Source organism: Stenotrophomonas sp. YJH_SMC_43 (assembly GCF_059372535.1).
The window spans coordinates 336531-450349 of record NZ_JCAFVQ010000001.1; the positions used below are offsets into that span (position 1 = coordinate 336531).

104 protein-coding genes and 2 tRNA genes (2 of these 106 cut by a window edge) are annotated in these 113819 nt (G+C 66.8%); 48 read left to right on the forward strand and 58 right to left on the reverse strand.

The window, feature by feature from the left end:
* The 4 genes in view from argH to AC5QAH_RS01575 are tightly spaced (at most 11 nt apart) and all read left to right on the forward strand, a layout consistent with a single transcriptional unit that may run on beyond the window.
* Positions 1-1166: the 3' portion of an argininosuccinate lyase gene (gene argH, locus AC5QAH_RS01560; protein ID WP_019336646.1), read on the forward strand. 130 nt of this gene lie to the left of the window's left edge; 1166 of the gene's 1296 nt are visible here — the last part of the coding sequence; the start codon falls outside the window, past its left edge; it ends in the stop codon at positions 1164-1166.
* Positions 1166-1429: a YciI family protein gene (locus AC5QAH_RS01565; protein ID WP_010486652.1), complete on the forward strand. Its 264-nt coding sequence runs from the start codon at positions 1166-1168 to the stop codon at positions 1427-1429. Before argH ends, AC5QAH_RS01565 begins: the two co-directional genes overlap by 1 nt.
* Before the next feature lie 11 nt (positions 1430-1440).
* Positions 1441-2598, forward strand: coding sequence for a glutamate 5-kinase (gene proB, locus AC5QAH_RS01570; protein ID WP_010486653.1), 1158 nt, complete (start codon positions 1441-1443; stop codon positions 2596-2598).
* On the forward strand, positions 2595-3866 hold the full coding sequence (locus tag AC5QAH_RS01575; RefSeq protein WP_159360394.1) for a glutamate-5-semialdehyde dehydrogenase: 1272 nt from the start codon (positions 2595-2597) through the stop codon (positions 3864-3866). The genes proB and AC5QAH_RS01575 overlap by 4 nt, the downstream gene beginning before the upstream one ends.
* Positions 3867-3973: 107 nt before the next feature.
* On the opposite strand, the gene pgaD is transcribed toward AC5QAH_RS01575, so the two are convergent.
* The 10 genes from pgaD to AC5QAH_RS01625 form a co-directional block, all read right to left on the reverse strand.
* Positions 3974-4444 carry a poly-beta-1,6-N-acetyl-D-glucosamine biosynthesis protein PgaD gene (gene pgaD / locus AC5QAH_RS01580; RefSeq protein WP_010486657.1) on the reverse strand — a complete coding sequence of 157 codons (471 nt, stop codon included), beginning with the start codon at positions 4442-4444 and terminating at the stop codon, positions 3974-3976.
* Positions 4441-5697 (reverse strand): poly-beta-1,6-N-acetyl-D-glucosamine synthase, encoded by a 1257-nt coding sequence (gene pgaC / locus AC5QAH_RS01585; RefSeq protein ID WP_010486660.1) that lies wholly within the window; start codon positions 5695-5697, stop codon positions 4441-4443. The genes pgaD and pgaC overlap by 4 nt, the downstream gene beginning before the upstream one ends.
* Position 5698: 1 nt before the next feature.
* On the reverse strand, positions 5699-7585 hold the full coding sequence (gene pgaB / locus AC5QAH_RS01590) for a poly-beta-1,6-N-acetyl-D-glucosamine N-deacetylase PgaB (RefSeq protein WP_159360393.1): 1887 nt from the start codon (positions 7583-7585) through the stop codon (positions 5699-5701).
* Position 7586: 1 nt separating this feature from the next.
* A complete protein-coding gene (pgaA, locus tag AC5QAH_RS01595; protein WP_413409624.1) occupies positions 7587-9614 on the reverse strand; it encodes a poly-beta-1,6 N-acetyl-D-glucosamine export porin PgaA in 2028 nt (675 codons plus the stop codon).
* Positions 9615-9957: 343 nt separating this feature from the next.
* The gene (locus AC5QAH_RS01600; RefSeq protein ID WP_043400972.1) at positions 9958-11163 is read right to left on the reverse strand and encodes a CynX/NimT family MFS transporter; all 1206 of its coding nucleotides are present in this window, start codon (positions 11161-11163) and stop codon (positions 9958-9960) included.
* Positions 11164-11385: 222 nt separating this feature from the next.
* A tRNA-Pro gene (locus AC5QAH_RS01605) sits at positions 11386-11462 on the reverse strand.
* Positions 11463-11602: 140 nt separating this feature from the next.
* Positions 11603-11679: transfer RNA gene (locus AC5QAH_RS01610), tRNA-Pro, on the reverse strand.
* Positions 11680-11734: 55 nt separating this feature from the next.
* On the reverse strand, positions 11735-11851 hold the full coding sequence (gene cydX / locus AC5QAH_RS01615; RefSeq protein WP_005410354.1) for a cytochrome bd-I oxidase subunit CydX: 117 nt from the start codon (positions 11849-11851) through the stop codon (positions 11735-11737).
* Between the two features lie 53 nt (positions 11852-11904).
* Positions 11905-13056 carry a cytochrome d ubiquinol oxidase subunit II gene (gene cydB / locus AC5QAH_RS01620; RefSeq protein WP_159360392.1) on the reverse strand — a complete coding sequence of 384 codons (1152 nt, stop codon included), beginning with the start codon at positions 13054-13056 and terminating at the stop codon, positions 11905-11907.
* 15 nt (positions 13057-13071) lie between these two features.
* Positions 13072-14661, reverse strand: a complete 1590-nt coding sequence (locus AC5QAH_RS01625) for a cytochrome ubiquinol oxidase subunit I (RefSeq protein WP_005410352.1) — start codon at positions 14659-14661, stop codon at positions 13072-13074.
* A 228-nt stretch (positions 14662-14889) separates the two neighbouring features.
* Between AC5QAH_RS01625 and cydD the strand changes: the two genes are divergently transcribed.
* Both cydD and cydC read left to right on the forward strand, forming a co-directional pair.
* Complete coding sequence (gene cydD, locus AC5QAH_RS01630; protein ID WP_262102173.1) at positions 14890-16635, forward strand: thiol reductant ABC exporter subunit CydD; 1746 nt, start codon at positions 14890-14892, stop codon at positions 16633-16635.
* Positions 16632-18305, forward strand: a complete 1674-nt coding sequence (gene cydC, locus AC5QAH_RS01635; RefSeq protein WP_262102174.1) for a thiol reductant ABC exporter subunit CydC — start codon at positions 16632-16634, stop codon at positions 18303-18305. Before cydD ends, cydC begins: the two co-directional genes overlap by 4 nt.
* A gap of 100 nt (positions 18306-18405) precedes the next feature.
* On the opposite strand, the gene AC5QAH_RS01640 is transcribed toward cydC, so the two are convergent.
* From AC5QAH_RS01640 to ccmA, 11 genes are all read right to left on the reverse strand, one after another.
* Complete coding sequence (locus tag AC5QAH_RS01640) at positions 18406-18750, reverse strand: DUF1294 domain-containing protein (RefSeq protein ID WP_010486674.1); 345 nt, start codon at positions 18748-18750, stop codon at positions 18406-18408.
* Entirely contained in the window at positions 18751-19863 is a 1113-nt protein-coding gene (gene metX / locus AC5QAH_RS01645; RefSeq protein WP_049408994.1) for a homoserine O-acetyltransferase MetX, read from the reverse strand.
* A gap of 180 nt (positions 19864-20043) precedes the next feature.
* Entirely contained in the window at positions 20044-21033 is a 990-nt protein-coding gene (locus AC5QAH_RS01650; protein ID WP_159360390.1) for a tetratricopeptide repeat protein, read from the reverse strand.
* Entirely contained in the window at positions 21027-21476 is a 450-nt protein-coding gene (locus AC5QAH_RS01655) for a cytochrome c-type biogenesis protein (RefSeq protein ID WP_019336393.1), read from the reverse strand. The genes AC5QAH_RS01650 and AC5QAH_RS01655 overlap by 7 nt, the downstream gene beginning before the upstream one ends.
* A 4-nt stretch (positions 21477-21480) precedes the next feature.
* Positions 21481-22098 carry a DsbE family thiol:disulfide interchange protein gene (locus tag AC5QAH_RS01660; RefSeq protein WP_005410345.1) on the reverse strand — a complete coding sequence of 206 codons (618 nt, stop codon included), beginning with the start codon at positions 22096-22098 and terminating at the stop codon, positions 21481-21483.
* 8 nt (positions 22099-22106) lie between these two features.
* Positions 22107-24026, reverse strand: a complete 1920-nt coding sequence (locus AC5QAH_RS01665; RefSeq protein ID WP_019336395.1) for a heme lyase CcmF/NrfE family subunit — start codon at positions 24024-24026, stop codon at positions 22107-22109.
* On the reverse strand, positions 24027-24488 hold the full coding sequence (gene ccmE / locus AC5QAH_RS01670) for a cytochrome c maturation protein CcmE (RefSeq protein ID WP_100446247.1): 462 nt from the start codon (positions 24486-24488) through the stop codon (positions 24027-24029).
* Entirely contained in the window at positions 24485-24673 is a 189-nt protein-coding gene (locus tag AC5QAH_RS01675; RefSeq protein WP_010486686.1) for a heme exporter protein CcmD, read from the reverse strand. The genes ccmE and AC5QAH_RS01675 overlap by 4 nt, the downstream gene beginning before the upstream one ends.
* Positions 24670-25440: a heme ABC transporter permease CcmC gene (gene ccmC, locus AC5QAH_RS01680; protein WP_010486688.1), complete on the reverse strand. Its 771-nt coding sequence runs from the start codon at positions 25438-25440 to the stop codon at positions 24670-24672. The genes AC5QAH_RS01675 and ccmC overlap by 4 nt, the downstream gene beginning before the upstream one ends.
* A gap of 43 nt (positions 25441-25483) precedes the next feature.
* Complete coding sequence (gene ccmB, locus AC5QAH_RS01685) at positions 25484-26179, reverse strand: heme exporter protein CcmB (protein WP_006456616.1); 696 nt, start codon at positions 26177-26179, stop codon at positions 25484-25486.
* Positions 26176-26805, reverse strand: coding sequence for a heme ABC exporter ATP-binding protein CcmA (gene ccmA / locus AC5QAH_RS01690; protein ID WP_019336398.1), 630 nt, complete (start codon positions 26803-26805; stop codon positions 26176-26178). The genes ccmB and ccmA overlap by 4 nt, the downstream gene beginning before the upstream one ends.
* 196 nt (positions 26806-27001) lie before the next feature.
* On the opposite strand from ccmA, the gene AC5QAH_RS01695 reads away from it, so the two are divergent.
* The 3 genes from AC5QAH_RS01695 to AC5QAH_RS01705 all read left to right on the forward strand — a co-directional run bounded on the left by AC5QAH_RS01695 (position 27002) and on the right by AC5QAH_RS01705 (position 29509).
* Positions 27002-28150, forward strand: coding sequence for a pyridoxal phosphate-dependent aminotransferase (locus tag AC5QAH_RS01695; protein ID WP_010486694.1), 1149 nt, complete (start codon positions 27002-27004; stop codon positions 28148-28150).
* 14 nt (positions 28151-28164) lie between these two features.
* A complete protein-coding gene (locus tag AC5QAH_RS01700) occupies positions 28165-28971 on the forward strand; it encodes an amidohydrolase (RefSeq protein ID WP_100446243.1) in 807 nt (268 codons plus the stop codon).
* A gap of 103 nt (positions 28972-29074) precedes the next feature.
* The gene (locus AC5QAH_RS01705) at positions 29075-29509 is read left to right on the forward strand and encodes a hypothetical protein (protein ID WP_010486698.1); all 435 of its coding nucleotides are present in this window, start codon (positions 29075-29077) and stop codon (positions 29507-29509) included.
* Here AC5QAH_RS01705 and AC5QAH_RS01710 read toward each other — a convergent pair.
* Positions 29496-29789, reverse strand: a complete 294-nt coding sequence (locus tag AC5QAH_RS01710) for a hypothetical protein (RefSeq protein WP_043401502.1) — start codon at positions 29787-29789, stop codon at positions 29496-29498. The two genes, AC5QAH_RS01705 and AC5QAH_RS01710, sit on opposite strands and share 14 nt — an antisense overlap.
* A gap of 95 nt (positions 29790-29884) precedes the next feature.
* Complete coding sequence (locus tag AC5QAH_RS01715; RefSeq protein ID WP_248853727.1) at positions 29885-31012, reverse strand: MFS transporter; 1128 nt, start codon at positions 31010-31012, stop codon at positions 29885-29887.
* A gap of 90 nt (positions 31013-31102) precedes the next feature.
* On the opposite strand from AC5QAH_RS01715, the gene AC5QAH_RS01720 reads away from it, so the two are divergent.
* Positions 31103-31891 (forward strand): AraC family transcriptional regulator, encoded by a 789-nt coding sequence (locus AC5QAH_RS01720; protein WP_248853726.1) that lies wholly within the window; start codon positions 31103-31105, stop codon positions 31889-31891.
* Between the two features lie 116 nt (positions 31892-32007).
* Here AC5QAH_RS01720 and AC5QAH_RS01725 read toward each other — a convergent pair whose 3' ends face one another.
* The 3 genes from AC5QAH_RS01725 to AC5QAH_RS01735 are packed head-to-tail and all read right to left on the reverse strand — an operon-like array spanning position 32008 to position 35429.
* On the reverse strand, positions 32008-33642 hold the full coding sequence (locus AC5QAH_RS01725; RefSeq protein WP_071306023.1) for a pseudouridine synthase: 1635 nt from the start codon (positions 33640-33642) through the stop codon (positions 32008-32010).
* On the reverse strand, positions 33635-34510 hold the full coding sequence (gene scpB, locus AC5QAH_RS01730) for an SMC-Scp complex subunit ScpB (RefSeq protein ID WP_019336635.1): 876 nt from the start codon (positions 34508-34510) through the stop codon (positions 33635-33637). Before scpB ends, AC5QAH_RS01725 begins: the two co-directional genes overlap by 8 nt.
* Before the next feature lie 13 nt (positions 34511-34523).
* Positions 34524-35429 carry a segregation and condensation protein A gene (locus tag AC5QAH_RS01735; RefSeq protein WP_010486714.1) on the reverse strand — a complete coding sequence of 302 codons (906 nt, stop codon included), beginning with the start codon at positions 35427-35429 and terminating at the stop codon, positions 34524-34526.
* 375 nt (positions 35430-35804) lie between these two features.
* Here AC5QAH_RS01735 and AC5QAH_RS01740 point away from each other — a divergent pair, with 375 nt between their 5' ends.
* From AC5QAH_RS01740 to AC5QAH_RS01785, 10 genes are all read left to right on the forward strand, one after another.
* Complete coding sequence (locus AC5QAH_RS01740; RefSeq protein WP_032129789.1) at positions 35805-36104, forward strand: YciI family protein; 300 nt, start codon at positions 35805-35807, stop codon at positions 36102-36104.
* On the forward strand, positions 36101-36376 hold the full coding sequence (locus tag AC5QAH_RS01745) for a BolA family protein (protein ID WP_019336633.1): 276 nt from the start codon (positions 36101-36103) through the stop codon (positions 36374-36376). The genes AC5QAH_RS01740 and AC5QAH_RS01745 overlap by 4 nt, the downstream gene beginning before the upstream one ends.
* Before the next feature lie 148 nt (positions 36377-36524).
* Positions 36525-37562, forward strand: coding sequence for a LacI family DNA-binding transcriptional regulator (locus AC5QAH_RS01750; RefSeq protein ID WP_125438023.1), 1038 nt, complete (start codon positions 36525-36527; stop codon positions 37560-37562).
* A gap of 76 nt (positions 37563-37638) precedes the next feature.
* Complete coding sequence (locus AC5QAH_RS01755; RefSeq protein WP_313311408.1) at positions 37639-40695, forward strand: TonB-dependent receptor; 3057 nt, start codon at positions 37639-37641, stop codon at positions 40693-40695.
* A 249-nt stretch (positions 40696-40944) separates the two neighbouring features.
* The gene (locus AC5QAH_RS01760) at positions 40945-42549 is read left to right on the forward strand and encodes a glucoamylase family protein (RefSeq protein WP_010486724.1); all 1605 of its coding nucleotides are present in this window, start codon (positions 40945-40947) and stop codon (positions 42547-42549) included.
* 4 nt (positions 42550-42553) lie between these two features.
* Positions 42554-43894, forward strand: a complete 1341-nt coding sequence (locus tag AC5QAH_RS01765; RefSeq protein WP_010486726.1) for a sugar ABC transporter substrate-binding protein — start codon at positions 42554-42556, stop codon at positions 43892-43894.
* Positions 43891-44772 carry a carbohydrate ABC transporter permease gene (locus tag AC5QAH_RS01770; RefSeq protein WP_006378065.1) on the forward strand — a complete coding sequence of 294 codons (882 nt, stop codon included), beginning with the start codon at positions 43891-43893 and terminating at the stop codon, positions 44770-44772. The genes AC5QAH_RS01765 and AC5QAH_RS01770 overlap by 4 nt, the downstream gene beginning before the upstream one ends.
* The gene (locus AC5QAH_RS01775) at positions 44769-45605 is read left to right on the forward strand and encodes a carbohydrate ABC transporter permease (RefSeq protein WP_006378064.1); all 837 of its coding nucleotides are present in this window, start codon (positions 44769-44771) and stop codon (positions 45603-45605) included. Before AC5QAH_RS01770 ends, AC5QAH_RS01775 begins: the two co-directional genes overlap by 4 nt.
* Complete coding sequence (locus AC5QAH_RS01780) at positions 45602-48769, forward strand: discoidin domain-containing protein (RefSeq protein ID WP_495232035.1); 3168 nt, start codon at positions 45602-45604, stop codon at positions 48767-48769. The genes AC5QAH_RS01775 and AC5QAH_RS01780 overlap by 4 nt, the downstream gene beginning before the upstream one ends.
* 2 nt (positions 48770-48771) lie before the next feature.
* A complete protein-coding gene (locus AC5QAH_RS01785; RefSeq protein WP_019336628.1) occupies positions 48772-49659 on the forward strand; it encodes an endonuclease/exonuclease/phosphatase family protein in 888 nt (295 codons plus the stop codon).
* 177 nt (positions 49660-49836) lie between these two features.
* Here AC5QAH_RS01785 and rne read toward each other — a convergent pair whose 3' ends face one another.
* A complete protein-coding gene (rne, locus tag AC5QAH_RS01790; RefSeq protein WP_495232036.1) occupies positions 49837-52998 on the reverse strand; it encodes a ribonuclease E in 3162 nt (1053 codons plus the stop codon).
* Between the two features lie 407 nt (positions 52999-53405).
* Here rne and AC5QAH_RS01795 point away from each other — a divergent pair, with 407 nt between their 5' ends.
* On the forward strand, positions 53406-54380 hold the full coding sequence (locus tag AC5QAH_RS01795; RefSeq protein WP_495232037.1) for an RluA family pseudouridine synthase: 975 nt from the start codon (positions 53406-53408) through the stop codon (positions 54378-54380).
* Between the two features lie 562 nt (positions 54381-54942).
* On the opposite strand, the gene zupT is transcribed toward AC5QAH_RS01795, so the two are convergent.
* The 3 genes from zupT to AC5QAH_RS01810 all read right to left on the reverse strand — a co-directional run bounded on the left by zupT (position 54943) and on the right by AC5QAH_RS01810 (position 56614).
* The gene (gene zupT, locus AC5QAH_RS01800) at positions 54943-55752 is read right to left on the reverse strand and encodes a zinc transporter ZupT (RefSeq protein WP_010486740.1); all 810 of its coding nucleotides are present in this window, start codon (positions 55750-55752) and stop codon (positions 54943-54945) included.
* 98 nt (positions 55753-55850) lie between these two features.
* Positions 55851-56267 carry an energy transducer TonB gene (locus tag AC5QAH_RS01805; RefSeq protein WP_010486743.1) on the reverse strand — a complete coding sequence of 139 codons (417 nt, stop codon included), beginning with the start codon at positions 56265-56267 and terminating at the stop codon, positions 55851-55853.
* Positions 56264-56614: a 4a-hydroxytetrahydrobiopterin dehydratase gene (locus AC5QAH_RS01810; protein ID WP_005417612.1), complete on the reverse strand. Its 351-nt coding sequence runs from the start codon at positions 56612-56614 to the stop codon at positions 56264-56266. The genes AC5QAH_RS01805 and AC5QAH_RS01810 overlap by 4 nt, the downstream gene beginning before the upstream one ends.
* Positions 56615-56704: 90 nt before the next feature.
* On the opposite strand from AC5QAH_RS01810, the gene AC5QAH_RS01815 reads away from it, so the two are divergent.
* Positions 56705-57304: an NfuA family Fe-S biogenesis protein gene (locus tag AC5QAH_RS01815; protein WP_010486746.1), complete on the forward strand. Its 600-nt coding sequence runs from the start codon at positions 56705-56707 to the stop codon at positions 57302-57304.
* A gap of 10 nt (positions 57305-57314) precedes the next feature.
* Positions 57315-59081 carry a hypothetical protein gene (locus AC5QAH_RS01820; protein ID WP_071306017.1) on the forward strand — a complete coding sequence of 589 codons (1767 nt, stop codon included), beginning with the start codon at positions 57315-57317 and terminating at the stop codon, positions 59079-59081.
* Positions 59082-59223: 142 nt separating this feature from the next.
* On the opposite strand, the gene AC5QAH_RS01825 is transcribed toward AC5QAH_RS01820, so the two are convergent.
* Together AC5QAH_RS01825 and AC5QAH_RS01830 are read right to left on the reverse strand one after the other, a co-directional pair.
* Positions 59224-59637: a barstar family protein gene (locus AC5QAH_RS01825; RefSeq protein WP_010486750.1), complete on the reverse strand. Its 414-nt coding sequence runs from the start codon at positions 59635-59637 to the stop codon at positions 59224-59226.
* Positions 59637-60089, reverse strand: a complete 453-nt coding sequence (locus tag AC5QAH_RS01830) for a guanyl-specific ribonuclease (RefSeq protein ID WP_043401539.1) — start codon at positions 60087-60089, stop codon at positions 59637-59639. Before AC5QAH_RS01830 ends, AC5QAH_RS01825 begins: the two co-directional genes overlap by 1 nt.
* 220 nt (positions 60090-60309) lie before the next feature.
* On the opposite strand from AC5QAH_RS01830, the gene AC5QAH_RS01835 reads away from it, so the two are divergent.
* A complete protein-coding gene (locus tag AC5QAH_RS01835) occupies positions 60310-60921 on the forward strand; it encodes a superoxide dismutase (RefSeq protein ID WP_005410310.1) in 612 nt (203 codons plus the stop codon).
* Positions 60922-60981: 60 nt separating this feature from the next.
* Here AC5QAH_RS01835 and AC5QAH_RS01840 read toward each other — a convergent pair whose 3' ends face one another.
* Positions 60982-61830: an endonuclease/exonuclease/phosphatase family protein gene (locus AC5QAH_RS01840; RefSeq protein ID WP_029380095.1), complete on the reverse strand. Its 849-nt coding sequence runs from the start codon at positions 61828-61830 to the stop codon at positions 60982-60984.
* 162 nt (positions 61831-61992) lie between these two features.
* Here AC5QAH_RS01840 and AC5QAH_RS01845 point away from each other — a divergent pair, with 162 nt between their 5' ends.
* Together AC5QAH_RS01845 and AC5QAH_RS01850 are read left to right on the forward strand one after the other, a co-directional pair.
* Positions 61993-63558: a POT-type proton-dependent oligopeptide transporter gene (locus AC5QAH_RS01845; RefSeq protein WP_049409328.1), complete on the forward strand. Its 1566-nt coding sequence runs from the start codon at positions 61993-61995 to the stop codon at positions 63556-63558.
* Positions 63559-63565: 7 nt separating this feature from the next.
* A complete protein-coding gene (locus tag AC5QAH_RS01850) occupies positions 63566-64192 on the forward strand; it encodes a rhomboid family intramembrane serine protease (RefSeq protein WP_010486760.1) in 627 nt (208 codons plus the stop codon).
* 43 nt (positions 64193-64235) lie between these two features.
* Here AC5QAH_RS01850 and AC5QAH_RS01855 read toward each other — a convergent pair whose 3' ends face one another.
* Positions 64236-64421, reverse strand: a complete 186-nt coding sequence (locus AC5QAH_RS01855; protein WP_032952776.1) for a hypothetical protein — start codon at positions 64419-64421, stop codon at positions 64236-64238.
* A gap of 185 nt (positions 64422-64606) precedes the next feature.
* On the opposite strand from AC5QAH_RS01855, the gene AC5QAH_RS01860 reads away from it, so the two are divergent.
* Genes AC5QAH_RS01860 through cfa form a run of 3 tightly spaced genes read left to right on the forward strand, consistent with a single transcriptional unit; the run spans position 64607 to position 66963 of the window.
* Positions 64607-64909, forward strand: coding sequence for a GNAT family N-acetyltransferase (locus AC5QAH_RS01860; protein ID WP_006455911.1), 303 nt, complete (start codon positions 64607-64609; stop codon positions 64907-64909).
* Between the two features lie 37 nt (positions 64910-64946).
* Positions 64947-65828, forward strand: a complete 882-nt coding sequence (locus tag AC5QAH_RS01865; protein ID WP_049482644.1) for a DUF3298 and DUF4163 domain-containing protein — start codon at positions 64947-64949, stop codon at positions 65826-65828.
* A 19-nt stretch (positions 65829-65847) separates the two neighbouring features.
* A complete protein-coding gene (cfa, locus tag AC5QAH_RS01870) occupies positions 65848-66963 on the forward strand; it encodes a cyclopropane fatty acyl phospholipid synthase (protein WP_019336729.1) in 1116 nt (371 codons plus the stop codon).
* A 93-nt stretch (positions 66964-67056) separates the two neighbouring features.
* On the opposite strand, the gene AC5QAH_RS01875 is transcribed toward cfa, so the two are convergent.
* Complete coding sequence (locus tag AC5QAH_RS01875) at positions 67057-69225, reverse strand: M3 family metallopeptidase (RefSeq protein ID WP_495232038.1); 2169 nt, start codon at positions 69223-69225, stop codon at positions 67057-67059.
* Between the two features lie 130 nt (positions 69226-69355).
* Here AC5QAH_RS01875 and AC5QAH_RS01880 point away from each other — a divergent pair, with 130 nt between their 5' ends.
* Positions 69356-69835, forward strand: a complete 480-nt coding sequence (locus AC5QAH_RS01880) for a glutathione peroxidase (protein WP_495232039.1) — start codon at positions 69356-69358, stop codon at positions 69833-69835.
* A gap of 35 nt (positions 69836-69870) precedes the next feature.
* Here AC5QAH_RS01880 and AC5QAH_RS01885 read toward each other — a convergent pair whose 3' ends face one another.
* The 5 genes from AC5QAH_RS01885 to AC5QAH_RS01905 form a co-directional block, all read right to left on the reverse strand.
* Positions 69871-70431, reverse strand: a complete 561-nt coding sequence (locus tag AC5QAH_RS01885) for a TlpA disulfide reductase family protein (protein ID WP_495232040.1) — start codon at positions 70429-70431, stop codon at positions 69871-69873.
* A gap of 107 nt (positions 70432-70538) precedes the next feature.
* Positions 70539-71318, reverse strand: a complete 780-nt coding sequence (locus tag AC5QAH_RS01890) for a ferredoxin--NADP reductase (RefSeq protein ID WP_010486777.1) — start codon at positions 71316-71318, stop codon at positions 70539-70541.
* Between the two features lie 80 nt (positions 71319-71398).
* On the reverse strand, positions 71399-73270 hold the full coding sequence (locus AC5QAH_RS01895; RefSeq protein WP_495232041.1) for an ABC transporter ATP-binding protein: 1872 nt from the start codon (positions 73268-73270) through the stop codon (positions 71399-71401).
* Positions 73271-73711: 441 nt separating this feature from the next.
* Positions 73712-74161: a carboxymuconolactone decarboxylase family protein gene (locus tag AC5QAH_RS01900; RefSeq protein ID WP_043401559.1), complete on the reverse strand. Its 450-nt coding sequence runs from the start codon at positions 74159-74161 to the stop codon at positions 73712-73714.
* A 36-nt stretch (positions 74162-74197) separates the two neighbouring features.
* Positions 74198-75094 carry an RNA polymerase sigma-70 factor gene (locus AC5QAH_RS01905; protein ID WP_495232042.1) on the reverse strand — a complete coding sequence of 299 codons (897 nt, stop codon included), beginning with the start codon at positions 75092-75094 and terminating at the stop codon, positions 74198-74200.
* A gap of 147 nt (positions 75095-75241) precedes the next feature.
* Here AC5QAH_RS01905 and AC5QAH_RS01910 point away from each other — a divergent pair, with 147 nt between their 5' ends.
* The 4 genes from AC5QAH_RS01910 to AC5QAH_RS01925 all read left to right on the forward strand — a co-directional run bounded on the left by AC5QAH_RS01910 (position 75242) and on the right by AC5QAH_RS01925 (position 78377).
* The gene (locus tag AC5QAH_RS01910; RefSeq protein WP_495232043.1) at positions 75242-76759 is read left to right on the forward strand and encodes a fumarate hydratase; all 1518 of its coding nucleotides are present in this window, start codon (positions 75242-75244) and stop codon (positions 76757-76759) included.
* A 117-nt stretch (positions 76760-76876) separates the two neighbouring features.
* Positions 76877-77272, forward strand: a complete 396-nt coding sequence (locus AC5QAH_RS01915; RefSeq protein ID WP_010486790.1) for a hypothetical protein — start codon at positions 76877-76879, stop codon at positions 77270-77272.
* A 75-nt stretch (positions 77273-77347) separates the two neighbouring features.
* A complete protein-coding gene (locus AC5QAH_RS01920; protein ID WP_329766364.1) occupies positions 77348-77683 on the forward strand; it encodes a hypothetical protein in 336 nt (111 codons plus the stop codon).
* A gap of 58 nt (positions 77684-77741) precedes the next feature.
* Positions 77742-78377, forward strand: coding sequence for a glutathione S-transferase family protein (locus tag AC5QAH_RS01925; protein ID WP_049482402.1), 636 nt, complete (start codon positions 77742-77744; stop codon positions 78375-78377).
* A 73-nt stretch (positions 78378-78450) separates the two neighbouring features.
* Here AC5QAH_RS01925 and arsC read toward each other — a convergent pair whose 3' ends face one another.
* The 3 genes from arsC to AC5QAH_RS01940 form a co-directional block, all read right to left on the reverse strand.
* Positions 78451-78792: an arsenate reductase (glutaredoxin) gene (gene arsC / locus AC5QAH_RS01930; protein ID WP_019337377.1), complete on the reverse strand. Its 342-nt coding sequence runs from the start codon at positions 78790-78792 to the stop codon at positions 78451-78453.
* On the reverse strand, positions 78792-79946 hold the full coding sequence (locus tag AC5QAH_RS01935; protein ID WP_019337376.1) for a phospholipase A: 1155 nt from the start codon (positions 79944-79946) through the stop codon (positions 78792-78794). Before AC5QAH_RS01935 ends, arsC begins: the two co-directional genes overlap by 1 nt.
* A 119-nt stretch (positions 79947-80065) precedes the next feature.
* The gene (locus AC5QAH_RS01940; protein WP_019337375.1) at positions 80066-80551 is read right to left on the reverse strand and encodes a DUF456 domain-containing protein; all 486 of its coding nucleotides are present in this window, start codon (positions 80549-80551) and stop codon (positions 80066-80068) included.
* Positions 80552-80786: 235 nt separating this feature from the next.
* Between AC5QAH_RS01940 and AC5QAH_RS01945 the strand changes: the two genes are divergently transcribed.
* Entirely contained in the window at positions 80787-80996 is a 210-nt protein-coding gene (locus AC5QAH_RS01945; protein WP_010486802.1) for a cold-shock protein, read from the forward strand.
* Positions 80997-81068: 72 nt separating this feature from the next.
* Here the strand turns inward: AC5QAH_RS01945 and AC5QAH_RS01950 are convergent, their stop codons facing one another.
* The gene (locus tag AC5QAH_RS01950) at positions 81069-81563 is read right to left on the reverse strand and encodes a glycine zipper 2TM domain-containing protein (protein WP_010486804.1); all 495 of its coding nucleotides are present in this window, start codon (positions 81561-81563) and stop codon (positions 81069-81071) included.
* A 136-nt stretch (positions 81564-81699) separates the two neighbouring features.
* Positions 81700-82134, reverse strand: coding sequence for a cytochrome c (locus AC5QAH_RS01955; protein WP_043401586.1), 435 nt, complete (start codon positions 82132-82134; stop codon positions 81700-81702).
* An 80-nt stretch (positions 82135-82214) separates the two neighbouring features.
* Here AC5QAH_RS01955 and AC5QAH_RS01960 point away from each other — a divergent pair, with 80 nt between their 5' ends.
* The gene (locus AC5QAH_RS01960) at positions 82215-83039 is read left to right on the forward strand and encodes a tRNA threonylcarbamoyladenosine dehydratase (protein WP_010486808.1); all 825 of its coding nucleotides are present in this window, start codon (positions 82215-82217) and stop codon (positions 83037-83039) included.
* 33 nt (positions 83040-83072) lie between these two features.
* Here the strand turns inward: AC5QAH_RS01960 and AC5QAH_RS01965 are convergent, their stop codons facing one another.
* Complete coding sequence (locus AC5QAH_RS01965) at positions 83073-83846, reverse strand: TatD family hydrolase (protein WP_010486810.1); 774 nt, start codon at positions 83844-83846, stop codon at positions 83073-83075.
* A complete protein-coding gene (locus tag AC5QAH_RS01970; RefSeq protein ID WP_010486812.1) occupies positions 83843-84061 on the reverse strand; it encodes a DUF6116 family protein in 219 nt (72 codons plus the stop codon). The genes AC5QAH_RS01965 and AC5QAH_RS01970 overlap by 4 nt, the downstream gene beginning before the upstream one ends.
* A gap of 163 nt (positions 84062-84224) precedes the next feature.
* On the opposite strand from AC5QAH_RS01970, the gene AC5QAH_RS01975 reads away from it, so the two are divergent.
* The 11 genes from AC5QAH_RS01975 (at position 84225) to AC5QAH_RS02025 (ending at position 97780) form a co-directional block, all read left to right on the forward strand.
* Positions 84225-85070, forward strand: a complete 846-nt coding sequence (locus tag AC5QAH_RS01975) for a glycine zipper 2TM domain-containing protein (RefSeq protein ID WP_010486814.1) — start codon at positions 84225-84227, stop codon at positions 85068-85070.
* Between the two features lie 125 nt (positions 85071-85195).
* Entirely contained in the window at positions 85196-85735 is a 540-nt protein-coding gene (locus AC5QAH_RS01980; RefSeq protein WP_010486816.1) for a GNAT family N-acetyltransferase, read from the forward strand.
* A gap of 164 nt (positions 85736-85899) precedes the next feature.
* On the forward strand, positions 85900-86556 hold the full coding sequence (locus AC5QAH_RS01985; RefSeq protein ID WP_043401620.1) for a glutathione S-transferase family protein: 657 nt from the start codon (positions 85900-85902) through the stop codon (positions 86554-86556).
* A gap of 77 nt (positions 86557-86633) precedes the next feature.
* Positions 86634-88913, forward strand: a complete 2280-nt coding sequence (locus AC5QAH_RS01990) for a transketolase C-terminal domain-containing protein (protein WP_495232044.1) — start codon at positions 86634-86636, stop codon at positions 88911-88913.
* Positions 88914-88916: 3 nt separating this feature from the next.
* Positions 88917-90860: an asparagine synthase (glutamine-hydrolyzing) gene (asnB, locus tag AC5QAH_RS01995; RefSeq protein ID WP_071306009.1), complete on the forward strand. Its 1944-nt coding sequence runs from the start codon at positions 88917-88919 to the stop codon at positions 90858-90860.
* A gap of 66 nt (positions 90861-90926) precedes the next feature.
* Positions 90927-91487, forward strand: coding sequence for an NADPH-dependent FMN reductase (locus tag AC5QAH_RS02000; RefSeq protein WP_495232045.1), 561 nt, complete (start codon positions 90927-90929; stop codon positions 91485-91487).
* Between the two features lie 212 nt (positions 91488-91699).
* The gene (locus tag AC5QAH_RS02005; protein WP_010486827.1) at positions 91700-93130 is read left to right on the forward strand and encodes a replicative DNA helicase; all 1431 of its coding nucleotides are present in this window, start codon (positions 91700-91702) and stop codon (positions 93128-93130) included.
* Between the two features lie 173 nt (positions 93131-93303).
* A complete protein-coding gene (locus AC5QAH_RS02010) occupies positions 93304-95547 on the forward strand; it encodes a TonB-dependent receptor (RefSeq protein ID WP_414610090.1) in 2244 nt (747 codons plus the stop codon).
* Positions 95547-97139, forward strand: coding sequence for an alkaline phosphatase D family protein (locus tag AC5QAH_RS02015; RefSeq protein ID WP_495232046.1), 1593 nt, complete (start codon positions 95547-95549; stop codon positions 97137-97139). The genes AC5QAH_RS02010 and AC5QAH_RS02015 overlap by 1 nt, the downstream gene beginning before the upstream one ends.
* 174 nt (positions 97140-97313) lie before the next feature.
* Positions 97314-97526, forward strand: a complete 213-nt coding sequence (locus AC5QAH_RS02020; protein ID WP_010486834.1) for a hypothetical protein — start codon at positions 97314-97316, stop codon at positions 97524-97526.
* Positions 97523-97780 (forward strand): hypothetical protein, encoded by a 258-nt coding sequence (locus AC5QAH_RS02025; protein ID WP_032952780.1) that lies wholly within the window; start codon positions 97523-97525, stop codon positions 97778-97780. The genes AC5QAH_RS02020 and AC5QAH_RS02025 overlap by 4 nt, the downstream gene beginning before the upstream one ends.
* Positions 97781-97941: 161 nt before the next feature.
* Here AC5QAH_RS02025 and lpdA read toward each other — a convergent pair whose 3' ends face one another.
* The 6 genes from lpdA to purB form a co-directional block, all read right to left on the reverse strand.
* Positions 97942-99378, reverse strand: a complete 1437-nt coding sequence (lpdA, locus tag AC5QAH_RS02030; RefSeq protein WP_010486837.1) for a dihydrolipoyl dehydrogenase — start codon at positions 99376-99378, stop codon at positions 97942-97944.
* A 63-nt stretch (positions 99379-99441) separates the two neighbouring features.
* The gene (sucB, locus tag AC5QAH_RS02035) at positions 99442-100644 is read right to left on the reverse strand and encodes a dihydrolipoyllysine-residue succinyltransferase (protein ID WP_049409293.1); all 1203 of its coding nucleotides are present in this window, start codon (positions 100642-100644) and stop codon (positions 99442-99444) included.
* A gap of 40 nt (positions 100645-100684) precedes the next feature.
* On the reverse strand, positions 100685-103516 hold the full coding sequence (locus AC5QAH_RS02040; protein WP_312386700.1) for a 2-oxoglutarate dehydrogenase E1 component: 2832 nt from the start codon (positions 103514-103516) through the stop codon (positions 100685-100687).
* 186 nt (positions 103517-103702) lie between these two features.
* Positions 103703-104599 carry a GNAT family N-acetyltransferase gene (locus AC5QAH_RS02045; protein WP_010486844.1) on the reverse strand — a complete coding sequence of 299 codons (897 nt, stop codon included), beginning with the start codon at positions 104597-104599 and terminating at the stop codon, positions 103703-103705.
* A gap of 9 nt (positions 104600-104608) precedes the next feature.
* Complete coding sequence (locus AC5QAH_RS02050; protein WP_049453123.1) at positions 104609-106024, reverse strand: JmjC domain-containing protein; 1416 nt, start codon at positions 106022-106024, stop codon at positions 104609-104611.
* Between the two features lie 729 nt (positions 106025-106753).
* Positions 106754-108121, reverse strand: coding sequence for an adenylosuccinate lyase (gene purB, locus AC5QAH_RS02055; RefSeq protein ID WP_010480398.1), 1368 nt, complete (start codon positions 108119-108121; stop codon positions 106754-106756).
* A 289-nt stretch (positions 108122-108410) separates the two neighbouring features.
* Here purB and AC5QAH_RS02060 point away from each other — a divergent pair, with 289 nt between their 5' ends.
* Complete coding sequence (locus AC5QAH_RS02060) at positions 108411-109844, forward strand: class II fumarate hydratase (protein ID WP_495232047.1); 1434 nt, start codon at positions 108411-108413, stop codon at positions 109842-109844.
* Between the two features lie 114 nt (positions 109845-109958).
* Here the strand turns inward: AC5QAH_RS02060 and AC5QAH_RS02065 are convergent, their stop codons facing one another.
* The 5 genes from AC5QAH_RS02065 to AC5QAH_RS02085 all read right to left on the reverse strand — a co-directional run.
* The gene (locus tag AC5QAH_RS02065; protein ID WP_010480403.1) at positions 109959-110384 is read right to left on the reverse strand and encodes a hypothetical protein; all 426 of its coding nucleotides are present in this window, start codon (positions 110382-110384) and stop codon (positions 109959-109961) included.
* A gap of 106 nt (positions 110385-110490) precedes the next feature.
* The gene (locus AC5QAH_RS02070; RefSeq protein WP_010480405.1) at positions 110491-111096 is read right to left on the reverse strand and encodes a YggN family protein; all 606 of its coding nucleotides are present in this window, start codon (positions 111094-111096) and stop codon (positions 110491-110493) included.
* 30 nt (positions 111097-111126) lie between these two features.
* The gene (locus AC5QAH_RS02075) at positions 111127-112014 is read right to left on the reverse strand and encodes a DUF4097 family beta strand repeat-containing protein (RefSeq protein WP_010480407.1); all 888 of its coding nucleotides are present in this window, start codon (positions 112012-112014) and stop codon (positions 111127-111129) included.
* Positions 112015-112039: 25 nt separating this feature from the next.
* The gene (locus AC5QAH_RS02080) at positions 112040-113068 is read right to left on the reverse strand and encodes an ABC-2 transporter permease (RefSeq protein WP_049436765.1); all 1029 of its coding nucleotides are present in this window, start codon (positions 113066-113068) and stop codon (positions 112040-112042) included.
* On the reverse strand, positions 113065-113819 hold the 3' portion of the coding sequence (locus tag AC5QAH_RS02085) for an ABC transporter ATP-binding protein (protein ID WP_495232048.1). Its footprint extends 121 nt past the window's final position; only the last 755 of its 876 coding nucleotides appear in the window; its start codon lies beyond the right edge, outside the window; it ends in the stop codon at positions 113065-113067. Before AC5QAH_RS02085 ends, AC5QAH_RS02080 begins: the two co-directional genes overlap by 4 nt.

A 113819-nucleotide genomic window follows, 5' to 3' on the forward strand; every position in this document is an offset into this window, starting at 1 on the left:
CACAGGGCCTGCAGCACATCGGCATCCTCAGCGCCGACGAGCTGGAAGGCCTGCTGCGCGAACTGGAGATCCTGGCGCAGGACTTCCGCGAAGGCCGCTTCGTGCTGGATACGCAGTACGAGGATGGCCACTCGGCGATCGAAGCGCGGTTGACCGAACGCCTCGGCGACGCCGGCCGCAAGATCCACACCGGCCGCAGCCGCAACGACCAGATCCTGGTGGCCACCCGCCTGTGGCTGAAAGAGAAGCTGCAGCGCGTGGCGCAGCTCAGCGCCGAAGTGGCCAAGGTCGCGCTGGACCGTGCGCAGGCCGAGAAGGACCTGCCGATACCCGGCTATACCCACATCCAGCGTGCCGTGGTGTCCTCGGCCGGCATGTGGTGGGCGGGCTGGTCCGAGGCCTTCATCGACAATGCCATCCGCGCCCGTGACACCCATGCACTGATCGATGCCAACCCGCTGGGCACCGCCGCCGGTTATGGCGTCAATCTGCCGCTGGACCGCGAACACACCACGGCTGCGCTCGGTTTCGCGCGCATGCAGATCTCGCCGATCTACGCGCAGCTGTCGCGGGGCAAGTTCGAGCTGGCCGCGCTGGAAGCACTGGGTGGTGCCACGCTGGACCTGCGCCGCATTGCCTGGGACCTGTCGCTGTTCACCAGCGCCGAGTTCGGCTTCGTCGCACTGCCGGCGCAGTACACCACCGGCAGCTCGATCATGCCCAACAAGCGCAACCCGGATGTGATCGAGCTGATGCGCGCCACCCATGCCAGCGTCGCCGCCGCGCGCACCGAGATCGAGCAGCTGCTGTCGCTGCCGTCGGGCTACCATCGCGACCTGCAGTCGTCCAAGGGCGCCATCTTCCATGGCTTCGGCCGTGGCCTGGCGGCGCTGGAGCTGCTGCCGGCGCTGCTGGCCAATCTGGAGTGGCGTGACGACAGGCTGCGCGCAGCGATCGACTCGGGCATGTATGCCACCGACGTTGCCGTGGAAGCGGCCGTGGCTGGTGTGCCGTTCCGCGAGGCCTACAAGGCCGCTGCGGCCGGTGCCGACAGTGCAGGGCAGGGGCGCACGCCGGAAGGCAGCCTGGCCGCTCGCGTGTCGCCGGGTTCGGCAGCCGACCTGCGCCTGGATGAACTGCGCGCGCGCTGGCAGGCGCTGTCCTGATGGCGGGCACGGTCTACCTGGTGTTGGCCATGCGCCGGCCCGGTTTCAATGCCGCCGCCGTGCAGCCGCATCGTGACTTCCTCGATGCGTTGCAGGCGCAGGGAAAGCTGCAGCTGACCGGCGGCTTCGCCGATGGCAGCGGTGGCGCCTATGTGCTGTGCAACGTGGACAGCCTGGCGCAGGCACAGGCCATCGTCGCCACCGATCCGCTGGTGACGATGCAGGCCTCCGACCTGACCGTGCACGAATGGAACACTCGCTGAGAGCCTGACCGATGATCCAGCACGCTGCCCACGTCGCCTCGCCGTTCCCCGAACAAGCGCTGCCACCATGGCGGCGTGCAGTGCTGAAGGTCGGCAGCAGCCTGCTGGCAGCCGATGGCGGCGGCCTGTCGCCACGCCACGCGCTGGGCCTGGCACAGTTCGTCTCGGCCAATGTACTGGCCGGGCGTGAGGTGGTGATCGTATCGTCCGGCGCGGTCGCTGCCGGGCGCGCGATCCTGCCGCGGGCCGATGAGCCCGGCGCGGCGATGGCGGCGCGGCAGGCGCTGGCCGCGCTCGGCCAGGCCCAGCTGATCGGGCTCTGGCAGCGCTTCTTCGAGCGCCCGGTGGCGCAGGTGCTGCTGACCCACGACGACCTGCGCAACCGCCGCCGCTACCTCAACGCACGCGCTACCCTCAACGAACTGCTGCGGCTGGGTGCGTTGCCGGTGGTCAACGAGAACGACACCGTGTCGGTGGACGAGCTCAAGCTCGGCGACAACGACAACCTGGCCGCGACCGTGGCGGCGCTGGTCGATGCCGACGCACTGTTCATCGCCACTGACATCGACGGCCTGTACAGCGCCGACCCGCGCACCGTGGCCGACGCGCGGCCGTTGCACGACGTGCCGGAACTGAGTGACGAGGTGCTGGCGATGGCCGGTGGCGCCGGCTCGCGCGCTGGTACCGGCGGCATGCGCACCAAGCTGGAGGCGGCGGCGAAGGCCGGTCGCCTCGGCATAGAAACCTATCTGTTCAATGGCCGCAGTGGCGACGTGGTGCGCGCGCTGGCGCAGGATCGCCTGTTCGGTACCCGTATCCACGCCGCACGCAGCCGCGAGGCCGCACGCAAGCACTGGCTGCGGCACGCGCCGCTGGTCGAGGGCGCGATCGTGATCGATGCCGGCGCGGCGCAGGCCATGCGCGAGAAGGGCGCCTCGCTGCTGCCCGGTGGCATCACCGGCGCGGAGGGCGCGTTCCGCCGTGGCGACATGGTGCAGGTGTGCTGGAACGCGCCGCAGGGCCGTGTCTGCGTCGCGCGCGGCGTCAGCCAGTACGCGGCCGATGATGTGCGCCGGATCGCCGGCCGCCATTCGCGCGACATCGAGGCCGTGCTGGGCTACAACTACGGCGGCAGCGTCGTCCATCGCGACGATCTGGTGCTGCCATGACCGGTTTGAAGGACTCCCCGATGAGCGACATCGAAACGCAGGCGCGTGCCTGCCGTGACGCGGCCCAGAACGTTGCCGGCCTCGACAGTGCGGCCCGCCGCACGCTGCTGCTGGCCATGGCACAGGCGCTGGAAGTGAATGCCGGGCTGATCCTTGCCGGTAATGCACGTGACCTCGCCGCCGCGCGCGACAAGGGCGTTGGCAGCGCCATGCTCGACCGCCTGGCGCTGGACCCGGCACGCCTGTTCGCGATGGCCGAAGCCGTGCGTGAGGTCGCCGCGCTGCCCGATCCCGTCGGCCAGATCACCCGCGACGATGTGCGTCCAAACGGCATCCGCGTGCAGAAGGTACGCGTGCCGCTGGGTGTGATCGCAATGATCTATGAGGCGCGCCCGAACGTGACCGCCGAAGCGGCTGCGCTGTGCCTGAAGGCCGGCAATGGTGTGATCCTGCGCGGTGGCTCCGAAGCGATCCATTCCAACACAGCCATCGCCCAGGCGTTGGCAGGCGCGCTCAAGGCCAATGGCGTGCCACCGGCGGCGGTGACCGTGCTGACCGACCTGCGCCGAGAAGCGATGCTGGAACTGCTGCAGCTGCATGAACTGATCGATCTGGCGATTCCGCGCGGCGGCGAAGGCCTGATCCGCTTCGTTGCCGAACATGCGCGGGTGCCGGTGATCAAGCACTACAAGGGTGTCTGCCACCTGTTCGTGGATGCCAGCGCCGACCTCGGCAAAGCCATCGATCTGCTGGTGGACGGAAAGTGCAGTCGTCCGTCGGCCTGCAATTCGCTGGAGACCCTGCTGGTGCACCGCGATGTGGCCGAAGCGTTCCTGCCGCGCGTGGCACAGGCGCTCGGCGAGCGCGGCGTGGAGCTGCGGGCCGACGCGGCTGCGCAGCCGTTGCTGCCGGGTAGCAACGCAGCCACCGATGCGGATTACGCCGCCGAGTTCCTGGATCTGGTGCTGGCCGTGCGGGTGGTGGATGACCTCGATGCGGCCATCGCGCACATCCGCCGCTATACCTCCGACCATACCGAAGTGATTGCGACCGAAGACGCGCTCCACGCCGAGCGCTTCGTCAACGCGCTGCGTTCGGCGGTGGTGATGGTGAATGCCTCATCGCGCTTTTCCGATGGTGGGCAGTTGGGCCTGGGCAGCGAGATCGGTATTTCCACCACGCGCCTGCACGCCTACGGCCCGATGGGCCTGGAAGCACTCACCGTCGAACGGTTCGTCGTGCGCGGTGAAGGGCAGACGCGCACGTAGATCCACGCCGTGCGTGGATGCTCTTCGCGGTAGACCCCGGTGCCGACCAGGGTCGGCATCTACCAAAGCAAGTGCCGACCAGGGTCGGCACCCACCGGGTTGTCGGGTTACACCACCTCGCGGCGGATGCCGATCGGCCGCGCGTGATCGTCCATGTGCAGCGTGGCGGCCTTGCAGCCGAGCAGGCGCTCGGCCAGCCCGGTGCTGGCCCCCAGGTCGGCGGCCACTTCGTTGAGGCTGGCCAGCGGCCGCGGCAGGCGCCGGTCGTGGCCGCGGAAGCGCGCGCGGTTGTACTCGGCCCAGCCGATCAGCAGCACGCTGGCACACAGCAGCATCAGCGGCAGCGCCACCAGCACATAGGGGTCGAACTGGTTCTTGCGCTCGTACAGCTGCTGCCAGGCCATCTGCCCGCCGATCAGCCACGAGAGCAGGGTCACCAACGGTGCCCACAGGTAGAAGTAGAACCCCCAGAACGCGAGTGTGACGAAGCCCCAGGCGGTGCGCTGGAAGCGTGGTTGGCGATGCGGCTTGCGGATCATCCGCGAGTCGAAGCGGTTGGACGGGCGTTGTGCGTTCATCGGATCCCCCGATCGGGACTGGTCCAGGTGGCGCGCTTGCTGCGACGGCGCAGCAGGGTTTTCGGCAACGCCACCAGGGTGGTGGAAAGGCTGATCAACCAGTACGCCATCGGGTACCAGATGACCCAGAAGTAGTTGCGTCCAATCTGTGTTTCGTAACGACGGTCGATGATCAGGCTGCTGGCGAACTGCAGCAGGCAGACCAGGGCCAGGATCACGCCGTGCCATTCCGGCAGCAGGCTGGCGATATGCAGCTGCGGCGGCAGTTCGATGAACTTGCCCAGCGCCCACAGCACCACGATGAACAACATGGTGTAAGCCCAGATCACGCTCAGCACGTACTCCAGCAGTACGCCCCACATGCGCCGCTCCTTCCAGTGCAGCAGCGAGCGGGCGTGGCGCAGCATCACCTCCACGCCACCCTGGGCCCAGCGCAGCCGCTGCCTCCACAGCCCCTTCAGCGTTTCCGGCATCAGGATGAAGCACAGTGCGTTGGGTTCGTAGCGAATGTCCCAGTGCGCCCGCTGCAGGCGCCAGCTGATGTCGATGTCTTCGGTCACCATGTCGTCCGACCACCAGCCTACCTGGTGCAGGGCGGTACGGCGGAAGCCGGCGATCACCCCGGAGATGGTGAAGATGCGCCCGTATACGCGCTGCGCGCGCTTGATCATGCCGATGATCGAGGAGAACTCGGCCACCTGCAGGCGTCCGAGCAGGGTGGAGCGGTTGCGGATGCGCGGATTGCCGGTCACCGCGCCGACCCGGTTGCCGCTGACCAGGTGCCAGATCATCCAGTGCAGCGCGTGCTCCTCCAGCATCGCGTCGCCGTCGATGCACACCAGGTACTCCGAACGCGCGGCGAGTGCACCCATGCGCAGCGCATTGGCCTTGCCCAGGTTGCGGTCCAGGTGCAGCACGCGCAGCCGTGGGTGCTTTGCCGCCAGGGCGTCCAGCCGCGCACCGGTGTCGTCGCTGCTGCCGTCGTCGATGGCGATCACTTCGTAGTCGGCCGGGTAGCGCTGTGCCAGCGCCGCGCCGAGCGTGTCGTCGAGGTTCGCGGACTCGTTGTGACAGGGAATCAGCAGGCTCGCGAACGGTGGATCGACCATCAGCGGCGGGTCGTTGCGTGGACGCGAATGGCGTTCGCGCCGGAAGTAGTAATACAGGCCGCCCGACATCCAGAAGAACGCCATCACCATCGGGTAGTAGAAGGCGAACTGGAACAGGACCTGCAGCAACGGATGCATGTCCATGTCACTTCTCCGGGTACGGGAAGTTGCCGGCGGACATCGCCGCGCGGGCATCGCGGGTGGAGGGCTGGTCGGCGATGAAGTCGTCCGGGTACCAGGCGAAGTGGTGCACGCCCTGCGCCTGCAGTTGGCGGATCTGCGCGCGCAGGCGCTCGGCGGGAATCGGTTGCCCGCTGCGCCAGTCGACGGTCTGCAGTTCGAACAGGGTGTGCTGCAGCTGTGGATCATGCGCACGCACCGCGCCCAACAGCTGGTCGAGCCAGCGTTCCGGATGCTTGCTGCCTTCCATCCACGGCATCGCCATCAGTGCGGTCTGGTCGTAGGCCTTGTTGAACAGGTCCAGGCGCTGCGCGAACCAGGCTTCGCTCTGTGGGCGCAGCACCGGTTCGGCGTACAGGTTGCGCACCGTGGCCAGCTTCGGCCGCCAGTGCTGCGCGCTGTTGCGCAGTGCCAGGGTGAAGTCGATCAATGCCTGCGTGCGTGCGCTGCCTCCATCGCCGGCCGCCAGCGTGGGCAGCTCGGTGTCGCGCAGATAGCCATCGTCATGGAACAGCAGGCCCTCGAGGTACGAGTTGACCGCCAGGTCCTCGTAGATGTCGAGCATGATCTGGCGCGCTCGCGGGTTGGTGAAATCCAGCCGGTACATGCCATCGGCATCGCCGTTGCGGATCGCCAGCGCCTTGCGCTGCGCCGGGTCGGGCAGCTCGAAGCCGAGCACCGGCAGCCATGCGTAGACCTTCACCCCCGCACGCGATTTCAGCTGCCAGGCAACGCGGCTGAACAGGTCCGCGCGCATCGGCATGTGGCGGTTCGGGAAGTACAGTGCATCGGCGGTGTTGTTGCCGTCCGGATCGGCGAACGCCTGCAGGTAGACGTGCGTCGGCGCGATGCGCTTGACCCGCTCGATCAGCGCATCCAGATTGCGCGCCTGCTGTGCGGGGTCGGGGTCGTACATATCATCCAGGTCGATCTGCAGGGCACGGATGCCATCGAGCGCGACGTCGCGGCGCAGTTCGTAGGCCAGCGCCTCCACGGTCGGGTTGTCGCTGACCAGGAAGCGCGCCAGGCCATGCAGGTCGCTGGCCACCGGCGTGCTGCGGCCTTCCAGATCGAAGGACACTGGCATGCCCAGCTGCTCGGCAATGTCGTTGCTCAGCTGGTTGTAGGCGGCATACGGCCAGACGATGGCGCGCGGGCGCACGCCCAGGTGCTGCTGGATGCGTTGCACACTGCGGCCGAGATCGGCGCGCAGGCGCTGCTCGTACTGTGGCTCGCTCTCGTAGCTGTGCGTGGCCGGTCGGTAGATGCGGGTCACGACAGCAGGGGTGGAATTTCCCTGCGGGTTGGCAAGCACCCCGTGGTGCAGATCGTCGGTATGGCTGGCCACCTCGATCAGGCCGCTGTCGTGCATCTGCTTCAGCTGTGCCCAGGTGATGAAGTCGTCGCGGCCGAACGGGCGGTAGCCATAGTCGATGGTGCGGCCCGGTGCCATGTCCACGTAGTCGGTGATCACCGCCACCAGCGCCGGATAGCGGTAGGCCTGCAGCAGCGGGAAGGCCTTGTCGTAGACGCTGCGCAGGCCGTCATCGAAGGTCAGCAGTACCGGTTTTGGAGGCAGCGTGGCGCGCCCCTGCGAGGCCGCGATCACCTGCGACAGCGACACCGGGTGGTAACCGTGTGCCCCCAGCCAGTCCAGGTGGGCGGCGAAGTTCTGCGTGCTTACCGCATAGGTATCGGCATCCCCCTTGGCTGCGACCTGGTCGCGGATGTCGTGGTAGCTGAGGATCAGCAGGCCGTTGTCGATCGCATCGAGATGCAGGGCCTGCTGCGCGAAGGCCGGCGGCGCAGCCGACAGCAGCAGGAGCACGATCAGGCGCAGGATGCGGGTCATGTCAGTCTCCCCAGCGCAGTGCGGCTTCGAAGCCGATATGGCGTTCGCGATGGCCGTCGTAGACCGGCCGCGACCAGCGCACGCCATACTCGAACACGCGGCCCTGGCCCAGCTGCCACTCGTGCATGTACGACACAGACGGCACCAGCGCACTGCCGAAGCCGTCCTGCCAGTAGTCGCCCAGCGAGACGGTCAGCCGGTGCCGGAAGTGGCGTTCGTAGTGGCGCCACAGCTGCTGGTCGATGCGCAGGCCGATCTCGACCATGCGGTCGCGCTTCGGGTTGAAGTAGGGGGCATCGTCGCGGCGGCCACGACTGGTGTAGGCACTGGCCAGGCCATCGATCAGCCACCGTGGGCGGGTCAGCAGGCGCTGTTCAAGTGCGGTGCTGAACAGTTCGCGATGGTTGCCATCGTCGTATCGGAAGCGACTGGCGCCGAACACCCAGTGCGTGCGTTCGCTGCGCCGATAGTCGACCTGCGCACTGACGCTGTCAGCGGTGATGCCGGCCACGCGCGCCTGCATCGATGCCTCCGGATCATTGCGTGCGGCAATCAGTCCGGCATGCCAGTAGTCGTTGAACTGCCAGCCCACGCCGACGCGCAGGCCGGTATCGCCAATGTGGTCGTTGGCGCGCAGCACGGCCGCTTCCGCATCCAGCCGGCCGAAGCGGTAGCGTACGCCCGCGCCCAGCCACAGCGGGTCGATGCGCTGGTCCTGGAAATCGACCGAGCGCCGGTCGGCGAAGGCGAACAGCCGCCAGCGATCGTCGAGTACGGGTGTCTGGACCTCCATGCCATAGCGGCGATCATCGTTGCCCAGCGGCGAGGTGCCACCCCCGCCGGAACTGCGTCCGATGTCGGTCCATGCCTTCAGCTGCCAACCGCGATGCGCGCGCCAGGCCTGGTCCATGCGTTCGACGGCGGGCTGGGTGGGGTAGCGTGCGACCAGATCGTCGTGCAGCGGTCGCGCCAGGTCATCACGCTGCAGAGCGACGTAGGCTTCCTGCATGCCCAGCCGGGGCTCGATGTCGCGCGGGTCCAGCGCATGCGCCATCTGTTGCCGCTGCAGCGCCCTGCGTGGCCAGCCGCGCATCATGTAGACACTGCCCAGCGCACTCTGCAGGCCGCCGTTGCCCGGTGCGATGTCGACCATCGATTCCAGATCGCGCTGCGCGGTGGGCAGGTCACCGCTGTAGGCGCGCACCATCGCCAGGTTGAGGTCGGCCTCGTAGCGCGACCAGTTTGGATACGGCGACTTCCCGTTGCTCCAGCGCCAGGCAGGTTCCTTGTCGCGCCACGCCTGCAGCAGGTCGACGGCCTTTTCCTGCTGCTCGCTTTCCAGGTAGGCGTATGCCAGTTCCGAATGCGAGGCGTCGCGCGTTGGATCGCCAGCGACCGCTGCCTGCAGCACCGGAATGGCTTCCTCCGGGTGCAGGGTGCCCATCAGCGAATCGCCCACTGCGGGCAGCACATAGTCGGGCAGGGCATGGCCTTCGGCCTGCAGTGCGCGGGCTTCCTCGCGCACCTGCGCATGGCGGCCCAGCCGGTTGAGCAGGATCAGCCGGTCCATGCGGATGCGCAGTGGCGCCTGCGCGGGTGGAGTGCCTTCGGCGCCCAGGTAGCGCTGCATGCGCGCCAGGGTTGATTCGGCCTCTTCCAGCCGGCTGTCTTCGCTGCTGCTGTAGGCCAGGCTCCAGACCACCAGCTTGGCCAGGTAGTCGCCTTCGATGCGCTGCTTCTGTGCAGCGTCGAACAGCTGCGGGCGCTGCTGGTACAGCGCCCAGGCGCGCCACGCATTGCCGATGTCGCCCAGGGTCAGTACGCGCAGCTTGAACAGCAGATCGTCGTTGGGCTGCTGCTGGCTGGCGCGCTCGATGGCGCCGAGGGCATCCAGCCAGCGGGCCTGGTCGCGGTAGCGGCCGATCTCGGCCAGGGCCGCCTCGCGGTCGGGCGGGGCAGCACTGCTGGCCCAGGCCAGGGCGGTACAGGCAAGGCCGACGCAGAGCGCCAGCCGGCGGTGGACAACCATTGGGGACCCCCTTGGCTTCCGAACCAGACAACCTGAAAAATGTGACGCACATCACATGCCAGATTTTGGGGTGGCCGTGGCCTGCGTCACTCCCCTCGCGAACTCCCATCCAGCAGGGATGGGCGAAACCAGGACAGCGACCTGCAATGTCTTGTCTGAAACGAGAGTCCCCCGCGCACCGAGTGGTGGCCTGGGCGGCGCTGCCGCCCCCATGCCCGAATGCCGGCACGCGGCAAGGATGGGCATTCGTGGGCACTATCCGCCCGGAATTGTCAGCCCGGCGTCAAAATGCGCAAACGGGCTGACGAGCGGTAGGTGGGGCCGGTTGCTGGCCCCATGCGGCTTACCAGAGGTCTTCCAGCTTGCGCGGCTTGCAGGCCACCCAGGAAGCGCACAGCATCAGGGTGGCGCAGCCGAACAGGAAGCTGAACGGGATCGTCCAGCCGTCGCTGACGGTGTGCAGCCAGCCGACCAGGAACGGCCCCAGGCAGCTGAAGCTGTAGCCCACACCCTGCATGAACCCGGACAGCGCCGCCGAGCCGGTGGGGGTGCGGGTGCGCAGGTTGATCAGGGTCAGCGCCAGCGGGAAGGTGGACGGACCGACGCCGAGCAGGCAGGCCCACAGCAGCGGGGCCTTCATCGGTGCCAGCAGCAGGCCGGTGAAGGCGATCACGAACGAGAAGAAGCCGATCAGCACCAGCGGGAACGGGTTCTGCAGGCGCACCGCCATCGACGGGATGACCAGCGACGGTAGCAGGCCCAGTGCCGAGAACACGGCCACCATCACGCCGCCGAACGCGGGCGTGCCACCGGCCTCGACCACGATGCGCGGCAGCCAGGTGAACATCGAGTAGGTCATCAGCGAGGTCATGCCGAACATGAGCGTCATGCTCCAGCCCAGCGACGTGCGCCAGACCTTGCCATGCGGCTGCGCGGTGGGGTCGGTGGCGTCGGCCTGCGGCTTCGGCGCGCGCTTGGCCAGCACCAGCCAGGGCAGTGCGGCGGCCAGTGCCAGCAGCGCCCACATGCCCAGCGACACGCGCCAGCCGGCAGCGTTGGCCATCGGCACCGCGAGCAGCGCCGGCAGCATCGTGCCCAGCTGCAGCACGCTGATGTAGAGCGTACTCATGGTGCCGACCTTGTTGGCGAAGTAACGCTTCACCAGCGGCGGCACCACCACGTTGCCGATGCCCATGCCGGCCAGCGCCAGCACCGAACCCAGCAACAGCGTGCCGACGTTGCCGGCGCTGGAGCGCAGCAGCAGGCCGGCCATCGCCATCACCATCGCCAGCAGGGTGGTGCGCTCCAGGCCGAGGCGCCGCGCCAGTGCCGGCGTGGCCACGCCGAACAGCGCGAACGAGGCGGTCGGCAGCATGCCCAGCACGCCGGTCATGGTGGTGCCGAAGCCGAACTGCTGGCCGAGCACGTCCAGCAGCGGGGTGATCGAGGTGACCGCAGTGCGCAGGTTGACCGCTGCCAGCAGGATCGCGGCAAACGCGAGGACGCGACCGTGCAGCAGCGACGGCGAATCGGAAGTGGAGGAACTCATCGGTGGTCCTTGCAGGTGTCGCACGCCGCAGCAACGGCATGCAGCGCCGGCATCGGTCTACGCCGAAGCGGCAGGTGGGGGTAGGGGCTGCAGGCGGGCCGGCAGCGCGGCCATTGTACGTGTGCGCTCTGGCAAGGTCCCGTCATGCGGGTGGCCTGGCGCTTGGCACAAAAAAACCCGGAGGACAGTGATGTCTTCCAGGCTTCTTGGTGACCACCGAAGTGGTCGGGGAGACAGGATTCGAACCTGCGACCTCTACGTCCCGAACGTAGCGCTCTACCAGACTGAGCTACACCCCGAAGGGAGCCGCCTATTCTAGCGATTCACCCCGATGGCGGCAAGGGGTGAATGCTGTTTTCTTCACACTGCCGAAGCAGTGCCACTTCAGGGAACAAAAAAGCCTGGACGACTTCACCAGGCTTCAATGCGACCACTTGAGTGGTCGGGGAGACAGGATTCGAACCTGCGACCTCTACGTCCCGAACGTAGCGCTCTACCAGACTGAGCTACACCCCGAAGGAGCCGCCTAAGATACCGTGTGAAGGCCAAGGCGGCAAGGTTTTTTTACAGCTCAGCGACGATTTTCTTTCTCGATACGGTTCTGCTCGCGGGCTTCGAACCACATGCCGTTGAGGATGGCCACCGTCGAGGCGAGGCCGGCGCCGAGAATCCAGGCGAAATACCACATGGTCAATCTCCTTTGTTCAAGGGTGTGCCGGCCGTGGGCCGGCACACCGGCAATCAGTAAGCGTTGGGGTTGTTGCCCATCTCTTCGGTGGTGGTCTTGCCCTTCAGCACGCGGTACACCCAGGTGGTGTAACCGATGATGATCGGCAGGAACACCGCCGTGGCCAGCAGCATGATCCACAGGGTCAGGTGGCTGGACGAGGCATCCCACACGGTCAGGCTGGAGGTGGGCTGGCTCGAGGACGGCAGCAGGAACGGGAAGATGGCGAAACCGACGGTCAGGATGATGCCGGCAATGGCCGCACCGGAGGCGATGAAGGCCAGGCCGCCGCGACGGGCACGCAGCAGTACCGCACTGGCCAGCAGGCCGGCCAGGCCCAGCAGCGGCGCCAGGATCGTGGCCGGCATCGCGCTGTAGTTGCGCATCCAGCCACCGGCGGCGCCGAGTTCGGCAGTCTTCAGCAGCGGATTGGTGGCGCCATCGGTAACCACCTGCGAGGTGATCTGGTAGCCCGGCAGGCCGAAGGCCACCCAGGCACCGCCCACTGCGAACAGCACGAAGGCGATGATCGCGGCGATGCTGCCGAAGCGGGCTGCACGTTCGGCCACCGGGCCGTCGGTCTTCAGTACCAGCATCGCGGCACCGTGGGCGACCAGCATCGACACGCTGAGCAGGCCGGCCAGCAGTGCGAAGGGCATCAGCAGGCCGAAGAACGAGCCGGTGTAGAAGATGCGCATGCTGTCATCGAAGTGGAACGGCACGCCCAGCACCACGTTGCCCACCGCCACGCCCATGATCAGCGCCGGGATGAAGCCACCGATGAACAGCGCCCAGTCCCAGGTGTTGCGCCAGCGTTCGCTGGGCATCTTGCTGCGGAACTTGAAACCGACCGGACGCAGGATCAGCGCGAACAGGATCACGAACATCGCCAGGTAGAACCCGGAGAAACTGACCGCATAGAGCGGCGGCCAGGCGGCGAAGATCGCGCCGCCGCCTAGGATCAGCCACACCTGGTTGCCTTCCCACACCGGGCCGATGGTGTTGATCACCCGCCGGCGCTCGGCGTCGTTGCGGGCGACGAAGGGCAGCAGGGTGCCCACGCCCAGGTCGAAACCATCCATCACGGCGAAACCGATCAGCAGGATGCCGAGCAGCAGCCACCAGATCACGCGCAGCGTGGTGTAGTCCAGAAGAATGAAATCCATCTTGGTTCTCCTGCCTCAGGCCTGGCCGGCGGCTGGCGCCGAGGCATTGTGGGAAGCATGCGGCTGGGGCGACTGCAGCGACGGCAGCACCTCGTCCGGACCCTTGCGGATCGCCTTGAGCATCAGCTTGATCTCGACCACGATCAGCGCGGTGTAGATTGCGGTGAAGCCTGCCAGGGTCAGCACGATTTCATGCAGGGCCAAGCCCGACGCCGCATAGAAGGTCGGCAGCACGCCATCGACAGCCCACGGCTGGCGACCATACTCGGCCACGAACCAGCCGCACTCGATCGCGATCCACGGTGCCGGCAGCGTCCACAGGGCCAGCTTGAGGAACCAGCGCTTGTCCTGGAAGTTGTTGCGGCAGGAGTAGTAGAAGGCCAGTGCGAAGAAGGCGATCAGGTAGAAGCCGAGGCCGGCCATCACGCGGAAGGTCCAGAACAGCGGCATTACGCGCGGCACGGTGTCCATCGCCGCCTGCGAGATCTCCTGCGGGGTGGCGTTGAGGATGTCGTCGCGGTAGCGCTTGAGCAGCAGGCCGTGGCCCAGGTCCTGCCAGTGGCGGTCGAACATCTCGCGTGCTTCAACGTCGTTCTTGTTGGCGCGCAGGCGCTCCAATGCACCGTAGGCCAGCTGGCCGCCACGCACGCGGTGTTCGGCGCGCTCGACCAGTTCCAGGATGCCCGGAATCGGCTGGTTCAACGAGCGGGTGGCGATCAGGCCCATCAGGTAGGGGATCTTCACCGCGTAGTCGTTCTGGTGGGTTTCCTGGTTCGGGATGCCGAAGGCGGTGAAGTCGGCCGGCGCACGCTCGGTCTCCCACATCGCTTCGATCGCGGCCAGCTTCATCTTCTGGTGTTCGCTGGCGGCGTAGCCGCTCTCGTCACCCAGCACGACCACCGACAGTGATGACAGCAGGCCGAACGCCGCGGCCACCGCGAACGAACGACGGGCCAGGTCCTTGTGCTTGTTGCGCAGCAGGAACAGCGCGCTGATCGCCATCACGAACACCGCACCGGTCACGTAGCCGGCGCTGACGGTGTGCACGAACTTGGCCTGCGCCACCGGGTTGAACACCACCGCCATGAAGTCGACCACTTCCATGCGCATGGTTTCCGGGTTGAACACCGCACCGGTCGGGTTCTGCATCCAGCCGTTGGCAACCAGGATCCAGATCGCCGACAGGTTGGTGCCCAGTGCCATCAGCCAGGTCACCATCAGGTGCTTGACCTTGCTCAGGCGGTTCCAGCCGAAGAAGAACAGGCCGACGAAGGTGGCTTCCAGGAAGAAGGCCATCAGGCCTTCGATCGCCAGCGGCGCGCCGAAGATGTCACCCACGTAGTGACTGTAGTAGGACCAGTTCATGCCGAACTGGAATTCCATGACGATGCCGGTGGCGACGCCCATGGCGAAGTTGATGCCGAACAGGACGCCCCAGAACAGGGTCATCCTGCGCCAGATCTCCTTGCCGGTCATCACGTACACGCTCTCCATGATGGCCACCATGAACGACAGGCCAAGGGTGAGTGGTACGAATAGGAAGTGGTACATCGCGGTCAGCGCGAATTGCAGCCGCGACAGTTCTACGACTGTCTGATCAATCATGGCCTGGCTACCTCGTTGGATAGTGCCGTTGCAGGTGGCGGGAAGGGTGGTCTACGACGTGAATGATGTGACCGACTACTTCAAACAGCCTTGATCCAGATCAATGTATGAACAGGTGCCCCGGTTGATCGTATGCCAACCCGATGAAGACTGCGACCGCTGGCCGCAGAGGCCGGCCATTGCCTGCGCCTACAATGCCGTGTCTCCCCCGTTGCCCGTGAAGACCCCTTGAGCGCTGCCGAAACGACCCCTGACAGCCTGTCCCCGGAAGCCGAAACTGCCCGCCAGCGTCGTGTCCGCGCGGCGTGGCTGGCTGATCTGGCCCATTCTGCCCGGGGGCGCCAACGCCTGGCGGCCCTGTGCATCAGCCTGTCCGGTGCGTTGCTGATCGGCCAGGCCGCCGCGATCGCCTGGCTGGTGCAGCAGGTGCTGGTGGAGCGCGCGCCGCTGGCCTCGGGGCTGCCAGTGCTGGGCGGGCTGGTGGTGATCCTGGTGCTGCGCACGCTGTTGGGCAGCGCCACCCAAGCGGCTGCCGGGGATGTAGCCGATGCCGCGCGGCTGGCCCTGCGCGAGCGAGTGTTCGCCCGACTGCTCAGCCATGGCCCGTTGTGGCTGCGCCAGCGCCGCACCGGCGAACTGGGCGAACTGATGCTGCATCACGGTGATGCGATCGAGAGTTATTACAGCGGGTTCCTGCCGGTGCGCACCGAGGTGCTGGTGGTGCCGCTGCTGATCCTGGCCGCGGTGGCCTGGGTTGACTGGGTGGTGGCGTTGATCCTGCTGTTCACCGCGCCGCTGGTGCCGTTCTTCATGATGCTGGTGGGCTGGGGCGCCGAAGCCGCCGGTCGCGCCCAGTTGGGGGAGCTGGCGCGGATGAGCGGCCACTTCGCCGACCGCATCAAGGGCCTGGGCCTGCTGCGCCTGTATGGCCGCGGCGAGGCCGAGCTGGAGGGTATCGAGGCGGCCGCCGAAGGTGTGCGCGTGCGTACCCTGAAAGTGCTGCGGATCGCCTTCCTGTCGTCCACGGTGCTGGAATTCTTTGCCTCGGTGAGCGTGGCGATGGTCGCGCTGTACCTGGGCCTGAGCTATCTGGGCATGATGTCGCTGCATTCGGCGGTGCCGACGCTGGGCGCGGGCCTGTTCTGCCTGCTGCTGGCGCCGGAGTTCTACGCGCCGCTGCGGCGGTTGGCTGCGCACTACCACGACCGCGCCAATGCACTGGCCGCGGCAGCCGAGGTTGAGCGTCTGCTGCAGTCATTGCCGGACGAGCAGGGCCTGATCGAGAACGAGAGTGCGCCGCTGGCTGTGGAACCGGCCGAGGCCGCGTTGCCGCCGCTGCAGGCGCAGGGGCTGGTGCTGCGCCCGTTGGGCGCGCCGCACGACGTGCTGCAGGATCTGGATGTGCTGCTGGAACCGGGCCAGCGGCTGGCCCTGGTCGGCCCCAGTGGATCCGGCAAGAGCACGCTGCTGGAAGCACTGGCGGGCTGGCTGCCACCGCGTGCCGGCAAGCTGCAGCTGCGGCCCGGCGTGCAGGTAGCCTATGCCAGCCAGCGGCCGTACCTGTTCCACGGCAGCATCGCCGACAACCTGCGCCTGGCCGATCCCGGCGCCAGCGACGCGCGGTTGCGCGCAGTGGCCGAGGCCTCGCAGGTGCTGCAGTTCGCGCAGCGCCTGCCACAGGGACTGGATACGGTGATCGGCGAGCGCGGCTTCGGCCTGTCCGGTGGTGAGGCACGTCGCATCGGCCTGGCCCGCCTGCTGCTGCGCGACCCGCAGGTGCTGCTGCTGGACGAACCCACCGCGTTCCTCGATGCCGATACCGAAGCGGCGCTGCTGCGCAGCCTGGCCGCCTATGCACGCGGCCGCAGCGTGGTGGTCGCCACCCACAGCCCGGCGGTGATCGCCTGGGCCGACCGTTGCCTGTTGTTGCCGGAAGGTCGGTTGGTGGAACCGGCACAGGCGGTGCGCGCATGAGCCGTTCGCCTGATTCGCTGCGCGCCGTGTTCCTGCGCCATCGGCCGCGCCTGCTGCTGACGATCCTGCTGTTGTGGACCACCATGCTGGCCGGCACCGCACTGCTGGGCCTGTCCGGTGGTTTCCTCACCGCCGCTGCATTGGCCGGTGCGGCCGGCCTCGGCCAGGGCTTCAACTTCTTCTCGCCGTCCGCGGGTATCCGCGGGTTGACCATGGCGCGCATCGTGTCGCGCTACTTCGAAAAGCTGGTGGGCCACGATGCCACCCTGCGCATCGCCCGCGACCTGCGCGTGTGGTTCTTCCGCCGCGCGCTGCCATTGGCACCGGCACGGCTGGGGGCCACGCGCACCGGCGATCTGCTGGCGCGCCTGCTCGGTGACATCGGTGAAGTGGACGGCCTGCTGGTGCGTGCGATCGGGCCGCTGGTGGCGCTGGGTGCGCTGACGCTGGTGGCGATCGCTTCAGCCGCTGTGATCCTGCCGTCGGCGGCGGTGCTGCTGGCGGTGCTGGCGCTGCTGATCGCTTTCGGCGTGCCGTGGCTGGGTGTGCGAGGTCGTGACGATGAAGAGGCCGACCGTGCCGCGCATCGCGCCGCACTGCGCACCGCCGCCTTTGAAGGGTTGGAGGGCGCGGGCGATCTGGCCGCGCTGCATGCCGATGCGGCGTGGCAGCTGAAGGTGCGCGTGGCCGCCAAGCAGCTGGCTTCGCGGGATCGTCGGCGCCGCTGGCGCCTGATCGCGGCCTCGACCCTGCATGGCCTGGTCGCAGGGCTGGGGCTGGTGGCGATGCTGGCACTGGCGCTCCACGCGGCCGAACAGCAGCGTATCGCGCCGGAAATGGCCGCGGGCCTGGTGTTCCTCACTGTTGCGCTGATCGAACTGTGGGCCGGGATGGGCTTGGCGTGGCAGTCACTGCAGTCCGGGCGGATCGCCGCTGATCGGTTGCAGGCCATCGTCGAGCAGGCGACGACGGTGGAGGATCCCGCAGCGCCACAGCCGGTACCGCAGGCCGCGCGCGTGCACTGGGATGACGTGCATTTCCAGTGGCCAGGCGCGGTGCGACCGGTGCTGTCCGGCCTGCGGCTGACGTTGGCGCCTGGGGAACGCATCGCCATCCGTGGCGACAGCGGCAGTGGCAAGACCACGCTGTCCAGCCTGCTGCTGCGGCTGTGGGATCCGCAGCAGGGGCGAATCACCTATGGTGGCCTCGACCTGCGCGATTTCAGCCAGGCCGACTGGCATCGGCAGCTGGCCTGGTTGCCGCAGAACGCGCCGGTGTTCGCCGGCACCGTTGCCGAGAACCTGCGCTTGGGTGATCCCGATGCCAGCGACGCCGCCTTGTGGGCAGTGCTGCGCCGCGTGCGCCTGGGCGAATGGGCCGAGCGCAATGGTGGCCTGCAGGCCTGGGTGGGGGAGAACGGCGCGACGATGTCGGCCGGCCAGGCGCGGCGGCTGGCGCTGGCCCGTGCACTGCTGCGCAATGCACCGATCCTGTTGCTGGACGAACCGACCGAAGGCCTCGACGTGGATACCGCACGCGCGCTGTTGCGGGACCTTTCCGGGTTGCTGGACGGGCGCAGCCTGCTGATGATCACCCACGACGACCTGCCTGAAGGCGTGGTCGATGCGCAGTACCGGTTGCGCGATGGGGCGCTGGTCCGCGAACTTTGACCGATGCACATCCGCGCGTGGCGTGGATCTACTGTAGAGCCACGCCCATGCTCGGCTGCCTCTGTACGGAGCCGAGCATGGGCTCGGCTCTACAGGTTGGCTATCGCGAAAACTCGCGCAGCATCACCGCGATCGAGGCCACGTTGGCCAGCACGCACAGCCAGAACACCCACTGGAACGAGGCTTTGCGGTGCTTGTGGCGGAACATCGCCTGGCCCAGCAGCGCGCCGGGCCAACCGCCGGCAAAGGCCAGCAGCTGTAATGTGCGCTCCGGAATACGCCACTGCTTTCGCTGCGCCGCGCGCTTGTCGTGGCCGTACAGGCCGAACGACACCGCGCTGGCGAGCAGGCACCACCCACCCAGCCACAGCGGCAGCACGCCGCTGACCGTCAGCGCGATCAACGCGCCGAACGCGGCCAGCGCGAGATGACGCCGCCATGCCACCTACAGCGCGTCGAGAAAGCCGCGCACGGCCGGGCCGAAACGCTCGAAATCGACGAGGAAGGCGTCGTGGCCCTGTGGCGATTCCAGGCCGATGAAGCGCGCATCGGCGCCGCCGGCGCGCAGGCCGTCGGCGACCTGTTGCTGCTGCTGCACCGGGAACAGGATGTCGGTGTTGGCGCCGATCGCCAGCGCCTTTTCCACCCGGATCTTCGCCAGCCCGGCCAGCACGTCGCCGTCGGCATATTCAGCCAGGTCGAACCAGTCCATCGAGCGGCTCAGGTACAGGTAGCAGTTCGGATCGAAGAAACGCACGAAGCGCCGTGCGTGGCCTTCCAGATAGCTTTCCACCTGGAACTCCAGGCCGAACGGATCGTCGTCGGTCTGGTCCGAATCCAGCCGCACGCGGCCGAAGCGGCCATCCCATTCCAGTGCGGAGCGGTAAGTGATCACGCCCAGCTTGCGCGCCATGCGCATGCCGGACTCGGGGTATTCGGCATCGTCGTAGTGGCCACCATTCCAGCGCGGATCAAGACGGATCGCCTCGCGCTGCAGCGAACGGATCGCGATCGAGAACGGCAGCGCCTGCGCACTGCCGGAAATGTTGACGTGGCTGCGCGCGATGCCCGGCTGCAGCATCAGCACGGCCAGTGCGGTCATGCCGCCCATCGAATTGCCGACCACGCAGGCCAGCTGCTCGATGCCCAGGGCGCGCACGACCTCGATGGCGGCGCGTGCGCCGTCTTCGATCGACAGCTCGGGGAAGTCGAGGCGATACGGTTCGCCCGTGGCCGGATTGAGCGAGGCCGGACCGGTCGAACCCTTGCAGCTGCCCAGCGAGTTCACGCAGACCACGAACCAGCGGTCGGTATCGATCGGCTTGCCGGGGCCGACCATGCCTTCCCACCAGCCCGGTGCCGGATTGGCGTCGTTGGCCGCGGCATGCGCATCCGGCGAGAGGCCGGTGACGATCAGGATCGCATTGCTGGCATCGGCCGCCAGTGTTCCCCAGGTTTCGTAGGCCACGCGCGCGCCGTGCAGGGCGCCCCCGCGCTTGAACGGGAAGGGCGAGGGCAGGGCGTGGAAGCGGGTGCCGGGCGGGATGAATTCGGTCATGCAGCCATTCTAGCGGGGCCGCATGTGGAGCTGGCGACACGCTGGTTTCCAGCAGCGGGTGGACGCGGACCGGACCGTCGTATCCACGCATGGCGTGGATCTGCTGTAGAGCCGAGCCGATGCTCGGCTGGCGGGCGCCGGCAACCCAATCGCAGCCGAGCATGGGCTCGGCTCTACAAGTCAGGGAAACCGCAGCTCAACCACGCCGTCATGCGGCAGCGTCACCCGCACCACGTCGCTTTGCAGGTCGCCCTCGCTGCGATTGGCGCTACCAGTCCGCGAGATGCGTGCCAGCACTTCCACCTCGCGATGTGCCGACAGCGGCGCGGTCGGCATCGGGCTGTCAGCGTCGCCCAGCCCGACCGTGGCCGGGAAACCGGCCAGCGGCAGCTTGCGTGCGGCCACCGGCATCGGCGGTCCACCCACGGCGCGGGCCAGCACGAATACCCGGGTGCTGGCCGGCCACTCGGCATTCTCCAGCGCAGGCAGCTGCACGCGTACCTGCAGCAGCGCCGCTGGTGCTGCAGGGGCGGCATCGGGTGCCAGGCCTGCGGCTTCGCGGGCGATGGCGATCTGCGCCTGCAGCGCCTGCGCGGCGCCGGGCTCAAGCCGTGGCAGCAGGCCGCTCCACACATCCGCGGCCTCGGCATTCTTTCCGCGCTGGCGCAGGGCGATGCCCAGCAGCCAGCTGGCGCGCTCGGCATCGGGTGCCTGTGCACGCGCCTGCTGCAACCAGGCCATCGCGGTGTCATCGAACTGCTTGCCGGCATCGGCCTGCGCACGTGCCTGCGCCGCTTCCACCAGCACGCCGGGGTCTTCCGGGGCGAGAGCGGCGGCACGTGCGAAGGCGTCCGCCGCGGCTGCGGCGTTGCCCAGTTCGGCCTGCGACCGGCCCAGCAGCGCCCAGCCATCGGCCCGCTGTGGGTCACGCTCCAGTGCATCCTGCAGGGCCTGCACGCCATCGCGCAGGGTGGCTACCGACGGCGTCGGTTGGACCTGTGCTGCACGCGGATCACCGACCAGCAGATACAGGCAGGCACCGGCCACGCCCAGTGCGAACACGCCGACCACGAAACCGCGACGACCGTGGTGGCGCAGCGGCCACAGCACCAGCGCTGCCATCAGCGCAGCAACCAGACCGGCCAGCACCGGCAGCCAATGGCTCACCATCCGTCTCCTTCATCGGCCTTTCCGGCCGGTGCTGCGCCGACCGTACGGCCACGACGGCGGACAATGCCCAGCACCACCAGTGCGCCGGCGCCGAGCATCAGCAGGGGACCGCCCCACAGCAGCCAGGTGCCCGGCTGCAACGGTGGTTGATAGAGCACGAACTCGCCGTAGCGGGCGACCAGGAACTGCTTGATCTGTGCATCGTCGTGGCCCTGCTGCATCAGCTGCAGCACCTCGCGGCGCAGATCCTGCGCGATCTGCGCGTTGGAATCGGCCAGCGACTGGTTCTGGCACTGCACGCAGCGCAGCTGCGCGGCCAGGTCATGGAAGCGGCGTTCTTCGGCGCCATCGCGGAACTGCAGTGGCTGCGGATCGTGCAGCGGCTGCTGCGCCACTGCGGCCAGCGGCAGCATCAGAAGCAGCAACGCCAGCAGCCAGCGCATGGGCTCAGGGCGCCGTGTGCAGCGTGCTGCCGGCATTGCCTTGGGCCTTCTCGATCTTTTCCAGCGCCGGGATCAGCTTCTCGTCGACTACGCGCTGGGTCATCGCACCGCTGTACTTCCAGCGCACGATGCCGCTGCCGTCGACAAGGAAGGTCTCCGGTGCAGCGGTCACGCCCCAGTCGATGGCGGTGCGGCCTTCAACATCACTGAGCACGACCATGAACGGGTTGCCCAGCTGCTCCAGCCAGTGCAGGGCATCGGTCGGCTCGTCCTTCCAGTTGTAGCCGATCACGCGCACGCGCTTGCTCTCGGCGAAACGGGTCAGCACCGGGTGCTCCTCGCGGCAGGCCGCGCACCAGCTGCCCCATACGTTCAACAGGTAAGGCGCGCCGCGCAGTTCGTCGCTGTGCACGATCATCTCCGGGTCGTGCAGCACCGGCAGGGCGAACGCCGGCGCCGGCTTGTCGATCAGCGCCGAGGGCAGCACGTCGCGCTGCGGATCACCCGATTTCATCACCCCGTAGATCATCAGCCCGAGCAGGCCGAAGAAGAACAGCACGCCGATCACGATGGCTACCGGCGGCAGCGGGCGGGAGGGGCGCGGGGCGGGGGATTCGGACATGGAAACTCCTACGGACGACGGAAACGGCGGTCGGCGGCGGTGATGAATCCGCCCAGGGCCATCAACAGCGCGCCCAGCCAGATCCAGCGCACGAACGGCTTGATGTGGACCCGGACCGCCCATGCATTGTTGCCCAGCGGCTCGCCCAATGCCACGTAGACGTCGCCGTCGAAGCGTGCATCGATGCCGGCCTCGGTCATCACCTGACCACCACTGGCGTACTGGCGCTTCTCCGGATGCAGCAGGGCCAGTTCGCGGCCGTTGCGGAACACCCGCAGGTGGCCCCGATCAGCGATGAAATTCGGACCTTCGCGATGGTCCACGCCCTCGAAGCGCACTTCGTAGCGGCCGACCACCAGTTGCTGGCCAGGTGCCAGCGCCACTTCGCGCTGCACGTTCAGGGCTTCCACCAGCAACGCACCGGCCAGGAACACGGCGATGCCTGCGTGGGCGACGATCATGCCGAGCATCTCGGCGGTGAAGCGACCATTGCCACGCAGGCGCTGCCAGACGAAGCGTGCGGTACCGAATCCGACCCAGGCCGCGGCGGCGACACCGAGACCGGCCTTCCAGCCGTTCTGCGGCGCCTGCCACCAGGCCAGCGCGCCCAGCAGCACCGCCAGCCCCAGCCAGGGCGCCAGCAGGGCGAATGCACGCGAAGGTTGGTCGCGCTGCCACTTCACCAGCGGGCCGAACGGCAGCAGCAGGATCATCGGCGCCATCAGCAGCAGGAACAGGCTGCCGAAGTAGGGCGGGCCGACCGAGATCTTGCCCAGCGACAGTGCATCTGCCAGCAGCGGGTACAGCGTGCCGAGCAGGACCATCGCGCAGGCCGTGGCCAGCAGCAGGTTGTTGGCCAGCAGCAGGGTCTCGCGCGAGGTGGCGGTAAAGCCACGGCGCGGATCGTCGGCGTCCACGCTCAGCTGGCTGGCGCGCAGCGCGTACAGCAGCAGGCTGCCGCCGATCAGCACCGACAGGAATACCAGGATGAACAGGCCGCGCGAAGGATCGGCGGCGAACGAATGCACGCTGGTCAGCACGCCGGAGCGCACCAGGAACGTGCCCAGCAGCGACAGCGCAAAGGCGGCGATCGCCAGCAGCAGGGTCCAGCTGCCGAACGTGCCGCGCTTTTCAGTGACGGCCTGCGAATGGATCAATGCCGCACCGACCAGCCAGGGCATGAAGCTGGCATTCTCCACCGGGTCCCAGAACCACCAGCCGCCCCAGCCCAGCTCGTAGTAGGCCCACCAGCTGCCCAGCGCGATGCCCAGGGTCAGGAAGCCCCAGGCGACGTTGGTCCACGGCCGCGTCCAGCGCAGCCAGCGCGCATCGATGCGCCCCTCCAGCAGGGCCGCCACCGCGAATGCGAACGGAACGGCAAAGCCCACGTATCCGATGTACAGCATCGGCGGATGAATGATCAGCCCTGGGTCCTGCAGCAGCGGGTTGAGGTCGCGGCCTTCCAGCGGCGCCGGGTTCAGGCGCAGGAACGGATTGGAGGTGAAGATCAGGAAGGCGAGGAAGCCGACGCTGACCACGCCCATCACCGCCAGCACGCGCGCCTGTACCGGTGCAGGCAGGTGCCGCGAGAACAGCGCCACCGCGCCGGTCCACAGCGCCAGCACCAGCGCCCACATCAGCAGCGAGCCCTCGTGGGCCCCCCACACCGCCGAGTAGCGGTAGATCATCGGCAGCAGCGAATTGGAGTTCTCGGCCACGTAGCGCACCGAGAAATCCTGCTGCACGAACGCGGCGGTCAGCACCGCGAACGCGCCGGCGAGCAGCAGCAGCTGTGCGAAGGCGGCCGGCCGTGCCACCGCCATCCATGCCGTATTGCTGCGATGCGCGCCGACCAGCGGCAGGCCGGCCTGCAGCAGCGAGGCCAGCAACGCGCACAACAGCAGGATCTGACCCAGTTCGGGCAGCACTCAGCGCACCTCGGGTGCCGTCACCGGCACGTCATGCTTGCGATGGGCATCGCCCATCTTGTCGGCCACTTCCTTCGGCACGTACTTTTCATCGTGCTTGGCCAGCACTTCGTCGGCAACGAAGACACCATCCTGCAGGCGGCCACTGGCGACCACCGCGGTGCCTTCGGCAAACATGTCCGGAAGAATCCGCGACGTGGTCACCGCCAGCTGGGCATCGCCGTCGGTTACTTCGAAACGTGCTTCCAGCGAACCGACCGGGCGGTTGAAGGAGCCCTTCACCACCATGCCGCCCAAGCGGAACCGCGACTGTGCATCGACATCCCCGCGCAGCACTTCCGAGGGCGTGTAGAGGTAGGCGATGTTGCGTTCCAGCGCCATCGCCACCAGTGCGGTGGCCAGCCCGGAGGCGAGCAGGGCCAGCAGTACCCAGGCCAGGCGGCGGCGTTGTACCGGCGTCATCGTTCCAGCTCCGTCGACAGCGGCGCTGCAGCTTCCTGTTTGACGGCGCGGGTCTGCTGCCGCTGCTGGCGTGCCAGCGCCAACCGGCGTGCCATGCGCAGGCGCAGCCACGAACCGATGGCATCGGCGCCGAGCACCAGCACGAACACAGCGTAGGCGCCGATCACATAGGGCAGGTGGGTCATGGCTGGGCCTCCCCGGCCGCGCGTGCGGCATCGACCCGGCCACCGACCCAGGCCTTACCGGCCTCGCGGTCGAGATTGTCGGCGCGGGCCTTGGCCAGCACCGAACCGGCGAACCAGAACTTGGTGCCGATGACCATCCACCACAGTGGCGCGATCATCGCGCTGCTGATCGCCGATTCACCGAACACGTTGATCGACTGGCGCTGATGCAGGCCGCCCCACCAGTCCACCGAATAGCGGATCACCGGCAGCAGGCTGACACCGACGATGGCCAGCAGGCCGGCCGCGCGCGCGGCGCTGCGGCGGTCCTCGATGGCGTGGTACAGGCCGATCACGCCCAGGTACAGGAACAGCAGCACCAGTTCACTGGTCATGCGCGGGTCCCAGTCCCACCAGGTACCCCAGGTACCCTTGCCCCAGATGCTGCCGGTCAGCAGGGTGATCAGGGTGAAGCCGGCGCCCATCGGCGCACAGGCCATGGCCAGGATCTCGCAGACCTTGATCCGCCAGATCAGGGCGATGGCGGCATACAGCGCCATCAGCGCGAACACGAACAGGCTCATCCAGGCACTGGGCACGTGGATGTAGAGGATGCGGAAGCTGTCCAGCTGCTTGGCTTCCGGCGGCACCACCAGCAGCGCCTGCCACATGCCGACCAGCAGCACCGGCACCGCCGCGAGGTAGAACACCCGCGACCAGCGGGCAGCGAATCGGTCGAACGTGGGGGGCGAACCGAGTTGGTGGAACCAGCGGACAATCGGATTCATGCGTGGCGGCTATCCAGCAGGGGTGGATTGGCTCTCAGCTCGGTCAACTCAGAGAAATACGTATTGCAGCGGCGGTGGCCAACGGCGCCAGCACCAGCGCGACCAGCAGGCCGGCGCCCAGCATCAGCAGCGCACCGACCGGATCCTGTCCGCGTCCGGCTGCCGCCAGACTGCCTGCGCCGAACACCAGCACCGGCACGTACAGCGGCAGCGACAGCAATGCCACGAGAATACCAGAGCGTCGGATGCCGACGGTCAGCGCGGCGACCACGCCACCAATCAGGCTCAGCAACGGCGTTCCCAGCAGCAACGATGCCAGCAACATCGGCAGCTGGTCATGCGGCAGATGCAGCATTTCGGCCAGCAGCGGACTGACCACGATCAACGGCAGGGCGGTGGTGGCCCAGTGCAGCAGCACGCGCACCAGCACCAGCCAGGCCAGCGGCACCGGCGCCAGCAGCCATTGTTCCAGCGAGCCGTCTTCGGCATCGGAGCGGAACAGTGAATCCAGCGACAGCTGCCCGGCCAGCAGCACCGCAAGCCACAGCACTGCGCCTGCGGTGGCGGCCAGCAGTTGCGGCTCGCGACCCTGCGCCAGCGCGAACAGCACCACCACCAGCACCGCGAACAGCAGCGGCTGCAGCGCATCGCCGCGGCGGCGCCAGAGCAGGCGCAGGTCGCGCTTGAGCAGGGCGCCCGCGGTCTGCCACAGGCCCGGTTCGGTGCCTGGCGCGATCATGCGGCACCGCCGAGGTCGAGCTGGCGGGTACGCACCGGCGGTGCGGCATAGGCGCCATGGGTGGTGACCAGTGCCGCGCCACCGGCGCGCAGGTGCGCGGAAATCATCCGGTTGACCAGGGTGATGCCCTCCAGGTCGAGGTTGGCATAGGGTTCGTCGAGCAGCCACAGCGGCGCCGGCGACAGCCAGATGCGTGCCAGAGCCAGCCGCCGCTTCTGCCCGGCGGACAGATGCCGAACAAGGGTGTCCTCATAACCGGCCAGGCCGACGATGGCCAGCGCGTTGCCGGGCATCTGCCGCGCACGGCGGCCGTGCAGGCCACACAGGAAGTGCAGGTTCTCCAGCGTGTCCAGATCGGGCTTCAATGCGGGCAGGTGGCTGAGGTAGGCGACATAGCGCGCGCGCTCGGCATTGCCGGCCGGTCGGCCATCGATCTGCACCTGCCCGGCACCGGGCCGGGCCAGGCCGGCCAGCACGCGCAACAGCGTGGTCTTGCCGGCGCCGTTGCCGCCCTGCACCAGCAGGGCTTCGCCGGCGTCCACATGGAAGTCCAGCGGGCCGAACACCGGCTCGTCATTGCGGGAGAAGCTCAGGCCGCTGGCGGCCAGCAATGCAGGGGTGTTCAAGGGGCAAAGGTCTTCATGCCGGAGTGCGGCGGCAATTGTAGCGGTGAATGCTGTCCCGGTAGCGCCGGGCCATGCCCGGCGGCCGCAAGGCATATGCAAAGAGCCGCCGGGCATGACCCGGCGCTACCGGCTGAACCCACAGTCGCAGCGTGGATTTCGTACACTTCTGGGCCTCGTTCCCCCAGATTCCAGGCCGATGCAACCCAACACCAAGCTGCCCAAGGTCGGTACCACGATCTTCACCGTGATGTCCCAGCTCGCCGCCGAACACGGCGCGGTCAACCTGGGCCAGGGTTTCCCGGACTTTTCCGCGCCGCAGCGCCTGATCGATGAGACGGCCAAGGCGATGGCCGCCGGGCTGAACCAGTACCCGCCGATGACCGGCGTGGCGCCGCTGCGCCAGGCCATCGCACAGAAGGCGCTGGACTGCTACGGCGCGCAGGTCGATGCGGACAGCGAGATCACCGTCACCAGCGGCGGTACCGAGGCCATCTTCAACGCCATCCACGCCGTGGTGCGTGCCGGCGAAGAAGTGATCGTGCTCGACCCGGCCTATGACTGCTATGAACCGGCGATCGATCTGGCCGGTGCCAAGGCCGTGCATGTGTCGCTGGATCCGCAGACCTTCGCCGTCGACTGGGACCGCGTGCGTGCGGCGATCACCCCGCGCACACGCATGCTGATCGTCAACACCCCGCACAACCCGTCCGGCGCGATGCTGTCGGCGCAGGACATGCAGGCGCTGGCCGAGCTGCTGCGCGGCACGCAGATCTACCTGATCTCCGATGAGGTTTATGAGCACATCATCTATGACGGCCGCCGCCATGAATCGGCGCTGCGCTACCCGGAACTGCGCGAACGCGCGTTCGTCATCTCCAGCTTCGGCAAGACCTACCACTGCACCGGCTGGAAGATCGGCTATGCGATCGCACCGCCTGCGCTGACCGCCGAATTCCGCAAGGTGCACCAGTACAACACCTTCACCAGTTTCGGCCCGGCGCAATACGGCTTCGCCGCGATGATCCGCGATGAGCCCGAACACCACCTCGAGCTGGGCGCGTTCTACCAGGCCAAGCGCGACCGTTTCCGCGAGCAGCTGTCCAGCACCCGCCTGAAGGCGCTGCCGGTCCCCGGCGGCTACTTCCAGCTGGTCGATTACTCGGCCATCAGCGACCTGCCGGACCACGAATTCGTGAAGTGGCTGACCATCGAGAAGGGCGTGACCGCCATCCCGCTGTCGCCGTTCTACGAGAATCCGCCGGCCGGCCAGCGCCTGGTGCGCCTGTGCTTCGCCAAGAATGAAGCGACCATGGACGCGGCGATCGAACGCCTGCGCCTTCTTTGAGCGGAGCAGTGACCATGCAGGACCTGCGCATTTCCCTCGTCCAGGGCGACACCCGCTGGCATGATCCGGCGGGCAACCGTGAGTACTACGGCGCACTGCTGGCACCGCTGGCCGGCACCACCGACTTGGTGATCCTGCCGGAGACCTTCACCAGTGGCTTCTCCAACGACGCCATCGCCCAGGCCGAAGGCATGGACGGCCCGACCGTGGCCTGGGTGCGCGAGCAGGCCAGGGCCTTGAACGCGGCGGTGATCGGCAGCGTGCAGTTGCGTGATGGCGAAGGCGTCTACAACCGCCTGCTGTTCGCCACGCCCGATGGCAACCTGGAGTACTACGACAAGCGCCACCTGTTCCGTTACGGCGGCGAGCACGAGCGCTATGCTGCCGGTCGCGACCGCCTGAGCGTGGAATGGAAGGGCTGGCGGATCAATCCGCAGGTCTGCTACGACCTGCGTTTCCCGGTGTTCTGCCGCAACCGCTACAACGTGGAGCGTCCGCAGCAGCTGGATTTCGACCTGCAGATCTTCGTTGCCAACTGGCCGTCGGCACGCGCCTATGCGTGGAAGACACTGCTGCGTGCACGTGCGATCGAGAACCTGTGCTTCGTGGCGGCAGTGAATCGCGTGGGCGTCGATGGCAACCAGCTGCATTACACCGGCGACAGCGCGGTGCTGGATTTCCTCGGTCAGCCGCAGGTGGAGATTCGCGAACGCGAACAGGTGGTCACCACCACCGTCTCGGCCGAGGCGCTGGCAGCACACCGCGCGCGCTTCCCGGCCATGCTTGATGCCGATGCCTTCCATCTGGACGAGCAGGCCTGAGCGACGGCCTGAACGACGCCGCACCAGCGCGCGCGCCTGCATTCAACGTGCACGCGCGCGCTGTTAGATTCGCCGCCAGTCCGACCGAACTGGAAGTCCCGCCATGAACAAGCCCTTCGCCCTGCTACTGGCGCTGTCCGCCGCAGCGTTGGCCCCCGCCGCGCACGCTGCCGGCAACCTCGATTGCGAGCTGCGCTACAACCTGTCCGGCTGGTCGTTGATCTACAAGACCGCATCCGGTAATGGCACGGTCACCTGCAGCAACGGCGCCAGCCTGCCGGTGCGCATCCAGATGAAGGGGGGCGGCCTGACCGTCGGCAAGTCGAAGATCACCAACGGGCGTGGCAGCTTCACCGGCGCGGTCAGCGTCAACGAGCTGCTGGGCACTTACGCCTCGGTCGGCGCGCATGCCGGTGCGGTGAAGTCCAGCAACGCGCAGGTGATGACCAAGGGCGACATCTCGCTGGCCCTGTCCGGTACCGGCAAGGGCTGGGACCTGGGCGTGGACGGCACCGCGTTCACCCTCAGCCGGCGCTGAGGCGCGACGGCGCGGCAGTTCCCCAGTTGATGCGGATGTAGTGCTGTTCGGAATCGCTCAACAACCGTTCAACACCGAAACCATTCTTCAGCAACTGTGCGACCACGTCTTCGACGAGCTGCTCGCTGGCCATCACCTGGCTGAAGCCGAACACGACGTAGCGGCGGCCATTTTCCGAGCCGATCTGGATGGCGTTGTCGAGATCGCGGTAGAACAGTTCGATCGGGCGCTTGGCGGCATCGACGTTGGCGCGGGCCTGTTCGGCGGTGATGGTGATCATGGGCATCTGCCTTGTGTGGGAGAGCGCGCACGATAGCCAGGGAATCAAAGCCGTTCCCGGAAGGCGCGCACAGTGCGCTGCTTTTGCAGCAATTCCTAGGCTGCAGCGGGACGCTGCCGCTGCAGCCACAAGGCCAGCAGGCCGCACACGATGAGGGTCGGTGCCAGCAGCTGCACTGCACCGACCAGCGCCATTGCCGCACCGATCAGCAGGTAGTAGAGCAGGCCGAACAGCGCGCCTGCGCTGCCGAGACAGTGTGGATAGCCGCGCAGGGCCTGGCCGAGCACATTGGGAATGGCAAGGCCGAAGCCCGTCACCACCGGCACCATCGCCGCGACCAGGGCAGGGTGATCATGCAGCAGCGCGGCCAGCAGGCCTCCCGTCAGAACCAGTCCTGCGGCGATGCGGATGCGCGTGGTTGTGGCAACGCCTGCACGCAGCAGGCGGCCATTGCCCCACGCGCCCAGTGCCGAGCCCAGTGCCAGCACCGCGCCGCTGGCGCCGAACCAGGTGGCTGGCCAGTGCAGGCGCGCAAACACGAAGGGGCCGAGCACATACCAGCTGTACATCGCCACGTTGAAGGCCATCACCAGCAACGCGTGTGACCAGATCCAGCGATCGCGCAGCAGTTCCCGCAGCAGCGGCAGCATGGGCGTGTGCGGGATATGTGCAGGACGGCTTTCGCGCAGGCCAGCCAGGCATGCGACTGCCAGCAAGGCAGCAACCAGCAGCAGGCCGGACTGTACGCCGGCATAGCCATGGGCGGCGACCAGCAGCGTGCCCAGTGCAAGGCCGATGGCCGGGCTCAGGGCCAGGGCCATGCCGATCCAAGAGAATGCCTGCGCCAACGCTGGACCCTGCAGATGGTCGCGCAGCACGGTCTGGGTCACCACCGAAGCGGCGGCGGCGCCGACTGCGGCCAACGCCTGGGCCAGCAGCACCTGGCCGAAGCTGCCAGCCATCAGCCCACCCAGTGCAGCTACTCCGAAGACGCCGAGGCCACAGAGAAGGGCGGGGCGACGACCGATACGATCGGCCAGGCGCCCCCACAGCAGCACGCCTGCAGCGAAGCCGAACAGGTACAGGCTCATGGCCTGGCTGGCGGCACTCGGCGGCAGGGCGAAGCGTTCGGCCAGATCGGCCAGGGCCGGGCTGTACAGGGTCTGTGCCAACTGCGGAAACATCAGCAGTGCAATGGTGAGCAACAACAGGCGGCGCGACATGCGGGCGCTCCAGGAACAGGGCCGCGCATTGTGGTCGCGCCCGCAATGGCGCACTCTGTCTATCCTGTCATCAGATATATGAAATCAGACATGGCCTGGTTGCAGCCGGATGCGCACTTCGACGCCGATGCCTGGGGCGCTCCGGTGTTGGGGATCGCGGCCTCACTGGCGGATCACGACTCGGGTTGGCACCAACATGCACGCGCGCAGCTGCTGTACACCCGGCAGGGCTGTACGCGCCTGACCTACGGTGATCGCGTCAGCCTGCTGCCGCCCGCGCGCGCGGCGTGGATTCCGGGTGGGCTGCGCCATCGTGCGCAGATGCGCCAGGCAGTCGACTACCGTTCGTTGTACTTCGACGCCACCCTGTCGGCCCAGCTGCCCCGGCAGCCGGCGATCATCGGCGTCGGTCCGCTGCTGCAGGCCTTGCTGGAGCCGATCGCGCAGGCGCCGTTCGACCATGACTGGCAGTCGCCGCGCGCGCACCATCAACTGGCGTTGTGCGTGCTGGAAATCGCCGCTGCACCGGTGGCGCCGATGGACCTGCCTTTACCGCGTGATCCGCGGATCGCACGTTGCCTGCCGCTGGCCGAGCAGCTGCCGCCCGAACTGGGGGAGCTGGCCGCGCGCACGGGCCTGAGCGCGCGTACTGTCGGCCGGTTGATGCAGCGTGATACCGGCATGAGCTACCAAGCCTGGCGCCAGCAATGGCGACTGATGCGGGCCATGGAGTTGCTGCTGCTGGGCCAACGCGTGGCGCATGTGGCGCAGGACACCGGCTTCTCCGCCGAGAGCCCGTTCATCGCCTTCTTCCGCAGCATGACCGGCACCACGCCCGCCGCGTTCCAGCGCCACGCAAAAGGGGACGGAAGGGATTAAGTCGCTTTCGCCTCTTCGACACAGGCCGTGGCAAGAACGACTTAATCCCCTCCGTCCCCTTTTCAACGAAAAACCCCGGCCTGCGCCGGGGTTTTTCATTTCAGGCGTGCCGGTGATCAGCCGCCGCGCGGGCCGCTGCGGCGCGGGCCGCCCGGACCGCGATTGCCGCCGGGGCCACCCGGGCCACGGTTGCTACCCGGACCACCCGGGCCGCGATTACCGCCCGGACCGCGGTTGCCGCCGCCCGGACCGCGACCGCCCGGACGGGCGCCCTGTGCCGGCTTCGGGCTGCCATACGGGTTGAAGCCCGGCGTGGCGTGGTCGGACGGGAAGCTCGGGGCATTGCCCGGATGGCCGTACGGGTGCTTGTTGCCCTGGCCCTGCGAGCGGTTGCCCGCACCGGCCGGACGACCCTGGCCGCCTGCGCCGCCACGGCCTTCACCGCCGAAACCGCCACGGCCCTGGCCGCCACCGGCGCCTGCGCCCGGACCCTTCGGCTTGCCATACGGACGGCCCTGGCCGCCTGCACCCGGACCACGGGCACCGGGGCCACGCGCGCCCGGGCCGGCATTGCGATGGCCGCTCGGGCCGGTGCTCACGCCATCCGGCACGTACCAGGTGCGGAACGCGGCCGGGTTGCCTTCCGGCAGCGAACGATCGTTCTTCTGGGCGCGCTGCTTGAACGGCTTCTGCGACTGCTTGGCTGCCGCTTCACCGCTGACCGTCAGGCCACCCTTGAAGCCGCCGCCCTTGCCGCCGCGACCACGGCCGCGGTCTTCGCGGACGTTATCGAAACGACGCAGCTCGCGGCCCTCGTCGGCGGTGTTGTGGCCGTTGACGTAGGCGTTGCCGCGGCCACCTTCGCGCACGCGCACGGTGGTCTTGGCGGCGCGGCGCTGGCCGATCACCGGCTGCAGCGTCAGTGCCGACGGCGCGCCTTCTTCCAGCTTCAGCTGCGCGCGCAGGGCTTCAACCTGCGTGGTGCCCAGTTCCACCGAATGGCCGCGGGCCAGTTCGCGCGGCAGGCTCACCTTGCCGTAGCGGGTGCGCTTCAGGCGGCTGACCTGGCACCCCTGCGACTCCCACAGGCGGCGCACTTCGCGGTTGCGGCCTTCCTTCACCACGACGCGGAACCAGTCGTGCGAGTCGGTGCCGCCGATGCGTTCGATCTCGTCGAACTTGGCCGGGCCGTCTTCCAGTGCCACGCCACGGGTGAGGCGGTCGACGATGGCGTCGGAGACCTTTTCCTCGCCTTCCGGCGCACGCACGCGGACCACGTATTCGCGCTCGACCTCGAAAGACGGGTGCATCATGGCGTTGGCCAGTTCACCGTCGGTGGTGGCCAGCAGCAGGCCGGTGGTGTTGATGTCCAGGCGGCCGATCGCGATCCAGCGCGCGCCCTTCAGCGGCGGCAGCGATTCGAATACGGTCGGGCGGCCTTCCGGATCATCGCGCGTGGTCACTTCGCCTTCCGGCTTGTTGTAGACCAGCACGCGCGACGGCTCGGCCAGGGCGGTGGCGACGAAGCCACGGCCATCCAGTTCGATCTTGTCGCCACTCTTGACCGACATGCCGGTCTGCGCGACTTCACCGTTGACCTTGACCAGGCCTTCGGCGATGCGCTGTTCCAGCGCGCGGCGCGAGCCGAGGCCGGCCTGGGCCAGCACCTTGTGCAGGCGCTCTTCCAGCTTGAACTGTTCGGAGGTGGCTTCGCGCTTCAGCGAGAGCTTGTTACGGGGGGTGTCACTCATCAGTTTTGCTCCGGCCGACGGTTTCGAGGTCGGCCTCTGGTTCGGAATCGGCTTGGTCAACAGCCACGGTCGTCATCGCGACGGCGTTGTCTTCGCGTTCGTTCACTGGCACCGCGCGCTCGCCCGGCGCGGAATCGGGGTGCCCATCATCGAGGGGCGAAGGTGCTTGCTCATCGATAGCCGCCGCAGGAGCTGCGTCGGCGGAATCGGGGGTGTCACTGCCGGCCAGGCCGGCATCATCGTTCGCGGCAGCGCCTTCGTCGCCGGCCGAGATGTCAGGACCGTCGGCGCTTGCTGCTGCTGGCGCATCGCGGTCCAGGGACAGCTGGGGTTCCAGCTCGCCCAGGTCCTTCAGTTCCGACAGAGGTGGCAGCTCATCCAATCGCTTCAGGCCGAAATAATCCAGAAAGCCCTTGGTGGTGCCGAACAGCGCAGGCTTGCCGGGCACATCGCGGTGGCCGACCACGCGGATCCACTCGCGTTCTTCCAGCGCCTGGATGATGTTGCTGCTGACCGCCACGCCGCGTACCTGCTCGATCTCGCCGCGGGTGATCGGTTGCCGGTAGGCGATCAGCGCCAGGGTTTCCAGGGTGGCGCGGGTGTAACGGGTCTTGCGTTCGGTCCACAGCCGGCTGATCCAGCCATGCACTTCGCCGGTCACCTGGTAGCGGAAGCCGGAGGCGACCTCGACCAGTTCCACGCCGCGGCCTTCGCAGGCTTCGCGCAGGCGTTCCAGCGCGCGTTCGATGCTGCCCGGCGGTGCCGGTTCCTCTTCCGGGAACAGGTCCTTCAGCTGGGCCAGGGTGAGCGGCTGACTGGAGGCCAGCAAGGCACCCTCGACAATGCGGTTGATCAGCAGTTGATCCATCGGCAGTCAGCGCTCACTCGTCTGCATTGGCGGCGTCGTTGTCGTCGAACTCGCTGCTGAACTGCAGCGGGGCATTGGTGTTGCCGGCGGCCAGCGATTTCACGTAGATCGGCGCCAGCGGTTCTTCCTGGACGATGTCCAGCAGCTGTTCCTTGGCCAGTTCCAGCACCGCCAGGAACGTGACCAGCACGCCCAGCTTGCCTTCTTCGGCCGTGAACAGCCCTTCAAAACGATAGAACTTGCCATCTTCCAGGCGTCCCAGCACTTCGCCCATGCGTTGCCGCACGCTCAGTGCCTCACGCTTGATGGCGTGACCGCTGAACAGCTCGGCGCGCTTGAGCACGTCGTGCAGGGCCAGCAGCATCTCCTTCAGGTCCACCGGCGGCGGCAGCTTCACCGTAGCGCGTTCGGGCATGAAGGCATGCGCCACCGTCGTGTCGCGATCCTGGCGGGGCAGGGCGTCGATGTCCTCGGCGGCCTGCTTGAAGCGTTCGTACTCCTGCAGCCGGCGCACCAGCTCGGCGCGCGGGTCGGCCTCATCGCCTTCCTCGCTGACCGGGCGTGGCAGCAGCATGCGCGACTTCACTTCGGCCAGGATCGCCGCCATCACCAGGTACTCGGCGGCCAGCTCGAAGCGCAGCTCGCGCATCACGGTGATGTATTCCACGTACTGCCGGGTGATCTCGGCAACGGGAATGTCCAGGACATCCAGGTTCTGGCGGCGGATCAGGTACAGCAGCAGGTCCAGCGGGCCTTCGAAGGCATCCAGGATGACTTCCAGCGCGTCCGGCGGAATGTACAGGTCCTGCGGAATCTGCAGGACCGGTTGCCCATGCACCACGGCCAGCGGCATTTCCTGCTGCTGTGGGGCGGGCGGCCGGGTTGGCGGGTTCGCGTCGAGCGCGAGTTCGGAAGTCATCTAATGGACATCAGGATTGCAACGGACCAGTCGCGGCACCGGGTTCGCCGGGCCAACGCCACGGAGCCCCAAGGCACCAGACACGCCGGGATCGGCGCGATTCCACACATATCAAACAGCAGGACGCGCCGCAGGAAACGGCGGCGACGGAACTACGGGGAGGTCGTCTACGTGGCCCGGCCAGGTGGACCGGTTTGAAGCAGCGGGACGGTCGTCGGGGGCTGCGTTGGCCGCAAAAACCGACGGGCTGCTGCATCCAGCCACGTGCAATGGAGTCTAGGGTAAGCCTTTGTCGCGCCAGTGTCCAGCCGGGCCGGGGCAGGGGCCGCATTGGCTAGAATCTGCGGACCCGACAACGCAAGCGAGGAAATGCCGGTGTGGTATGTGATCGAAGGGTATGACGGCCAGGATGTGCTGGCGCAGCGGCTGCAGGCGCGGCCGGAACACCTGGCGCGGTTGCACGCGCTGCGCGACGAGGGACGCCTGCTGCTGGCCGGCCCGTGCCCGGCGGTGGACAGTGAAGACCCGGGCCCGGCCGGTTTCAGCGGCTCGGTGGTGATCGCGCAGTTCGAGTCGCTGCTGCAGGCCCAGGCCTGGGCCGACGCCGACCCGTACGTGGCCGCCGGCGTCTACACCCGCGTGCAGGTGCGACCGTTTCGCAAGGTGTTGCCGTGAGCGCGGAACGGATCTCGCGAATGCGTGATGCGCTGCAGCATGCCCTGGCGCCGAGCGTGCTCGAGATCGAAGACGACAGCCATCGCCACGCAGGCCATGCCGGTGCGCGCGATGGCCGCGGCCATTTCAACGTGCATGTGGTGAGTGAACGCTTTGCCGGACTGGGCCCGCTGGCCCGGCATCGCGCGGTGTACGCCGCGCTGGGGGCGATGATGGAGACCGACATCCACGCGTTGTCCATCCGCGCGCAGACCCCGTCAGAACAGGGCTGAGCCCTTGTCCCGCACTGTCCTGGCCGGTCCGCACGGGCCTCGCCGCGGACAGATTTTCATGTCCATTTCGGGACATTCGCCTAACGGACTGTTTACAAGCCCAGATGGAAACGCTTACATTCCGCGCCAATGCTGGTAGGTCCAAGCCGTGGAGGGCGGCTTCGTGAACAAGGCAGCTATCACAATCAAAGACGTCGCTCGCGAAGCCCGGGTCTCCGTGGCCACGGTTTCCCGCGCGCTCAACGGGCATGAAAATGTCGCCGAACCGGTCCGCCAGCTTGTGCTGGAGGTCGCCGCACGGCTGCGTTACACCCCGCACGCCGCCGCCCGCAGCCTGAGCAGCCGCCGCACCAATACGGTGGGCGTGGTGTTGCCGGACCTGTACGGCGAATTCTTCTCCGAGCTGATGCGCGGCATCGACGGGGTGGCCCGCAACCGCCGCCAGCACCTGCTGGTGTCCAGCTACCACGGTGACCAGGAGCAGCAGGGTGCGGCCCTGCGCGCCATGCGCGGCCGTGTTGACGGCCTGCTGGTGCTCTCGCCCTATGCCGAGAGCCCCGGTTTCCTGACCGACAACCTGCCGCAGTCGTTGCCGACGGTGTTGATCAACACCTATCTGCCCGGGCAGGACCACCCGGTGCTGAGCATCGACGACCACGCCGGTGCGATGGCGATGACCCGTCATCTGCTTGACGCTGGCCACCGTCGCATCGCTTTCATTTCTGGCCCGGATCTCAACTTCGACGCGCGCGAGCGCCTGCGCGGCTTCCGTGACGCGCTGGCGGCTTTTGGCGGTGGCGCCGAAGGCATCGAGCTGCCCGGTGATTTCGACGAAGCTTCCGGCCATCGCGCCGGTCAGGAGTTGCTGGCAGCCGGAGCGCTGCCTGATGCCGTGTTCGCCGCCAACGACATGATGGCGCTGGGCTGCCTGTATGCGTTCACGCAGGCAGGGGTCCGTGTCCCGGCCGATGTGGCCCTGGCGGGTTTCGATGATATTCCACTGGCGCGTTTCGTCCACCCGTCGCTGACCACCATGCAGGTCAGCATCGCCGAGCTCGGCGACCGGGCCATGACGCGCCTGCTGCAGTTGATGGACGGCACCTCCACGGACGGGACAGGGGACAAGCAGACCCTGGTTCCCCGCTTGATAGTTCGCGATTCCACCACTCCGCCATCGGGCCGTTGAAGCCAGAGGCGTTCCTTCTTTTTTGATTGATCGCAGGGACCGCGCAAGCGGTTACCGCCACCCGGAGATTGAGTTGATGATGCACACCACCTTCCGCACGCCGGCACGCCGGCTGCTGAGCACCGCACTGGTCAGCTGCCTGATGCTGGCCGCCGCTCCGAACGTCATGGCGCAGTCGGCCAATGCCAGCTTGCGCGGCCAGGTATCCGGCGCCCAGGCCGGCGCCGAAGTGACCGCCACCAACGTCGCCACCGGCACCGTCCGTCGCGGCACCGTCCGCGCCGACGGCAGCTACTCGCTGATGGGCCTGGACCCAGGCACCTACGACGTGGTCGCCAATGGCCAGACCCAGAAGGTCACCGTCACTGTGGCCTCGACCGCCACCCTGAACTTCGCCGGTGCCGCCAGCAGCACCCCGGGTTCGACCGCGGCCACCAACCTGGACACCGTCAACGTTGTCGCGCCAACGCTGCTGCAGGAAGTGCGCACGTCTGAAGTCGGCAAGACCGTCAGCCTGCAGCAGATCCAGACCACGCCCCAGGTCTCGCGCAACTTCCTGGAGTTCGCCGACGCGGTGCCGGGCCTGATCTTCACCCGTGATGCCAAGGGCAACACCTCGCTGCGCGGCGGTGCCACCAATGCCGACGGCACCAACGTCTACATCGACGGCGTGGGCCAGAAGAGCTACGTGAAGGGCGGCGGCGTGGCGGGCCAGTCCGGCAGCGCCGGCAATCCGTTCCCGCAGCTGGCCATTGGCGAGTACAAGGTCATCAGCGGCAACTACAAGGCCGAGTACGGCCAGGTCTCCAGTGCTGCCGTCACCGCCGCGACCAAGTCGGGTACCAACGAGTTCAAGGGCGAAGCCTTCTACCGTTACACCAACGACAGCATGCGCGCGATGACCCCGGCCGAACGCCAGCCGAACAAGGGCAAGGAGGATTCGGCGGAGAAGGAATACGGCTTCGCGCTGGGTGGCCCGATCATCCAGGACAAGGCCCACTTCTTCGTGACCTACGAAGCCAAGCGCTTCGACCTGCCGGTGACCATCGCGCCGGATGGTGCGGTCACAGGTGCTGCCGGTCTGCTGCCGGCCATCGGCGCCGCCGGCCTTGGTCCGGCCAGCCAGCCGTTCCAGCAGGACCTGATCTTCGCCAAGATCGACTTCGAGCCGACCGACAATGATCGCATCGAGCTGACCTTCCAGGACCGCGACGAAACCCAGTCGCAGTTCAGTGGTCAGACTTCGCCGGAGGCCGGTCGTGAAGTGGTCAACACCGACCGTCGTTACGCGCTGCGCTGGAACCACAGCGGTGAGCGCTACTACAACGAATTGATGCTGACTCACGAAGATTCGTTCAACAATCCGAACCCGCTGACCCTGGCCAACGGCATCACCTACACCGCGCCGGACGGTCCCGAAGACCGCACCGTGGTGAAGATCGGTGGCGCCTCGGCACTGGATTCGCAGGTGAAGGGCCAGAAGGGCTGGTCGATCGAAGACAACCTGACCCTGGATGGCATCCAGTGGGCCGGCGACCACACCATCAAGATGGGCGTGAAGTACAAGCAGATCGACCTGTACGCCTCCGATGCGGCACAGATCAACCCGACCTTCACCTACTCCCTGGGCGATCCGGACTTCCCGGATTCGATTCCGTACAAGGCGCAGTTCGTCAAGCCGGTGACCGGCGTGTCGGGGGTGTCCGGCGAAGTCCGTTCGAAGTCCAAGCAGTACGGCGTGTTCATCCAGGACGACTGGCAGGTCAACGACCACCTGCAGCTGAACATCGGCCTGCGCTGGGACTACGAAAAGACTCCGACCTACCTGAACTTCGTCACCCCGCAGCAGGTGGTCGACGCCATCTATTCGCAGGATCCGCGTGCACCTGCCGGACAGACCTACGCCGATTCGCTGGCGCTGGGTGGCCTGGACATCAGCGACTACATCAGCAACGGTCACAACCGCAAGGCATTCAAGGATGCCTGGCAGCCGCGCCTGGGCTTCTCGTATGACATCAATGCCGACGAGCAGCACGTGATCCACGGCGGTGCCGGCCGGTCCTACGACCGCGACCTGTTCGACAACCTGCAGCTGGAAACCACCAAGCTGGCTTTGCCGCAGCCGACCATCTACTTCCGCAACCCGGCCACCGGCACCTGCATCAACGGCCAGGCCGCCTGCTATGACTGGAACCCGAACCTGCTCAACGGCATCGGCAACCTGCAGTCCCTGGTCGGCGCGACCAGCAATGCCGGTCTGGAAGTGGACCTGCTGAACAACAAGCTGAAGGCGCCGTACTCGGACCAGTTCAGCTTGGGCATGAGCAACCGGATCGGCGAATGGCTGACCGATGCCACCATCGCTCGCACCCTGAGCTACGACGGTTTCGCCTTCACCCTGGGCAACCGTTACCCGACCGGCCAGTTCTTCGATGACCCGCGCCTGTGCGGTGGCACCGACCCGGGCCTGAGCCAGGCGTGGAGCTGCAACGTGCCGGGCTTCGGCAGCCTGATCATTGGCCAGCAGGGCATCAAGACCCGTGCCACCCAGGTCCTGCTGTCGGCGCAGAAGCCGTTCACCAAGGAAAGCGGCTGGGGCACCTCGATCGCCTACACCTGGACCACCGCCCGCCACAACCGCGACATCAACGAGAAGTACGCGTTTGACCGCGGTCTGATCGGTGACTATCCGACCATCCGCTCCAACGGCGCACCGCGCCACCGCCTGGTGGTGACCGGTTCGTACGCGGGCTTCTGGGGCATCACCTTCGGCGGCAAGATCACCCTGGCAACCCCGACCGCCGTCAACGACTGGTATCCGGTGATGCAGGCCAGTGGCTACACCCTGCCGACCCCACAGGCAGCCGTGCCCAATGCCACCGGCAAGTTCCTGGTGGGTGGCAAGATCTTCGGCTACCGGTCGGTTGACCTGCAGGCGACGAAGACGTTCAAGATGCCGGGCGATACCGAGCTGTACGCGCGTATCGACATCATCAACGTGTTCAACTTCGACAACTTCTCCACCTATAACTACGTCAAGACCAACGGCAAGCTGCAGGCCAGCTACAACGAGACCGGCGACATCATCGGTACTCCGCGCCAGATCAAGGCCGAAGTGGGCTTCCGCTTCTAAGCCCGGATGTAGATGCACGAACCGATGCCGCCGCTCCGCCGGCGGCATCGGCTGCGTGAAAACGGCAATGGCCGGCCCCGCGCCGGTCCATTGCCCATGCCGCTGCCGGCCAGGGGGTCAGCGGCATGGGCAATGATCGCGGTGTCAAACCACGTTTTCCGTGGTTTTTTCAGAACGCATCTTGTAAACGATTTCAGATCATTGGACGGTATGCTTTCCCATCGATCAGACCACCGGAGAAATCGCGCCATGCAGGCACGCCATCTGTTGTCCGCCGCAGCGTTGAGCCTGGCCGTGGCCGCCTGCCAGCCGGCCCAGCAGGAACCTGCCAAGCCGCGGCCGCCGGTGATCCTGATCGAGGCCGATGCACCGCCGCGGCCGATGAAGCCGGTGCTGCCGCCGTTGTTCGATGACATCGAGCGTCGTACCTTCCAGTTCTTCTGGGATACCACCAACGAGATCAATGGCCTGACCCCGGATCGCTATCCGTCGCGGCCGTTCGCCAGCATCGCCTCGGTCGGCTTCGCACTGACCGCGTACCCGATCGGCATCGAGAACGGCTGGGTCAGCCGCAACCAGGCGATCGACCGCACCCTGACCACGCTGAAGTTCTTCCGCGACGTGCCGATGGGCCCGCAGCGCACCGGCAAGGCCGGCTACAAGGGCTTCTACTACCACTTCCTGGACATGCAGGAAGGGCGTCGCTACGACAGCTGGGTTGAGTTGTCCTCGGTGGATACCGCGCTGCTGATGATGGGCGTGCTGTTCGCGCAGTCGTACTACGACGGCGACGATCCGCGTGAGAAGGAGATCCGCCAGATCGCCGACACGTTGTACAAGAAGGTCGACTGGCCGTGGCTGCAGCAGCGTGCACCGCTGATCTCGATGGGCTGGTTCCCCGAGAGCGGCTTCATCGACCACGACTGGATGGGCTACAACGAGGCGATGATGGTCTACATCCTTGCCCTGGGCTCGCCGACGCACCCGGTCAGCCCGGATGCGTGGACGGTGTGGACGCGTACCTATGACAACGACTGGGGCGTCTACCAGGGCCAGGAATACCTGTCCTTCGGCCCGCTGTTCGGCCACCAGTACAGCCACGTCTGGATCGACTTCCGCGATATCCAGGATGCGTACATGCGCGAGCGCGGCAGCACCTACTTCCTCAACAGCCGCTCGGCCGCACTGGCCCAGCGCGAGTACGCCATCGCCAACCCGATGCAGTGGAAGGAGTATGGCGAGAATGTGTGGGGCCTGACCGCCAGTGATGGACCACAGAACACCACCCAGGACTATCGCGGCGAGCAGCGCCAGTTCCGCCATTACTCCTCGCGCGGCGCCGGCCTGCGCGAGAACTTCGATGACGGCACCATCGCTCCCACCGCTGCGATCGCGTCGGTGGTGTTCGCGCCGGAGCAGGTGATTCCGGCCACGCTGGAGATGCACAAGCGCTTTGGCGATTACATCTACTCCAGCTACGGCTTCCTGGATTCATTCAACCCCAGCTTCAACTACGACATCCCGATCAAGACCGGCCGCCTTGTGCCGGATCGCGGCTGGGTCGCCAGCGATTACATCGCCATCGATCAGGGCCCGATCCTGACCATGATCGCCAACTACCGCGATGACTTCGTCTGGGAAGTGATGAAGAAGAACCCGTACATCCGCAAGGGCCTGGAACGGGCCGGGTTCAGTGGTGGCTGGCTGGCACCGGAAGGTTCGTTCCAGCCGCTGGAACTGCAGAAAGACGAAAAGGCCGCGGCGGCACGCGCGGTGGGTATCGCCGAATCACGCGCGGCTGCCGCGCAGGAACAGAAGAACAATGCCAACCGCACCACAGGCCAGGGCAAGTAACCCGATGCCGAACTGGATCGACCGCCTGCGCCGCTGGGCGCTGCCTGCCTTGGCCGCATTGGCCGTGGCCGGCTGCGCCCGTACCGATCCGGGCACCACCACCGTACGTTTCTGGGCGATGGGCCGCGAGGCGGAGGTGGTCAGCGAGCTGATCCATGAGTTCGAGGCCGAGAATCCGGGGATCAAGGTGGATGTGCAGAACATCCCGTGGACGGCCGCGCACGAGAAGCTGCTGACCGCGTTCGCCGCCGACGGCCTGCCGGACGTGTGCCAGCTGGGCAACACCTGGGTACCGGAGTTCGCCGAGCTTGATGCGCTGACGCCGCTGCAGCCGTTCGTGCAGCGCTCGGCCGTGGTCGACCCGAAGGACTACTTCCAAGGCATCTGGGATACCAATGTGATCCACGGCGAGCTGGTGGGCGTGCCGTGGTATGTCGATACGCGCCTGATCTTCTACCGCAAGGATCTGCTGGCCAAGGCCGGTTACGACCACCCGCCGCGCACGTGGCAGGAGTGGGACGAACAGATGGCGGCGATCAAGCGCATGCAGGGCCCGAACCGCTATGCGGTGCTGATGCCGATCAACGAGTTCGAGCAGCAGCTGTCGCTGGCGCTGCAGCAGCCCGATCCGCTGCTGCGCGACGATGACACCCGCGGCAATTTCGCCAGCCCGGGGTTCCGCCGCACGCTGGCCTTCTACGCCAACATGTTCGAGCAGGGCTGGGCGCCGAAGATGTCCGAGACGCAGATCTCCAACGTCTGGGACGAGTTTTTCCGTGGCTTCAATGTGTTCTACATCTCCGGCCCCTGGAACATCCGCGAGTTCAAGAAGCTGCAGCCCAAGGAGCTGGAAGGGCAGTGGGGCACGGCCGCGTTGCCGGGTCCGGACGGTCCGGGCGCCGGTATTGCCGGTGGCACCAGCCTGGTGATCTTCCGCAAGTCGCAGCAGAAGGAAGCCTCCTGGAGGCTGATCGAGTTCCTGTCGCGCCCGGAAATCCAGGCCCGCTTCCATTCCATCATCGGCGACCTGCCGCCGCGTCGAAGTACCTGGAACGCTCCGTCGCTGGCCAATGATCCTCTGGCCGCTGCGTTCCGTGACCAGCTGGAGCGGGTCAAGCCGACGCCGAAGGTGCTTGAGTGGGAGCGCATCGTGCAGGAAATGCGCATCGTCACCGAGAAGGTGGTGCGTGGTGGCCTGGCGCAGGACAAGGCCGTGGAAGAGCTGGACCAGCGCGTGGACAAGGTGCTGGCCAAGCGCCGCTGGATGCATGAACAACAACGACTGCAGCAGCGCGTGCCGTCGCCGCAATCGAGCAGTGCCGTGGCCGCCGGGAGCGCGCAATGAAACGTACTTCGCTTGCCGGCTGGATTTTCGCCGGTCCCTCGCTGATCGTGCTGGGCATGTTCTTCGGCCTGCCGGTCGCCTCGGCGCTGGCGCTGAGCGTGACCGACTTCGACCTCTATGCACTGGCTGACAGCAGCAACCTGCGGTTCGTCGGCCTCGGCAACTACATCGACCTGCTGCAGACGCCGATGTTCTGGAAGTCGCTGTGGAACACCACCTACTTCGTGTTGATCGGCGTGCCGTTGTCGATTGGCGTGTCGCTGGGTGCGGCGATGCTGCTGAATGCACCGGCCGCACGCTTCAAGGCGCTGTTCCGCACCGCCCTGTTCGCGCCGGTGGTGACCACGCTGGTGGCGGTGGCGGTGATCTGGCGCTACCTGTTCCATACCAGCTACGGCCTGGTGAACTACGGCCTGGGCCATCTGGGCATCAGTCCGATCGACTGGCTGGGCGATCCCAACTGGGCGATGCCGACCATCATGCTGTTCGCGGTGTGGAAGAACTTCGGCTACAACATGGTGATCTTCCTGGCCGGCCTGCAGGCCATCCCGCATGATCTGTACGAGGCGGCCCGTATCGACGGTGCTTCGCGCTGGAAGCAGTTCCTGCACATCACCCTGCCGATGCTCGGCCCGGTGCTGCTGGTGGTCGGCGTGATCACCGTGTCGGGCTACTTCCAGCTGTTCGCCGAACCGTACGTGATGACCCGCGGCGACCCACTGCAGAGCACCGTCAGCGTGCTGTATTTCATGTTCGAGGAAGGCTTCAAGTGGTGGAACCTGGGGCGCGCCTCCGCAGTGGCGTTCCTGCTGTTCCTGATCATCCTGGCGGTGACCACCGTGATGCTGCGTTTCGGCCGCAAGAGGCAGTTGGTATGAGTCGTGAAATCGGCCAGTCGCGCTGGTACCCGTGGTTGATCAATGGTGCGTTGCTGGTGCTGGCCCTGGTCAGCCTGGCGCCGCTGCTGTGGATGCTCTCGGTCTCGTTCATGCCGCAGGGCGAGGCGACCCACTTCCCGCCGCCGCTGCTGCCATCGAGCATCACCACGCGCAACTACCATGAGTTGTTCGCGCGCACCGGCATGGGCGGCAACTTCGCCAACAGCCTGCTGGTGTCGGTCGGTATCACGCTGGGTTCGCTGCTGCTCAACACGATGGCCGGCTATGCCTTCGCCAAGCTGAACTTCGTCGGCCGCGAGCGCCTGTTCCAGGTGCTGATGGCGGCGCTGGTGATTCCGGCGCAGGTGGCGATGCTGCCGCTGTTCCTGCTGATGAAGCAGCTGGGCCTGGTCAACAGCTTCGGCGGCGTGATCGTGCCGGCGCTGGCCAGCGTGTTCGGCATCTTCCTGGTGCGGCAGTACGCGCGTTCGATTCCGGACGAGCTGCTGGAAGCGGCCCGTATCGACGGGGCAGGGGAGCTGCGCATCTTCTTCCAGATCGTGCTGCCGATGCTCAAGCCCGTGCTGGTGACCCTGGCGATCTTCACCTTCATGGGTGCATGGAACGATTTCATGTGGCCGTTGATCGTGTTGACCGATCAGGAGCACTACACTTTGCCGGTGGCGCTGGCCACCCTCTCGCGCGAGCACATCATGGACGTGGAAATGATGATGGCCGGCGCGGTGGTCACCGTGGTCCCGGTGCTGGCGCTGTTCCTGGTGCTGCAGCGGTACTACATCCAAGGTCTGTTGCTGGGGAGCGTCAAGGGATGAAGCGAGCGATCGCCGTTGGACTGGGCCTGTTGTGGACCTCCCTGGCGATCGCCGCACCACCGGCGCTGCCGGCACCCAAGGTGCTGGACGACTTCGACGACATCGCCGCCTGGAAGCTGGTGCTGTCCGACCAGGTCAGCGGTTCGCTGCGGCCGGTCAGCGGCGCCGGTGGTGGCCGCGCGTTGTGCCTGGACTATGACTTCCACGATGTCTCCGGCTACGTCGGCATCCGTCGCGCGCTGAACATCGAATACCCGGTCAATTACCGCTTCGGTTTCCAGCTGCGCGGTGATTCGCCGGGCAACGACCTGCAGTTCAAGCTGATCGATACCAGTGGCGACAACGTCTGGTGGGTCAACCGGCCCGGCTACAGCTTCCCCAGGGCGTGGACGCCGGTCGAGTACCGCCGCCGCCAGATCGACAAGGCGTGGGGTCCCTCGCCCGAGAAGGAGATGGCACGCAGTGCTGCGGTCGAGTTCACGATCTACAGCAAGGTCGGCGGCCGCGGCACGGTGTGCTTCGACAAGCTGACCCTGCAGGGCCTGCCAGCTCAGGATGATTCGGCGCTGGTGCCATCGGTGATTGCCGATACCGCCACCGCGCTGCAGGACCGCATGATCGACGGCAAGAGCGATACGTTCTGGATCAGTGGTGGCGTCAAGCAGCAGACCATCAGCCTGGACCTGCACAAGAGCCGCGAGATCGGCGGTGCGGTGATCGACTGGCTGCCGAATCTGGAAGCCCGCCGCTATACCGTGCGCACTTCCGAGGATGGCCGTGACTGGCGTACCGTGCGTGAAGTGACCAGTGGTGCCGGTGGCCGCGACTGGCTGGCGCTGCCGGACACCGATGCGCGCTACGTGCGCTTCGATCTGCAGGACGGGCCGAACTGGCGCTATGGCATCCGTGACATCACGCTCAAGCCGCTGGCCTTTGCCGCCACCCCGAACGCTTTCCTCTCCTCGGTCGCTGCCGACCTGCCACGCGGCTCGCTGCCACGTGCCTATGTGGGTGAGCAGCCGTACTGGACCCTGCTCGGCCTCGATGGCGGCCAGGAACAGGCGCTGATCAGCGAGGACGGCGCACTGGAGCCGGCCAAGGGCAGCTTCAGCATCGAACCGTTCATCCGCCTCGATGGCAAGCTGCTGGACTGGTCGAAGGTGGCGATCACCCAGTCGCTGCAGGATCATTACCTGCCGATCGCCAACGTCGATTGGGTGCATGAAAAGGTTGGCCTGGCGGTGACCGGCTTCGTGCAGGGCACGCCGGAGCGCGCGCAGCTGATCGGCCGCTACCGGCTGAGCAATCCGGACAAGGTCGCACACGAATACACCCTGGCACTGGCGATCCGTCCGTGGCAGGTCAATCCGCCCACGCAGTTCCTCAACACCGTCGGTGGCTTCAGCCGCATCGATGCACTGGATGTCGGCGAGCAGCTGGTACGGGTCAACGGCGAGCCGCGCCTCTATCCGCTGCAGGTGCCGGACGCGCGCTTTGCCAGTACGTTCGATGGCAAGCTCGATGCGATGCACCTGGCGGACGGCAAGTACCCGGCTGAGACCGCGGTGAAGGACGGCACCGGCATGGCGTCGGGCGCGTTGATCTATACGATCAAGCTCGAGCCTGGCCAGAGCCGCGAGGTGGCGGTGGTGCTGCCACAGACCGGTGGCTGGGCGCCGCGGGCGCTGGACGTGGCCAAGGCGCAGGCGCAGGTGGCTGAACAATGGCGCAAGAAGCTGGGCGTGGTCTCGCTGCAGGTGCCCGCTGCGGGCCAACCGCTGGTCGACACCCTGCGCACGGCGGTCGCGCACATGCTGATCTCGCGGGTCGGGCCGCGGCTGCAGCCGGGCACGCGTTCGTATGCGCGCAGCTGGATCCGCGATGGCGCGATGATTTCCGAAGGCCTGCTGCGCATGGGCCGCAGCGATGCGGTGCGTGACTACATCAACTGGTATGCGCCGTACCAGTTCGAGAACGGCAAGGTGCCGTGCTGCGTCGATGCGCGCGGCAGTGATCCGGTGCCGGAGAACGACAGCCATGGCGAGCTGATCTACAGCATCGCCGAGTACGGGCGTTACACCGGCGACAGCACCTTCACCGAGCTGATGTGGCCGCACGTGCAGGGCGCTTTCACCTACATGGAGCAGCTGCGCGCCAGCGAGCGCACCGAAGAGAACCGCGCGCGCAACCCGGCGTTCTACGGGATGATGCCGGCCTCGATCAGCCACGAAGGCTATTCGGCCAAGCCGATGCACTCGTACTGGGACAACTTCTGGGCGTTGCGCGGCTACAAGGACGCGGCGCTGCTGGCGACCCAGCTGGGCAAGGTCGAGGCGATGCAGATTGCCGAATCGCGCGACCAGTTCAGGGATGACCTGCAGGCCTCGCTGTTGTCGGCGATGCAGCAGCACAGCATCGACTACCTGCCGGGCTCGGCCGAGCTGGGCGATTTCGATGCGACCTCGACCACGATCGCACTGGCGCCTGGCGGCGAGCAGGGCCGACTGCCGCAGCAGGCCTTGGAGGCGACCTTCGAACGCTACTGGAACGAGTTCGTCGCGCGGCGCGATGGCAAGCGCGAGTGGAAGGACTACACCCCGTACGAATGGCGCAACGTGGCCGCGTTCGTGCGCCTGGGCTGGCGCGACCGCGCCTGGCAGGCCACCGAGTTCTTCTTCAAGGACCGCGCACCGCAGGCCTGGAACCAGTGGGCCGAAGTGGTCTCGCGCACGCCGCGCAAGCCGTTCTTCGTCGGTGACCTGCCGCATGCCTGGGTGGCCTCGGACTTCGTGCGCTCGGCCTTGGACATGTTCGCCTACAACCGTGACATGGACGATGCGCTGGTGCTGGCCGCCGGCGTACCGAGCGCGTGGCTGCAGGGTGAGGGTGTCGCGGTGCAGGGCCTGCGTACGCCACAGGGCCAGCTCAATTACCGCCTGCAGCGCAGCGACAAGCAGCTGGTGCTGGAGGTGCAGCCGGGCCTGGTGCCGCCGGTGGGGGGCGTGGTGCTGCCATGGCCGTACGCGGGTGATCCGGGCGAGGTGACGGTCAACGGCGAAGCCGCCGAGTGGATCAACAAGGAACTGCACGTGCACCAGCTGCCGGCGCGGATCGAGATCGAAGTGCCGAGCGCGGTGCGCCGCGCCGAGCGCAAGGGACAGTAACGATGAAGCAGCAGGGGGCGAGGGTGCGCACATCGGTGCGTGCCCTGGGGCTGGCCATTGCATTGACATTGCCGGGCGTGTTGATGGCGGCCGAACCGGCTGCCACGACCGCGGCGCCCGACGTTGCCAGCGCGCCGGGCATGAGCATGGTCACCTTCAACCTGCATCATGACCGCGAAGACTGGCCGAGCCGGCGCCGCACCATTCTGGCCGAACTCAAGCGCCTGCAGCCGGATGCGGTTGCCCTGCAGGAGGTGATCCAGCGCCGCAACGTGCGCAACCAGGCGCAATGGCTGGCCAGCCAACTCGGCTACAGGTACGTGTTCGTGTCCACCGATCCGGTTGGGGCGCCCAAGCGCTACGGCAATGCGCTGCTGACGCGGCGGCCGATCCTCGCCCAGGGGGATCATCTGCTGCAGCCGTTGGACGACTACCGCACGGTTGCTCACCTGCGCATCGACGTCGATGGCACGCCGGTGAACGTCTATGCCACGCACCTCAACGAGCGCAGTGACGAGAGCGGGCAGCGCATCCGCCGCAGCCAGGTCGAGGACCTGCTGCGCTTCATCACTGCAACGTCGGCCGGTGCTCCGGTGGTGATCGCCGGCGACTTCAATGCGCTGGTGGATGCTGGTGACCTGAGCGAGCTGCGCAGCCACTACGGCGACAGCTACGGCAGCGTGCACGTCAACACTGACCTGGCCGGGGTCAGTACATTGAACCGGCACTACTACCAGGCACCCTCGCGGATCGACCACATCTTCTTCCAGCAGGACGAGATGGTCGCGCGTGAGGCCAAGCTCCTGTTCGACCAGCCCGATGACAGCGGTCGCTGGGCCTCGGACCACTACGGCGTGTGGACCCGTCTGCAGTTCGCGCCGAAACCCTGACGGAGCACGCTTCGGTAGGTGCCAACCTTGGTTGGCACGGACGTGTCCGCGTCCGCTCCAACAACGGCGCCGACCAAGGTCGGCCTCTTCCAGAGCGCTGCACGCGCCCGATGCACAAACAAAAACGGCGGGGATCATTGATCCCCGCCGTTTCGTTTTCATGCGATCAAAGAGCGATCAGTTCGCCGGCGGCGTGCGCTTGGCAGTCTCTTCGTCTTCTTCGTCGGCCTTGGCTTCTGCAGCCTGGGCTGCAGCGTCGGCATGGCCATCGACGACCGGGTCGATCAACGGCGTCACCACCGCTTCGGCGACCGGGGCAGCGGCTTCGATCGGCGCGGCTTCCACCGCCACCGGAGCGACCGGCTGTTCGGCGGCTACGACGGGTTCGACGACCGGCTTGGCTTCAACCACCGGCGCAGCTTCGACCGCCGCCGGCTTCGCTTCGATCACCGGAGCGGCTTCAGCCACCGGGGCTGCTTCAACCGCGACCGGCTGTGCTTCGGTCACCGGCGCGGCAGCGGCTACCGGCTGGGCCGGGGTCGCGGCGTCGATGGCATCGAGCATGCTGGTCTGCACCGGCGAGGACACCGCTTCGGTCTTCGCAGCAGCTTCGACCGGGGCCTGCACTTCAGCCACGACCGGGGCGGCGGCTTCGACCACGGCGCTGCTCACCACGGCAACCGGTGCGGCGGCAACGGCGGCGGCAGCACGGACCGGCTTCGCGGCGTCGGCAACGACCGGCTCGACTTCGTCATCGAAGTCGAACTCCGGCTGCGAACGGGCCGGCTGCGCAACAGCGACCGGCGCAGTGCCGGCAGTACTGTCGACGTTCGGCTCGGCGCCGTCGGCGTCATCACTGTCATCACCCTCGTCCTGGTCATCACCCAGAGCGTCGCTGCCGGCGGCGTTCTCGGCGCCACCGCGACGACGACGACGGCCACCACGACGGCCACGGCGACGGCGGGTCGCGCCTTCGCCTGCCTGCTCGCCATTGGCGTCGGTTGCGGCCTCGTCACCGGCAACCGCAACCACCTCGGCCTCGTTGGCACCGGTCTCGACCGCTACTGCGGCGTCCGCCGGAGCGGCGGCCACCGGGGCGACCGGTGCAGTGGCTTCCTGTGCGGTCACCCCATTGGCGGCGGCGGCCGTGGCGGCCACGGCTGCTGCCGCGGTCACGGCGTCGACCGGTGCATCGGCGGCACCGCGCTGCGGCTTCTCGGCCGGCTTGTCACCGTCCTGCTGCTGCGGACGCGGCTGCTTGGGCTGCTTCAGCTTCGGCTGCTGCTGGTTCTGGTTCTGGTTCTGGCCCTGCTGCTCGTTGCGCGGCTTGTTCTGCTGCTGCGGCTGCTGCTGGCCATCCTTCTGCTGCGGCTCCTTCTGCTTGCCCTGCTGCGGCTGCGGCTGGGCATTGCCGTTGTTGCCGTTGCGGCCATCCTTGCGCTGCTCACCGCGGTCCTTGCGGTTGCCGCCGTCCTTCTGCTGCTGCGCGTTGCCGTTGCCACGATTGTCGTCGCGACGGTCCTTGCGGTCCTTGTTGCGATCCTTGTTGCGGTCCTTGCGGCCGCCGTCCTGCTGCTGGCGTGCAGCCGGGGCTGCCGGCGCCGGCGCCGGGGCCGGTTCGCCACCGAACACGCGCTTGAGCCAACCGATCACGCCGCCGCTCGGGGCCGGCGCCACCGGCGCTGCCACGACCGGGGCCGGGGCAGTTGCGGCCGGCTCCACTTCCTCGCGCACCGGGGCGGGGGAGGTGTGCTTGACCTGGGTCACCGCCGGCGGCGGGATGTTCAGCTGGCCCTTGGTCAGCGCGTGCACCGGCAACTTGCGCGGGGTGCCGCGCTGGTAGCTGGGCTTGTTGCTCTCTTCACCCAGCTCGTTCTCGCGCAGGCGGGTGACGGTGTAGTGCGGGGTGTGCAGTTGCTCGTCGGCGACGATCACGATCGGCGCCTCGTGGCGCTGCTCGATCTCGCGCAGGGCGCTGCGCTTTTCGTTCAACAGGTAGTTGGCGATCTCCACCGGGGCCTGGACCAGCACCTGCCCGGTGTTTTCCTTCATCGCATGTTCTTCGGCGACGCGGATGATCGACAGCGACAGCGACTCGACGCTGCGCATGCGGCCGTGGCCGTCGCAACGCGGGCAGACGATCTGGCTGGACTCGCCCAGGCTCGGGCGCAGGCGCTGGCGGCTCATTTCCAGCAGGCCGAAGCGCGAGATGCGGCCAACCTGAACGCGCGCGCGGTCGTACTTCAGTGCGTTGGCGAGGCGGTTCTCGACTTCGCGCTGGTGCTTGTTGGAGGCCATGTCGATGAAGTCGATCACCACCAGGCCGCCCAGGTCACGCAGGCGCAGCTGGCGGGCCACTTCTTCGGCCGCTTCCAGGTTGGTCTGGAACGCGGTGTCCTCGATGTCGCTGCCCTTGGTGGCGCGCGAGGAGTTCACGTCGACGGCGGTCAACGCTTCGGTCTGGTCGACCACGATCGAGCCGCCCGACGGCAGGCGCACGTTGCGCTCGTAGGCGCCTTCGATCTGCGATTCGATCTGGAAGCGGTTGAACAGCGGGATGTCGTCCTTGTAATGCTTGAGCTTGCGCAGGGTCTGCGGCATCACCTGCTGCATGAACTCGCGGGCGTGCTCGTACATCTCCTCGGTGTCCACCAGGATCTCGCCGATGTCGGCGCGCAGGTAGTCACGCAGGGCGCGCACGATCAGGCGCGATTCCTGGTAGATCAGGAACGGGGCCGGCTTGCTCAGCGCGGCTTCGGCGATGGCACGCCAGACGTTGAGCAGGTAGTCCAGATCCCACTGCAGCTCTTCCGCATCGCGGCCGACGCCGGCGGTACGGATGATCACGCCCATGTCGTCGGGGATGTTCAGCTTGTCCAGGGCGTCCTTCAGGGCGGCACGGTCTTCGCCTTCGATGCGACGGGACACGCCGCCGGCGCTGGGCGAGTTCGGCATCAGCACCATGTAGCGGCCGGCCAGCGAGATGAACGTGGTCAGGGCAGCGCCCTTGTTGCCACGCTCTTCCTTGTCGACCTGGACGACGATCTCCTGGCCTTCCTTCAGCAGTTCGCGGATGCCGGCCTTGTTGTGGTCGACACCGGCCTGGAAGTAGTCGCGGGAGATTTCCTTCAGCGGCAGGAAGCCATGGCGGCCACCACCGTACTCGACGAAGGCCGCTTCCAGCGAGGGCTCGATGCGGAAGATCCGGCCCTTGTAGATGTTGGACTTCTTCTGTTCCTTCGACGGCTGTTCGATGTCGATGTCATACAACGACTGGCCATCCACGATGGCAACACGCAGCTCTTCAGCCTGCGTGGCGTTGATCAGCATTCGCTTCATTGTTGCGTTCCTCGCAAGCGGCTACCGCGCGGAACGCCATGGGGTTTCGCCTCTGGACACGGTTCGCCGCCCATTCGCGCAAGCGCGGGGAGGGCGGCTTGGGTTTCCAGCGCTACGACACCACGGCAGGCCGCGGGAGCGCTTCACTCTTATGGGTTTTGGGGTGTTACAGGCCGCAGGCAGCTGTCAGCCAGGCTGGAGCGCCACGCGGGACATGTTCAGCACGGTTGCGTGTCAGGCATCCGGCGATGGCCGGGAAGGCCGGTGAGCCGCTAACATGGCCGCCCCGCGGGCGGTGGTCGCGCACTGTGCCGGATTCGTCGGAAGCTGGGCTTCTGGCCCTGAGTAACTTCCAACGAAATCAATCCCTTATCTCGCCCCCCGAGTGTAACAGAATAAACAGCCTGATGACCGCCCAAGACCCGACCAAACCCGCTGGCGACAAGCCTTCCGTGCGCATGATCACCGTTCCCGCCGACCGCGCCGGCCAGCGCCTGGACAACTTCCTGCTTGGCCAGCTGAAGGGTGCCCCGCGCAGCCTGGTCTACAAGCTGGTGCGCAGCGGCCAGGTACGGGTGAATGGCGGCCGTGCCAAGGCCGAACGCAAGCTGGAGGCGGGTGACGAGGTGCGTGTGCCGCCGGTCCGTCTCAGTGAGGAGGGAGACAAGGCCGGTCCTCCGGAGGCGTTCATGCGCCGCCTGGAGCAGGCCATCGTCTTCGAGGACGCCCGCCTGCTGGCCCTGAACAAGCCCACCGGCGTGGCCAGCCACGGCGGCAGCGGCATCAGCTTCGGCGCTATCGAGACCCTGCGCGCGCTGCGCCCGGGGCAGACCCTGGAACTGGTCCACCGGCTGGATCGCGACACCTCAGGCCTGTTGATCGTGGCCAAGAAGCGGTCGGCGCTGAGCGAACTGCAGGCGCTGCTGCGTGAAGACCACGGTGCCGGCATCCGCAAGCGCTACCTGACGCTGTTGGCCGGACGCATGCCCGACGGCGTGATGACGGTTGACGCGCCGTTGCATGTGGGCCTGCGCCAGGGCGGCGAGCGCCATGTACAGGTCAATGCGATCGGCAAGGAATCGATCAGCCACTTCCGGGTGCTGGAGCGCCGCGGCGGCCATTCGTACTGCGAGGTGCGCATCGAGACCGGTCGCACCCACCAGATCCGCGTGCACGCCCAGCATCTGGGCCACCCGGTGGCCGGTGACGACAAGTACGGCGATCCGGCGGTGAACAAGCGGCTTCGTGAGCAGATCGGGCTGAAGCGCCTGTTTCTGCACGCGGCTTCGCTGGAGTTCGCGCTGGATGACGGCAAGAGCCCATACGTGCTGAACGCGTCGCTGGCGGATGAGCTGGTTGAGGCGCTGGACCGGCTGAAGTAGCCTCTGCGAGGGGCTGACCGGCCAACGGGCGGAGCCCCCTCGCGGCTGGCCTCCAAAGCGGGATTCCGGTTTTGGTCGGTCCGGATGGGTTGGCGGGGGGACGCCGTGAACCCATCCTTGGGGGCTTGGCCGCGGCATCCATGCCGCGGACACCCCCGCCAACCCATCCGGGCCGCCCTTCGACAGATCGCGTGTGCGTCAGCCACGGAACATCAAAAGAAGAGCAGACCCGGGCCGCGTGGCGGCCCGGGTAGAGTCGAGCCACGCTCGACTCGCGCGCGCAGCGCGGGCTTCGCTTTCTTATTCTTTCATCGCGCGGCTGGCACGCACGGAAAAATGACGGGGCACGGGAGGGGTCGGCTTGCAGGGATGTCCGCCGCATGGGCCCGAGGCATGCCTCGGGCGGGTTGGGCAGGACGCCCACCCCCGGTCTTGCCGTGTGCGCAGGACAGCGCACACGAGCAAGCGGCGGACACCCCTGCAAGCCGACCCCTCCCGTGACCTCTCGATACTGCAGGACGTACCAGCCACGAGGGGGCTCAGCCCGTTGGCTGCAAACCCCTCACCACTTGAACAACACCAGGCTGATCGCCAGGGTGCCCATGCCGGCCACCAGGCCATACACGGTTTCGTGGCCCTTGGCATAACGCTTGGCCGCCGGGAGCAGCTCATCCAGCGCAAGGAACACCATCACGCCAGCGATCAGTCCGAACACCCAGCCGAACGTGGCGTGCGACAGCGATCCTGACAACAACCAGTAGCCCAGCGCCGCGCCCACCGGTTCGGCCAGGCCGGACAGCAGGCTGGCACTGAACGCATAGAACTTGTTCTGGGTGGCGAAGTACACCGGCACCGCGATCGCGATGCCCTCGGGAATGTTGTGGATGGCGATGGCGAAGGCCAGTGGCATGCCCACCGATGGGCTTTCCAGCGTGGCAAAGAAGGTTGCCAGCCCTTCCGGGAAATTGTGCGCGGTGATCGCGACCGACGTCAGCAGTGCGACCCGCTTCAGGTACTCGCGGCTGTTCTCGCGGAACGCGGGGTCCTGCTTGTCCAGGCTGTCGTGCGGGTTGGGAATGAAGTGGTCGATCAGCACGATCACGATCACGCCCAGCAGGAAGGCCAGGGTGCCGTAGGTGAAACCGGTACGCTCGCCATAGGCCAGCGCGAACGAAGCAATGGACTTGTTGAGGATCTCCGACAGCGACACATAGACCATCGCGCCGCCGGCGAAGGCCAGGCCGAATGCCAGCAGGCGCGGGTTGGGGCGCCGTGAGAACAGCACCAGCAGGCTGCCGATGGCGGTGGCGAGGCCGGCCGCAAGAGTGACCGCCAGTGCGATCCAGATGTTTTCGGGAGGAATCTGCAGCATGTACCGACGCGGTCCTGGTCAATAGACAACCGCCCCGGGCAAGGCCGGGGCGGCGAGGGCGAGGCGGGCGTCGGCTGGCCTCGTCGGGGCGCGGGCGATCAGCCGCCGCGGCGCAGGCGTTCTTCGATGGCGAAGCACTGGTCCGGCTTCGGCTGCGGCGGGTTGAAGCTGACCGGTACCTGGATGGTGGCCGGCACTGCAGCACCGTTGCGGGTGGCGGCCTTGAACTGCCAGCCCTGCACGGCGGTCCTGGCCAGTTCGTCCAGTTGCGGGTTGCCGGCCCCGGTCAACAGCGCGACCTCGCTCGGCTTGCCGTCGGCGCCGATGGTCACCTTGAAGGTGCTGGTGCCGCCCACGCCCATGCAGGCCAGCTCAAGCGGGTACTGCGGCGGCGGCGTCTTCACCGCGGCCACTTCGGTCGGCGGCGGCGGTGGTGGTGCCGGTGGTTCGGACGGGCCACAGCCGGCCAGGCCGGTCGCAGCGATCAGGGACAGGCTCAGCAAACGTACGTTCATGGCAGTTGCTCCGTCAGGGCCGAAGTCTTTGCCGCGCAGATGAAGTCGTTCTCGCTCAGGCCGCCCACATCGTGGGTAGAGAAGCGCACGACCGCGCGGTCGTAGTGCACGCCCAGGTCCGGATGGTGGTCCTCGTGATGGGCGATCCAGGCCAGCGCGTTCACGAAGGCCATGGTGGCGTAGTAATCCTTGAAGCGGAAAGTGCGCGTCAGGGCCTGCCCGCCCTCGCTCAGCTCCCAGCCGGGAACCTGCGGCAGCAGTTCGGCCAGGCGGGCCTCGCCAAGCTTGTGGTCGCTGCCTTTGCGCGGCACGCAACGAGCCTGGGCCAGTGGAATCAGGTCGGCCATGGGAATCTCCACCTCGTGTTGACTGAACAATGCGCCGGACGGTGTATAAACCGAATGAGCGGCTGACGCTTACTTGGCTAGAATAGCCTGATGATCCAGATCTCCGACACTGCCCAGACCCATTTCCGCAAGCTGATCGAACGCGAGGGCGTGCCCGGCATGGGCGTGCGCCTGAGCGCGGTCGACCCCGGTACCCCGCGCGCCGATGCCCGGCTGGAATTCGCCGAACCGACCGACCTGCTTGGTGACGAGTGGGCGGTGGACTGCGATGGCTTCACCCTCTACGTCGATGCGAGCAGCGTCGGCTGGCTCGACGGCGCCGAGATCGACATCGTCGCCGGCACCGCCGGTACCCAGCAGCTGACCATCAAGGCACCGCGCATCAAGGGCGAGGCCCCCGGCGATGCCGCGTCGCTGGTCGAGCGCGTGCACTGGGTGGTGGAGAACGAAGTCAATCCGCAGCTGGCCTCGCACGGCGGCAAGGTGGCCGTGCAGGAAGTTTCGGCCGACGGCGTGGTGCTGCTGCGCTTCGGTGGTGGCTGCCAGGGCTGTGGCATGGCCGACGTGACGCTCAAGCAGGGTATCGAGAAGACCCTGATGGGCCGCGTGCCGGGCGTGACCGCCGTGCGCGACGCGACCGACCACGACAGCGGCCACGCGCCGTACATCCCGCGCGGCAACGTCGCCTGACCGCTGACGCGTGCCTCTGACCCGGGCCGAGCAACTCATCGAACTGCTGCTGGCCCGCCAGCAGCCACGCGCCGTCCTCGAGAAGTCTACGCGCCTGCCCTATGGCTGGGCGCTGTGGCTGCGCTCGCTGGGCCCGCTGCCGCGGCCGTTCCACGCCCGCGAAGTGATTGCGGTATTGCTGCCTCGCCCGCTGCCTGGGCCGCCGGGTCAATCGCCCCGGCTGTCACCGTGGCAGTCGCTGCGACGGCTGTTCTGGCAGGACTGGGACGCTGCGCCGCGCGATCAGCGCTGGATGCGCTGGACCTCGGCGTTTGCCAGCGCGCTGCTGCACCTGCTGTTTTTCATGCTGCTGCTGTGGGTTGCGGTGATCCGCACCACGGCACCGGAAGCAGAGGGCGCCGAAGGCGAGCGTGTGCAGGTGGAATTCGTCGGTCGCGCCAGCCAGGAAGGTGGTGGCGATCAGCCGGGTGCCGAAGCGGCTGCGGCTGCACCGGCGGGTCAGGTTGCCGCCGGCCAGGAGGCAGGGGCAGCGACGGCACCTGATCCACGTCCTGCGGCCGCGTCGGCGCCTGCACCCGCGCCGGCTCCAGCACCGACAGCCAGCGTGCCGTCGCCGCCGGCCGAAGCCGAGCCGGCCCCGCTTGCGGCCCCGCCACCCTCGCCGGTGCAGGCCACCGAAGTAGCGCAGGCCAGTACGGATTTCGTGGTGCCACCGGTGAGCGTGCCGCGCACCGAGGTCAGCATCGTGCCGCGTGACACCACGCCCGCAGTGCGCGAGCGCAGCGTGCAGCCGGTGCAGGCGCCGCCAACCCCAACCGCACTGCGTGCGCCGGAAATCGCGGTGCGGACGCCGCAGCTGCGTGACATCCAGGTGCAGGAGCGCGAAGTCAGTACGGTCGATGCACCGGCGGTGTCGCAGCCGCTGCGCACGGCCGATGTGCAGGTGCGGGTACCGCAGCGCGACGTGCAGGTGCGCGAGCGTGAAGTGCAGGCGGTGGTCGATCCGCAGGTGCGGATGGCAACCGTTGCCGGTCGTGATCCGGCGGTGCGTGCGCCGGCGGGTCGTGACGTACAGGTGCGCGAGCGCGAAGTAGCCTCGGCACCGGCCGCAGCCCCTTCGTCTTCCAGTGGGAATGCACCCGCGGCAACACCCGCGCCGGCAGCCAATGGCAGCGCGACGCAGGCGAGCAGCAGCACTGCGCGGCCTGCTGCATCCAGCACGACCCCGGCTCAGGCAGGAGCGCGCCCGGCCCCCAATCCGGGCAACTGGGCCACCCCCGCCAAGGGTGATGACTGGGGTGCATCGAGCCGCAACCATGACGGCGCCGACAAGGGCGCCCGCCAGGCCAGCACCACCGGCAAGGGCAGTGGCCTGTTCAATGCCGATGGCAGCGTGCGTGTGCCGGGCCAGGAAGGCGAGGGTCGTGCCGAGCGCGGTGCGCCCGGGGGTGCCAACGATGGCTGGAGCAAGGAACGCATCGCGCAATCGGGCACCTGGTTGAAGCGACCGCCTTACGACTACACGCCCACTTCGTTCGACAAGTACTGGGTCCCGCAGGAATCGCTGCTGGCCGAGTGGGTGCGCAAGGGAGTCAAGGCAATGGAGATTCCATTGCCGGGTACCAGTACGAGGATCTCCTGCGTGATCTCGATCCTGCAGGCCGGTGGTGGCTGCGGCCTGACCAATCCGAACATGCAGGACCAGCCGGCCGTGGCGCGACCGCCGCCGGACATCCCGTTCAAGAAGGAACTGCAGGAAGACAACGGGAGCCGCTAGGCAAGGCGGGGCGCCACACAGTGGCCGGCTCGCGCTTGGGTAGGTGCCAACCTTGGTTGGCACAGAAGCGCCGACCAAGGTCGGCCTCTACCAAGGCGTCAGCGCATGCCGACCAAGGTCGGCATCCACCAGAGCAGTGACCTCACGCGCTCTGCGAGAGGAACACCCAGAACGGCACGTCGCGGCCGACCCAGTCGCGGCTGGCTTCGTCCATCACGTCCAGCAGGGTGTCAAAGTCCTTCTGCGTGGAGGCGCGCAACGTGTCCACGTCGGCCAGGAACAGCGCGTAACCGTTGGCCGGCAGCCACTGCAGGTCGCGCAGGTTGTCCGACAGCGCATCCCAGTTGCCGCCGAAGCCGGTCGGGAAATCCAGTTGTGCGGCCAGCCGGGCGAGCAGGGTGCGCTTGTCGCCCACGCCTTCCAGATCGATGCGGATCACCTTCAGCCCGGCATCGCGCATCGCTGCGGCCAGTGCGCCGATGTCGTCGCTGTCGATGGCGTAGACGCCAGCATTGTTGATGTCGTGCAGGCCGAGGCCGAAATCATCGTGGCTCATCACTGCGCTCCCTGGGCCGGTACGGTGAAGCTGCGGAACGATTCGTAGTGGTCGTCGGTGTAGTACCACGCCTCCGGCGGATCGCCGCCGGTGACGATGCGGCGCGTGCCACGGGTGCGCGCGCCGGGGGTATCGACGGTGTATTCGCGGTAGTAGCCGCGCGGGCGCTGCGGCAGCTGCTGCTCGCGGTTGCCGAACGTGCTGCCGTCCTGGCGGTGGGGGAACGGGCCACCACGCTGGATCAGGGCGATGGTCTGCCGGGCTTCAGCGGGCAGGAACGCCGGAAGTCCGCTGTCCTTGCCGGGCGAGGCGGTGGCCGGCGCGCGCGCGGCAGGCGCACCCTGCAGGTCCGGCGCGAACTGCGGCGCCGGCGGGCGCTGCATGAAATGGTTGACGACCAGGCCGAGCAGCAGCAGGGCGATGGCGGTGATCAGCAGCCGGGGGTTGCGCATGGGCAAGGAGCGGGCGAGGGCGGTGCAGGCACTGTAGCGCCTGTGCGCTGCACGGTGCATGAGGATGGCATCGCGTCACTGCTGCGTAACAATTGCCGTCGTGCTCACTGGCAGGACGCAATTTCCTTTACATCCCCCTTGGTAATCTGGCGGTCTGTCCCCATCATTCACCGCGCAACGCCCGACACCGTCGGGTGCCCTCGCAATCAGGAGATGCATCATGGCCTATACCCTGCCCAAGCTGTCCTACGCCTACGACGCGCTGGAACCGCATATCGATGCGGCGACGATGGAAATCCATCACACCAAGCATCACCAGACCTACATCAACAACGTCAACGCGGCGCTGGAAGGCACCGAGTACGCTGACCTGCCGGTCGAGGAACTGGTGAAGAAGCTCAAGTCGCTGCCGGAGAACCTGCAGGGTCCGGTGCGCAACAACGGTGGCGGCCATGCCAACCACTCGCTGTTCTGGACCGTGATGGCTCCGAATGCTGGCGGCAACCCGGTGGGCGACGTGGCCAAGGCCATCGACAAGGACCTGGGCGGCTTCGACAAGTTCAAGGACGCCTTCACCAAGGCTGCGCTGACCCGTTTCGGCAGCGGTTGGGCCTGGCTGAGCGTGACCCCGGACAAGAAGGTCGTGGTCGAGAGCACCGGTAACCAGGACAGCCCGCTGATGGAAGGCAACACCCCCATCCTCGGCCTGGACGTGTGGGAACACGCGTACTACCTGAAGTACCAGAACCGCCGTCCGGAATATATCGGCGCGTTCTTCAACGTCATCGACTGGAACGAGGTCGAGCGCCGTTACCAGGAAGCGATCGCCTGATCGCGGTGATGGGATGAACGGAGAAGGCCGGGGAAAACCCGGCCTTTTCTGTTGCAGGAGTCATTCGGTAGTGGCGGTATCACCCTGCAGGCGCAGGGTGGCCATCACGCCCAGGCGCAGGCCGGGCAGGTCGCCGTCGGCCGGCAGCAGGATCGGCTGCTGGCGGATGCCGCCGAAGTGCTTGACCTGGAACAGCACATCCAGGCCATGACCGCTGCTGCCGCCACCACTGGCCGCAGGCGCCTCGACGCGACCGCCGGGATTGCGCCGGGCGGGCTGGAACCCCGGGGTGCTGCGCACGAGCTCGACGGTGGTTGCCGAGAAATCGCCGGCGATCAGGCTGGGCATGCCCTCGGCGGTGGCGCCGATCCAGGTCATCAGGTCGCTGGTCTGATGCTGGCGGGCGGTGGCCTCGTCCGGGTCCGGGCGCAGCCGTGCCACATAGATGTTGACCAGTGCCTCGCCCAGCTTCAGCCGCATCATGCCGGCGGCGCTGAAGATGCCGGGTGGGTGCAGCAGGGTCACGCCATCCTCGCTGACCGGCAGCCGGGTCAGCATCGCGTTGCCATGCCGCAACGGCTGGCTGGGCGGATCGGCGGTAACGAAGTCGCAGCTGTAGCGCAGCCGGGTGGCGAGCCAGCAGGCCGGGTTGCGGCCCTGCTGCTGCAGCACCTGCTGCACCGAGATCACGTCCGGTTGCAGGTCGGTCAGCAACTGTGCGACCTGTTCGCGGCGCAACTTCCATTGCGCATCATCGCGGCTGGGCAGTTCCAGCGCGGCCACGGTCAGCTGGCGGGGCTCGCTTTCGCTGGCCGTTGTGGCCGGTGCCTGCGGCCGCGCCTGCGCCTGCAACGCCATCAGCAGCACCAGGCAACTGAGCAGGAGACGGGCGGGGGCGAGGGGGCGCATAACGATAAGTTTACGCTTTTGTCGTGCAGGTGCCGTGACTTCCGGCATGGCATGCGGTGTCTGCCATGGATTGGCACCGTTGTCATGCAGCCCTGCAGCGTGCTTCGCAAGCCCTGCTTCCGGTAATCTTGCGCCTTTCGCTTTGCAGGATTGCCTTACAGGATGAGCCACGACGCAGTTGCCCCCATCGCCGGCCAGGGAAAGATGCCGCGCCAGATCCCGTACATCATCGGCAATGAGGCCTGCGAGCGGTTCAGTTTCTACGGGATGCGCAACATCCTGGTGCAGTTCCTGATCACCTCGCTGCTGCTGCAGGAAATCACTGCGGAAGGCCGTGCCGGTGAAGCCAAGGACATCATGCACAGCTTCATGATCGGCGTGTATTTCTTCCCGCTGCTCGGAGGCTGGCTGGCCGACAGGTTCTTCGGCAAGTACCACACCATTCTCTGGTTCAGCCTGGTCTACTGCGCCGGCCACTTGTGCCTGGCGTTGTTCGAGAACAGCCGCGAGGGCTTCTTCCTCGGCCTGGGCCTGATCGCGCTCGGTGCCGGCGGCATCAAGCCACTGGTGGCCTCGTTCATGGGTGATCAGTTCGACCAGAGCAACAAGCACCTGGCCAAGATCGTCTTCGACGCCTTCTACTGGATCATCAACTTCGGCTCGCTGTTCGCCTCGCTGCTGATCCCGCTGGTGCTGAAGAACTGGGGCCCGCAGTGGGCGTTCGGTATCCCGGGCATCCTGATGTTCATCGCCACCTTCGTGTTCTGGCTGGGCCGCAAGCGCTACGTGCTGGTGCCGCTGCCGCCGAAGGATCCGCATTCGTTCGCCAACGTGGTGCGTACCGCACTGACCACGCGCGTGACCGGCCAGGGCCGTCCGGGCCTGGTGATCGCCGTGCTCGGCCTGGTGCTGGCAGCAGCCTCGTTCAGCCTGGTCGGCTCGCTGGGCATCGTCATCTGCCTGTGCCTGGCGCTGGTGTCGATCCTGGCGGGCATCGGCGGCGGCACCTGGCTGCAGCTGGAGCGTGCCCGTGGCCAGCATCCGGCCGAAGCCGTGGAAGGCGTGCGCTCGGTGCTGCGCGTGCTGGTGATCTTCGCGCTGACCACGCCGTTCTTCTCGCTGTTCGACCAGAAGGCCTCGACCTGGGTCCTGCAGGGCCAGCAGATGCAGATGCCGAGCTGGTTCACCGCCTCGCAGATGCAGGCGCTGAACCCGCTGCTGGTGATGATCCTGATCCCGTTCAACAACCTGGTGCTGTACCCGGCCCTGCGCCGCTTCGGCTTCGAGCCGACCGCGCTGCGCCGCATGACCGCCGGTATCGCCTTCAGCGGCCTGGCCTGGATCGTGGTCGGCGGCATCCAGGTGGTGATGGACGGGGGCAACGCCATGTCGATCTTCTGGCAGATGCTGCCGTACGCGCTGCTGACCTTCGGTGAGGTGCTGGTCTCGGCCACCGGCCTGGAGTTCGCCTACAGCCAGGCGCCGCAGGCCATGAAGGGTGTGGTCATGAGCTTCTGGAACCTGACCACCACCATCGGCAACCTGTGGGTGCTGCTGTCCAATGCAGCCGTGCGCAATGACGTGGTGACCCACAAGATCGCCAGTACCGGCCTGAGCGAGGCGGCATTCCTGATGTTCTTCTTCGCCGGTTTCGCCTTCGTCGCGGCGTTGGCCTTCGGTTGGTACGCAAAACGCTATCGTATGGTCGACAACTACCGTAGCGCCTGAGCCTGACATGACCCCCGTCAATCTGCTGTTGATCGCCATTACCGCCATCCTGTCGTGGATGGCGTTCAACAACCGCAAGCTGGCCGACCGCCTGATCCTGTGGCCGCCGGCCATCGACCGTCACCGCCAGTACGACCGGCTGGTGACCTATGGCTTCATCCATGCCGACTGGTCGCACCTGATCTTCAACATGATCACCCTGTTCTTCTTCGGGGGATTCATCGAGAGCGTGATGGTGCAGCTGACCGGCAGCTACCTGACCTACCCGGCGTTCTACATCGGTGCGCTGCTGGTCTCGATCCTGCCCAGCTACCTGAAGAACCAGAAGAACCCGAACTACCTCAGCCTGGGTGCGTCCGGGGCGGTGTCGGCGGTGCTGTTCGCCTTCATCCTGATCAAGCCGTGGTCGATCATCCTGGTGTTCTTCATCCCGGCGCCGGCCATCGTCTACGCCGCGTTCTACGTCGGCTACAGCATCTGGATGGACAAGCGCGGCGGTGACCGCATCAACCACAGCGCCCACCTGGCGGGCGCGGCGTTCGGCGTGATCTTCATGCTGGCCATGCAGCCGAGCATCTTCACCCACTTCCTGCGCGAGCTTTCCAACCCGACCTTCCGCCTCGGCGGCGGTTGATGGCGGGAGCGGGGCGGATCGGCAGCGATCCGCCCCGGCAGGTTCAGACTGCGGTCTGCTGGCCGTAGGTGTCCAGCAGGCGGGCGAATACTTCCTCGCCGATGCGCTGGAAATCCTGGTCTTCGGTCTGCCCTTCCACCGCCAGTTGCAGCAGGCCCTCCAGCAGGGCGCGGTCGGTATCGGAATGGGGATCGCTGGGGTGCATCGGTGCCTCCGCGGTGGTGCGCATGATCAACGGTCGCAAGGGCCGTGCCAGCCTGGCCGTACCCCTCCACAGGCGATAGCGGCCGCCGGCCCTCCAGCTTGAGGGTCGAAAACTGACGTGAACGGACTGGACTTGCCCCTGTTCAGGCTTCACGCGATCATGGCGCCCGGCTGCGCACCATCCACGCAGTCGCCGCAGGAGACAGTTCCATGGCTTCGGTCACGCCCCCCGGTCTGGCCTACGAGGTCGAACACGACCTGGCCAACCATCGCTTCACCGCCCGTGTGCGCGGACAGCTGGCGGTGCTCGATTACCAGATCAAGCGCAGACGCATGGTCATCACCCACACCGAGGTGCCCGAGCCGATTGCAGGCCGTGGTATCGCCGGCGAGCTGACCCGCGTGGCGCTGCGCTTTGCCCGCGAGCAGAAGTACAAGGTGGTGCCGGCGTGTTCGTATGCCGAGGCCTTCCTGCAGCGGCACGAGGAGTATCACGACCTGCTCGTTGGCTGAATGCCAGCGGGCCACGCTTCAGCCATGGCAGGCGATGATGTACAAACATGAACAGGGGATCCCGATGAAGATTGGAAACAACCGGCCACTGCACGGCAGCGTGCTGGCCGGCGTGGTGGGCGTGCTGTTGCTGGCCGGTTGCCAGCGTGAAAGCGAGCCGGCACCGGTGGCCGACGGGGCACCCGCCGCCGAGACCACCGCCGCAGGCGAAACGCCGGCCACGGAAGCGCCGCTGGACCTGCGTGACGTGATCGAGAACAACGAACGCGAAGTGGTGGGCATCAGCTACCCGGCCGGCATCGACCGCTACCCGGGCCTGGCACGCGCGCTGCAGGACTATGCCACCAGCGCTCGCAGCGACCTGCAGCAGGCACTGGACGGGCTGGGCAATGACAAGCCGACCATGCCCTACGAGCTGTCGCTGAGTTTCGAGAAGCTGCTGGAAACGCCACAGCTGGTGGTGGTCAGTGCCGATGGCAGCCGCTATACCGGTGGCGCCCACGGCGAGCCGCTGGTGGCGCGTTTCGTGTGGCTGCCGGCGCAGCAGCAGATGCTCAGCGCCGACAAGCTGGTGGCCGATGCCAAGGGCTGGAAGGCGATCAGTGATTTCGTTGCCGACCAGCTGCGCGAACGCGTGGCCACGCGGCTCAGCGGCGAGGACATGGACCCGGCCCAGCTGCAGGAATCGCTGCGCAACGCATCGCGCATGATCGCCGACGGTACCGGCCCGCAGGCCGACAATTTCAGCCAGTTCCAGCCGCTGACCGACGACAAGGGGCAGATCACGGCACTGCGCTTTGTTTTCCCGCCCTACCAGGTGGGTCCATACTCGGACGGCACCCAGACCGCCGATGTTCCGGCGGCGGTGTTGTTGCCGCACGTGGCCAAGGACTACGTGGAGCTGTTCGCACGCGGTTGACCGCAGTCGAGGAGGTGGCGTGGATACAGGGTTGCAGGAGCGGGTCGCCGGCCTGCTCCACGAAGCCGGGGTCCGCATCGGCGGCACCCAGCCACAGGACATCCAGGTGCATGACCCGCGCTTTTTCGCGCGGGTCATGGGCCACGGTTCGCTCGGCCTGGGCGAGAGCTACATGGACGGTTGGTGGGATGCCAACGTCCTGGATGAATTCCTCGTCCACCTGATGCAGGCGCACCTGGACGAACGGGTGCACGGTTGGCGCGAAGTGGCCGATGCGCTGAAGGCGCGCCTGTTCAACCTGCAGGTGGGGCAGGGCAGCTACGAAGTCGGCCGCCGCCACTACGACCTCGGCAACGATCTCTACCAGGCCATGCTCGGCCAGCGCCTGGTCTACAGCTGTGGCTACTGGCGCAATGCCGACGATCTCGACACCGCGCAGGAAGCCAAGCTCGACCTGGTGTGCCGCAAGCTGGGGCTGCGCCCGGGTCAGCGTGTGCTGGACATCGGCTGTGGCTGGGGCGAAGCCCTGAAGTTCGCAGCCGAGCGCTACGGCGTCAGCGGCGTGGGCGTGACCATTTCGCAGGAACAGGCCGAGTTTGCCCGCGAGCTGTGCGCGGGGTTGCCGATTGAAATCCGCCTGCAGGACTACCGGGAACTGGACGAACCGTTCGATGCGATTTTCTCGATCGGCATGTTCGAGCACGTCGGCGACAAGAACTACGCCAGCTTCTTCGAAGTGGCCAAACGCTGCCTGTCGCCGCGTGGCCTGCTGCTGCTGCACAGCATCGGCACCAACATCTCGCGGCATCGCACCGATCCGTGGATCGCGCGCTACATCTTCCCCAACTCGATGCTGCCGTCGGCAGTGCAGATCACCCGGGCGTTCGAAGGCCGTTTCGTGCTGGAGGACTGGCACAACTTCGGCACCGATTACGACCTGACCCTGCAAGCCTGGCGGCGCAACGTGGAAGCGGCATGGCCACGGCTGGATGCGCGTTATGACGAGCATTTCCGCCGCATGTGGCGGTTCTACCTGGCCGGATCGATGGCCACCTTCCGCTGCCGGCATGCGCAGTTGTGGCAGCTGGTGCTGTCGCCGGAAGGCGTGCCGGGCGGGTACGTGGCGCCACGCTGATCTGCAAGAGCATCCACGCCATGCGTGGATGACCCAACAAAAAAACCGCCCGGTTTCCCGGGCGGTTTTCGTTTCAGGCTGCCGCAGCGGCGATCAGTTGCCGGCGCCGGTCAGGCCACGCTTTTCCAGCAGCGGTTCGATCTGCGGCTCGTGGCCGGCGAAATCGCGGAACAGCTGCATGGCATCCACGCTGCCACCCTTGGACAGCAGCGTGGCGCGGAAGTGGTCGCCGTTCTTGCGGCTCAGGCCGCCGTTGTCCTTGAACCACTTCTGGGTGTTGGCGTCGAGCACTTCCGACCAGATGTAGGCGTAGTAGCCGGCCGAGTAGCCACCCATGATGTGGCTGAAGTACGGGGTCTTGTAGCGCGGCGGAACCGGCGCGTAGTAGATGCCGTCCTTCTCCAGCGCGGCGCGCTCGAAGGCCATCACGTCCTTGGCGGCCGGCACCTGGTCGGCGCCGATCTGGTGCCAGCGCTGATCAAGCATGGCTGCACCCAGGTACTCGGTGGTGGCGAAGCCCTGGTTGAACTTGGCCGCCGCCAGCACCTTGTCCAGCAGCGCCTGCGGCATCGCCGAACCGTTCTGGTAGTGCTTGGCGTAGTTCTTCAGGATGACCGGGTTGTCGGCCCACATCTCGTTGACCTGCGAGGGGAACTCGACGAAGTCACGCGGCACCGAGGTGCCCGAGAAGTACGGGTACTTCACGTTGGAGAACATGCCGTGCAGGGCATGGCCGAACTCGTGGAAGGTGGTGTTCACCTCATCCCAGGTCAGCAGGGTCGGCTGGCCGGCCGGCGGCTTCGGGATGTTCAGGTGGTTGGCGACCACCGGCTTGAAGCCGGTCAGCTTGGACTGCGAAACGTAGGAATTCATCCACGCACCACCGCGCTTTGAGGCGCGTGCATACGGGTCGAAGATGAAGATCGCCAGCTGGCTGCCGTCGGCGTCGAACACGTCGTAGACGGTGACGTCATCGTGGTAGACCGGCAGGTCGGTGCGCTGCTTGAAGGTCAGGCCGAATTCCAGGTTGGCGGCATGGAACACGCCGTTCTCCAGCACGTTCTTCATTTCGAAGTACGGCTTCAGCTGCGACTCGTCGAAGTTGTACTTGGCCTGGCGCACCTTCTCGCTGTAGAAGGCCCAGTCCCACGGTTCCAGCTTGAACGTCGGCTTGCCCGCGGCCTTCTGTTCCTGGTCGATCATCGCCTGCAGGTCGGCGGCTTCGCGCTTGGCGTTGGCCACGGCGGCCGGGGCCAGCTTGCCCAGCATCGCGTTGACTGCTTCGGGGGTCTTGGCGGTCTGGTTGGTCAGGTTGTAGGCGGCGAAGTTCGCAAAGCCCATCAGCTTGGCCTTGTCGGCACGCAGCTGCATGATGCGCGAGACCAGCGCGGTGTTGTCGAACTCACCGCCACGGCTGCCACGGCTGACCGACGCTTCGTAGATCTTCTGGCGCAGGGCGCGGTTGGCCAGGTTGGTCAGCGGCGGCTGGCCGGTGGTGTTGAGCAGGGTGATCACGTACTTGCCGTCCTGGCCGCGGGCCTTGGCGGCTTCGGCAGCGGCGGCGATCTGCTCCTTGGACAGGCCGTCCAGCTCCTTGACGTCGTCGACGGTGATTGCCGAAGCGTTCACTTCCGACTGCACGTTCTGGCTGAACTTGGTGCCCAGGTTGGCCAGCTCGGCGTTCATTTCCTTCAGCTTGGCCTTGTCGGCGTCGGACAGCTTGGCGCCGGCGCGCACGTAGTTGTCGTAGTATTTCTCGACCAGGCGCACGCCTTCGGCGTCCAGGCCCAGCTGGCTGCGGGTGTCGTACAGTGCCTGGATGCGCGCGAACAGCTTGCCGTTCAGCGCGATCGCATCGCTGTGCGCGGCGAACTTCGCCGAGTAGTCGGCCTGCAGCTTCTTGCGGGTGTCGTTGGTATCGGCGCCCACCAGGCTGAAGAACACGGTGGTCGCGCGGTCGAGGATGTCACCGCTCTTTTCCAGCGCGATGATGGTGTTGTCGAAGGTCGGCTTGGCCTTGTTGTTGGCGATGGCCTCCACTTCCTTCAGCTGCTGCGCCATGCCGGCGTCGAAGGCTGGGGCGAAGTCGCTGTCCTTGATCTTGTCGAACTGCGGGAAGTGCAGCGGCAGCGGGCTTTCGGCGAAGAACGGATTGGCCTGCTGGGCATGGGTGCTGGCAGCCGGGGTGGCGGCGCCGGCGGAGAAGGCGGGCAGGGCAAGGCCGAGGGACATGGCCACGGCAAGGGCAAGGCGAGTGGTCAAGGTAGGAACTCCGGTAAGGCAGACAAGGGCCCGAGGGTAACCCGGCCGGCCGCGCCCGCACTTGTGTCAAAAGGCATGCTGGTGGGGCCGGGCGCGGGTACCATGCATTCACCGCCCACGGCCCGCCATCATGACCAACGCCTACGATTTCAGCTTCCGTGACCTCGACGGCCAGCCGCAGGCGCTGGATCAGTACCGGGGCCGTCCCTTGTTGCTGGTGAACGTGGCCAGCCGCTGTGGCTTCACCCCGCAGTACACCGGGCTGGAGCAGCTGTGGCAGGGCTACCGCGAGCGCGGCCTGGTGGTGATCGGCTTCCCATGCAACCAGTTCGGCGCGCAGGAGCCCGGCGACGCCGCGCAGATCCGCCAGTTCTGTTCGCTGGATTATCCGGTCAGCTTCCCGCTGTCGGAGAAGATCGAGGTCAACGGCGAGGGGGCTGATCCGTTGTGGGCCTGGCTGTCACGCGAGAAGCGCGGCCTGCTTGGCAGTGCCCGTATCAAGTGGAATTTCAGCAAGTTCCTGGTCGATCGCCAGGGGCGGGTAGTGTCGCGGCATGCGCCCACCACCAAGCCGGAGCAGCTGCGCGACGAGATCGAAGCGGTGTTGTAACACGCCCTTGTTCGCGCTGGAGGCGATGTACGGCGTCAGTGCCCCAGCGGCGCCGCCCCTGCCTCGCGGTTGCGCACATCTTCGGGCAGTGCATCGATCACCTGTTGCATGATCTGCGGCAGGCTGGCCTCGCTGTAGCCGCGGTGGGCATGGGCGATGGTGCCGTCGCGGCCGACGATGAACATGTGGGGTACTGCGACGATGCCGAATTGCTCGGCCAGCGCGCCGCTGGGATCATGCAGGTACTCCAGCTTCGGCCAGTCGCGCTGACGGATCAGACGGCTGACTTCCAGTCGGGGTTCGCCCCAGTTGACCGCGTAGACCTTCAACGCGTCCTCGCCGACCACCTGTTGCAGATGGGCCAGGATCGGAAGTTCCTTGCGGCAGGGGCCGCACCAGGAGGCCCAGAAGGTCACGATCACGACCTTGCCGCGCTGCTCGGCCAGATTGACCGGATTGCCCTTGCGGTCGTTGCCCAGTGCCTGCGGCGGCACGTCGCCACGGGCGGGCGGCGCAGCCCACGCCGGAGCCGCCGCCAGCAGAAGACCGGCAATCGCCCACGCCCGCATCCGGTGCGGGATCCATGTGTCCATCATCCGTGTATTCCCCAGGAGGGCCATCGGCCCGTGTGTGGCGGACCATGCCGGCAATGCGCAGGGCATGCAACAGGTCGGGTGCAGAGGCGGGGGCGGTGCCCCGCGCTTTACTTCTCGACGAACGCGCGCTCGAACACGTAGTGGCCCGGCTGGCCGATGCGCGGCGAGACCTGGAAGCCACGCGCGTCGAGCACGGTGCGCAGGTCGGCCAGCATCTGCGGGCTGCCGCAGATCATCGCGCGGTCGTTTTCCGGGCTCAGCTCCGGCAGCCCCAGGGTGCGCTGCATCTCGCCGCTCTCCATCAGCTGGGTCAGGCGGCCCTGGTTGGCGAACGGTTCACGGGTGACGGCCGGGTAGTACAGCAGCTTGTCGCCGATCATCTCGCCCAGGAACTCATGCTCACGCAGTTCCTTCTCGAAGTAATCGCGGTAGGCCAGGTCCTTTTCGTAGCGCACGCCGTGGCACAGGATCACCTTCTCGAAGCGCTCGTAGGTTTCCGGGTCCTTGATGACCGACAGCCACGGTGCCATGCCGGTGCCGGTGCCCAGCAGATACAGGTTCTTGCCCGGGTGCAGGTCGCTGATCAGCAGGGTGCCGGTGGGTTTCTTGCCAACCAGCACCTTGTCGCCCGGCTTGATGTGCTGCAGGCGCGAGGTCAGCGGTCCGTCCTGCACCTTGATGCTGAAGAACTCCAGATGCTCTTCCCAGTTGGCGCTGGCGATGGAATAGGCGCGCAGCAACGGCCGCGCCTCGGTTTCCAGGCCGATCATCACAAACTGGCCGTTCTCGAAGCGGAAGCCGCTGTCGCGGGTGGTGGTGAAGCTGAAGTAGGCGTCGGTCCAGTGACGGACCTCAAGCACCGTTTCGGCGCCGAAAGCGGAGGACATGGGCGTATCTATCGAAAGTCGTCGGGGGTGATTCTATCTCAAATGAGACGGGTTCTCATTAGGCGGAACGAGAGGCGTTCTCAGCGGTAACCCGCCGCCTGCAGCTCGAACAGCTCGGCGTACCGTCCTCCCTGGGCCATCAGCTGCTCATGGGTGCCGCTGGCCTCGATGCGGCCATCGGCCAGCACCAGGATGCGATCGGCCATGCGTACCGAGGAAAAACGGTGGGAAATCAATACTGCGGTGCGATTATCCGCCAGTTCCCTGAACCGCTGGAACACTTCAAACTCACTTCGGGCATCCAGCGCTGCGGTTGGCTCATCCAGGATCATCACCTGCGCATTGCGCATCCACGCGCGGGCAATGGCGATCTTCTGCCATTGGCCACCGGACAGGTCCACGCCCTGCTTGAAGCGGCGGCCGATCAGCTGGTCGTAGCCGCCGGGCAGGTCGTCGATCACGTCCTCGGCCATGCCGCGCCGCGCGGCGTCGGCGATGCGTGCCTGGTCGTCCATCGCCTCGACCTGGCCGACGCCGATATTCTCGCCGGCGCTGAGGTTGTAGCGCACGAAGTCCTGGAAGATCACCCCGAGGTTGGCGCGCAGGTCGTCCAGGTCGTAGTCGCGCAGGTCACGGCCATCGAGCAGGATGCGGCCCTCGTCCGGTTCGTACAGCCGCGCCAGCAGCTTCACCAGCGTGGTCTTGCCCGCTCCGTTCTCGCCGACCAGGGCCAGCACTTCGCCGGCGTGCAGCTGGAAATCCAGATGGCGCACCGCCCACTGTTCGGCATCGGGATAGCGGAAGCCGACGTTCTCGAACACGAAGCCCTGGCGGATCGACTGCGGCACGCGCACGGCGCCTTCCCGCGAGTGGATTTCCGGCTCGATCTGGAAGAACGAGAACAGGTCATCCAGGTACAGCGCCTGGCTGGCCACCTGCGAAAAGCCGATCAGCAGGCCTTCCAGCAGCTGGCGCAGGCGCAGGAAGCTGCCGGCAAGGAAGGTCAGGTCGCCGATCGAGAAGTCGCCCCGTACCGTGCGCCAGGCGATGTAGGCGTAGGCGGTGTAGTACCCCAGCGTGCCCAGTGCGGCCAGCAGCGTGCCCCAGAACGCACGCCGCCGGGCCAGCGCCCGGTTGGCCTGGAACAGCGCCACTGACAGCCGCCGGTAACGCTCTACCAGGAAGCGGTGCAGGTTGTAGATCTTCACTTCCTTGGCCGTTTCCACGCTGGCGCCGAGCTGGCGCAGGTAGTCGAGCTGGCGGCGCTCGGGCGTCCACTGGAAATTGAGGCTGTAGCCGGCCGCGTTGAAGTGCGATTCGCCGATGAAGGCCGGCACCAGCGCCAGCGCCAGCAGCAGGATCAGCCACGGCGCGTACACCAGCAGGCCGACGGCGAGGCTGGCCACGGTGATCGCGTCCTGCACCTGGCCGAACAGTTGGCTCATCAGGTTCATCCGGCCCATGGTCTGGCGCCGCGCGCGGTCCAGCTTGTCCTGCAGGTCCGGATCCTCGAAGTCCTCCAGATCCAGCGTTGCCGCGTGTTCCATCAGCCGGATGCTGGTGACGTTGGCGAACAGTTCGGAAAGCAGGGCGTCGGCATAGCTGACCAACCGGCCGAGCAGGTCCGAGGCGATGGCCAGTCCGAATTCCAGCGCCAGCAGGCCCAGCAGTGGGTTGAGCAGACCACTGGACAGCGCTTCGCCCAGCGGCGGGAAGCCGGCGTCGTGCTGGCTCAGGTGCAGGGCGCTGTCGATGATCAGCTTGCCGACGTAGAGCATCGCCACCGGCAGCAGTGCACGGATCAGGCGTAGCCCGAGGCTGGCCAGGGTGAGCGCAGGGCTGGTCTGCCAGACCATGCGCAGGAAAGGCGGCAGGTTGCGCATCGCCCTGAAGCGCTGGCGCAGGCTGGGTTTCTTCGCGGCGGCAGCGCCAGCGGTGGGGGTAGCAGGCATGCGCGTATTGTGCGCGTCGGACGCGTGCAGATGGGGTCAGTGCAGCCGTGTGGCCGGCACCGGGATCAGATCCCTTTGCAAAGCGAAGGGATCCAGCCCCCCGTATCCACGCATGGCGTGGATCTACCGTGTCGACCAAGGTCGACACCTGCCAACAGCAGTAGAAGTCTGTCGAGGGCGGGGTGGGTCAGGTCGCAGGGGCGTGAGCCGCATGGGCACGAGGCATGCCTCGGGCGGGTTGGGCAGGACGCCCAACCCCGGTCTTGCCGTGTGCGCAGGACAGCGCACACGAGCAAGCGGCGACCGAGCTTACATGGACGTACTTGCAGCGTCCCCTGCGACCTGACCCGCCCCGCCAACCCACAGTAGCGCCGGCTTTTGATGTTGCTCTGGTTGTTGCCTCTGCGGGTGCCGGGCGGCAGCCCGGCCAACAAAACCCTCTTACGGCAGCGGTGGCAGCAGGCCCGCGCCCAATCGGTTCCAGGCGTTGATCACGGCAATGCCCATGCTCAGGTCGCTGATGCCTTTCTCATCGAAGTGCGGCGCCAACGCATCGAACGCCGCCTGCGACGGCGCACCGTCGGTCAAACGGGTCAGCGCCTCGGCCCAGCCCAGTGCTGCGCGTTCGCGTGCATCGAAGAAGCGGCTTTCGTGCCACGCGGGCAGGGTGTCCAGCTTGCGCGGCTCGATGCCGCCCTTGCGCAGCGCGGTGCCATGCATGTCCATGCAGTAGCCGCAGCCGTTGAGCTGCGACACGCGCAGGAACACCAGTTCCATCAGGGTCGGGTCGATCGAACTGTCATGCACCGCCTGGCTGGTGGCCAACAGGCCCTTGAAGGCGTCGGCGGCCAGGCGGGTGTAGGGGACGCGGGGAGAGGTGTGGTCGGACATTTTCGGCTCCACGGCGGCCACGATGGCCGCCTTTCATTACGAGGACGCCGTGCCGTCACCGTGCGTGACAACGATCGGCAACTTTTCCGGATTCAGCACGCTGTACACGTTGGCGATGCGGCCATCGACCACTTCGATGGTGGTGACCGAGTGCAGCCGATCGCCATGGAAGCGCAGGATCGCCGGCTCGCCGTTGACGTAGCCCAGCTGCGCCGGATGCACCGCGCCACGACGTGCGATGGCCCAGAACAGGCGGCCGATGCGCTCGGCGCCCAGCAGCGGGCGTACCGCTGCGGTGACCACGCCGCCGCCGTCGGAGACCAGCTGCGCGTTGGTGTGCAGCAGGGCCTGGATTGCTTCGCTGTCGCCGCGCTGCGAGGCATCCATGAAGCGCGCCAGCAGCTGCCGGTGCTGGCTGGCATCGGCATTGAAGCGTGGGCGCCCGGATTGCAGGCGCTGCCGGGCCCGATGCACCAGCTGCCGGCAGTTGGCTTCGCTGTGGCCGATCAGGTCGGCGATTTCGCGGTAGTCGTGGTCGAACGCCTCCTTCAGCAGGAAAGCGGCGCGCTCTTCAGGGCCCAGCTGCTCAAGCAGGGTCAGGAAGGCGACCGAGACATCGTCGGCCAGCGCGTGCAGCTGGGCCGGGCCGGGCGCCGGGTCGGGCTCCAGCGTGACCGCCAGTGGTTCAGCCAGCCACGGGCCGACGTAGTGCGCGCGCTCGCGCCTGGCCGCGCGTAGCCGGTCCAGGCCGAGCCGGGTGGTGGTGGTGACCAGCCAGGCTTCGGCATCGCGGACGCTGGCCGGATCGGCGCCGGACCAGCGCAGCCAGGCATCCTGGACGACGTCCTCGGCGTCGGCGCGGCTGCCGAGCAGGCGGTAGGCCAGCGCCATCAGGCGCGGGCGGTGGGTCTGGAAAGCGGTTTCAGCGTTCATGTGGGCAAGGACGCCGCAGTGGCGCATGGCGTGACAGAGGGCTTGCGCGGATAGTGCCGGCCGGCGGCCGGCACTACCACCCCGCGGCCGGGGGAGGGGGTAAAATGGGCGGATTACCCCCGCCAGCCTCGAGCAAGCGAGCAAGACGTGACATCGATCAAGCAGGAAGACCTCATCCAGTCCATCGCCGACGCGCTGCAGTACATCTCGTACTACCACCCGGTCGACTACATCAAGAACCTTGCCGCCGCCTACGAGCGCGAGGAGTCGCCGGCCGCGAAGGAGGCGATGGCGCAGATCCTGATCAATTCGCGCATGTGCGCCGAAGGCCACCGTCCGATCTGCCAGGACACCGGCATCGTCACCGTGTTCCTGGAAATCGGCATGGACGTGCGTTGGGATGACGCCACCATGGGCGTGGAAGACATGGCCAATGAAGGCGTGCGCCGCGCCTACATGCACCCGGACAACAAGCTGCGCGCCTCGGTGCTGGCTGATCCGGCCGGCAAGCGCATCAACACCAGGGACAACACCCCGGGCGTGGTCAACGTCAAGGTGGTGCCGGGCAACACGGTCGACGTGATCGTCGCCGCCAAGGGCGGTGGCTCGGAAGCCAAGACCAAGTTCGCCATGCTCAATCCGTCCGACTCGATCGTCGACTGGGTGCTGAAGACCGTGCCGACCATGGGCGCCGGCTGGTGCCCGCCGGGCATGCTCGGCATCGGCATCGGCGGCACCGCCGAAAAGGCGATGCTGCTGGCCAAGGAAGCGCTGATGGAGCCGATCGACATCACCGAACTGCAGGCCCGTGGTGCGTCCAACCGCATCGAAGAGCTGCGCCTGGAGTTGTACGAGAAGGTCAATGCACTGGGTATCGGTGCGCAGGGCCTGGGTGGCCTGACCACCGTGCTCGACATCAAGATCAAGGATTACCCGACCCACGCGGCCAACCTGCCGGTGGCGATGATTCCGAACTGCGCGGCCACCCGCCATGCGCACTTCACCCTGGATGGCAGCGGCCCGGTGATGCTGGACCCGCCGTCGCTGGAAGACTGGCCGAAGCTGACCTACGATTCGTCCAAGGGCACCCGCGTGGACCTGGACACGATCACGCCGGAAGACGTGGCCAGCTGGAAGCCGGGCCAGACCCTGTTGCTCAATGGCAAGCTGCTGACCGGCCGCGATGCTGCGCACAAGCGCATGGTCGACATGCTCAACAAGGGCGAAGAACTGCCGGTCGATCTGAAGGGCCGCTTCATCTACTACGTCGGCCCGGTCGATCCGGTGCGCGACGAAGTGGTGGGCCCGGCCGGCCCGACCACGGCGACCCGCATGGACAAGTTCACCCGTCAGGTTCTGGAGCAGACCGGCCTGCTGGGCATGGTCGGCAAGGCCGAGCGCGGCCCGGCGGCGATCGAGGCGATCCGTGACAACAAGTCGGCCTACCTGATGGCCGTCGGTGGTTCGGCGTACCTGGTGTCCAAGGCGATCAAGGCGGCCAAGGTGGTCGGCTTCGCCGACCTGGGCATGGAAGCGATCTACGAGTTCACCGTGCAGGACATGCCGGTGACCGTGGCAGTGGATTCCACCGGCGAATCGGTACACAAGACCGGCCCGCGCGAATGGCAGGCCCGCATCGGCAAGATTCCGGTGGTGGTGGAGTAATCCTTCCACCCAGTGTCCAGACAGCGGCGCCCGTGTGGCGCCGTTGTTGTGTGCAGCCTGCCCGAGCGCGGCCTGCTCTGCTAACGTACTGGCCGGCGTACTGGAAGGGAGTCCATCGTGCTGCAGTGGTCGCGTGTTTTCGTGTTGCTGGTCGCTACGCTGGCGTGCAGCGCCTGCGGGCCACGTTATTTCGTCGAGCCACCCACCCACGAAGCGGGGAAGATCTGCGCGTCGGTCTGCGAGAGCCAGAAGGCGACGTGCGACTTCCACAACCGCGCCCGTGCCGAATCGGATCAGCGGAGCTGCGAAAGCGAGAAGAGCCGGATCATCAGCCGTTGCAGTGGTATCGCCGACGACAAGCAGCGGCACAACTGCGAAGGGGGCAACGGTGCCGGCAACTACTGCGGTCCCCCGGCGCTTCCTTCATGCAGTGCCCCGTACGCCCAGTGCCTGCTCTCCTGCGGCGGTACCGTGAATGACGTCCGCACCGACACTGGTATTCCCGTGTACTGATCGCGGCACGCGTAGGTGCCTGCACGGGTAACCGTAGTCTGCTAGGGTCGGCACTCCCCTGCACTGGATGTGCCCATGCGCCTGCATCGATCCGTCGCGGCTGTGTTCCTGCTGGTCCTGGCCGGCTGCAGCACAACGTCATCCTATGAAGGTGCGGATTTCTCCGCCTCCTCGCAGTGCCGCATGCAGTGCCAGGCCGACTATCGCAGCTGCATGGCGCGGGGCAGCACCGGCAACAGTGCCTTCAGCTGCGAGCAGCAGGTGGTGCCCGCGCCGGACAAGCGCTGCAAGGATGTCGCCAACCCCGAACTGCGCCGTGCCTGCGAACTGAAGGCGCATGACTGCACGATGCGCGCGCCGATGATGTCCTGTGGCGAACGCCGGGATTCCTGCATGAGCAGCTGCGGCTGAGCAACGATCGCGCGCGCGGGCGCATAATCGGCGGATCCACCTGCACAGGATCTTCCGCATGAGCACCACGCTGTATGGTTCGACCAGTACTGCCGCCCTCGTGGTGCATTGGCTGTTGATCGAGCTGGGCATCGAGCACGAGTTGGTGCTGCTGGATTTCGACGCGCGCGAGCACAAGTCGGCGGAGTACCTGGCGCTGAATCCGGCCGGTGTGGTGCCGACGCTGCTGATTGATGGCTTGGTACTGACCGAAGCGGCGGCCATTGCGTTGTACCTGGCTGATCGCCATCCGGACGCCAACCTGCTGCCCCCTGTGGGTACGCCACAGCGTGCCGATGCCTACCGATGGATGTTCTGGTGTGCCAATACGCTGCAGCCCGCCTATCGCGCCTGGTTCTACCCGCATGAAATGGCGGGGGAGGCGAATATCGAGGCGAGCCGCGAGATGGCCCGTCAGCGCCTTGAAGCGGCCTGGCAGCATGTCGCCACGCACCTGCAGGTGCATGGTCCCTACCTGCTGGGCGCCACGCCCTGCGTGGTCGACTACATGCTGGTGATGCTGATGCGCTGGTCGCGCGGCATGCCGAAGCCCAGCGACACCTGGCCGGTGCTGAAGGCGCATGCCACGTCGATGAAGGCGCGCCCGGCGTTCGCCGAGGTGTATCGCCGCGAGGGCATCACCGACTGGCGATAACCAAAAAAGGGGACGGAGGGAATTAAGTCGTTTGTGCACAAACGACTTAATTCCCCCCGTCCCCTTTTTCGGGCTAGAGGATCTCCAGCACCGTTTCCGGCGGGCGGCACAGCCGTGTGCCCTTGGGCGTGCGCACCACGGGGCGGTTGATCAGGCGCGGGTGTTCGGCCATCGAGGCCAGCAGCGTGGCCTCGTCCGCATCTTCCAGGCCCAGTTCGGCGAACTGCGATTCCTTGCTGCGCACCAGATCACGCGCGCTCAATCCGGATTCGGCCAGCACCTGGCGCAGTGTGGCCACATCGGGGGGATTGCCGAGGTACTCGATCACCTCCGGCTCGAAGCCCGCATCGCGGATCAGCTTCAGGGCGCCGCGCGAATTGCTGCAGGCCGGGTTATGCCAGATCGTCACGTCCATCAGAACCACTCCAGCAGCGACACGCCCACACCCACGTAGGTGGCTTTGTGGTTGTAGTCGATCAGGCTTTCGCCGTAGCCGTCGAAGATCTGCACATGGCCGCGCAGCAGGTTGCTGATCGGGAAGCCGTAATCCAGCTGCAGGGCGCCGTGCGAGCGGCTGCCGGTGCGCAGCGAATGACGCGCCATCAGCGAGACTTCATGGCCGTTGCGGTTCCAGGTCAGGGTCGCGTCACCGCGGCCCATGTAGTCCTCGATGTCCGGATTGTTGTCGTCGCTGCGGGTCTCGGGAATGCGGTACCACGGACGCAGCACCAGTGCCCAGTTCTCACGGTCCAGGCCGATGTTGAGCATCACCCGGTTCCAGCTGCGCGACAGCGGATCAGCGCGGCCGTTGGACTGATGGTTCAGTGCGATGCCGGTCATGCGCCCGCGCCAGCCACCGATCGAGTAGCCGTTGCGGAATACCATCATCACTTCCGGCTCGTAATTGGTTTCGCGGAACGGGCGCGAATCCTCGCCGTTGTAGGCCTGCCAGCGCGAGCTCTGGGTGTAGCCGGCCCAGATATCGCCGTTGTCGCCGAACAGGTTCTCGGCGATCTTGGTCTTGAAGCTGATCTGGAACTTCAGTTCGGCACTGTCGAGCACCTGCGGGGTGGTGACCGTGTTGGCCGGGTTCGGCGAATGCGGCGTGGTGTTGCGGTCGCTGGTCCAGAACGCCGGCAGCAGGTATACCGGCTTGTAGGCACGCAGCTGGAACGGGCCCAGCTTGGAGTCCTCGGCCAGCTCCCAGCGGCTGTCCAGCAGCGAACCGCGTCCGGCGTTGGCCAGCGCGCTGTCCGGTGCTGCCGGACGGAACAGGTCGCTGACCCGTTCGCGCAGTTTCTCTTCGCCCTGGCTCACGCGTGCGGTCTGGCGCTCTTCGCGACGGGCCTGCGCGGCCGCCTCGGCAGCGGCGTCGGCAGCCGCCGTGGCCTGCGGGGTGTGCGCGAACAGGCGGTCATAGCAGGCCAGGCGCGCGGCGTCGGTGGTGATGGCGGCACACGCCGCCGGCGAAGTGTCGGTGCTGGGCACGAATTCCTGCGCGGCCAGCGGCGCACTGGCCAGGGCCAGCGCCAGCGGAGCGAGGCGGGGAAGCAGCGGGGGGAGGGTCATTCCAGCAGGCCCTTCGGTGAATACGGGAATCGCACAGTGTGGCGGCTGTACCGGATCGCGGCCAGCCCCTACGGTTTATGCACGGCCACTGCGTGCGTGTAGCGTGAAGGCTGCACCGGTCACAGGAACCAGGCGAAGGCGAACAGCCCCAGCATCGCGATCACCACCGCCAGCTTCAGCGCCAGGCCGAGCAGGATGCCGAGCCAGGTGGCCAGGCCGACCTTGGTCGAGCGGCCCAGCTCGCGGGTGTGCCAGTACTCGCCGAGCAGGGCGCCGATCAACGGGCCGGCGAACAGGCCGATCGGCATGAAGAACAGGCCGACGATGCTGCCGAGGAACGTGCCCCATAGCGCCTTCCGGCTGGCGCCCACCCGTTGTGCGCCCACCACTGTGGCCAGCACGTCCGCCAGCAGCGAGAGCACGGTCAGTACACCCAGTGCGACCAGGGTTGGCCAGCCCACATGGGCGAAGCCGTCGGCCCAGGCCGCCAGCAGCAGTCCGATGAATACCAGCGGGATGCCGGGGAGGGCTGGCAGGATGATCCCGGCGATGCCGACCAGGACAAAAATGACCGCTAGCAGATATAAGATGAATGAGAGTCCCATGCTGTCCCGTATGGTGGCCGTTTTGGGGTTGACAGTGAAAGATTTTGCCAGTTGCTTTTTCGTTTTGGGCGGGTTAAGTTGCAGTCGCTGAGCTTGGCAAGGTCACCGTGGATCGTGGCCTGATGAAGCAAGATCTTCCCGATCCGCTGCATCGATGCACCTCGCTTCCCCCTTGCTTGTCAGCCGCCCACCAGGCGTTTCCAACAACAAGAGAGAGTCAAAGGGAGTTAGTGAGATGGCTGATCGCGAGACCGGTACCGTAAAGTGGTTCAATGATGCGAAGGGCTTCGGCTTCATCAGCCGGCAGAATGGCGAGGACGTGTTCGTGCACTTCCGCGCCATCGAGACCCAGGGCTTCAAGAGCCTCAAGGAAGGCCAGACTGTGAGCTTCGAAGTCGTGCAGGGCCAGAAGGGTCTGCAGGCTGACAAGGTGCAGCCGGTGTAATGCCCGCCGCCTGTCGGCATGAAAAAGGCCCGCGCAAGCGGGCCTTTTTCGTTGCGCATGGCCCGGTGCGGGTCAGCGCAGGATGACCTTGCCGTTGACCACGCGCACGTAGGTGTTTTCGCGGATGCCGCCGAGGTCACGCTGGTTGACCACGATGGTGCGGCCATCGTCCATGCGCACGCTGATGTCGTAGGTGTCGCTGGTCACGTTCTTCTGGATCTGGTTGCCGGCCAGCGCGCCACCGACTGCGCCCGCAGCGGCGGCGATGTTCTTGTTGCCACGGCTGCCACCGGTGTGGTCGGAGATCTCGTGGCCGGCCACGGCGCCGACGATGCCGCCCAGGATCGCGCCGGTCGCGCTGGGGGCGGTACGGCCGGACTGCACGGTATTGATGCGGGTGACGATGCCGCAGTCAGCGCAGCGGCCCTGGTTGTAACCGCCGTTGTTGCCGTAGCCGCCATTGTTGTAGCCGTTGTTGTAACCACCACCGCCGTAGCCAGGCGAGGTGGCACAGCCTGCCAGGGCGAGGGTAGCGATGGCGCTGGCGGCAATGAGCTGGATCTTCATGGGGCGTCTCCTGGCCGTGAAGGCGGGTGTCTGGGGTGGTACTGCGTCATGCAGCAGGGTGGACGAATCGTCTCCTTTCGAACGTGAACGACGCGCCAACCGTGCGTGCCTTGCCCGGCTGCAGGATGAATGCGGCTCAGCGGAAGTCCTGGTGGCAGGCGCGGCAGTCGGCCTGCACGGTTTCCACCACTTGGGCCAGGGCCGTGCAGTCGCTGGGCGGCGCGGCCAGGGCGGCGTTGAGGTTGCCACGCAGCTGGCTGGCATGCTGCTGGAACTGCGCGTTGTCCTTCAGCCCGGGAAAGGCCAGATCGAGGTCGTTGGACAGCAGGCGCAGGGCCTGCAGGCGCGGCACGCTGTCGGCCAGGCTGCAGCGGTTCTGCTGCTGGGCCTGCTGCAGCAGCTGCGATTGCCGTTGCATCACCTGCATCAGGCTGTCCGGGAACGGGTCGCGGCGCGCCTGCAGGGCGCGGCCCACCATCACCGTGGCGATCAGGCCGATCAACAGTCCCAGGCCGAGCACGAACAGATAGCGGTAGGCGGTGGACGGGCGGCGGGGTGGGCTGGCGTTCATGGCGGGCTCTCCGGGCGTGCAACGGTGGGTTCGATGCCGGCGCGCTGCAGGCGCTGGCGCCTGCACGTTAAAATAGCGGGATGAATGAACAGGTCAAACAACGCTTCGCCGGCATCGAACGGCTGTATGGCGTGGGTGCGCTCGAGCGCCTGCAGGGTAGCCGCGTGGCGGTGGTGGGCATGGGCGGCGTCGGCTCATGGGTGGTGGAAGCGCTGGCCCGCTCGGCGGTGGGCCACCTGACCCTGATCGATGCCGATGACATCTGCGTCTCCAACACCAACCGGCAGCTGCCGGCGATGGAAGGCAACTACGGCCGCAACAAGGCCGAGGCGATGGCCGAGCGCTGCCGCGCGATCAATCCGGATATCGAGGTCGATGCCGTGCAGGCGTTCCTGACCGTGTCGAACATGGCGGAGCTGCTGGACCGGGGCTTCGATCTGGTGATCGATGCCTGCGACAGCTTCCGGGTCAAGGTCGAGACGATTGCCTGGTGCCGTCGCCGCAAGCTGCCGCTGCTGACCGTCGGTGCCGCCGGTGGCCGTACCGATCCGACCCTGGTGCGCATCCGCGACGTCTCGCGCACCGAGCACGACGCCATGCTGGCGCTGATCCGCAAGAAGCTGCGCAGCGAGTTCAATTTCCCGAAGAACGCCAAGCGCTATTTCGGTGTGCCGGCAGTTTATTCGCTGGAGAACGTGAAGTATCCGCAGGCTGATGGCAGCGTCTGTGGCATCCGCCCGAACCTCGGCGCCGATGCGGCGTTGAAGCTGGACTGCGGCGCCGGCCTGGGTGCGGCGACCCATATCACTGGCGCGTTCGCGTTCGCGGCGGTGGGCAAGGCGCTGGAAATGCTGCTGGAGCCGAAGAAAGTGAAGGCCGAAGCGGTAGAGGCCAGCGAGGTGTGATGGATCGTGCCGGCCAGCGGCCGGCACCTACCGTTACATTGCCGGCAGCGCGAACAGGCGTCGTGCATTCTCCGTCGTGGCCTGGGCCACTGCGTCCAGCTCCATCCCGCGCAGCGCGGCCACGTGGCGGGCGATGACCGCCAGCCGTGCCGGTTCGTTGCGCTGGCCGCGGATGCCGGCGTCAGGCTGGTCGGGCGCGTCGGTCTCCAGCAGCAGCTGTTCCAGCGGCATGTCGCGCACCAGCCGCTGCAGGCGCTGCGCGCGTTCGTAGGTCAACGGGCCGCCGAGCCCGAGCAGGAAGCCCTGCCGGTGCAGTTGTGCCGCCTGTTCCGGACTGCCGGAAAAGCTGTGCACCACGCCGCGCAGGCCGCCGATGCGACGGATCGCGGCGATCACCACGTCCACCGCGCGCCGCGCATGCACGATCACCGGCAGCTCGAACTCACGGGCCAGTTGCAGCTGGCCGATGAAGTACGCCTGCTGCGTCTCGGCATCCAGGCCTTCGACAAAGAAGTCCAGGCCGCATTCGCCGATCGCGCAGGGGCGTTCGCGCTCGATCCACTCGCGCAGCAGCGGCAGGTGGCCGGGCCGGTGCTCGGACAGGAACATCGGGTGCAGGCCGTAGGCCGGGTACAGCCCCGGCGCCTGCTGGCAGACCTCCCGCAGCTTCGGCCAGCTGGCCGCCGTCACCGCCGGCACCACCTGCAGGCGCACGCCAGCGGCCTGCGCGCGTGCGATCACGGCGGCGCGGTCACTGTCGAACCCGCCGGCATCGAGATGGCAGTGGCTGTCGACCAGCAGGCTCAACGCTGTTCCAGCGACGGCGGCGCTGTGGCGGTGTTGCGGCTTTTCCAGTTGGCCAGCAGCAGGGTGCCGAAGCCCAGCACCAGTTCATCGACGAACGGGATCGGGTCGGGGATGAACAGGGTCAGCACGAACAGGCCTGCGGTGAGCTTGAACAGGGTGGGGTAGCGCAGCCGGCGCGCCCATTGCAGTACCGGCAGCAGCATCGGGTTGGCCATGGCGGGGGTCCTCCTGGGGAATATGCAAACGCTACCACGGGCCCAGCATTTCCCGATGCTGAATGGGTTACGGGAATGAGCAGGAAATGTGGAGATTCCGTTCAGGCAGCGCATGCTGCAATCTGGTCCGAGAACGTTGCGGATGGTCCGCAAGGAGCAGGTCATGAAAAGCACAACTACAACTGTCCTGGTCGCAGCGGGCGCGCTGCTGGTCGGTGGTATCGCCACCGCCGCCTTCATGAAGAGCGGCGACACGTCGCCTGATTCCATCAGCGCCGGAACCCCCAATGGCGAATCGCGCCTGGTCGATGGCAACGCCACTGACGATGGCGCGCGTGGTGACACGCTCGACCCGTCGGCACCGCGTGGGCTGGAATATGCCGATGTGCTGAAGGTCGACCCGATCACCGAGAAGCAGAAGGCCTACGCCACCGTGATCGGCACCGATGCGGTGCGCGAGACCTCCACCACCCAGACACCGCATGAAGTCTGCCAGGACGTGACGGTGCAGGAGCGCCTGCCGGAACGTGACGGCAACGTCGGCGGCACCGTGGTCGGTGCTGTGGTGGGTGGCCTGCTGGGCAACCAGGTCGGCGGTGGTAACGGCAAGAAGGCCGCGACCGCGGCCGGTGCCGTGGCCGGTGGCTTCATCGGCAACCAGATCGACAAGCGCCACGTGGGTGGCCGCGTGGTCAACCGTACCGAGCGCCAGTGCCACACCGAGACCGCAACCTCCGAGTCGAGCCGTGTTACCGGCTACAACGTGACCTACCGCAACGAGGACGGCACCACCGGCACCATGCGCATGGCCAGCAAGCCGGGTAACCGCATCGCCATGGGCACCAACGACGTGGTGAAGGGCTACAACGTGACCTATCGCTACGACGGCGCCGAGAAGACCGTGCGCATGGACAACAAGCCGGCCAGCGATCGCCTGCCGGTGGTCGATGGCCAGCTGGTCACGCAGACCGCTGCCGCCGGTGCCACTGCGGCCACCACGCGCCAGTAATCTGGAAGCAGCATGCAGTACCCCACGGGCCGGCTCATGCCGGCCCGTTTCGTTGCAGCCGGCGAATTCATCCGTGCGGAGCGCGAATCCACCATCATGGACGCTTCCTTCGACATGGAGCCGGCATGAGTATTTTCGACCTGCGCATCGAAACAGAGCGCCTGATCCTGCGCCCACTGCTGCGCGAGGACTACGAACCTTACCTGGCGTTCTGCGCCGACGAGGAAACGATGCGCACCCTCGGTGGCGTGCAGCCGCCTTCGGTGGCCTGGCGTGGCTTCTGCAGCCTGGCCGGCGCCTGGCAGCTGTTTGGCTTCTCGATGTTCAGCGTGATCGAGAAATCCAGCGGTGACTGGATCGGGCGCATGGGTCCATGGCAACCGCAGGACTGGCCCGGTACCGAGGTCGGCTGGGGCATCCGCCATGCCAGCTGGGGCAGGGGCTATGCGCCGGAAGCTGCGGTCGCCGCGATCGACTGGGCGTTCGACACGCTCGGGTGGGATGAGGTGATCCACACCATCGCCGAGAACAACGACAACTCGCGGGCGGTCGCGCGCAAGCTCGGCAGCACGATGCTGCGCATGGGGGAGCTGCCAGCGCCGTACAACGACAAGCCGATGCAGATCTGGGGCCAGTCGCGCGAGCAGTGGCGGCAGCGCCGTTGACGGTTGTAGAGCCGAGCCCACGCTCGGCTGCCGTTCGCCAAATGCAGCCGAGCATGGGCTCGGCTCTACAGATTGTCCGCATGCTGCACCCGCGCTTGGCATTCACCGGCGTGCTTGCCAGACTGCACGCAGCCGGCCGCCGGCCGGACGTGATGGAGCAGGCAATGGTGGAAGAGCGCGTCCCGCTGACGGTGCATGGCATGTCGGTCTCGGGCAATTGCCACAAGGTCCGCCTGCTGCTGGAGCAGCTCGGCAGCCGTTACCGCTGGGTGGAAGTGGACAGTGCCCACGGCCAGACCCATACCCCTGAATTCCTGGCGCTCAACCCGAATGCCAAGGTGCCGCTGATCGTCCGCGACGATGGCCGCGTGCTGACCGAATCCAACGCGATCCTGTTCTGGCTGGCCGAAGGCACGCCGTACCTGCCTACTGATGGTTGGGAGCGCGCGCAGGCGTTGAGCTGGATGTTCTTCGAGCAGTACACGCACGAGCCGTGCGTGGCAGTGGCGCGCTTCATCCGCGGCTGGACCGCGCCCGAATCGCCGCGCCGCGCCGAACTGCCACGCCTGCACGAGCGCGCCGCCACCGCGCTGGCGGTGATGGAGCAGCACCTGCGCCAGGCGCAATGGTTCACCGGCAGCGGATACGGCATCGCCGATATCGCCCTATTTGCCTATACCGATGTGGCGGGCGAGGGCGGCATCAGCCTGGAACCATTCCCGGAAGTTCGCGCCTGGCTGCAGCGCGTGCGTGAGCAGCCGCGCTTCCTGCCGATGCCGGCGGTGACCGCCGAAGTGCGCTCGCGATTCGAGGCCGCGTGACTCTCGCCAAGGTGACCCCCACAGGGTAGCGCCGGGCCATGCCCGGCGGAATGCAACAACGACACGGAGGGTGTTCGATGTTCGCTGTGGTTCCAGATCCGATTCCCGCACGCATGCGCGTGCTCAACCGCGCCGAAGTGTGCGACGTCAACTTCCTCGATGCGGTGCGTGGCTGGCGCGGCACCCCGCGCCCGCGCCCGGCACCGGATGCGCCGATCCTGCCGGGCAGCACGCTCACCGCCGCTGCTTTCGGCGAACTGTTCGACTCGCAGCTGGCCAGCCGCCAGCTGGACCTGATGGCACGCGTGCTGCGCGTGCAGAACAAGGTCTTCTACACCATCGGTTCCTCCGGCCATGAAGGCAATGCACTGCTGGCGCGGGCCTGCCGGCATACCGATCCCGCCTTCCTGCACTATCGCTCCGGTGCCTTCATGGCTGAGCGTTCGCGCCAGGTGCCGGGTATCGACCCGCTGCGCGATGCCGCGCTGTCCTTCGCCGCCAGCGCGGATGATCCGGCCAGCGGTGGCCGCCACAAGGTGTGGGGCAGCAAGCCATTGTGGGTGCTGCCGCAGACCTCGACGATTGCTTCGCACCTGCCGAAGGCGCTGGGCACCGCGCTGGCCATCGAGAGCGGCAAGCGGTTGGGGCAGGCGCTGCCGGTTCCCACCGATAGCATCGTGCTGTGCTCGTTCGGGGATGCCTCGGCCAACCATGCCACCGCGCAGACCGCGTTCAATACCGCGATGTGGTCGGCCTACCAGAAGCTGCCGGCGCCGATCCTGTTCGTCTGCGAGGACAACGGGCTGGGCATTTCGGTGAAGACGCCGGACGGCTGGATTGCCGAGCGCTTCGGCCGGCAGCCGGGGCTCGACTATTTCTTCGCCGATGGCCTGGACCTGGCCACCGGGCATGCCCAGGTGCAGGCCGCGGTGGAACATTGCCGGCGCACGCGGCGGCCGACCTTCCTGCATCTGCGTACCACGCGCCTGATGGGCCATGCCGGCACCGACTTTGAAGTGGAATGGCGCGCGCTGCCGGAGCTGTGCGCGGCCGAGGCGCAGGATCCACTGCTGCGCTCGGCGCAGATCGCGATGGAATCGGGCTGGATGGATGCAGCCGCCATCGAAGTGGCCTACGAAACGATGCGCGCGCGCTGCATGGCGGCGGCCGCCGACGCCGAAGGCCACCCGACGCTGCAGTCGCTGCAGGACGTGATGGCGCCGCTGGCGCCGTACACACCGGCGGCGGTGCAGGCTGAAGCGCGGCGCGAGGTGCCCGCCGAGATGCGCGAAGCGCTGTATGGCGGTGCGGAGACCCTGCCTGAGCGGCAGGCGCCACGGCACCTCGCCATCCAGATCAACCACGGCCTGCAGGAGCTGCTGGCGAAGTATCCGCAGAGCCTGCTGTTCGGCGAGGACGTCGCGCAGAAGGGCGGTGTCTACACCGTCACCAAGGATCTGCTGCGCCGCTTCGGCCCACGTCGGGTGTTCAACACCCTGCTGGACGAGACCATGATCCTGGGCATGGCGCAGGGCCTGGCCAACATGGGCATGCTGCCGATTCCGGAGATCCAGTACCTGGCCTACCTGCACAACGCCATCGACCAGGTGCGCGGCGAAGCGTGTTCGTTGCAGTTCTTCTCCAATGACCAGTACCGCAATCCGATGCTGGTGCGGGTGGCCGGGCTGGGCTACCAGAAGGGCTTCGGTGGCCACTTCCACAACGACAATTCAATCACGGCGCTGCGCGACATTCCCGGCCTGGTGGTCGGTTGCCCGTCGCGTGGCGACGATGCGGTGATGATGCTGCGCACGCTGGCGGCGCTGGCCCGGGTGGATGGACGTGTGGCGGTGTTCCTGGAGCCCATTGCACTGTACATGAGCAAGGACCTGCATGAGCCGGGCGATGGCCAGTGGCTGTTCGACTACCCGGACCAGGGCCAGGCGCTGGTACCGGGTGAAGGCCGGGTCTATGCGCCGGAGGCAGGCGACCTGGTGGTCTACACCTATGGCAACGGCGTGCCGATGGCGCTGCGCGCGGCGCGGGCGATCGAGCAGCAGCTGGGCTGGCAGGTGCGGGTGGTCGACCTGCGCTGGCTGGTGCCGCTGGATGCCGGCTTCATCGCCAGCCAGGCCGCCAGTGCACGGCGGGTACTGGTGCTGGACGAGGGCCGCCACAGTGGCGGGGTGGGCGAGGGCGTGGTCACGGCACTGGTCGAGGCCGGTTTCGGCCACCTGCCGCTGCGCCGGGTCTGCGGTGCCGATACCTATACCCCGCTGGCGGGGGCAGCAATGTTCGGGCTTCCAAGCGACAATGCGGTGATTGGCGCCGCCCTTGAACTGGCGCAGGAACCTTGATGCATGTGTGGATTGGCGGGAATGTTGTTGCCGGCGCCTGTGGCGTCGGCCGAAGTGCTGCAGGCGCAGGTCCTGGCCATGGGCGAGGCGCTGCACCACCGCGGGCCGGATGATGGCGGCAGCTGGGCCGATGCCGGGGCAGGCATCGCGCTGGCGCACCGTCGGCTGAGCATTCTCGACCTGTCGCCGCTGGGCCACCAGCCGATGGCCTCGTCCGATGGTCGCTACGTGATGGCCTACAACGGCGAGGTCTACAACTTTGCCGCCCTGCGTGCCGAACTGGAGCCGCTGGGGCATGCCTTCCGTGGTCACTCCGACACCGAGGTGCTGCTGGCAGCGATCCTGCAATGGGGCATCGAGGACACCCTGCAGCGCTGCAACGGCATGTTCGCCATCGCGCTGTGGGACCGCCAGCAGCAGTGCCTGTGGCTGGCCCGCGATCGAGTTGGCAAGAAGCCGCTGTACTACGGCTGGGCCGGTGACACCCTGGTGTTCGGTTCCGAACTGAAGGCGCTGTGGCAGCACCCGGCGTTCGACAACGACATCGACCGCGACGCACTGACCCTGTTGCTGCGGTTGGACTACATTCCGGCCCCGCACAGCATCCACCAGCGCTGCTACAAGCTGATGCCGGGCCGCGTGCTGCGACTGGATGCCGAAGCCGTCGCGGCGGGTGCATCGGCGCACCGCCCGGAACAGGCGCAGCGCCCTTACTGGGATGCGCGGGCACGCATGCAGGCGGCGCTGGCCGCGCCGTTCCAGGGCCGCATCGAGGAGGCCGAGGAACAGCTGGACGGGCTGCTGCGCGACGCAGTGGCGCTGCGCATGGTGGCCGACGTGCCGGTGGGGGTGTTCCTGTCCGGCGGCACCGATTCATCGCTGGTGGCCGCGCTGATGCAGGCACAGAGCGGTCAGCCGGTGCACAGCTTCAGTATCGGCTTCACCGGTTCGGGCCACGACGAGGCGCCGCTGGCCAAGGAACTGGCCGCGCATCTGGGCTGTGACCACACCGAACTCTACGTCAGCGGTGCCGATGCACTGGCGGTGGTGCCGCAGTTGCCGGCAATGTTCGACGAACCCTTCGCTGATGCCTCGCAGGTGCCGACCGCGCTGGTCGCCCGCCTGGCGCGGCAGGGCGTAACCGTCGCGCTGTCCGGCGATGGTGGTGACGAGCTGTTCTTCGGCTATACCCGCTATGTGCGCGCGCTGCGCAACTGGCAGATGCTGGGCCGCGTGCCAGGGCCGCTGCGGCGTTGGATGGGCGCGCGCTCCCAGCAGCAGGGCGAGGCCTCGCGTACCGGCGGCCTGGCCGCGCTGTTGGCCGAGTCCGGCGCGCGGGGCATCGGTGACGTGTACCGCAACCGCATCTCGCGCTGGCGCGACCCGACGGCGGCAGTGCCGGGCGCGCAGGCTGCCGGCAGCTTCTACGACCTGGCCGATCCGTTGCACGGCGCCGGCACACCGGCCGACGCGATGATGCTGGCCGATTACGTGACCTACCTGCCGGATGACCTGCTGTGCAAGGTCGACCGCACCTCGATGGCGGTCAGCCTGGAGGCACGCGCGCCGCTGCTGGACTGGCGCGTGGCCGAGTTCGCCTGGTCGCTGCCGCTGGGCTTCAAGCGCAGCGAAACCACCAGCAAGGTGCTGCTCAAGCGCGTTCTTGGCCGCTACGCGCCGCAGTCGATGGTGCACCGGCCCAAGCGCGGGTTCGGTGCGCCGGTCAGCGACTGGCTGAAGGGCGACCTGCGGCCGTGGGCCGAAGACCTGCTGCAGCCGGCTCGCCTGGAGCGCGAAGGCGTGTTGTCGGCGGCGGCGGTGCAGCCGCTGTGGCAGCAGTTCCTGGGCGGCCAGCGCAAGTGGCATACCCACCTGTGGAACGTGCTGATGTTCCAGGCCTGGCAGGCGCATTGGCGGCAGGTGCGGGCCGGCGTGACCGGGGGCTGATCTTCACCGGACGGCACGGGCCCGGCGTCTACGCTGGACCTCCCGCACCGTGAGGAGTATGACCCGATGTCCGTCCCCACCATCGCCGTGTTCGTCGGCAGCCTGCGCAAGGAGTCCTGCAACCGCAGGCTGGCCCATGCGCTGGAGAAGATCGCCGGCGACCGTGCACGCTTCCAGTACGTGCAGATCGGTGATCTGCCGCTGTACGACCAGGATTTCGATGGCCAGTACCCGCCGCAGGGCACCCGGCTGAAGGATCAGGTGCGCGCCGCCGACGCGGTGCTGTTCGTGACCCCTGAATACAACCGGTCCGTGCCCGGCGTACTGAAGAACGCCATCGATATCGGCTCCCGCCCGTATGGCGACAGCGCGTTTTCCGGCAAGCCCGCGGCGGTGATCGGCGCCTCCATCGGCCAGATCGGCACCGCCGTGGCCCAGCAGCACCTGCGCAACAGCCTGGCCTTCCTGGACATGCACGTGCTCGGCCAGCCCGAGGCGTTCATTCATTTCATGGACGGCCTGATCGATGCCGATGGCACGGTCCACAACGAAGGCACGCAGAAGTTCCTGCAGGGCTATGTGGACCGGTTCCTGGCGCTGATCGCGGTTCACGTCAAGGGCGATTGACGCCAGCGGTTGCCACCCCCATCTGCGATAATGCCCGCTCGGGTGCCGCAACGGCGCCCGTCGCAGGCAGTGCGACGCCCCCACGCCAATTTGGCCAGGCACCGGCGGATATCCCCCGTTTCTCCACGGCTTATCCACAGGCTTGTCCATGGCCGCCGGGGTCGGCGCATGCCTACACTCGTCCGGCCCACTTTTGCAGGAAACACCGCAGCATGTCCGCTCGCCCCGGCTTCCGTTCCAACCGCAGAGAGCGCGGTGATGGCTTCGATCGCGATCGCGACGAATCGCGCATCGACCAGTTGCGGGTACCGCCCCATTCGGTGGAAGCCGAGCAGGCGGTGCTGGGTGGCCTGATGCTGGCCCCGGAGGCCTATGACCGGGTCAATGACCAGCTGACCGAAGGCGATTTCTACCGCCGCGACCACCAGATGATCTACCGCGCGATCCGTGAGCTGTCCGAGCGCGAGCGGCCGTTCGATGCGGTGACCCTGGGCGAGTGGTTCGAATCACAGGGCAAGATGGAACTGGTGGGCGATGGTGCCTATCTGATCGAGCTGGCCAGTACCACGCCGTCGGCGGCCAACATCGTGGCCTACGCCGAGATCGTGCGTGACAAGGCGGTGCTGCGGCAGCTGATCCAGGTGGGCACCGACATCGTCAACGATGGTTTCCAGCCTGAGGGCCGTGAGAGCAGCGAGCTGCTGGCATCGGCGGAAAAGAGCGTGTTCGCCATCGCCGAACAGGGCGCACGCGGCCGTACCGATTTCGTGGCGATGCCCGGTGCACTGAAGGATGCCTTCGAAGAGCTGCGCAGCCGCTTCGAGAACGGCGGCAACATCACCGGCCTGCCGACCGGCTACAACGACTTCGATGCAATGACCTCCGGTCTGCAGCCGACCGACCTGATCATCCTGGCTGCGCGCCCGGCCATGGGCAAGACCACCTTTGCGCTGAACATCGCCGAGTACGCGGCGATCAAATCGAAGAAGGGCGTGGCGGTGTTCTCGATGGAAATGTCGGCATCGCAGCTGGCGATGCGCCTGATTTCCTCCAACGGCCGCATCAACGCGCAGCGCCTGCGTACCGGCCAGCTGGAAGACGAGGACTGGAGCCGCGTCACCAGTGCGATCAAGATGCTGAAGGAAACCAAGATCTTCATCGACGATACGCCGGGCGTGTCGCCGGAAGTGCTGCGTTCCAAGTGCCGCCGCCTCAAGCGCGAGCACGACCTGGGCCTGGTGGTGATCGACTACCTGCAGCTGATGAGCGTGCCGGGCAACAGCGAAAACCGCGCGACCGAAATCTCGGAGATCTCGCGTTCGCTGAAGGGCCTGGCCAAGGAACTGCACGTGCCGGTGATCGCGCTGTCGCAGCTCAACCGCTCGCTGGAAACACGTACCGACAAGCGCCCGGTGATGGCCGACCTTCGCGAATCGGGCGCAATCGAGCAGGACGCGGACATGATCGTCTTCATCTACCGCGACGATTACTACAACAAGGAAAATTCGCCGGACAAGGGCCTGGCCGAGATCATCATCGGCAAGCACCGTGGTGGCCCGACCGGTTCGTGCAAGCTGAAGTTCTTCGGCGAATACACCCGCTTCGACAACCTGGCCCACGATTCGGTCGGCTCGTTCGAGTAACAGGCGTGCCGGCCGCTGGCCGGCAATCTCCTCCTGGCCGGCAAACCATTCCAAACACCAAACGTCCGTATGTGGCGTGTAAATGACATGTAACGCGACGCTTCTACGATTCCGCCGCTGCTGCCCTTCGACGCCGCCCTTCGGCGTCCAGCGTGCCCAAGGAATCCGCCCCCATGCCGTCCCACGCTCCGCTCCGCCGCAATCTGCTGGCCCTGCTGGTCTGTGCTTCGCTGCCGTCGCTGGCTGTCGCTGAAACCGCTCCCACGACCGACGCGCCGTCGGCCACCACCCTCGATTCGATCTCGGTGATCGGCCGCGGCGAAGCCCGCCAGGTGCAGCGTGTGACCGCCGAGGACATGAAGATCCTGCCGCCGGGTGCCAACCCGCTGAAGCTGCTGGCCAGCAAGCCGGGCGTGCACTTCGAATCGGCCGATGCCACCGGCGCCTACGAATGGTCCACCAGCATCAGCCTGCGTGGTTTCAACCAGAACCGCCTGGGCTACACCCTTGATGGCATCCCGCTGGGCAACATGGCCTACGGCAACAGCAACGGCCTGCACATCAGCCGCGCGGTGATCAGCGAGAACCTGGGCGGCGCGGAGGTTTCCACCGGCATTGGCGCGCTGGGTACGCCGTCCACCAGCAACCTTGGCGGCGTGTTCCAGTTCTACTCGATCGATCCATCCACCGAATATGGCGTGGTTCTGGCACAGGGCTTCGGCAGCGACAACGCGCGCCGCAGCTATGCGCGCCTGGAGACTGGTGAACATCAGGGCTTCGCGGCCTACCTGTCCGGCGCATACTCGGAAGGCGACAAGTGGAAGGGCAAGGGCTCGCAGGAGCTGAAGCAGTTCAACGGCAAGGCCACCTACAACTTCGGAACGGACAGCAGGATTACCGCGCTGTTCAACGCCTCGCGCCGCGTCGAGGCCGATTACCAGGACCTGTCGCTGGAGATGATCGATCGTCTCGGCTGGGACTGGGACAACTACGCGCCGGACTGGAACCGTGCCGTGGCCGCTGCACGCGGCACGTTCAGCGGCGGCGTCAACAGCCCGTGGGATGCGTACTACTCCGGCCACGGCCTGCGCAATGACGACCTGTCCAGCATCGCCGGCGATTTCGGCCTGAACGAGTCGATGCGCCTGAAGGTCAACGTCTACAACCACAGCAACCGTGGCCAGGGCCACTGGTTCAGCCCGTCCAATCCGTCCAACCCGGGTACCAGCCGAGAGATCCCGATCTCGATCCGCACTACCGAGTATGCGATCGACCGCACCGGTGTGACCTCTGCGTTCACCTGGAACGTGGCGGGCCACGAGCTGGAAGCGGGCCTGTGGTACGAGGACAACGGCCACAGCGTGCAGCGCAACTTCTATTACATCGACGGCCCGATCACCGACGATTTCTTCCTGCGCAATCCGGACCAGCGCGTGTGGCACCAGCGCTACACCACCATCACCCGCCAGTTCTACGTGCAGGACCGTTTCCGCCTGTTCGATGACCGCCTGACCATCGACATCGGTGCGAAGTCGCCGCACACCCGCACCCGCGTGCGCACACCGCTGGGCAGCTATGCCAACAACAGCAGCCTGACCTCGAAGAAGGGCTTCCTGCCGCAGGCCGGCTTCAACTTCAAGCTCAACGAAGGCAACGAGATCTTTGGTTCGTTCGCCAAGAACATCGCGGCCTATGCACTGGGCGTGGGCAGTCCGTTCAACGTGCCGCAGGCCGCGTTCGATGCCAGCGCGAAGAGCCTGAAGCCGGAACAGTCGCGCACCCTCGAACTGGGCTGGCGCGGCTACGGCCAGGGCTATGAAGCCTCGGTTGCGGTGTATGACGTGAAGTTCGACAACCGCCTGCTGGCCATCGCGCAGTGCGTGGGCATCCTCGGTTGCCCGGCGCTGTTCTCCAACGTTGGTTCGGTGACCAGCCGCGGTGCCGAGGCGACCCTGCAGTTGAAGCCGATGCAGGACCTGACCTGGTCCAATGCGCTGTCGTGGAATGACAGTACCTACGACAACGACTACGTGAACAACGGCGTGGTGCCGACCCGCGGCAAGACGACCGTCGACACACCGGAGTGGATGTTCGCCAGCACCCTGGCCTGGACCCCGGGCCCGTGGGACCTGCGACTGGCCGCCAACCATGTCGGCAAGCGTTACGTGACCTATACCAACGATGTGTCGGTGCCGAGCTACTGGCTGGTCAATGCGTCGGTGGCCTATGACTTCGGCACGCTCGGCCCGGCACAGAACCTGACCGTGGCGCTTAACCTGACCAACCTGACCGACAAGCGTTACCTGTCTTCGATCAACACCAACGGCACCTACGCCGCCGACCCGACCCGCAGCCTGGCGACCATGCAGGTCGGCGCGCCGCGGCAGGTGATGGCCACTGCCACCGTGCACTTCTGATGCGCGGGCCTGTCGATCCGGAAAGCCGTCGTCGCCTGCTGCGCATGGCGTGGCAGGGCGCGGGGGCGGCGATCGCACTGGCGGCGATGCCGGGGCTGGCCACGGCCGGCCCACGGCCGCGGCTGGGGCGTGATCCGTTCACCCTCGGTGTCGCCGCCGGTGATCCGGATCCGCAGGGTGCAGTGCTGTGGACGCGGCTCGCGCCGGACCCACTCAACGGCGGCGGCATGCCGTCGCGGGCGGTGCCCGTGCGCTGGTTCGTGGCCGAAGACCCCGGCATGCGCCGGCTGGTGCAGCGCGGCGTTGCTGCGGCTGTGCCGGAGCTGGCCCATTCGGTACATGTGGAGGTCAACGGCCTGCGTCCCGGCCGCGATTATTACTATCGTTTCGCCTGCGACGGCGATGAGGAAAGCGTGGTCGGCCACTTCCGCACCGCGCCGCTGCTGGACACGCAGTTGCAGCAGTTGCGGTTGGCGCTGTGTACCTGCCAGGCGTGGAACAGCGGCTACTACCCGGTGCTGCGTGACATCGCGCAGAGTGATGTCGACCTGGTGCTGCATGCCGGCGACTACCTGTATGAATACAGCCCGCTGCAGAACGCGCGTGGCAGCACGCTGGATGCGGCGCGGTTCAGTGGCGAGACGGTGAGCCTGGAACGTTACCGTGACCAGTACGCGCTGTACAAACTCGATCCCGACCTGCAGGCCGCGCACGCCGCACACGCGTTCGCGGTGATCTGGGATGACCACGAAGTGCAGAACGATTACTCCGGCATCCACCCGGAGAAGCCCGGCGTCTCAATGGAGGATTTCATCATCCGCCGCGCGGCCGCGTATCGTGCGTTCTACGAGCACCTGCCGATGCGCAGCACGCCTGCGGGCAACGGTGGCCTGCGCGTGCATCGGCGCCTGCGTTACGGCGATCTTGCACAGCTGACGCTGCTCGACTGCCGCCAGTTCCGCCCGGCCAATCCCTGCGGTGTGGGCGAGTCACCGCGCTGCGAGGCGGCGCTGGATCCACGCATGAGCATGCTCGGCACGGGCCAGGAGGCGTGGTTCGCGCAGTCGATGGCCGTCGCGCGGGGCACGCGCTGGAACGTGGTGGTACAGCAGCTGCTGATGGCGCAGCTGCGGCTGGACGGTGGCACACCGCGCGAGCGCTTCTGGAACGACGCCTGGGATGGCTATCCCACCGCACGCAACCGCCTGCTGCAGGCCTTGCAGGCGGGCGGGCAGGGCAATGCCATCGTGCTGGGCGGTGACTGGCATTCCACCTTCGTCAACGACCTGAAACTGGATTTCGACGCGGCCAGTGCGCCGGTCGTGGCGACCGAATTCATCGCCCCGGCGATCAGCAGCGGCGGCGACGATACGCCGTATGGTCCGTATTACGGGCCATCGATACCGCAGAACCCGCACATCCGCTATTTCGATGGCGACCGCCGTGGCTGGTGGAAGCTGCAGCTGAACCGGCAGACCGTGGACGCCGAGCTGCGCTTCGCCGACAGCGTGCTGCGTGCGGATGCCGCAGTGCGCACTGCGGCGCGCTTCCAGGTGACCCACGGCCGCCCGGGCGCATCGCAGCTCCTGTAGAGCCGAGCCCACGCTCGGCTGCTTCTGGAAAGCCGAACGCAGGCTCGGCTCTACAACGGCGGTGGACCGGTTTCATCGCCCCCAGCCCGGTTTCGTCGCAAACCGTTTGTGCGTGGCAAGGGCAGGGCGCCAAGGTGTCCGCAGGCGGCAAGGTGCCGCCACAAGGAGACCGTGATGAAGACCCTGTTCGCGCTCGGTGTGTGGTGCCTGCTGTTCGTGCTGTGCTGGCCGCTGGCGATCCTCGCCCTGATCGCCTGGCCGTTCGTCTGGCTGCTGAGCCTGCCGTTCCGACTGGTCGGCATCACCTTCTCGGCGCTGTTTGCGTTCCTGCGTGCGCTGTTCATGTTGCCGGCACGGTTGCTCGGCGGCCGGGCGGTGGCGGCATGAGGGCCGTGTTGCTGATGGGCCTGGTCCTGTTGTCAGGCCCGGTGCTGGCCACACCGCCCGCGCCGCCATCGGCGTGGCTGGAGCGCCAGCAGGCAGCCGGTGCCGACGAGGCGAATGCTGCGGGGGCGACGGCTTCGAAGGTGCCGGAGGCCAAGGCGCACTGCCGGGTCACGAAGGAATGGAAGGTTGGCGAGACGGTGGTGCAGCACAGGGTCTGTGACGATCCGCCGAAGAAGCCAGCTGAAAAGGTGTAGCGCCGAGCCCATGCTCGGCTGGGCCTTCACGGACCGCCAAGTGCGCAGCCGAGCGTGGGCTCGGCTCTACACCAGGGCAGCCAACAAAAAACCCCGCCGAAGCGGGGTTTTTCTTCTGCAGGTGAGTGCCGACCAACGGTCGGCACCTACCATGATGCAGATCAGTTCGCCTTGTGGATGGCGCGCTTGCTGACCGCCATCGCCGCGTCGTGGATCACTTCCGACAGCGACGGGTGGGCGTGGCAGATGCGGGCCAGATCATCGGCCGAGCCGCTGAACTCCATGGTCAGCACGCCTTCGTGCACCAGCTCGGAGACGTTGGCGCCGACCAGGTGCATGCCGAGGATGCGATCGGTTTCGGCATGGGCCAGGATCTTGACGAAGCCTGCCGGCTCGATCATCGCCACGGCACGGCCGTTGGCGGCGAACGGGAAGCTGCCGGCCTTGTACGGAATGCCCTCGGCCTTCAACTGGGCCTCGGTCTTGCCGACCCACGCCAGTTCCGGCTCGGTGTAGATGACCCACGGGATGGTGTCGAAGTTGACGTGGCCCGGCAGGCCGGCGATCAGCTCAGCCACCGCGATGCCTTCCTCGAAGCCCTTGTGCGCCAGCATCGGGCCGCGCACGCAGTCGCCGACCGCCCACACGCCGTTGACGCCGGTGTGGCAGTGCGCGTCGACTTCAATCTGGCCGCGCTCGTTGATCTTGACGCCGGTGCCTTCAGCCAGCAGGCCCTTGGTGGCGGCGCGACGGCCGACGGCCACCAGCAGCTTGTCCACGGTCAGGGTCTTCTCGCCTTCGCTGTCGGTGTAGGTGACAACGACTTCCTTCTTCTTGCCCTTGCCGGTGATCTCGGTCTTGGAGACCTTGGCACCGAGGCGGATGTCCAGGCCCTGCTTCTTGAATTCCTTGGCAGCGGTCTTGGCCACTTCGGCGTCGGCCACGGCCAGGAACTCCGGCAGTGCTTCCAGGATGGTGACTTCAGCGCCCAGGCGCTTCCACACGCTGCCCAGTTCCAGGCCGATCACGCCGGCGCCGATCACCGCCAGGCGGTTCGGCACTTCGGTGAAGTCCAGGCCGCCGACGTTGTCGACGATGGTCTCGCCGTCGAACTTGGCGAACGGCAGTTCGATCGAATCCGAACCGGCCGCGATGATGACGTTGGTACCCTTCAGCTCGACGATGGAACCGTCATGCTGGGTGACCTTGACCACGTTGCCCGGCTGCAGCTCGCCGAAGCCATAATAGGCGGCGACCTTGTTGGCCTTGAACAGCATGCCGATGCCGCCGGTGAACTGCTTGACGATCTTGTCCTTGCGGCCAATCATCGCCTCGACGTCGATCTTGGCATCCTTGAAGCTGATGCCGTGGTCGCCAAAGATGTGGCCCATGTTCCAGAACTGGCGCGAGGAATCCAGCAGCGCCTTGGACGGGATGCAGCCCACGCGCAGGCAGGTGCCGCCGAGGGCCGGCTTGCCGTCCTTGCCCAGCGCTGCGTCGATGCAGGCGGTCTTCAGGCCCAGCTGGGCCGCGCGGATGGCAGCGTGGTAACCGGCCGGGCCGGCACCGATGACGACGACGTCGAATTGTTCAGCCATTGAATTATTCCTTGATGCATTACCAGAACCCCTCCGCGCAGGCGCGGAGGGGCGGGAGGTGTCTTACAGGCCGAACAGCATGCGGCCCGGGTTTTCCAGCTGGTTCTTGATGTCCACCAGGAACTGCACCGAATCCTTGCCGTCGATGATGCGGTGGTCGTACGACAGCGCCAGGTACATCATCGGCGCGATCACGACCTGGCCGTTCTGGGCGATCGGACGCTCCTTGATGGCGTGCATGCCCAGGATGGCGCTCTGCGGCGGGTTGATGATCGGGGTCGACAGCAGCGAACCGAAGGTGCCGCCGTTGGTCACGGTGAAGGTGCCGCCCTGCAGTTCTTCCAGGCTCAGCTTGCCGTCACGGGCCTTCTTGGCGTAGTCGGCGATGGTCTTCTCGATGTCGGCGAACGACATGCGCTCGACGTTGCGCAGCACCGGCGTGACCAGGCCCTTCTCGGTCGACACGGCGATCGAGATGTCCGAGTAGCCGTGATAGATGATGTCGTCGCCGTCGATCGAGGCGTTGACCAGCGGGAAGCGCTGCAGGGCATTGGCCGCGGCCTTCACGAAGAAGCTCATGAAGCCCAGCTTGATGCCGTGTGCCTTGACGAACTCGTCCTGCAGTTCCTTGCGCGCCGCCGAGACCTTGGACAGGTCGACTTCGTTGAAGGTGGTCAGCATGGCGGTGGAGTTCTTCGACTCCATCAGGCGCTCGGCGATGCGCTTGCGGATGCGGGTCATCGGCACGCGTTCTTCCGGACGTGCGCCACCGGCCTTGCCGGCGCCGCCGTTGCGGGCGAAGTTGACGATGTCTTCCTTGGTCACCGCGCCGCGACGGCCGGTGCCGTCGACGTCGGCCGGGTTCACGCCTTCGGTGATGGCGGTGAAGCGGGCGCCCGGCGGCAGGGCGTCGGCGGCCGACTTGGCAGCCGGGGCCGGAGCGGCGGCTGCGGCCGGAGCAGCGGCGGCCGGGGCAGCGGCAGCCGCCGGAGCGGCTTCAGCAGCCGGAGCCGGGGCAGCAGCCACGGCGCCTTCTTCGATGATCGCCACGACCTGGCTGGAGGTCACGGTATCGCCTTCCTTGAACTTGATTTCCTTGAGCACGCCGTCGACCGGCGACGGCACTTCCAGGACGACCTTGTCGGTTTCCAGGTCAAGCAGGTTTTCGTCGCGCTTGACGGCGTCGCCCACCTTCTTGTGCCAGGTGGCGATGGTGCCGTCGGCGACGGATTCGGGCAGTACCGGGGCTTTGACTTCGGTGGCCATTGCGGGAGCTTCCTGGTTTGTCTTCTAAATAGGGGGGGGATTATTCAGCGAACGTGTCGTTGAACGGGTTGACCAGTGCGTCGGCGACCAGCTGCTGCTGTTCGCGGACGTGGTCAGCCATGTGACCGGCAGCCGGCGAAGCCGAACGTGCGCGACCGGCGTAGTGCAGGTTCTGGTCATCGGCCAGGCAGAACTGCAGGTGGTGGCGGATCTGGTACCACGCACCCTGGTTCTGCGGTTCTTCCTGCGTCCACACCACGTCGGTGGCCTTGCCGTACTTCTTCAGTTCGGCAGCCAGCAGCGCACGCGGGAACGGGTACAGCTGCTCCACGCGGATGATTGCCACGTCGTCCTGGCCACGCTTGGTCTGGTCTTCCAGCAGGTCGTAGTAGACCTTGCCCGAGCACAGCACCACGCGCTTGACCTTCTTGGCGTCCGCATTGGCGTCGCCGATCAGGTGCTGGAACTCGCCGTTGGCCAGCTCGTCCAGGGTCGACACAGCCAGCTTGTGGCGCAGCAGTGACTTCGGCGACATCACCACCAGCGGCTTGCGGGTGGTCATGTGCAGCTGGCGACGCAGCATGTGGAAGGCCTGCGCCGGGGTCGACGGCACGACAACCAGCATGTTCTCCAGCGCGCACAGCTGCAGGAAGCGCTCCAGGCGCGCCGAGCTGTGTTCCGGGCCCTGCCCTTCATAGCCATGCGGCAGCAGCAGGGTCAGGCCGGAAATACGGCCCCACTTGGCTTCACCGGCGGCGATGAACTGGTCGATCACCACCTGGGCGCCGTTGGCGAAGTCGCCGAACTGACCTTCCCAGATGCACAGCGTGTTCGGATCGGTGGTGGAGAAGCCGTACTCGTAGGCCATCACCGCTTCTTCGCTCAGCAGCGAATCGATGACGGTGGCCTTCTCCGGCGAATCCACCAGCTGCCGCAGCGGCATGTAGTAGTTGTCGGTCTTCTGGTCGTGCAGGATCGCGTGGCGGTGCGTGAACGTACCGCGGCCCACGTCCTGGCCGACCAGGCGCAGTGCATGGCCTTCATCGAGCAGGGTGGCATAGGCCAGGTTCTCGGCAAAGCCCCAGTCGCCCGGGATCTCGCCGGCGGCCATCTTGCGGCGGTCGTCGTAGACCTTGGCCACGCGCGAGTGCAGCTGCACGTCTTCGGGAATGGTGTTGATCAGCTTGGCCAGCTCGACCAGCTTGTTCTTCTCGACCTTGGTCGAGATCGGATCGGACAGCTTGCCTTCCAGCAGCTTCGGCCAATCGACGAACAGCGGGCTGGTCGGCGGGGTCTTCTCGACCTTGGCCAGCTCGGTGGTCACTTCACCGGCGTCCAGCTTCTCGCGGTAGGCATCGACCATCGCCTTGCCGGCGCCGGCGGCGATCACGCCCGCCTTTTCCAACTGCTCGGCGTACATCTCGCGGGTGGTGGCGTGCTTGCGGATCACCTGGTACATCAGCGGCTGGGTGATCGCCGGTTCGTCGGCCTCGTTGTGGCCCCAACGGCGGTAGCACATCAGGTCGATGACCACGTCCTTGGCAAACTTCTGGCGGAACTCGAAGGCCAGCTGCGCGGCGAACACCACCGCTTCCGGATCATCGCCGTTCACGTGCAGCACCGGGGCGGCGATCATCTTCGCCACGTCGGTGGCGTAGCGCGTGGAACGCGTATCCAGCGGGTTGGAGGTGGTGAAGCCGACCTGGTTGTTGACCACGATGTGCACGGTGCCGCCGACGGCGAAGCCGCGGGCCTGCGACATCTGGAACAGCTCCATGACCACGCCCTGGCCGGAGAAGGCCGCGTCGCCGTGGATCAGGATCGGCATGACCTGCTTGCGGGCGGTGTCCTTGCGGCGCTCCTGGCGCGAACGCACGGAACCGGCCACGACCGGGTCGGCGATTTCCAGGTGCGACGGGTTGAACGCCAGCGCCAGGTGCACCGGGCCGCCTTCGGTGGCGACGTCGGCCGAGAAGCCCATGTGGTACTTCACGTCACCGGCCGAGGCGTGCTCGTCGTGCTCGAACTTGCCTTCGAACTCGTCGAACAGCTTGCGCGGGTTCTTGCCCAGGGTGTTGACCAGCACGTTCAGGCGGCCGCGGTGGGCCATGCCGATCACCACGTCCTTGACGCCATCCTTGCCGGCGCTGCGGATGATGGTGTCCATCATCGGGATCAGCGAGTCGCCGCCTTCCAGCGAGAAGCGCTTCTGGCCGACGTACTTGGTGTGCAGGTAGCGCTCCAGGCCTTCAGCCGCGGTCAGGCGCTCCAGGGTGCGGCGCTGGGTGTCAGCGTCCAGCTGGTAGTTGCCACCGGCCGCTTCCAGCTTCTTGTAGATCCACTGGCGCTGCTCGACCTCGGAGATGTGCATGAACTCCGCACCGATCGAGCCGGTGTAGGTCGCCTTCAGGCGTGCAAGCAGGTCGCGCAGCTTCATGCGCGGCTGGCCGCCGACGCCGCCGGTGCTGAACTCGCTGTTGAGGTCGGCATCGGACAGGCTGTGGAACGGCAGGCCCAGGTCCGGGGTGTTGACCGGTGCGGCCAGCCCCAGCGGATCAAGGCGCGCGTCCAGGTGACCACGCGAGCGGTAGGCGGTGATCAGGCGACCGACATTGCGCTCACGCTCGTCGCCCGCACCGCTGCCGGTGCCGGCTTTCAGCGCATCCTTGGCCGCGTCCGCGATGTGGGAGATGACAGCCGAGTGCGGGATGTCACCTGCTTCGCGGCCCTTGAAGCCGTCGAAGTAGGTTTTCCATTTGGGATCGACACTATCCGGGGAGACCAGGTACTGCTCGTACAGGTCCTCGACATAGGAGGCGTTGCCGCCGGCGAGTTGCGAAGATTGCGCAAACTGCTTCAGTTGATTGTCCACGATGGAGGGTGCTGATTCGCTTTGTGGGGTATGGCTTCAGAAGGACCCGGCACGAAGATGAATAGCCATGCACGGGCGCGTTCAAACAGCCAAATTGTACCCCCAACCGGACACGAAGGGGCACCACCAGAGGCATCGCGCGTCCCCCGGTGCCGCTTCCAGACAGGTTGGCGCGATGGCCCGCGCTCAGATGCCGAGCGCGCGCAGTTCGCTGCAATCGCGCGAACGGTCCCAGACACGCTGCAATTGCTGCTCGAACGGCTGCGAACGTGCCGGCAGCGCGATGCCGGCCTCGCCGTCGAGGCGATGCCCGATCAGACGAAAGTAGAAGTCGCCCGCATCGTTGAGCAGGCAGGCCGAGGCCAACGCACGGTCGACCGGGTCGGTGACCTCGCGGAACTGGATCACGCTTGGCAGGCGCTGGGCCAACGCCAGCAGCGGTGCCCCGGCAGAGGCAACGGCAGCCGCATCGTGCACGATCACCCGCAGGTGCTTGTCGTGGCGGGCGGTGACGAAGCGGCGCAGGGCGGCCTGCACCGGCGGTGTGTCAAGCAGGCCGGGGTCCAGCTGACGGCTGTGCAGCCACAGCTGGCGGCGGGCGCGGTGGATGATGGCGGTGGTGATCGCCACCGCCTCGGCGCGGCCGTCGATGGCGCCGGCCGCGCCCAGCCGGCGACGCATCTGCTGGTGGCCGATGCCGGCCTCCTCGAACACTTCGCCCTCGGGCAGGAAGCCCTGGCGGGCATAGAAGTCACGGGCGGGCAGCTGGGCGTGCAGGTGCAGTTCGGCCAGGCCGAGGCGGCGCCCGGCCTCGACCAGTGCCTCCAGCAGGGCCTCGCCGACCCCCTGGCTGCGATGGCTGGCCAGCACCGCCATGCGGCCGATGCGGCCGTCCGGCGCCAGTCGGCCGGTGCCGACCGGCTGGTTGTCACTGTCCAGCGCCAGCACATGGGCACTGACCGGGTCCAGCGCATCGCGTTCCAGTTCGGCGGCGATGCCCTGTTCCTGCACGAACACGCGTTGGCGCACGTCGTGGATGGCAACGTGGGCGTCGGCGTGGCTGACCTGCTGGACCCGGACCATGGCGGCGGCTCAGACGCGGCCGGCGTCGCTGTCGTCTTCCTCGTCGTCCTCGAAGTTGACGATGACCTCGATGCCGTCGTCGTGCACGGTCACGGAGTGGACATCGTCGGACACCGCATCGGCATCTATCGCATCCACGCGGTCACGGCCTTCGACCACTTCGCCGAGCACCACGGCGTCTTCGCCGTCGTCCTCGTCTTCAGCGTCATACACCTCGTTCGGATCGATCAACTGGAACACGCCACCAACCAGCAGCTGCTGGACCACCGCGCGGCCTTTGTCGGACAGGCCGCGATAGGCGGTGGCGTCGAGCTGCTCGGCACCGGCCAGGCGCTGTGCGTCCTTCACCGGCAACGCGAAGTCCTGGCCGCTGACATACAGGCTGGCGCCACGCTTGGCCCGGCGCCAGGCCAGTCGCGCCCACGGGTGGCGCTGCAGCAGCAGGCCCGAGGCCAGCGCCTGGGCCACTTCCTCCGGTGCCGGTGCGGCCTGGTGGGCCATCACTTCGCCCGCTGCACGGTAGGTGGTGATGAAGCGGCCGAACCAGTCGCCCAGCTTGTCCGGGTCGTTCATGCGGATGGCATTGAGCGCGGTGATCACCCGCGCCATCGCCACTGTGTCGATTTCGTTCGGGTCGGCCGGCACCTTCAGGTCGGCATCCTGGTAGCGGATGTTCTCGTCGGCATCGGCGATCAGGGTGTCCAGATAGTCGCTGATCAGCTCGGCAGAAGACGGCGCACGCATGCCGAACGAGAAGGTCAGGCAGGGGTCTTCGGCCACGCCGTGGTGCGGCACGTTCGGTGGCAGATACAGCATGTCGCCTGGTGCCAGCACCCAGTCGTGGGTCGGCTTGAACACCTTCAGCAGCTTCAGCTCCACGTCCGGGCGGAAGCCCAGCGGCGGCTGCTTGCCCTTGATCGATTCGCTGGCATCGATCTGCCAGCGGCGGTGGCCGTGGGCCTGCAGCAGGAATACGTCGTACTGGTCGACGTGGGCGCCGACCGAGCCACCGGTAGCGGCGAAGCTGATCATCACGTCATCCATGCGCCAGCGCGGCAGGAAGCTGAAGTGCTCGATCAGGGCGCGCACGTCCGGGTCCCACTTGTCCACGTCCTGCACCAGCAGGGTCCAGTCGTGGTCGGGCAGGGCGGGGAACACGTCTTCCTGGAATGGGCCAGTGCGCACGCGCCAGCCGTCCTGGGTCTTGTCGTGCTCGATCAGGCGCGCCAGTACACCTTCCTCGCAGGCCAGCCCGGCCAGGTCTTCCGGCTGCACCGGGGTCTGGAAGTCCGGGAAGGCGTTACGGATCAGCAGCGGGCGCTTCTGCCAGAAATCGCGCAGGAAGGTGGCCGGCGCCATGCCCAGCGGCTGGCCGGGACGGGCGGTGACTTCGATGAGGGGGGCGGAGGACTTGCGGGCGGCCATGGGGGAATCCTTGCAGCGGAAAGCGGGAGGGGCGGCGCGGCGGGCCGCCAAGGTCTCCATTGTCCGACGTTCGTTGGGATTGCGCACGTGCGGTGGTTTGTCGCGGGGTGTCCGGCCAACGGCGGAGCCCCTCGTGGCGGGTCTGGGTTGGTCGCTGAAAGCAAAAGCCGCGCTTGGCCGGGCGGGTGGGCTGCGCGGGGGACGCTGCAAGTACGTCCCTGTAAGCTTGGCCGCCGCATCCATGCGGCGGACACCCCCGCGCAGCCCACCCGCCTGGCCCCTGACAGTTTCCTGCGCGGCCCGCCACGGAATGGAAGAAGATCAAAGGCAACAGCGGGTCGCGCGCTGCGCTTGCTCGTGTAGAGCCGAGCCCACGCTCGGCTTGCCGTTGCCATTGCGAAAGGCAGCCGAGCGTGGGCTCGGCTCTACAGCGATCCCAAGACAAAGAGGGACGCGGCGAAGCCGCGTCCCTCTCAAATTCCGTCCCGACAACCCAGTGCTCTTCGATCCGTCACCGGGAATCTGTCAGAGGCGGGTCGGGATGGGCCAGCGGGACCGTTGGCGCCATGGATGGCGCCATCGAGCCCCCAGGGACGGGTTCACGGCGTGTCCCGCTGGCCCATCCCGACCCGCCCAGCTAGCAGCAATCCAGAGCCGCTCTTGACGTTTATGTTGCTGTTGCCGTTGCCTGCCGCAGGCAGCGCCCGCGGCCGCCGCCGCAGGAAAACCTTAGATCTTCTTCGCCAGCGATTCCGCCAGACCGGTGTAGCTGCCCGGGGTCATCTCCAGCAGGCGCTGCTTCGCATCCGCCGGCAGCTCCAGCCCCTGCACGAACGCACGCATCGACTCGGCGGTGATGCCCTGGCCACGGGTCAGCGCCTTCAGCTGCTCGTACGGATTCGGCAGGCCATGGCGGCGCATCACCGTCTGCACGGCTTCGGCCAGCACTTCCCAGGCCGCGTCCAGATCCGCGTCCAGCCGCTGCGGGTTCACTTCCAGCTTGCCCAGGCCCTTGGCCAGCGAGTCCAGTGCCACCTGGCTGTGGCCGAACGCGGTGCCCAGTGCACGCAGCACGGTGGAATCGGTCAGGTCACGCTGCCAGCGGCTGATCGGCAGCTTCGCGCTGAAGTGCTCGAACAGCGCGTTGGCGATGCCGAAGTTGCCTTCCGCATTCTCGAAATCGATCGGGTTGACCTTGTGCGGCATCGTAGACGAGCCGACTTCGCCTTCCTTCAGGCGCTGCTTGAAGTAGCCCAGCGAAACATAGCCCCAGATGTCACGGGCCAGGTCGATCAGGATGATGTTGGCGCGGCGCGCGGCATCGCCGATCTCGGCGATGTTGTCGTGCGGCTCGATCTGCGTGGTGTACGGGTTGAACACCAGGCCCAGGCCGGTCACGAAGCGCTCGGCGAAGGCCGGCCAGTCCACGTCCGGGTAGCTGGCCACGTGCGCGTTGTAGTTGCCTACCGCGCCGTTGATCTTGCCGGTCAGCTCGACGGCAGCGATCTGCCTGCGCTGGCGCTCCAGGCGCGCGACCACGTTGGCCAGTTCCTTGCCCAGGGTGGTCGGCGAGGCGGTCTGGCCGTGGGTGCGCGACAGCATCGGCTGGCCGGCCTGGGCGTGGGCCAGGCTGCGCAGGCTGTTGGCGATGCCGTCCAGGGTCGGCAGCAGCACCTCGCGGCGGGCCTGCTCCAGCATCAGGCCGTAGCTGAGGTTGTTGATGTCTTCGCTGGTGCAGGCGAAATGCACGAATTCCAGCGCCGGTGCCAGCTCGGTGTCGTCCTTCAGCTGTTCCTTGATGAAGTACTCCACCGCCTTGACGTCATGGTTGGTGGTGCGCTCGATTTCCTTCACGCGCGCGGCCTGGGCCGGGCTGAAGCTGGCGGCCAGGGCGCGCAGGCGGGCGACGGCGGCGTCGGAGAACGGGGCCAGCTCGACGATGCCCGGCTCGGCGGCCAGGGCCAGCAGCCACTCCACTTCGACCGTGATGCGGGCCTTGATCAGGCCGTACTCGGAGAAGATCGGGCGCAGGGCATCGACCTTGCCGGCATAGCGGCCATCGAGCGGGGACAGGGCGAGCAGGGCGGAATCGGACATGTCGGCAGGGCTGGGACGAGCGGCGGGGCCGATATTCTACGACGCGGGGCCTTTGCATGCTCGGTAGCGCCGGGCCATGCCCGGCGGATGGCGGCCGCGCTGCGCGCTCGCCGGGCACGGCCCGGCGCTACCCGTGTAAACGGCCCCGCGGATGAAACGATCTGGCCCGCGCTCGTCATCCCACGCTGCGGGCAAGGGAGTATCGTTGGCGCAGCCGCCAGCCCGGGAAGCGACACCCTGCCAGCCGCCGCTTCCCTTTCCCCAACTGAAGTAGTGCGGAGTTGATGCAATGAGCAAAGCTGCAAGCAAGGGTTTCAGAATCGAACACGACAGCATGGGCGAGCTGCAGGTGCCTGTGGACGCCCTGTGGGGCGCCCAGACCCAGCGTGCCGTGCAGAACTTTCCGGTGTCGGGCCAGCGCATGCCGCGCGGTTTCATCCGTGCCCTGGGCCTGGTCAAGGGCGCCGCCGCGGGCGTCAACGCCGAGCTGGGCCACCTGCCGAAGAATGTGGCCAAGGCCATCCAGACCGCCGCCGCCGAAGTGGCCGCCGGCACCTGGGACGCGCAGTTCCCGATCGATGTCTACCAGACGGGTTCGGGCACTTCCTCGAACATGAATGCCAATGAGGTCATCGCAACACTGGCCAACCGTGCCGGCAAGGCGGGCAAGACCACCGTGCACCCCAATGACCACGTCAACCAGGGGCAGAGCTCCAACGACGTGATTCCAACCGCGCTGCGCGTGTCGGCGGTACTGGCGACGCATGAGCAGCTGCTGCCGGCGCTGGTGCACCTGCGCAAGACCCTGGACAAGAAGGGCCGCAGCCTGCGCAAGGTGGTCAAGACCGGCCGTACCCACCTGATGGATGCGATGCCGCTCACCTTCGAGCAGGAGTTCGGCGCATGGTCCGCACAGCTGGCCTCGGCGCAGGAGCGCATCGAAGACAGCCTGAAGCGCGTGCGTCGCCTGCCGCTGGGCGGCACCGCCATCGGCACCGGCATCAACGCCGACCCACGTTTTGGTGCACAAGTGGCCAAGGCGCTGAAGCAGCAGACCGGTGTCAAGTTCGACAGCGCCGAGAACAAGTTCGAAGGCCTGGCCGCGCAGGACGATGCAGTCGAGCTGTCCGGCCAGCTCAATGCGCTGGCCGTGGCGCTGATCAAGATCGCCAATGACCTTCGCTGGATGAACGCCGGTCCGCTGGCCGGGCTGGGCGAGATCGAACTGCCGGCACTGCAGCCGGGCAGCTCGATCATGCCGGGCAAGGTCAATCCGGTGATTCCGGAAGCGACCGTGATGGCCTGTGCGCAGGTCATCGGCCACCACACCGCGATCACCGTGGCTGGCCAGACCGGCAACTTCCAGCTCAACGTCACGCTGCCGCTGATCGCGATGAACCTGCTCGATGGCATCGGCCTGCTCGCCAACGTGTCGACCCTGTTGGCGGACAGCGCGATCGCCGGGCTGAAGGTGCGTGAGGATCGCGTGGCCGAGGCGCTGGCGCGTAATCCGATCCTGGTCACCGCACTGAATCCGATCATCGGCTACGAGAAGGCTGCGGCGATTGCCAAGCGTGCCTACAAGGAACAGCGCCCGGTGCTGGACGTGGCACTGGAGGACAGCGGGTTGGCCGAAGCCGAGCTGCGTCGCCTGCTGGACCCGACCGCGCTGACGGCCGGTGGCATCCAGGCCGGTGGCGGTGGCGGTGGTGGCGGTGGTTGATGTGGATTCTGCAATATGTAGAGCCGAGCCCATGCTCGGCTCAGGTTCCAGTCAGTAGCCGAGCATAGGCTCGGCTCTACAAAAGGAAACGCCGCCCTCGGGCGGCGTTTTTCTTCAGCGACGGTCGGCGACGATGTTGCCGAAGGTGTCGGTGTAATCCTTGAACTCGGGGATGCGCTGGATCAGGTCCGTCGGAATCACTTCCATGCCCTCGGGCGGCTGGATCTTCACCGGCTGCATGTTGGGATCGGCCGGTGCGGCCACCAGGGTGTTCTGGCGCAGCACCTGCAGCTTGCCGAACATGGTCTGCAGCATCTGCTTCTGTCCGTCGTCCAGCGGAATCTGGATCTCGTCCATCTTCATCGTGCCATCGGCGAGGATGATGATGTTCGGTGCCGGCGGGCGACGCACGGTGACCATGCCTTCGCTGACGGAAATCTTGGGCTTGCCGCGCTCGGCACGGTGGTTGCGGTATTCCTGGTCACAGCCGACCAGGCCGAGGCAGAGCAGGGCGGTCAGCAGCAGAAACAGCTTCTTCATGACATTCGGTTCGGGGGCGTCCGGGGCCGCCATTGTAAGCCGGACGGCGCACTACGGCCGGCAGCCGGACGCCGCTGCCGGCCGGGTGCGCTGATCTGTCACAGGCCTAGCGCTGGACCACGGTGTCCTTGCCGCAGTCGTCCACGTCGCCCTGGTCCATGGTCGCGTAGGGCTTGAACGCCGGCAGTTCGCGTGCGAGCGCCTGCTGGCTGGCCAGCATCGCCGGAAGGCGGTCGCAGATGCGCTTGGCCTGGGCTTCGATCTTCTCGGCTTCGGCATTGATGCGCTTTTCGACACCTTCGCTGTCGCCGCTGAAAATGCCCTTCAGCGCTTCGCCGGCCGCGCTGGCACCCAGTTTGGCGCCTGCCAGGCCGACATCCATGCCGTCCATCGCGATGGCGACCACGTGGCCGCGGTAGTCCTGCAGATGGCGGCGCTGGATATCGTTGGCAGCGATCTCCTTGCCCGCGATCAGCAGGCGGCCATCCGGGGTGATCTCCGCACGCGGCTGCTTGTCCGCCGAGATCTTGATGTTGCCCTGGGCGATATCCTTGCGGGCATCGTCCATGGCGTTTCTGACGGTCTCGCCAACGCCACCTGTGGCTTCGGCGACGCTTTTGCCGACGGTCTTGTCGGGCGCGGACGACGTGCCGCCGCAGGCGATCAGCGGCAGGGACAGCAGCACAGCGGGCAACAGGCGCAACAGGTTCATGGTGTTCCCCTGATAGTGTCTGGAAGAGGGTTACTTGCTGCGCGGCAGAGTGACCCGCCCGCTGACGTTGCGATGATCGACGTCACCGCTGCCGCTGTGATCGACGGTCAGGGTGCCGCGCACGCCGTCGACGTGGATGTCGCCCGAGCCGTGGCTGCGGACGTGCACATTGCCGCCGATGTCGGCCAGGTCGACGCCGCCGGAGCCGACCACGCCCACTTCAACGTTGCCCTGCACGCGCTTGAACTCGATGTCACCCGAGCCCACCGTGTCCAGCCGCGCGTTGCCACGTACATCGGTGATCTTCAGGTCACCGGAGCCGACGGTACCGGTGCTGGCGTCGCCGCTGATGTTGCGTACGGTGACGTCGCCGGAACCCAGCGACAGCAGATTCAAGGAACTGCCGCCATCGATGTTGAGGTCGCCGGAACCCACTGCAGCGTGGATGCTGCCGCGGGTGCCGCGGGCCACCGCGTCACCTGAGCCGACGTCCACGCTGAGGGACTGTGCGTTTTCCACGCTGGCATCGCCCGAGCCGACCTTGAACTGCAGCGGCAGGTTGTCCGGCACGCTGCCGCGGATATCCAGCCAGGCGTAGCTGTTGCCCAGACTGATGCCACTTTGGCGGCCGTCGCGGCGCAGGCTCACCACCAGCTTGTCGCCCACCTTGCGCTGGTCCAGTACCAGCTGGTCCAGCCATTCCTGGCTGGACGCGCAGGCGCGGCCGTCCAGCTGGCCGCCGCCAGCGCTGGCGACCACCTTCAGGTCATGCTGGTTGACCTCGAACACCACCGTCTTGGCACCGGCCACGTCCAGCTTCAGCGCGCGGGCAGCAGTGAACTTGCAGTTCGGAGCATCGGCGGCCAGCGCCGACAACGGCAACAGCAACAACGCAGAACAGGCGAGCAGGGAACGCATGGGTAATGCCTCCGGATGGATGGGATCAGATCTCGCCGGCGCGCTTGCGCAGGCGGATGGCAAGGAAGATGAACACTGCACCGACGACGGCGCCGATCCACAGTTCCGGCATCGCCAGCGACTTCAGCTGCGAGGCGGGGGACATCAGACTGACGACCGAGTCCAGATCGCGGCGCGAGGCTTCGTCGGCGCCGAGGCGATACAGCAGGTCCATGCCGGGTACGCCCCCCAGCAGCAGGCGACCGACGATGTTCTGCCAGAACCAGCCGGTGGTCAGGCCGAACAGCGGCATCATCTTGGTGGAGCTGACAATGATGCCGGCAAACAGCGGCAGCATCACCGCCCACAGGAACGGCTTGCTCCTGGCCCATGCCGAGCACAGCAGCAGCCAGCCGGCGGTGGGCAGGGCCCACAGGGCATAGACCGGAATCCAGGCCAGGTGCCCAGCGGCAAGGGTCAGCGGGCTGGCCGGGCCCCAGATCAGGGTCATCGGGCTGCCACCGTGCAGCAGCGCGACGGCACTGATGATCAGCATGAAACCGAACATGGTGAGGATGCCAGCGATCACCGCGATCAACGGTGCCACGATCAGTGCGCTGATCACCTTGGACAGCACGGTCTGCGTGTCCGACAGCGGCAACGACTTCCAGAACAGGATGCTGCGGTCGCGGCGATCGTCGTACAGGGCGCCCAGGCAGTAGAAGAACACCACGAAGGCCAGCACCAGGAAGGGCCAACTTGAACTGAGCACCAGAGTCAGGTCCAGGCCGTTGCCAAGATCAGCAAGGTCCTTGGCACTGATGTCACGGGTGAGCAGGGCCAGGTTCAGGCCATTGATGTTCACGTTCTCGCCGTCGATGTGCAGGCCACCGTCGCGCGCTGCACGGTTCAGTGCGAAGAGGCCGAAGGCAATGCCGGCGATGCTCATCACCAGCGAGATCAGGCCGGCGATCAACGGGGCATACAGGAAACCGCCGCGGTTCTCCCAGTACTCGCGCTTGAGCAGCCAGCGCAGGGTGCCGATCGGGCTGACGGGGTGGTTGACGGCATTCATGCGTAGGTCCCCTTCATGATGGCGACGAACAGGTCGGCCAGGCCCGGGATGCGGGTCTCGCCGAGGGAGGAAAGCTGGGCGCGCGGCACGCCATCGAACAGCATCACGGTCTTGCCGAACGCCAGGCTGCGCTCGTCGATCGGCTTCAGGGCGCGGGCGGTGTCCAGCTGGTCGGCATTGACCAGCAGCTCGGTGTAGCGCTGGCCGATGTCGTCCATTTCCGCGTCGAGCACGATGCGGCCGTCGCGGATGAACATCACGTCGCTGAGGATGTGCTCGATCTCCTCCACCTGGTGGGTGGTGACGATGATGGTCTTCTGTTCGTCGAAGTAGTCTTCCAGCAGGCGCTGGTAGAACTCCTTGCGGTACAGGATGTCCAGGCCCAGGGTCGGTTCGTCCAGCACCAGGATGCGGGCATCGATGGCCATCACCAGCGCCAGGTGCAGCTGCACGATCATGCCCTTGGACAGCTCGCGCACGCGCTGCTTCGGCTGCAGCTTGGTGTTGGCCAGGAAGCGCTCGCAACGGGAGCGGTCGAAGCGCGGGTGGACGCCGGCGACGAAGTCGATCGCCTCGCGGACCTTCAGCCAGCGCGGCAGTACGGCGACGTCGGCGATGAAGCAGATGTCGTTCATCAGTTCGTCGCGGTGCAGTCGCGGGTCGCGGCCGAGCACGCTCAGTTCACCCTCCACCGAGGTCAGGCCCAGAAGGGCCTTCAGCGCGGTGGTCTTGCCGGCGCCATTGGGCCCGA

Bases quoted from the DNA above. Each gene is read 5' to 3' on its own strand.
- lpdA (WP_010486837.1), bottom strand. From the start codon at position 99,378: ATGGCTGAACAATTCGACGTCGTCGTCATCGGTGCCGGCCCGGCCGGT.
- AC5QAH_RS01825 (WP_010486750.1), bottom strand. From the start codon at position 59,637: ATGAGCCACGATGATTTCGGCCTCGGCCTGCACGACATCAACAATGCT.
- AC5QAH_RS01805 (WP_010486743.1), bottom strand. From the start codon at position 56,267: ATGAACGTACGTTTGCTGAGCCTGTCCCTGATCGCTGCGACCGGCCTG.
- AC5QAH_RS02050 (WP_049453123.1), bottom strand. From the start codon at position 106,024: ATGGCCGCCCGCAAGTCCTCCGCCCCCCTCATCGAAGTCACCGCCCGT.
- AC5QAH_RS01850 (WP_010486760.1), top strand. From the start codon at position 63,566: ATGACCCCCGTCAATCTGCTGTTGATCGCCATTACCGCCATCCTGTCG.
- AC5QAH_RS01780 (WP_495232035.1), top strand. From the start codon at position 45,602: ATGAAGCGAGCGATCGCCGTTGGACTGGGCCTGTTGTGGACCTCCCTG.
- AC5QAH_RS01655 (WP_019336393.1), bottom strand. From the start codon at position 21,476: ATGCGCTGGCTGCTGGCGTTGCTGCTTCTGATGCTGCCGCTGGCCGCA.
- sucB (WP_049409293.1), bottom strand. From the start codon at position 100,644: ATGGCCACCGAAGTCAAAGCCCCGGTACTGCCCGAATCCGTCGCCGAC.
- AC5QAH_RS01975 (WP_010486814.1), top strand. From the start codon at position 84,225: ATGAAAAGCACAACTACAACTGTCCTGGTCGCAGCGGGCGCGCTGCTG.
- AC5QAH_RS01775 (WP_006378064.1), top strand. From the start codon at position 44,769: ATGAGTCGTGAAATCGGCCAGTCGCGCTGGTACCCGTGGTTGATCAAT.
- proB (WP_010486653.1), top strand. From the start codon at position 1,441: ATGATCCAGCACGCTGCCCACGTCGCCTCGCCGTTCCCCGAACAAGCG.
- AC5QAH_RS02070 (WP_010480405.1), bottom strand. From the start codon at position 111,096: ATGAACCTGTTGCGCCTGTTGCCCGCTGTGCTGCTGTCCCTGCCGCTG.
- AC5QAH_RS01675 (WP_010486686.1), bottom strand. From the start codon at position 24,673: ATGACCCACCTGCCCTATGTGATCGGCGCCTACGCTGTGTTCGTGCTG.
- metX (WP_049408994.1), bottom strand. From the start codon at position 19,863: ATGACCGAATTCATCCCGCCCGGCACCCGCTTCCACGCCCTGCCCTCG.
- AC5QAH_RS01565 (WP_010486652.1), top strand. From the start codon at position 1,166: ATGGCGGGCACGGTCTACCTGGTGTTGGCCATGCGCCGGCCCGGTTTC.
- AC5QAH_RS01695 (WP_010486694.1), top strand. From the start codon at position 27,002: ATGCAACCCAACACCAAGCTGCCCAAGGTCGGTACCACGATCTTCACC.
- AC5QAH_RS01725 (WP_071306023.1), bottom strand. From the start codon at position 33,642: ATGAGTGACACCCCCCGTAACAAGCTCTCGCTGAAGCGCGAAGCCACC.
- pgaC (WP_010486660.1), bottom strand. From the start codon at position 5,697: ATGGACATGCATCCGTTGCTGCAGGTCCTGTTCCAGTTCGCCTTCTAC.
- asnB (WP_071306009.1), top strand. From the start codon at position 88,917: ATGTGTGGATTGGCGGGAATGTTGTTGCCGGCGCCTGTGGCGTCGGCC.
- AC5QAH_RS02005 (WP_010486827.1), top strand. From the start codon at position 91,700: ATGTCCGCTCGCCCCGGCTTCCGTTCCAACCGCAGAGAGCGCGGTGAT.
- AC5QAH_RS01970 (WP_010486812.1), bottom strand. From the start codon at position 84,061: ATGGCCAACCCGATGCTGCTGCCGGTACTGCAATGGGCGCGCCGGCTG.
- AC5QAH_RS01985 (WP_043401620.1), top strand. From the start codon at position 85,900: ATGGTGGAAGAGCGCGTCCCGCTGACGGTGCATGGCATGTCGGTCTCG.
- ccmB (WP_006456616.1), bottom strand. From the start codon at position 26,179: ATGATCGCGCCAGGCACCGAACCGGGCCTGTGGCAGACCGCGGGCGCC.
- AC5QAH_RS02060 (WP_495232047.1), top strand. From the start codon at position 108,411: ATGAGCAAAGCTGCAAGCAAGGGTTTCAGAATCGAACACGACAGCATG.
- AC5QAH_RS01885 (WP_495232040.1), bottom strand. From the start codon at position 70,431: ATGATGGACACATGGATCCCGCACCGGATGCGGGCGTGGGCGATTGCC.
- cydC (WP_262102174.1), top strand. From the start codon at position 16,632: ATGAGCCGTTCGCCTGATTCGCTGCGCGCCGTGTTCCTGCGCCATCGG.
- AC5QAH_RS01955 (WP_043401586.1), bottom strand. From the start codon at position 82,134: ATGAACGCCAGCCCACCCCGCCGCCCGTCCACCGCCTACCGCTATCTG.
- AC5QAH_RS02065 (WP_010480403.1), bottom strand. From the start codon at position 110,384: ATGAAGAAGCTGTTTCTGCTGCTGACCGCCCTGCTCTGCCTCGGCCTG.
- pgaD (WP_010486657.1), bottom strand. From the start codon at position 4,444: ATGAACGCACAACGCCCGTCCAACCGCTTCGACTCGCGGATGATCCGC.
- arsC (WP_019337377.1), bottom strand. From the start codon at position 78,792: ATGGACGTGACGATCTGGCATAACCCGGCCTGCAGCAATTCGCGCGGC.
- AC5QAH_RS01755 (WP_313311408.1), top strand. From the start codon at position 37,639: ATGATGCACACCACCTTCCGCACGCCGGCACGCCGGCTGCTGAGCACC.
- AC5QAH_RS01960 (WP_010486808.1), top strand. From the start codon at position 82,215: ATGAATGAACAGGTCAAACAACGCTTCGCCGGCATCGAACGGCTGTAT.
- rne (WP_495232036.1), bottom strand. From the start codon at position 52,998: ATGAAGCGAATGCTGATCAACGCCACGCAGGCTGAAGAGCTGCGTGTT.
- AC5QAH_RS01765 (WP_010486726.1), top strand. From the start codon at position 42,554: ATGCCGAACTGGATCGACCGCCTGCGCCGCTGGGCGCTGCCTGCCTTG.
- AC5QAH_RS02080 (WP_049436765.1), bottom strand. From the start codon at position 113,068: ATGAATGCCGTCAACCACCCCGTCAGCCCGATCGGCACCCTGCGCTGG.
- AC5QAH_RS01840 (WP_029380095.1), bottom strand. From the start codon at position 61,830: ATGCGCCCCCTCGCCCCCGCCCGTCTCCTGCTCAGTTGCCTGGTGCTG.
- AC5QAH_RS02025 (WP_032952780.1), top strand. From the start codon at position 97,523: ATGAGGGCCGTGTTGCTGATGGGCCTGGTCCTGTTGTCAGGCCCGGTG.
- AC5QAH_RS01710 (WP_043401502.1), bottom strand. From the start codon at position 29,789: ATGATCACCATCACCGCCGAACAGGCCCGCGCCAACGTCGATGCCGCC.
- AC5QAH_RS01890 (WP_010486777.1), bottom strand. From the start codon at position 71,318: ATGTCCTCCGCTTTCGGCGCCGAAACGGTGCTTGAGGTCCGTCACTGG.
- AC5QAH_RS01950 (WP_010486804.1), bottom strand. From the start codon at position 81,563: ATGAAGATCCAGCTCATTGCCGCCAGCGCCATCGCTACCCTCGCCCTG.
- AC5QAH_RS01865 (WP_049482644.1), top strand. From the start codon at position 64,947: ATGTACAAACATGAACAGGGGATCCCGATGAAGATTGGAAACAACCGG.
- cydX (WP_005410354.1), bottom strand. From the start codon at position 11,851: ATGTGGTATTTCGCCTGGATTCTCGGCGCCGGCCTCGCCTCGACGGTG.
- AC5QAH_RS01835 (WP_005410310.1), top strand. From the start codon at position 60,310: ATGGCCTATACCCTGCCCAAGCTGTCCTACGCCTACGACGCGCTGGAA.
- AC5QAH_RS01795 (WP_495232037.1), top strand. From the start codon at position 53,406: ATGACCGCCCAAGACCCGACCAAACCCGCTGGCGACAAGCCTTCCGTG.
- AC5QAH_RS01770 (WP_006378065.1), top strand. From the start codon at position 43,891: ATGAAACGTACTTCGCTTGCCGGCTGGATTTTCGCCGGTCCCTCGCTG.
- AC5QAH_RS01845 (WP_049409328.1), top strand. From the start codon at position 61,993: ATGAGCCACGACGCAGTTGCCCCCATCGCCGGCCAGGGAAAGATGCCG.
- zupT (WP_010486740.1), bottom strand. From the start codon at position 55,752: ATGCTGCAGATTCCTCCCGAAAACATCTGGATCGCACTGGCGGTCACT.
- AC5QAH_RS02020 (WP_010486834.1), top strand. From the start codon at position 97,314: ATGAAGACCCTGTTCGCGCTCGGTGTGTGGTGCCTGCTGTTCGTGCTG.
- purB (WP_010480398.1), bottom strand. From the start codon at position 108,121: ATGTCCGATTCCGCCCTGCTCGCCCTGTCCCCGCTCGATGGCCGCTAT.
- AC5QAH_RS01900 (WP_043401559.1), bottom strand. From the start codon at position 74,161: ATGTCCGACCACACCTCTCCCCGCGTCCCCTACACCCGCCTGGCCGCC.
- AC5QAH_RS01700 (WP_100446243.1), top strand. From the start codon at position 28,165: ATGCAGGACCTGCGCATTTCCCTCGTCCAGGGCGACACCCGCTGGCAT.
- AC5QAH_RS01625 (WP_005410352.1), bottom strand. From the start codon at position 14,661: ATGATTGATCAGACAGTCGTAGAACTGTCGCGGCTGCAATTCGCGCTG.
- AC5QAH_RS01855 (WP_032952776.1), bottom strand. From the start codon at position 64,421: ATGCGCACCACCGCGGAGGCACCGATGCACCCCAGCGATCCCCATTCC.
- pgaA (WP_413409624.1), bottom strand. From the start codon at position 9,614: ATGGTTGTCCACCGCCGGCTGGCGCTCTGCGTCGGCCTTGCCTGTACC.
- AC5QAH_RS01785 (WP_019336628.1), top strand. From the start codon at position 48,772: ATGAAGCAGCAGGGGGCGAGGGTGCGCACATCGGTGCGTGCCCTGGGG.
- AC5QAH_RS02010 (WP_414610090.1), top strand. From the start codon at position 93,304: ATGCCGTCCCACGCTCCGCTCCGCCGCAATCTGCTGGCCCTGCTGGTC.
- AC5QAH_RS02015 (WP_495232046.1), top strand. From the start codon at position 95,547: ATGCGCGGGCCTGTCGATCCGGAAAGCCGTCGTCGCCTGCTGCGCATG.
- AC5QAH_RS01815 (WP_010486746.1), top strand. From the start codon at position 56,705: ATGATCCAGATCTCCGACACTGCCCAGACCCATTTCCGCAAGCTGATC.
- AC5QAH_RS01715 (WP_248853727.1), bottom strand. From the start codon at position 31,012: ATGTCGCGCCGCCTGTTGTTGCTCACCATTGCACTGCTGATGTTTCCG.
- ccmC (WP_010486688.1), bottom strand. From the start codon at position 25,440: ATGAATCCGATTGTCCGCTGGTTCCACCAACTCGGTTCGCCCCCCACG.
- AC5QAH_RS02000 (WP_495232045.1), top strand. From the start codon at position 90,927: ATGTCCGTCCCCACCATCGCCGTGTTCGTCGGCAGCCTGCGCAAGGAG.
- AC5QAH_RS01940 (WP_019337375.1), bottom strand. From the start codon at position 80,551: ATGGGACTCTCATTCATCTTATATCTGCTAGCGGTCATTTTTGTCCTG.
- AC5QAH_RS01760 (WP_010486724.1), top strand. From the start codon at position 40,945: ATGCAGGCACGCCATCTGTTGTCCGCCGCAGCGTTGAGCCTGGCCGTG.
- AC5QAH_RS01810 (WP_005417612.1), bottom strand. From the start codon at position 56,614: ATGGCCGACCTGATTCCACTGGCCCAGGCTCGTTGCGTGCCGCGCAAA.
- AC5QAH_RS01660 (WP_005410345.1), bottom strand. From the start codon at position 22,098: ATGTCCGAATCCCCCGCCCCGCGCCCCTCCCGCCCGCTGCCGCCGGTA.
- AC5QAH_RS01925 (WP_049482402.1), top strand. From the start codon at position 77,742: ATGAGCACCACGCTGTATGGTTCGACCAGTACTGCCGCCCTCGTGGTG.
- ccmE (WP_100446247.1), bottom strand. From the start codon at position 24,488: ATGACGCCGGTACAACGCCGCCGCCTGGCCTGGGTACTGCTGGCCCTG.
- AC5QAH_RS02075 (WP_010480407.1), bottom strand. From the start codon at position 112,014: ATGCGTTCCCTGCTCGCCTGTTCTGCGTTGTTGCTGTTGCCGTTGTCG.
- AC5QAH_RS01860 (WP_006455911.1), top strand. From the start codon at position 64,607: ATGGCTTCGGTCACGCCCCCCGGTCTGGCCTACGAGGTCGAACACGAC.
- cydB (WP_159360392.1), bottom strand. From the start codon at position 13,056: ATGGATTTCATTCTTCTGGACTACACCACGCTGCGCGTGATCTGGTGG.
- pgaB (WP_159360393.1), bottom strand. From the start codon at position 7,585: ATGACCCGCATCCTGCGCCTGATCGTGCTCCTGCTGCTGTCGGCTGCG.
- AC5QAH_RS01575 (WP_159360394.1), top strand. From the start codon at position 2,595: ATGACCGGTTTGAAGGACTCCCCGATGAGCGACATCGAAACGCAGGCG.
- scpB (WP_019336635.1), bottom strand. From the start codon at position 34,510: ATGGATCAACTGCTGATCAACCGCATTGTCGAGGGTGCCTTGCTGGCC.
- AC5QAH_RS01895 (WP_495232041.1), bottom strand. From the start codon at position 73,270: ATGCCTGCTACCCCCACCGCTGGCGCTGCCGCCGCGAAGAAACCCAGC.
- AC5QAH_RS01905 (WP_495232042.1), bottom strand. From the start codon at position 75,094: ATGAACGCTGAAACCGCTTTCCAGACCCACCGCCCGCGCCTGATGGCG.
- AC5QAH_RS01920 (WP_329766364.1), top strand. From the start codon at position 77,348: ATGCGCCTGCATCGATCCGTCGCGGCTGTGTTCCTGCTGGTCCTGGCC.
- AC5QAH_RS02045 (WP_010486844.1), bottom strand. From the start codon at position 104,599: ATGGTCCGGGTCCAGCAGGTCAGCCACGCCGACGCCCACGTTGCCATC.
- AC5QAH_RS01945 (WP_010486802.1), top strand. From the start codon at position 80,787: ATGGCTGATCGCGAGACCGGTACCGTAAAGTGGTTCAATGATGCGAAG.
- AC5QAH_RS01735 (WP_010486714.1), bottom strand. From the start codon at position 35,429: ATGACTTCCGAACTCGCGCTCGACGCGAACCCGCCAACCCGGCCGCCC.
- AC5QAH_RS01990 (WP_495232044.1), top strand. From the start codon at position 86,634: ATGTTCGCTGTGGTTCCAGATCCGATTCCCGCACGCATGCGCGTGCTC.
- AC5QAH_RS01705 (WP_010486698.1), top strand. From the start codon at position 29,075: ATGAACAAGCCCTTCGCCCTGCTACTGGCGCTGTCCGCCGCAGCGTTG.
- AC5QAH_RS01880 (WP_495232039.1), top strand. From the start codon at position 69,356: ATGACCAACGCCTACGATTTCAGCTTCCGTGACCTCGACGGCCAGCCG.
- AC5QAH_RS01980 (WP_010486816.1), top strand. From the start codon at position 85,196: ATGAGTATTTTCGACCTGCGCATCGAAACAGAGCGCCTGATCCTGCGC.
- AC5QAH_RS01830 (WP_043401539.1), bottom strand. From the start codon at position 60,089: ATGCGCAACCCCCGGCTGCTGATCACCGCCATCGCCCTGCTGCTGCTC.
- AC5QAH_RS01935 (WP_019337376.1), bottom strand. From the start codon at position 79,946: ATGACCCTCCCCCCGCTGCTTCCCCGCCTCGCTCCGCTGGCGCTGGCC.
- AC5QAH_RS01600 (WP_043400972.1), bottom strand. From the start codon at position 11,163: ATGAGTTCCTCCACTTCCGATTCGCCGTCGCTGCTGCACGGTCGCGTC.
- AC5QAH_RS01720 (WP_248853726.1), top strand. From the start codon at position 31,103: ATGGCCTGGTTGCAGCCGGATGCGCACTTCGACGCCGATGCCTGGGGC.
- AC5QAH_RS01650 (WP_159360390.1), bottom strand. From the start codon at position 21,033: ATGGTGAGCCATTGGCTGCCGGTGCTGGCCGGTCTGGTTGCTGCGCTG.